This window comes from Streptomyces sp. NPDC006512 (assembly GCF_040611935.1).
Taxonomy (GTDB): Bacteria; Actinomycetota; Actinomycetes; order Streptomycetales; family Streptomycetaceae; genus Streptomyces.
Window position 1 is genome coordinate 1 of record NZ_JBEXPG010000028.1, and the last position, 107,536, is coordinate 107,536.

The 107,536-nt window shown below is 73.5% G+C and carries 106 protein-coding genes and 1 pseudogene; 54 read left to right on the top strand and 53 right to left on the bottom strand.

Going from position 1 to position 107,536, the window contains the following annotated elements; translation table 11 throughout:
• Nucleotides 1–40 precede the first annotated feature (40 nt).
• Entirely contained in the window at nt 41–1,072 is a 1,032-nt protein-coding gene (locus ABZZ17_RS20620; protein ID WP_356877736.1) for a DMT family transporter, read from the bottom strand.
• A gap of 74 nt (nt 1,073–1,146) precedes the next feature.
• On the opposite strand from ABZZ17_RS20620, the gene ABZZ17_RS20625 reads away from it, so the two are divergent.
• Nucleotides 1,147–2,046 (top strand): LysR family transcriptional regulator, encoded by a 900-nt coding sequence (locus ABZZ17_RS20625; RefSeq protein WP_356877737.1) that lies wholly within the window; start codon nt 1,147–1,149, stop codon nt 2,044–2,046.
• A 22-nt stretch (nt 2,047–2,068) separates the two neighbouring features.
• Here the strand turns inward: ABZZ17_RS20625 and ABZZ17_RS20630 are convergent, their stop codons facing one another.
• Complete coding sequence (locus tag ABZZ17_RS20630) at nt 2,069–2,527, bottom strand: pyridoxamine 5'-phosphate oxidase family protein (protein WP_356877738.1); 459 nt, start codon at nt 2,525–2,527, stop codon at nt 2,069–2,071.
• A gap of 76 nt (nt 2,528–2,603) precedes the next feature.
• Here ABZZ17_RS20630 and ABZZ17_RS20635 point away from each other — a divergent pair, with 76 nt between their 5' ends.
• From ABZZ17_RS20635 to ABZZ17_RS20670, 8 genes are all read left to right on the top strand, one after another.
• Nucleotides 2,604–3,218: a cysteine hydrolase gene (locus ABZZ17_RS20635; RefSeq protein WP_356877739.1), complete on the top strand. Its 615-nt coding sequence runs from the start codon at nt 2,604–2,606 to the stop codon at nt 3,216–3,218.
• A 45-nt stretch (nt 3,219–3,263) separates the two neighbouring features.
• Nucleotides 3,264–4,112 (top strand): HipA family kinase, encoded by an 849-nt coding sequence (locus ABZZ17_RS20640; RefSeq protein ID WP_356877740.1) that lies wholly within the window; start codon nt 3,264–3,266, stop codon nt 4,110–4,112.
• Complete coding sequence (locus ABZZ17_RS20645) at nt 4,109–4,492, top strand: DUF3037 domain-containing protein (RefSeq protein WP_356877741.1); 384 nt, start codon at nt 4,109–4,111, stop codon at nt 4,490–4,492. Before ABZZ17_RS20640 ends, ABZZ17_RS20645 begins: the two co-directional genes overlap by 4 nt.
• Before the next feature lie 195 nt (nt 4,493–4,687).
• The gene (gene fabG, locus ABZZ17_RS20650) at nt 4,688–5,449 is read left to right on the top strand and encodes a 3-oxoacyl-ACP reductase FabG (protein ID WP_356877742.1); all 762 of its coding nucleotides are present in this window, start codon (nt 4,688–4,690) and stop codon (nt 5,447–5,449) included.
• A gap of 28 nt (nt 5,450–5,477) precedes the next feature.
• Nucleotides 5,478–6,239: an SDR family oxidoreductase gene (locus tag ABZZ17_RS20655; RefSeq protein WP_356877743.1), complete on the top strand. Its 762-nt coding sequence runs from the start codon at nt 5,478–5,480 to the stop codon at nt 6,237–6,239.
• A gap of 152 nt (nt 6,240–6,391) precedes the next feature.
• A complete protein-coding gene (locus tag ABZZ17_RS20660; protein WP_356877744.1) occupies nt 6,392–7,975 on the top strand; it encodes an ABC transporter substrate-binding protein in 1,584 nt (527 codons plus the stop codon).
• A 100-nt stretch (nt 7,976–8,075) separates the two neighbouring features.
• Complete coding sequence (locus tag ABZZ17_RS20665; RefSeq protein ID WP_356877835.1) at nt 8,076–8,744, top strand: uracil-DNA glycosylase; 669 nt, start codon at nt 8,076–8,078, stop codon at nt 8,742–8,744.
• Nucleotides 8,745–8,794: 50 nt separating this feature from the next.
• A complete protein-coding gene (locus tag ABZZ17_RS20670) occupies nt 8,795–9,388 on the top strand; it encodes a hypothetical protein (protein WP_356877745.1) in 594 nt (197 codons plus the stop codon).
• Nucleotides 9,389–9,442: 54 nt separating this feature from the next.
• Here ABZZ17_RS20670 and ABZZ17_RS20675 read toward each other — a convergent pair whose 3' ends face one another.
• Nucleotides 9,443–9,979: a hypothetical protein gene (locus ABZZ17_RS20675; protein ID WP_356877746.1), complete on the bottom strand. Its 537-nt coding sequence runs from the start codon at nt 9,977–9,979 to the stop codon at nt 9,443–9,445.
• Between the two features lie 259 nt (nt 9,980–10,238).
• Between ABZZ17_RS20675 and ABZZ17_RS20680 the strand changes: the two genes are divergently transcribed.
• Nucleotides 10,239–11,150, top strand: coding sequence for a Gfo/Idh/MocA family oxidoreductase (locus tag ABZZ17_RS20680; RefSeq protein WP_356877747.1), 912 nt, complete (start codon nt 10,239–10,241; stop codon nt 11,148–11,150).
• Here ABZZ17_RS20680 and lnt read toward each other — a convergent pair.
• The 5 genes from lnt to ABZZ17_RS20705 form a co-directional block, all read right to left on the bottom strand.
• Nucleotides 11,089–12,630: an apolipoprotein N-acyltransferase gene (gene lnt, locus ABZZ17_RS20685; protein ID WP_356877748.1), complete on the bottom strand. Its 1,542-nt coding sequence runs from the start codon at nt 12,628–12,630 to the stop codon at nt 11,089–11,091. The genes ABZZ17_RS20680 and lnt overlap by 62 nt on opposite strands.
• 47 nt (nt 12,631–12,677) lie before the next feature.
• Nucleotides 12,678–13,145 carry a nuclear transport factor 2 family protein gene (locus tag ABZZ17_RS20690; RefSeq protein WP_356877749.1) on the bottom strand — a complete coding sequence of 156 codons (468 nt, stop codon included), beginning with the start codon at nt 13,143–13,145 and terminating at the stop codon, nt 12,678–12,680.
• A 68-nt stretch (nt 13,146–13,213) separates the two neighbouring features.
• Nucleotides 13,214–13,390 carry a hypothetical protein gene (locus ABZZ17_RS20695; RefSeq protein ID WP_356877750.1) on the bottom strand — a complete coding sequence of 59 codons (177 nt, stop codon included), beginning with the start codon at nt 13,388–13,390 and terminating at the stop codon, nt 13,214–13,216.
• Nucleotides 13,391–13,573: 183 nt separating this feature from the next.
• Complete coding sequence (locus ABZZ17_RS20700; RefSeq protein WP_356877751.1) at nt 13,574–14,452, bottom strand: undecaprenyl-diphosphate phosphatase; 879 nt, start codon at nt 14,450–14,452, stop codon at nt 13,574–13,576.
• Nucleotides 14,453–14,500: 48 nt separating this feature from the next.
• On the bottom strand, nt 14,501–15,217 hold the full coding sequence (locus ABZZ17_RS20705; RefSeq protein ID WP_356877752.1) for a VTT domain-containing protein: 717 nt from the start codon (nt 15,215–15,217) through the stop codon (nt 14,501–14,503).
• 180 nt (nt 15,218–15,397) lie between these two features.
• On the opposite strand from ABZZ17_RS20705, the gene ABZZ17_RS20710 reads away from it, so the two are divergent.
• Together ABZZ17_RS20710 and ABZZ17_RS20715 are read left to right on the top strand one after the other, a co-directional pair.
• A complete protein-coding gene (locus tag ABZZ17_RS20710) occupies nt 15,398–16,243 on the top strand; it encodes a patatin-like phospholipase family protein (protein ID WP_356877753.1) in 846 nt (281 codons plus the stop codon).
• A gap of 79 nt (nt 16,244–16,322) precedes the next feature.
• Nucleotides 16,323–17,114, top strand: a complete 792-nt coding sequence (locus ABZZ17_RS20715; RefSeq protein WP_356877836.1) for a fused MFS/spermidine synthase — start codon at nt 16,323–16,325, stop codon at nt 17,112–17,114.
• Nucleotides 17,115–17,123: 9 nt separating this feature from the next.
• On the opposite strand, the gene ABZZ17_RS20720 is transcribed toward ABZZ17_RS20715, so the two are convergent.
• Both ABZZ17_RS20720 and ABZZ17_RS20725 read right to left on the bottom strand, forming a co-directional pair.
• Nucleotides 17,124–18,443, bottom strand: a complete 1,320-nt coding sequence (locus ABZZ17_RS20720) for an MFS transporter (protein ID WP_356877754.1) — start codon at nt 18,441–18,443, stop codon at nt 17,124–17,126.
• Between the two features lie 126 nt (nt 18,444–18,569).
• Complete coding sequence (locus ABZZ17_RS20725) at nt 18,570–19,625, bottom strand: hypothetical protein (RefSeq protein ID WP_356877755.1); 1,056 nt, start codon at nt 19,623–19,625, stop codon at nt 18,570–18,572.
• 111 nt (nt 19,626–19,736) lie between these two features.
• Between ABZZ17_RS20725 and ABZZ17_RS20730 the strand changes: the two genes are divergently transcribed.
• The 3 genes from ABZZ17_RS20730 (at nt 19,737) to ABZZ17_RS20740 (ending at nt 23,653) form a co-directional block, all read left to right on the top strand.
• Nucleotides 19,737–20,174: a DUF4442 domain-containing protein gene (locus ABZZ17_RS20730; protein ID WP_356877837.1), complete on the top strand. Its 438-nt coding sequence runs from the start codon at nt 19,737–19,739 to the stop codon at nt 20,172–20,174.
• Nucleotides 20,175–20,353: 179 nt separating this feature from the next.
• Nucleotides 20,354–22,864, top strand: a complete 2,511-nt coding sequence (locus ABZZ17_RS20735) for a glycoside hydrolase family 3 C-terminal domain-containing protein (protein WP_356877756.1) — start codon at nt 20,354–20,356, stop codon at nt 22,862–22,864.
• Nucleotides 22,865–22,921: 57 nt separating this feature from the next.
• On the top strand, nt 22,922–23,653 hold the full coding sequence (locus ABZZ17_RS20740; RefSeq protein ID WP_356877757.1) for a DedA family protein: 732 nt from the start codon (nt 22,922–22,924) through the stop codon (nt 23,651–23,653).
• A gap of 57 nt (nt 23,654–23,710) precedes the next feature.
• Here ABZZ17_RS20740 and ABZZ17_RS20745 read toward each other — a convergent pair whose 3' ends face one another.
• Entirely contained in the window at nt 23,711–24,268 is a 558-nt protein-coding gene (locus ABZZ17_RS20745) for a gamma carbonic anhydrase family protein (protein ID WP_356877758.1), read from the bottom strand.
• A 131-nt stretch (nt 24,269–24,399) separates the two neighbouring features.
• Here ABZZ17_RS20745 and ABZZ17_RS20750 point away from each other — a divergent pair, with 131 nt between their 5' ends.
• Nucleotides 24,400–25,152, top strand: coding sequence for an acyltransferase (locus ABZZ17_RS20750; protein WP_356877759.1), 753 nt, complete (start codon nt 24,400–24,402; stop codon nt 25,150–25,152).
• Between the two features lie 31 nt (nt 25,153–25,183).
• Here the strand turns inward: ABZZ17_RS20750 and ABZZ17_RS20755 are convergent, their stop codons facing one another.
• Entirely contained in the window at nt 25,184–26,050 is an 867-nt protein-coding gene (locus ABZZ17_RS20755; RefSeq protein ID WP_356877760.1) for a DMT family transporter, read from the bottom strand.
• A gap of 106 nt (nt 26,051–26,156) precedes the next feature.
• Between ABZZ17_RS20755 and ABZZ17_RS20760 the strand changes: the two genes are divergently transcribed.
• Complete coding sequence (locus tag ABZZ17_RS20760) at nt 26,157–26,747, top strand: XRE family transcriptional regulator (RefSeq protein ID WP_356877838.1); 591 nt, start codon at nt 26,157–26,159, stop codon at nt 26,745–26,747.
• 16 nt (nt 26,748–26,763) lie between these two features.
• Here the strand turns inward: ABZZ17_RS20760 and ABZZ17_RS20765 are convergent, their stop codons facing one another.
• Nucleotides 26,764–27,168, bottom strand: coding sequence for a CoA-binding protein (locus ABZZ17_RS20765; RefSeq protein ID WP_356877761.1), 405 nt, complete (start codon nt 27,166–27,168; stop codon nt 26,764–26,766).
• 148 nt (nt 27,169–27,316) lie between these two features.
• Here ABZZ17_RS20765 and ABZZ17_RS20770 point away from each other — a divergent pair, with 148 nt between their 5' ends.
• The 3 genes from ABZZ17_RS20770 to ABZZ17_RS20780 all read left to right on the top strand — a co-directional run bounded on the left by ABZZ17_RS20770 (nt 27,317) and on the right by ABZZ17_RS20780 (nt 32,315).
• On the top strand, nt 27,317–27,946 hold the full coding sequence (locus ABZZ17_RS20770) for a YigZ family protein (RefSeq protein ID WP_356877762.1): 630 nt from the start codon (nt 27,317–27,319) through the stop codon (nt 27,944–27,946).
• Between the two features lie 191 nt (nt 27,947–28,137).
• Nucleotides 28,138–29,307: an exonuclease SbcCD subunit D gene (locus ABZZ17_RS20775; protein ID WP_356877763.1), complete on the top strand. Its 1,170-nt coding sequence runs from the start codon at nt 28,138–28,140 to the stop codon at nt 29,305–29,307.
• On the top strand, nt 29,304–32,315 hold the full coding sequence (locus ABZZ17_RS20780) for an SMC family ATPase (protein ID WP_356877764.1): 3,012 nt from the start codon (nt 29,304–29,306) through the stop codon (nt 32,313–32,315). Before ABZZ17_RS20775 ends, ABZZ17_RS20780 begins: the two co-directional genes overlap by 4 nt.
• 72 nt (nt 32,316–32,387) lie before the next feature.
• Here the strand turns inward: ABZZ17_RS20780 and ABZZ17_RS20785 are convergent, their stop codons facing one another.
• On the bottom strand, nt 32,388–32,834 hold the full coding sequence (locus ABZZ17_RS20785) for an Lrp/AsnC family transcriptional regulator (protein ID WP_356877765.1): 447 nt from the start codon (nt 32,832–32,834) through the stop codon (nt 32,388–32,390).
• 94 nt (nt 32,835–32,928) lie between these two features.
• Here ABZZ17_RS20785 and ABZZ17_RS20790 point away from each other — a divergent pair, with 94 nt between their 5' ends.
• Nucleotides 32,929–33,447, top strand: coding sequence for a rhodanese-like domain-containing protein (locus tag ABZZ17_RS20790; RefSeq protein ID WP_356877766.1), 519 nt, complete (start codon nt 32,929–32,931; stop codon nt 33,445–33,447).
• Between the two features lie 78 nt (nt 33,448–33,525).
• Here the strand turns inward: ABZZ17_RS20790 and ABZZ17_RS20795 are convergent, their stop codons facing one another.
• The 4 genes from ABZZ17_RS20795 to ABZZ17_RS20810 form a co-directional block, all read right to left on the bottom strand.
• The gene (locus tag ABZZ17_RS20795) at nt 33,526–35,235 is read right to left on the bottom strand and encodes a DUF885 domain-containing protein (protein ID WP_356877767.1); all 1,710 of its coding nucleotides are present in this window, start codon (nt 35,233–35,235) and stop codon (nt 33,526–33,528) included.
• A 303-nt stretch (nt 35,236–35,538) separates the two neighbouring features.
• Nucleotides 35,539–36,957 (bottom strand): GNAT family N-acetyltransferase, encoded by a 1,419-nt coding sequence (locus tag ABZZ17_RS20800; protein ID WP_356877768.1) that lies wholly within the window; start codon nt 36,955–36,957, stop codon nt 35,539–35,541.
• A 141-nt stretch (nt 36,958–37,098) separates the two neighbouring features.
• On the bottom strand, nt 37,099–38,688 hold the full coding sequence (locus tag ABZZ17_RS20805; protein ID WP_356877769.1) for an alkaline phosphatase D family protein: 1,590 nt from the start codon (nt 38,686–38,688) through the stop codon (nt 37,099–37,101).
• Nucleotides 38,689–38,919: 231 nt separating this feature from the next.
• A complete protein-coding gene (locus ABZZ17_RS20810; RefSeq protein WP_356877770.1) occupies nt 38,920–39,807 on the bottom strand; it encodes an alpha/beta fold hydrolase in 888 nt (295 codons plus the stop codon).
• Between the two features lie 309 nt (nt 39,808–40,116).
• Here ABZZ17_RS20810 and ABZZ17_RS20815 point away from each other — a divergent pair, with 309 nt between their 5' ends.
• Nucleotides 40,117–40,869 carry a GntR family transcriptional regulator gene (locus tag ABZZ17_RS20815; RefSeq protein ID WP_356877771.1) on the top strand — a complete coding sequence of 251 codons (753 nt, stop codon included), beginning with the start codon at nt 40,117–40,119 and terminating at the stop codon, nt 40,867–40,869.
• A gap of 283 nt (nt 40,870–41,152) precedes the next feature.
• Here ABZZ17_RS20815 and ABZZ17_RS20820 read toward each other — a convergent pair whose 3' ends face one another.
• The 4 genes from ABZZ17_RS20820 to ABZZ17_RS20835 all read right to left on the bottom strand — a co-directional run bounded on the left by ABZZ17_RS20820 (nt 41,153) and on the right by ABZZ17_RS20835 (nt 45,007).
• Complete coding sequence (locus ABZZ17_RS20820; protein WP_356877772.1) at nt 41,153–41,347, bottom strand: hypothetical protein; 195 nt, start codon at nt 41,345–41,347, stop codon at nt 41,153–41,155.
• Between the two features lie 142 nt (nt 41,348–41,489).
• On the bottom strand, nt 41,490–42,644 hold the full coding sequence (locus ABZZ17_RS20825) for an ROK family transcriptional regulator (protein WP_356877773.1): 1,155 nt from the start codon (nt 42,642–42,644) through the stop codon (nt 41,490–41,492).
• Between the two features lie 532 nt (nt 42,645–43,176).
• Nucleotides 43,177–43,827, bottom strand: coding sequence for a response regulator transcription factor (locus tag ABZZ17_RS20830; protein WP_356877774.1), 651 nt, complete (start codon nt 43,825–43,827; stop codon nt 43,177–43,179).
• A gap of 4 nt (nt 43,828–43,831) precedes the next feature.
• The gene (locus tag ABZZ17_RS20835) at nt 43,832–45,007 is read right to left on the bottom strand and encodes a histidine kinase (protein WP_356877775.1); all 1,176 of its coding nucleotides are present in this window, start codon (nt 45,005–45,007) and stop codon (nt 43,832–43,834) included.
• 108 nt (nt 45,008–45,115) lie between these two features.
• On the opposite strand from ABZZ17_RS20835, the gene ABZZ17_RS20840 reads away from it, so the two are divergent.
• Genes ABZZ17_RS20840 through ABZZ17_RS20850 form a run of 3 tightly spaced genes read left to right on the top strand, consistent with a single transcriptional unit; the run spans nt 45,116 to nt 47,328 of the window.
• On the top strand, nt 45,116–46,039 hold the full coding sequence (locus ABZZ17_RS20840; protein ID WP_356877776.1) for an ATP-binding cassette domain-containing protein: 924 nt from the start codon (nt 45,116–45,118) through the stop codon (nt 46,037–46,039).
• Between the two features lie 22 nt (nt 46,040–46,061).
• Nucleotides 46,062–46,850 (top strand): ABC transporter permease, encoded by a 789-nt coding sequence (locus tag ABZZ17_RS20845; protein WP_356877777.1) that lies wholly within the window; start codon nt 46,062–46,064, stop codon nt 46,848–46,850.
• A 40-nt stretch (nt 46,851–46,890) separates the two neighbouring features.
• Nucleotides 46,891–47,328, top strand: a complete 438-nt coding sequence (locus ABZZ17_RS20850) for a hypothetical protein (protein WP_356877778.1) — start codon at nt 46,891–46,893, stop codon at nt 47,326–47,328.
• 49 nt (nt 47,329–47,377) lie between these two features.
• On the opposite strand, the gene mug is transcribed toward ABZZ17_RS20850, so the two are convergent.
• From mug to ABZZ17_RS20875, 5 genes are all read right to left on the bottom strand, one after another.
• The gene (gene mug, locus ABZZ17_RS20855) at nt 47,378–47,926 is read right to left on the bottom strand and encodes a G/U mismatch-specific DNA glycosylase (RefSeq protein WP_356877839.1); all 549 of its coding nucleotides are present in this window, start codon (nt 47,924–47,926) and stop codon (nt 47,378–47,380) included.
• Complete coding sequence (gene purB, locus ABZZ17_RS20860; protein ID WP_356877779.1) at nt 47,923–49,356, bottom strand: adenylosuccinate lyase; 1,434 nt, start codon at nt 49,354–49,356, stop codon at nt 47,923–47,925. The genes mug and purB overlap by 4 nt, the downstream gene beginning before the upstream one ends.
• A gap of 71 nt (nt 49,357–49,427) precedes the next feature.
• Entirely contained in the window at nt 49,428–50,210 is a 783-nt protein-coding gene (locus tag ABZZ17_RS20865; RefSeq protein WP_356877780.1) for an SGNH/GDSL hydrolase family protein, read from the bottom strand.
• 68 nt (nt 50,211–50,278) lie between these two features.
• Nucleotides 50,279–51,298, bottom strand: a complete 1,020-nt coding sequence (locus tag ABZZ17_RS20870) for a hemolysin family protein (protein ID WP_356877781.1) — start codon at nt 51,296–51,298, stop codon at nt 50,279–50,281.
• Nucleotides 51,295–52,635: a hemolysin family protein gene (locus ABZZ17_RS20875; RefSeq protein WP_356877782.1), complete on the bottom strand. Its 1,341-nt coding sequence runs from the start codon at nt 52,633–52,635 to the stop codon at nt 51,295–51,297. The genes ABZZ17_RS20870 and ABZZ17_RS20875 overlap by 4 nt, the downstream gene beginning before the upstream one ends.
• A 232-nt stretch (nt 52,636–52,867) precedes the next feature.
• Between ABZZ17_RS20875 and ABZZ17_RS20880 the strand changes: the two genes are divergently transcribed.
• Nucleotides 52,868–53,293, top strand: a complete 426-nt coding sequence (locus tag ABZZ17_RS20880; protein ID WP_356877783.1) for a GNAT family N-acetyltransferase — start codon at nt 52,868–52,870, stop codon at nt 53,291–53,293.
• A gap of 42 nt (nt 53,294–53,335) precedes the next feature.
• On the opposite strand, the gene ABZZ17_RS20885 is transcribed toward ABZZ17_RS20880, so the two are convergent.
• Complete coding sequence (locus tag ABZZ17_RS20885) at nt 53,336–53,992, bottom strand: class I SAM-dependent methyltransferase (protein ID WP_356877784.1); 657 nt, start codon at nt 53,990–53,992, stop codon at nt 53,336–53,338.
• A gap of 329 nt (nt 53,993–54,321) precedes the next feature.
• Here ABZZ17_RS20885 and ABZZ17_RS20890 point away from each other — a divergent pair, with 329 nt between their 5' ends.
• Entirely contained in the window at nt 54,322–54,894 is a 573-nt protein-coding gene (locus ABZZ17_RS20890; RefSeq protein ID WP_356877785.1) for a hypothetical protein, read from the top strand.
• A 179-nt stretch (nt 54,895–55,073) separates the two neighbouring features.
• Here ABZZ17_RS20890 and bioD read toward each other — a convergent pair whose 3' ends face one another.
• Genes bioD through bioB form a run of 3 tightly spaced genes read right to left on the bottom strand, consistent with a single transcriptional unit; the run spans nt 55,074 to nt 58,418 of the window.
• Nucleotides 55,074–55,820, bottom strand: coding sequence for a dethiobiotin synthase (gene bioD / locus ABZZ17_RS20895; RefSeq protein WP_356877786.1), 747 nt, complete (start codon nt 55,818–55,820; stop codon nt 55,074–55,076).
• A gap of 5 nt (nt 55,821–55,825) precedes the next feature.
• Nucleotides 55,826–57,166 (bottom strand): adenosylmethionine--8-amino-7-oxononanoate transaminase, encoded by a 1,341-nt coding sequence (locus ABZZ17_RS20900; protein WP_356877787.1) that lies wholly within the window; start codon nt 57,164–57,166, stop codon nt 55,826–55,828.
• The gene (bioB, locus tag ABZZ17_RS20905; RefSeq protein ID WP_356877788.1) at nt 57,159–58,418 is read right to left on the bottom strand and encodes a biotin synthase BioB; all 1,260 of its coding nucleotides are present in this window, start codon (nt 58,416–58,418) and stop codon (nt 57,159–57,161) included. Before bioB ends, ABZZ17_RS20900 begins: the two co-directional genes overlap by 8 nt.
• Nucleotides 58,419–58,574: 156 nt before the next feature.
• On the opposite strand from bioB, the gene ABZZ17_RS20910 reads away from it, so the two are divergent.
• On the top strand, nt 58,575–59,762 hold the full coding sequence (locus tag ABZZ17_RS20910) for an 8-amino-7-oxononanoate synthase (protein WP_356877789.1): 1,188 nt from the start codon (nt 58,575–58,577) through the stop codon (nt 59,760–59,762).
• On the opposite strand, the gene ABZZ17_RS20915 is transcribed toward ABZZ17_RS20910, so the two are convergent.
• Both ABZZ17_RS20915 and ABZZ17_RS20920 read right to left on the bottom strand, forming a co-directional pair.
• On the bottom strand, nt 59,759–59,980 hold the full coding sequence (locus ABZZ17_RS20915) for a DUF397 domain-containing protein (RefSeq protein ID WP_356877790.1): 222 nt from the start codon (nt 59,978–59,980) through the stop codon (nt 59,759–59,761). The genes ABZZ17_RS20910 and ABZZ17_RS20915 overlap by 4 nt on opposite strands.
• 12 nt (nt 59,981–59,992) lie before the next feature.
• Nucleotides 59,993–60,877, bottom strand: a complete 885-nt coding sequence (locus ABZZ17_RS20920) for a helix-turn-helix transcriptional regulator (protein ID WP_356877791.1) — start codon at nt 60,875–60,877, stop codon at nt 59,993–59,995.
• 197 nt (nt 60,878–61,074) lie between these two features.
• Between ABZZ17_RS20920 and ABZZ17_RS20925 the strand changes: the two genes are divergently transcribed.
• Nucleotides 61,075–61,530 (top strand): ATP-binding protein, encoded by a 456-nt coding sequence (locus ABZZ17_RS20925; RefSeq protein WP_356877792.1) that lies wholly within the window; start codon nt 61,075–61,077, stop codon nt 61,528–61,530.
• 10 nt (nt 61,531–61,540) lie between these two features.
• Here the strand turns inward: ABZZ17_RS20925 and ABZZ17_RS20930 are convergent, their stop codons facing one another.
• A complete protein-coding gene (locus tag ABZZ17_RS20930) occupies nt 61,541–61,936 on the bottom strand; it encodes a VOC family protein (RefSeq protein WP_356877793.1) in 396 nt (131 codons plus the stop codon).
• Nucleotides 61,937–62,246: 310 nt separating this feature from the next.
• On the opposite strand from ABZZ17_RS20930, the gene ABZZ17_RS20935 reads away from it, so the two are divergent.
• From ABZZ17_RS20935 to ABZZ17_RS20965, 7 genes are all read left to right on the top strand, one after another.
• The gene (locus ABZZ17_RS20935; RefSeq protein ID WP_356877794.1) at nt 62,247–62,549 is read left to right on the top strand and encodes an urease subunit gamma; all 303 of its coding nucleotides are present in this window, start codon (nt 62,247–62,249) and stop codon (nt 62,547–62,549) included.
• A gap of 14 nt (nt 62,550–62,563) precedes the next feature.
• A complete protein-coding gene (locus ABZZ17_RS20940; protein ID WP_356877795.1) occupies nt 62,564–62,875 on the top strand; it encodes an urease subunit beta in 312 nt (103 codons plus the stop codon).
• The gene (locus tag ABZZ17_RS20945; RefSeq protein ID WP_356877796.1) at nt 62,868–64,589 is read left to right on the top strand and encodes an urease subunit alpha; all 1,722 of its coding nucleotides are present in this window, start codon (nt 62,868–62,870) and stop codon (nt 64,587–64,589) included. Before ABZZ17_RS20940 ends, ABZZ17_RS20945 begins: the two co-directional genes overlap by 8 nt.
• A 34-nt stretch (nt 64,590–64,623) precedes the next feature.
• Nucleotides 64,624–65,298 carry an urease accessory UreF family protein gene (locus ABZZ17_RS20950; protein ID WP_356877797.1) on the top strand — a complete coding sequence of 225 codons (675 nt, stop codon included), beginning with the start codon at nt 64,624–64,626 and terminating at the stop codon, nt 65,296–65,298.
• A gap of 22 nt (nt 65,299–65,320) precedes the next feature.
• Nucleotides 65,321–66,016 (top strand): urease accessory protein UreG, encoded by a 696-nt coding sequence (ureG, locus tag ABZZ17_RS20955; protein WP_356877798.1) that lies wholly within the window; start codon nt 65,321–65,323, stop codon nt 66,014–66,016.
• Nucleotides 66,017–66,051: 35 nt separating this feature from the next.
• Nucleotides 66,052–66,846, top strand: coding sequence for an urease accessory protein UreD (locus tag ABZZ17_RS20960; RefSeq protein WP_356877840.1), 795 nt, complete (start codon nt 66,052–66,054; stop codon nt 66,844–66,846).
• A gap of 191 nt (nt 66,847–67,037) precedes the next feature.
• Nucleotides 67,038–68,708: an alpha/beta hydrolase gene (locus tag ABZZ17_RS20965; protein ID WP_356877799.1), complete on the top strand. Its 1,671-nt coding sequence runs from the start codon at nt 67,038–67,040 to the stop codon at nt 68,706–68,708.
• A 46-nt stretch (nt 68,709–68,754) separates the two neighbouring features.
• Here the strand turns inward: ABZZ17_RS20965 and ABZZ17_RS20970 are convergent, their stop codons facing one another.
• The 6 genes from ABZZ17_RS20970 to ABZZ17_RS20995 all read right to left on the bottom strand — a co-directional run bounded on the left by ABZZ17_RS20970 (nt 68,755) and on the right by ABZZ17_RS20995 (nt 74,058).
• On the bottom strand, nt 68,755–69,468 hold the full coding sequence (locus tag ABZZ17_RS20970) for a lysophospholipid acyltransferase family protein (RefSeq protein WP_356877800.1): 714 nt from the start codon (nt 69,466–69,468) through the stop codon (nt 68,755–68,757).
• Between the two features lie 134 nt (nt 69,469–69,602).
• Nucleotides 69,603–69,764 (bottom strand): hypothetical protein, encoded by a 162-nt coding sequence (locus ABZZ17_RS20975; RefSeq protein ID WP_356877801.1) that lies wholly within the window; start codon nt 69,762–69,764, stop codon nt 69,603–69,605.
• A 32-nt stretch (nt 69,765–69,796) separates the two neighbouring features.
• The gene (locus ABZZ17_RS20980) at nt 69,797–70,753 is read right to left on the bottom strand and encodes a cytochrome c oxidase assembly protein (RefSeq protein WP_356877802.1); all 957 of its coding nucleotides are present in this window, start codon (nt 70,751–70,753) and stop codon (nt 69,797–69,799) included.
• Between the two features lie 91 nt (nt 70,754–70,844).
• Nucleotides 70,845–71,870, bottom strand: a complete 1,026-nt coding sequence (locus ABZZ17_RS20985) for a 6-phosphofructokinase (RefSeq protein WP_356877803.1) — start codon at nt 71,868–71,870, stop codon at nt 70,845–70,847.
• A 191-nt stretch (nt 71,871–72,061) separates the two neighbouring features.
• Nucleotides 72,062–72,790: a glutamine amidotransferase gene (locus ABZZ17_RS20990; protein ID WP_356877804.1), complete on the bottom strand. Its 729-nt coding sequence runs from the start codon at nt 72,788–72,790 to the stop codon at nt 72,062–72,064.
• A 29-nt stretch (nt 72,791–72,819) separates the two neighbouring features.
• Nucleotides 72,820–74,058, bottom strand: a complete 1,239-nt coding sequence (locus tag ABZZ17_RS20995) for a MurT ligase domain-containing protein (RefSeq protein ID WP_356877805.1) — start codon at nt 74,056–74,058, stop codon at nt 72,820–72,822.
• Nucleotides 74,059–74,181: 123 nt separating this feature from the next.
• Between ABZZ17_RS20995 and def the strand changes: the two genes are divergently transcribed.
• Nucleotides 74,182–74,736 carry a peptide deformylase gene (gene def / locus ABZZ17_RS21000; protein ID WP_356877806.1) on the top strand — a complete coding sequence of 185 codons (555 nt, stop codon included), beginning with the start codon at nt 74,182–74,184 and terminating at the stop codon, nt 74,734–74,736.
• Nucleotides 74,737–74,773: 37 nt separating this feature from the next.
• On the opposite strand, the gene ABZZ17_RS21005 is transcribed toward def, so the two are convergent.
• On the bottom strand, nt 74,774–75,418 hold the full coding sequence (locus ABZZ17_RS21005) for a TetR family transcriptional regulator (RefSeq protein ID WP_356877807.1): 645 nt from the start codon (nt 75,416–75,418) through the stop codon (nt 74,774–74,776).
• 182 nt (nt 75,419–75,600) lie between these two features.
• Here ABZZ17_RS21005 and ABZZ17_RS21010 point away from each other — a divergent pair, with 182 nt between their 5' ends.
• The gene (locus tag ABZZ17_RS21010; RefSeq protein ID WP_356877808.1) at nt 75,601–76,830 is read left to right on the top strand and encodes an acyl-CoA dehydrogenase family protein; all 1,230 of its coding nucleotides are present in this window, start codon (nt 75,601–75,603) and stop codon (nt 76,828–76,830) included.
• A gap of 137 nt (nt 76,831–76,967) precedes the next feature.
• Here ABZZ17_RS21010 and ABZZ17_RS21015 read toward each other — a convergent pair whose 3' ends face one another.
• Nucleotides 76,968–77,417, bottom strand: coding sequence for an SRPBCC family protein (locus tag ABZZ17_RS21015; RefSeq protein WP_356877809.1), 450 nt, complete (start codon nt 77,415–77,417; stop codon nt 76,968–76,970).
• Nucleotides 77,418–77,573: 156 nt separating this feature from the next.
• Between ABZZ17_RS21015 and ABZZ17_RS21020 the strand changes: the two genes are divergently transcribed.
• Nucleotides 77,574–77,759, top strand: a complete 186-nt coding sequence (locus ABZZ17_RS21020) for a DUF5999 family protein (protein ID WP_356877810.1) — start codon at nt 77,574–77,576, stop codon at nt 77,757–77,759.
• Nucleotides 77,760–77,902: 143 nt separating this feature from the next.
• Here ABZZ17_RS21020 and ABZZ17_RS21025 read toward each other — a convergent pair whose 3' ends face one another.
• Nucleotides 77,903–79,927: an NB-ARC domain-containing protein gene (locus tag ABZZ17_RS21025; RefSeq protein ID WP_356877811.1), complete on the bottom strand. Its 2,025-nt coding sequence runs from the start codon at nt 79,925–79,927 to the stop codon at nt 77,903–77,905.
• A 150-nt stretch (nt 79,928–80,077) separates the two neighbouring features.
• Nucleotides 80,078–81,043 (bottom strand): fibronectin type III domain-containing protein, encoded by a 966-nt coding sequence (locus ABZZ17_RS21030; protein WP_356877812.1) that lies wholly within the window; start codon nt 81,041–81,043, stop codon nt 80,078–80,080.
• A gap of 246 nt (nt 81,044–81,289) precedes the next feature.
• Between ABZZ17_RS21030 and ABZZ17_RS21035 the strand changes: the two genes are divergently transcribed.
• The 6 genes from ABZZ17_RS21035 (at nt 81,290) to ABZZ17_RS21060 (ending at nt 88,096) form a co-directional block, all read left to right on the top strand.
• Nucleotides 81,290–82,891, top strand: coding sequence for an ABC transporter substrate-binding protein (locus tag ABZZ17_RS21035; RefSeq protein WP_356877813.1), 1,602 nt, complete (start codon nt 81,290–81,292; stop codon nt 82,889–82,891).
• 43 nt (nt 82,892–82,934) lie between these two features.
• Nucleotides 82,935–83,900 carry an ABC transporter permease gene (locus tag ABZZ17_RS21040; RefSeq protein ID WP_356877814.1) on the top strand — a complete coding sequence of 322 codons (966 nt, stop codon included), beginning with the start codon at nt 82,935–82,937 and terminating at the stop codon, nt 83,898–83,900.
• Nucleotides 83,893–84,765 carry an ABC transporter permease gene (locus ABZZ17_RS21045; protein WP_356877815.1) on the top strand — a complete coding sequence of 291 codons (873 nt, stop codon included), beginning with the start codon at nt 83,893–83,895 and terminating at the stop codon, nt 84,763–84,765. The genes ABZZ17_RS21040 and ABZZ17_RS21045 overlap by 8 nt, the downstream gene beginning before the upstream one ends.
• 59 nt (nt 84,766–84,824) lie before the next feature.
• Nucleotides 84,825–85,745 (top strand): ABC transporter ATP-binding protein, encoded by a 921-nt coding sequence (locus ABZZ17_RS21050; RefSeq protein ID WP_356877841.1) that lies wholly within the window; start codon nt 84,825–84,827, stop codon nt 85,743–85,745.
• A complete protein-coding gene (locus ABZZ17_RS21055) occupies nt 85,738–86,397 on the top strand; it encodes an ATP-binding cassette domain-containing protein (protein WP_356877816.1) in 660 nt (219 codons plus the stop codon). Before ABZZ17_RS21050 ends, ABZZ17_RS21055 begins: the two co-directional genes overlap by 8 nt.
• A 130-nt stretch (nt 86,398–86,527) precedes the next feature.
• Complete coding sequence (locus ABZZ17_RS21060) at nt 86,528–88,096, top strand: hypothetical protein (protein WP_356877817.1); 1,569 nt, start codon at nt 86,528–86,530, stop codon at nt 88,094–88,096.
• Between the two features lie 34 nt (nt 88,097–88,130).
• Here the strand turns inward: ABZZ17_RS21060 and ABZZ17_RS21065 are convergent, their stop codons facing one another.
• The 6 genes and pseudogenes from ABZZ17_RS21065 to ABZZ17_RS21090 all read right to left on the bottom strand — a co-directional run bounded on the left by ABZZ17_RS21065 (nt 88,131) and on the right by ABZZ17_RS21090 (nt 92,297).
• Complete coding sequence (locus ABZZ17_RS21065) at nt 88,131–88,760, bottom strand: cytochrome b/b6 domain-containing protein (RefSeq protein WP_356877818.1); 630 nt, start codon at nt 88,758–88,760, stop codon at nt 88,131–88,133.
• A complete protein-coding gene (locus ABZZ17_RS21070; RefSeq protein ID WP_356877819.1) occupies nt 88,744–89,508 on the bottom strand; it encodes a molybdopterin-dependent oxidoreductase in 765 nt (254 codons plus the stop codon). The genes ABZZ17_RS21065 and ABZZ17_RS21070 overlap by 17 nt, the downstream gene beginning before the upstream one ends.
• A 119-nt stretch (nt 89,509–89,627) precedes the next feature.
• Nucleotides 89,628–90,551 carry an ion transporter gene (locus ABZZ17_RS21075; RefSeq protein ID WP_356877820.1) on the bottom strand — a complete coding sequence of 308 codons (924 nt, stop codon included), beginning with the start codon at nt 90,549–90,551 and terminating at the stop codon, nt 89,628–89,630.
• Nucleotides 90,552–90,743: 192 nt separating this feature from the next.
• Complete coding sequence (locus tag ABZZ17_RS21080; RefSeq protein ID WP_356877821.1) at nt 90,744–91,190, bottom strand: DoxX family protein; 447 nt, start codon at nt 91,188–91,190, stop codon at nt 90,744–90,746.
• A gap of 191 nt (nt 91,191–91,381) precedes the next feature.
• Nucleotides 91,382–91,604, bottom strand: a pseudogene (locus ABZZ17_RS21085) (hypothetical protein); the annotation flags it as partial.
• A 285-nt stretch (nt 91,605–91,889) separates the two neighbouring features.
• A complete protein-coding gene (locus ABZZ17_RS21090) occupies nt 91,890–92,297 on the bottom strand; it encodes a DUF5997 family protein (RefSeq protein WP_356877822.1) in 408 nt (135 codons plus the stop codon).
• A gap of 58 nt (nt 92,298–92,355) precedes the next feature.
• On the opposite strand from ABZZ17_RS21090, the gene ABZZ17_RS21095 reads away from it, so the two are divergent.
• Nucleotides 92,356–93,147 (top strand): LysR family substrate-binding domain-containing protein, encoded by a 792-nt coding sequence (locus ABZZ17_RS21095; protein ID WP_356877823.1) that lies wholly within the window; start codon nt 92,356–92,358, stop codon nt 93,145–93,147.
• A gap of 66 nt (nt 93,148–93,213) precedes the next feature.
• On the opposite strand, the gene ABZZ17_RS21100 is transcribed toward ABZZ17_RS21095, so the two are convergent.
• Complete coding sequence (locus ABZZ17_RS21100) at nt 93,214–93,393, bottom strand: CsbD family protein (protein ID WP_356877824.1); 180 nt, start codon at nt 93,391–93,393, stop codon at nt 93,214–93,216.
• Between the two features lie 180 nt (nt 93,394–93,573).
• Here ABZZ17_RS21100 and ABZZ17_RS21105 point away from each other — a divergent pair, with 180 nt between their 5' ends.
• The 4 genes from ABZZ17_RS21105 (at nt 93,574) to ABZZ17_RS21120 (ending at nt 99,225) form a co-directional block, all read left to right on the top strand.
• Nucleotides 93,574–94,980 (top strand): NADP-dependent succinic semialdehyde dehydrogenase, encoded by a 1,407-nt coding sequence (locus ABZZ17_RS21105; protein ID WP_356877825.1) that lies wholly within the window; start codon nt 93,574–93,576, stop codon nt 94,978–94,980.
• 82 nt (nt 94,981–95,062) lie between these two features.
• Nucleotides 95,063–96,172 (top strand): glutamate--cysteine ligase, encoded by a 1,110-nt coding sequence (locus tag ABZZ17_RS21110; protein ID WP_356877826.1) that lies wholly within the window; start codon nt 95,063–95,065, stop codon nt 96,170–96,172.
• 38 nt (nt 96,173–96,210) lie between these two features.
• Nucleotides 96,211–98,685, top strand: coding sequence for a SpoIIE family protein phosphatase (locus ABZZ17_RS21115; RefSeq protein WP_356877827.1), 2,475 nt, complete (start codon nt 96,211–96,213; stop codon nt 98,683–98,685).
• Nucleotides 98,686–98,736: 51 nt separating this feature from the next.
• A complete protein-coding gene (locus ABZZ17_RS21120) occupies nt 98,737–99,225 on the top strand; it encodes a DUF6328 family protein (protein ID WP_356877828.1) in 489 nt (162 codons plus the stop codon).
• A 15-nt stretch (nt 99,226–99,240) separates the two neighbouring features.
• Here ABZZ17_RS21120 and ABZZ17_RS21125 read toward each other — a convergent pair whose 3' ends face one another.
• Both ABZZ17_RS21125 and ABZZ17_RS21130 read right to left on the bottom strand, forming a co-directional pair.
• Nucleotides 99,241–99,852, bottom strand: coding sequence for a TetR/AcrR family transcriptional regulator (locus ABZZ17_RS21125; RefSeq protein WP_356877829.1), 612 nt, complete (start codon nt 99,850–99,852; stop codon nt 99,241–99,243).
• 108 nt (nt 99,853–99,960) lie between these two features.
• Entirely contained in the window at nt 99,961–102,027 is a 2,067-nt protein-coding gene (locus tag ABZZ17_RS21130; protein WP_356877830.1) for a discoidin domain-containing protein, read from the bottom strand.
• Between the two features lie 188 nt (nt 102,028–102,215).
• Between ABZZ17_RS21130 and ABZZ17_RS21135 the strand changes: the two genes are divergently transcribed.
• From ABZZ17_RS21135 to ABZZ17_RS21150, 4 genes are all read left to right on the top strand, one after another.
• On the top strand, nt 102,216–102,809 hold the full coding sequence (locus ABZZ17_RS21135; protein WP_356877831.1) for a TetR/AcrR family transcriptional regulator: 594 nt from the start codon (nt 102,216–102,218) through the stop codon (nt 102,807–102,809).
• Nucleotides 102,810–102,895: 86 nt separating this feature from the next.
• Nucleotides 102,896–104,119 (top strand): MFS transporter, encoded by a 1,224-nt coding sequence (locus ABZZ17_RS21140; RefSeq protein ID WP_356877832.1) that lies wholly within the window; start codon nt 102,896–102,898, stop codon nt 104,117–104,119.
• Nucleotides 104,120–104,128: 9 nt separating this feature from the next.
• Nucleotides 104,129–106,213, top strand: a complete 2,085-nt coding sequence (locus ABZZ17_RS21145; RefSeq protein ID WP_356877833.1) for a hypothetical protein — start codon at nt 104,129–104,131, stop codon at nt 106,211–106,213.
• A 13-nt stretch (nt 106,214–106,226) separates the two neighbouring features.
• Nucleotides 106,227–107,312, top strand: coding sequence for a hypothetical protein (locus ABZZ17_RS21150; RefSeq protein WP_356877834.1), 1,086 nt, complete (start codon nt 106,227–106,229; stop codon nt 107,310–107,312).
• Nucleotides 107,313–107,536 lie beyond the last annotated feature (224 nt).

Genomic DNA, 107,536 nt, shown 5'->3' on the forward strand with positions numbered 1-107,536 from the left:
GCGGCGGCGGGGCCGGTCGCCGGTGGCCGGGCGGCGGACCTCAGCCGCGCTTGCGGGCTCCGGGGCGGGCCTGGGTGAGGGCCGCGCCGGCCAGGACGACGGCCGCGCCGACGGGGGTGTTCCAGTGGAGCTGCTCCCCGAGGACCATGACGCCCGCGGCGGTGGCGATCACCGGGATGAAGTACGTGACCATCTGGGCGGTCGTCGGACCGACCTCCGTCACCAGCCGGTACTGCATCTGCAGGGCCATGCCCGTGCCGAGGGCGCCCAGGGCGACCACCGAGAGGGTCGGCCACAGCGGGAACGAGGCGGGTGCCGAGGTGAACACGGCGCTGACGGCGGCCAGCTGGACGGCCGAGACCAGGAGCTGGGCCCCGGTGAGCGCCACCGGGGAGCCCGGAACGGACGCCAGGGTGCGGCGGACGTAGATCCAGCCGATCGGGTAGCAGAGCGCGGCCAGCAGGGCGAGCGCGGTGCCCTTGGCGTCGACCCCGGCGAAGCCCTGCCACGCGCCGAGCACGGTCAGGACGCCGACGAAGCCCAGGCCCAGACCCGCGAAGCGGCGTCGCGTCGGGCGGTCCTCGGACAGGGCGACCAGGGACAGGGCCATGCCCCACAGCGGCGAGGTGGCGTTGCAGATCCCCGCCAGGCTCGACGGGATGCTCAGCTCGGCGTAGGCGAACAGCGAGAAGGGGACGGTGTTCAGCAGCACCGCCGCGACCGTGAGGTGGCCCCAGGTCCGCAGTCCGCGGGGCAGGGGCTCCCGGCGTACCAGCAGGACGGCGAGGAGGGTCAGTGCCCCGAAGAGGACCCGGCCGAAGGCGACCTGGAAGGGGGCGTACGCCTGCGTGCCGACCTTGATCAGGAGGAAGCTGAAGCCCCAGACCACCGAGAGGACGGCGAAGCGCAGGCGCCAGTCCAGACGGGTTCCGGTGGCGGGACCGGTTCCGGGAGCGGCGGCGCGGGTGACGGACGGGCCGCCGGCCTTCGCTGCGGCCGTGCCCGGGGCGGCCGTCGTCGCCGGGGCGGGGGAGGAGGTGGAGGTGGGGCGGGAGGGTGCCGATGCGCTCATGTGGCTTACTCTCCTGCGCGCGACTTCGTAGGACAAGCGAGAGTTCGTGGGGGTGACGGCGTAGCATCGCTTACATGTTGAACCTGGAGCGCCTGCGCACCCTCGACGCCCTCGCCCGCCACGGCTCGGTCAGCGCCGCCGCGGGCGGACTCCACGTCACCACGTCCGCCGTCTCGCAGCAGATGGCCAAGCTGGAGCGGGAGGTCGGGCAGCCCCTCCTGGCCAAGAGCGGCCGCGGGGTCCGGCTCACGGACGCGGGGCGGCTCCTCGCGGACCACGCCGCCCGGATCATCTCCCAGGTGGAGCTCGCCCAGGCCGATGTGGAGGCCCAGCGGGGGTGCGCGGTGGGGGAGTTGCGGATCGGGGCCTTCCCCACGGCCATGCGCGGACTGCTGCCCCGGGCCCTGTCCTCCCTGCGCGCGGGCCACCCCGAACTGCGCGCCCTCGTAAGGGAACGGGAACCCGAGGAGAGCATGGCCGCCGTCGTGCGCGGGGACCTCGACATGGCCCTGGCCATCGACTGGCACAACAAGCGCATGCCGGTGCCGGCCGAGCTGACCCGTACCCACCTCCTGGACGACGGCGTCGACATCGCGGTCCCGGCCGGACACCCACTGGCCGGCCGGGACGGGATCTCCCTCGCGGACTTCGCCGACGACGACTGGATCTCCTGGAACGAGGGGCAGTTCTGCCACGAGTGGCTGGTCTTCACCCTGCGCGGGACCGGCATCGAGCCGCGCATCGCCCACATCGCCGAGGAGCACCACACCCAGCTCGCCTTCGTGGAAGCCGGCCTGGGCGTGTGCGTGACGCCCCGGCTGGGCCGCGGGCCCGTGCCGCCCGGGGTACGGCTGCTCCCGGTCTGCGACGCCGTGCGACGCCACGTGTACGCCGTCTGGCGGGCGGACGCCGGTCGCCGCCCCTCCATCCGCGCCGCGGTCGAGGCGCTCCACGAGGCGGCGGCGCTCGTCTAGAGCCCTGTCGCGGCCCGCGCCGTCAGATCTTGCGGAAGTCCCAGGACACCACCGACTCCGGTGTGAGCCGGATCCAGGCGTGGCGGCCGTCGTGGGGCATCTCCTCGATCCCGAAGTTCTTCACCGGGAAGAGCCGTTCCGCCTCGGCCAGCTCCGGGCAGGGCTCGCCGGTCCGGGGGGCCTCGCCGACGAAGACGGCGCTGCCGGACAGCTCCACGCCGCGCAGTTCCTCGTACGACTCGCCGGAGTCCACGACCACCGAGATCCGCGGATCGGCGCGCAGGTCGGACCAGCGCCGGCTGCGCGTGATCGAGTACAGCCACAGCGACTTCCCGTCCCAGGCGAACCACAGCGCGCCGACGTGCGGACGTCCGTCCGGGGAGACCGTGGCCACCCGGCACGTGCGCTGTTCGCGCAGGAAGGCGTCCACCTCCCCGTTGGTCATCATGATGCGGCGCCCCCGCCGCTGGGTCCCGTCCATCCGCCCCACGCCCCTTCACATCTGACTGTGTGTCAGGAATCATGAGGGCTCTTCCGTCGCCACGCCAGGGGGAGCCATGCCGGATCTCGATCCCGCCACCACCGCGCTGCTCACCGTCGAGTGCCAGAACGGCGTCGTCGGCGAGGAGAGCGCCCTGCCCGAGCTGGCGAAGGAGGCCCGCGACTCCGGCATGCTGGCCCGGGTGGCGGCCCTGGCCGACGCCGCGCGGGGGGCCGGCGTACAGGTGGTGCACGCGGTCGCCGAGCGGCGGCCGGACGGGCGGGGGGCCAACGCCAACGCGCGGCTGTTCCGGGCCGCCGGGAAACTGCCGGTGCGCCAGCTGACCGGAACCCTGGCGGTGCAGATCGCGGCACCGATCACCGTGGCCGACCGCGACCTCGTGGTCCGCCGGCTGCACGGGCTCTCCCCGATGGCCGGCACCGACCTCGACGCGCTGCTGCGCAACCTCGGCGTCCGCACCCTCGTCGTCACCGGGGTCTCCTCCAACATCGCGATCCCGAACACCGTCTTCGACGCCGTGAACCTCGGCTACCAGGTGGTCGTCCCGGCGGACGCCATCGCCGGGGTCCCCGCCTCCTGCACCGCCGAGGTGATCCGCAACTCCCTCGCGCTGGTCGCGTCCGTCACCACGACCGAAGCCCTGCTGGAGCGCTGGGGGCCCGCGCGCTGACGGTGCCTCGGAAGGCGGACCGGGGCCGCCGGATAGCCTGGGCGGATGCTCACAGAAGTGATCGCGACCCGCTACGTCACGCCCCTGCGCGAGGGCGGCTCGCTCCCGGGGATCGTCGAGGCCGACGACCTCGGTACCTACGTCATGAAGTTCACCGGTGCCGGCCAGGGCCGCAAGACCCTCGTCGCCGAGGTCGTCTGCGGACGCCTCGCCCAGCGCCTCGGCCTGCGCGTACCGCGCCTGGTGCAGATGCAGCTCGACCCCGTCATCGGGCTCGGCGAGCCGGACCAGGAGGTCCAGGAGCTGCTGAAGGCCAGCGGCGGGCTGAACCTCGGCATGGACTACCTGCCGGGCTCGATCGGCTTCGACCCGCTCGCCTACCGGGCGGATCCGGTCGAGGCGGGCCGCGTGGTCTGGTTCGACGCGCTGATCAACAACGTCGACCGGTCCTGGCGCAACCCCAACCTGCTGGTCTGGCACGGGGACCTGTGGCTCATCGACCACGGCGCCACGATGATCTGGCAGCACAACTGGCCCACCGCCCCGGCCGCCTCGGCCAAGCCCTACGACGCCTCCGACCACGTCCTGGCCTCCGCGGGCCCGGACATCGCCGCTGCCGCCGCCGAGCTCGCCCCGCTCGTGACCGAGGAGCTGCTCACCGAGGTCGCCGCCGACGTCCCCGACGAGTGGCTGGTCGACGAGCCGGGCTTCGACTCCGCCGACGGGGTCCGCCGCGCCTACGTGGAGGCGCTGCTGCCGCGCGCGGCCACGATCCACGAGAGGATCTCGCTGGAGGCGCGGGTGAAGGCTCCGTCGGGTCCGCCCGGCTGGCTCACCGACCACCTCCCCGAATGGCCCCACAAGATCAACAAGAAGACGAGCGACGACCAGTGACCAAGCGGGACGTGTTCGAGTACGCGCTGGTGCGCGTGGTGCCCAGGATGGAGCGCGGCGAGTGTTTCAACGCCGGCGTCATCGTCTACTGCCGGGCGCGTTCGTACGTCGCCGCGCGCACCCACCTCGACGAGGCGAAGCTCCTCGCCCTCGACCCCGGCGCCGACGTGGCCGGGGTCCGGGCGGCCCTGTACGGGGTCGAGGGGCTGTGCGCGGGCGGCGAACGGGCCGGGCAGGCGGCCGACGGCGACGCGGGCCGGCGGTTCCGCTGGCTGATCGCGCCGCGCAGCACGGTGGTCCAGCCCGGCCCGGTGCACACCGGCCTGACGGCCGACCCGGAGGCCGAGGTGGAACGCCTCCTGGACCTGCTGGTCCGCTGAACGGCCCGCCGGTTCCCCCGCCCCCGGCCCGGCCCGGGCGACCGGCGCCGGACGCGGGCGGGAGCGGCGCGCACCACGCCCCGGGAGGGCCCCCGTTGACACCGGGTGCCAGGGCTCCTAGCGTCTCCTCAGCTGAAGCTACTAAGCGGTTGCTCACCTCAGGGCGGCCGTCTCTCAAGGGCGAGGAGATCCAGCATGTCCACCACCGAGCAGCGCGTCGCGATCGTGACCGGGGCGGCCCGGGGCATCGGCGCGGCCACCGCCGTGCGTCTGGCCGCCGAGGGCCGCGCGGTCGCCGTACTCGACCTCGACGAGGCGGCCTGCAAGGACACCGTGGAGGCGATCACGGCCGCCGGCGGCAAGGCCCTGGCGGTCGGCTGCGACGTCTCCGACAGCGCCCAGGTGGAGGCGGCCGTCGAACGCGTCGCGAGCACGCTCGGCGCCCCGACGATCCTGGTCAACAACGCGGGCGTGCTCCGCGACAACCTCCTCTTCAAGATGAGCGACACCGACTGGGACACCGTCATGAACGTGCACCTGCGCGGTGCGTTCCTGATGGCGCGGGCCTGTCAGAAGTACATGGTGGAGGCCAAGTTCGGCCGCGTCGTGAACCTGTCCAGCAGCTCCGCCCTCGGCAACCGGGGCCAGGCCAACTACGCCACCGCCAAGGCCGGCCTGCAGGGCTTCACGAAGACCCTCGCCATCGAGCTCGGCAAGTTCGGCGTCACCGCCAACGCCGTCGCCCCCGGCTTCATCGTGACCGAGATGACCGCGCAGACGGCCGCCCGGGTCGGCATGGACTTCGAGGAGTTCCAGGCCGCGGCGGCCACCCAGATCCCGGTGCAGCGCGTGGGCCGCCCGGACGACATCGCCAACGCGATCGCCTTCTTCACGAGCGAGGCCGCGGGCTTCGTCTCCGGCCAGGTCCTGTACGTGGCCGGCGGCCCCCTCAACTGACCGGACCACGAGAGACAGGGCGTACGTCATGACCGACAACGGCATCGACAGCGGCAAGGTCGCGCTCATCACCGGCGCGAGCCGGGGCATCGGCTACGGGATCGCCGAGGCGCTGGTCGCCCGGGGGGACCGGGTCTGCATCACCGGACGCAGCGAGGACGCGCTCAAGGAGGCCGTCGAGCGGCTCGGCGCGGACCGGGTGATCGGCGTCGCCGGCAAGGCGCACGACGAGGCCCACCAGGCCGTCGCCGTGGAGCGCACGATGGAGGCCTTCGGCCGCTGCGACTTCCTGATCAACAACGCGGGCACCAATCCGGTCTTCGGGCCGATCGCCGACCTGGACCTCGGCGTCGCGCGCAAGGTGTTCGAGACCAACGTGATCTCGGCGCTCGGCTTCGCCCAGCGCACCTGGCACGCCTGGCAGAAGGAGAACGGCGGTGCGATCGTGAACATCGCCTCGATCGCCGGGGTCTCCGCCTCGCCCTTCATCGGGGCCTACGGGATGAGCAAGGCCGCCATGGTCAACCTCACCCTCCAGCTCGCGCACGAGATGGCACCCGGGGTCCGGGTGAACGCGATCGCCCCCGCCGTGGTGAAGACGAAATTCGCGCAGGCGCTCTACGAGGGCCGCGAGCAGGAAGCCGCGGCGGCCTATCCGCTCGGCCGGCTCGGGGTCCCCGCGGACATCGGGGGCGCCGCCGCATTCCTGACATCTGCACAAGCGGAATGGATCACTGGACAAACTCTCGTCGTCGACGGAGGAATCTTCCTCAATGCCGGAGTCGGCTGACCGATATCCGGACGCATTTGCCTCCCCCGGGGAGGCAAATGCGTGCCGAATGTGCATGTAATCGGTCAAGTGCCTCACGAAACCTGCCCATTGGATTTGTGATGCACTGCGGTAGGGTCTGCCGCACCCCTGGCTGATCGAGGAGCGTGCACGTGTTCAACCGGACCAGATGCCTGCGGACCACTGCAGCCCTTGCGTCCATATCCCTGCTCGCCGGATGCGGTCTGCTTTCGGACGACGGCGGCGACGAGTCGAAGCGGATCGTGGTCGGCACGACGAGCGCGCCGAGCCACCTCGACCCCGCCGCGGCCTGGGACGGCTCCTGGGAGCTGTACCGGAACATCTACCAGACCCTGCTGGCGTTCCCCACGGGCAGCACCAAGCCCCAGCCGGACGCCGCCCAGAGCTGCGAGTTCACCGACTCCGCGAACCAGTCCTACCGCTGCACCCTGCGCAAGGGCCTGAAGTTCTCCGACGGCGAGCCGCTCGACTCCAAGGCCGTCAAGCACTCCCTCGACCGGATCCGGAAGATTAACCACAAGTTCGGACCCAACGGACTCTTCAACAGCCTGGACAAGATCGAGACGCCGGACAACCTCACCGTCGTCTTCCACCTGAAGACCTCCGACGCGACCTTCCCGTACGTGCTCGGCTCGCCGGCCGCCTCGCTCGTCGCGCCCAAGGACTACCCGGCCGACAAGGTGCGCGAGGACGGCAAGATCACCGGTTCCGGCCCCTTCGTCCTCACCTCGTACAAGGAGGGAGGCGAGGCGGTCCTCGGCCGCAACGACAACTACGCGGGCTTCGCCAACCGCCGCAACGACGGCGTCACGATCCGCTACTTCTCGGACTCCAAGCAGATGGTCGCGGCCCTGAAGGACAAGGAGATCGACGCGACCTACCGAGGCCTGTCCGCCGCGGAGATCAAGGACCTCCAGAGCCCCGCCTCGCACAACGCCGGGGTCCAGGTCGTCGAGAACGTCGGCGCCGAGATCCGCTACCTGGTCTTCAACCCCCAGGACCCGCAGGTCAACAAGCTCCCGGTGCGCCAGGCGATCGCCCAGATCATCGACCGCGGCGCGATCGTCTCCAAGGTCTACCAAGGCACGGCCGAGCCGCTGTACTCGATGGTCCCCAAGGGGGTCGTCGGCCACAAGACGCCGTTCTACGACATGTACGGCCAGTCGGACGTCGGCAAGGCCAAGAAGATCCTCCAGGCCGCCGGGATCAACCAGCCCGTCGAGCTGACCTTCTGGTACACGACCGACCGCTACGGCGCCTCGACGGCGGACGAGTTCACCGAGATCAAGCGCCAGCTGGACGAGAGCAACCTCTTCAAGGTCACCCTCCGCGGCCAGCCCTGGAAGGCCTTCCAGGAGGGTTACAAGAACCGCGAGTACCCGGTCTTCGGCCGAGGCTGGTTCCCCGACTTCCCGGACCCCGACAACTTCATCGCCCCGTTCGTCGGCAAGGACAACGCGGTCGGCACCCCGTACGAGCCCGGCGAGATCCTCAACGAGCTCCTCCCCAACTCGCGCCGCGAGGGAGACCGCGCGGCCGGCGTCAAGCAGTTCGAGAAGGCCCAGCAGATCTTCGCCCAGGACGTCCGCCTGCTGCCCCTGTGGCAGGGCAAGCTCTACGTCGGAGCCCGCGAGGACATCGCCGGCGCCGAGCGGGCCCTGGACCCGCAGACCGCGATGCAGATGTGGGAGCTGTACCGCAAGACCAGCTGGTGACGGCCGCCGGAGGGCAGCCGGGCCGCGGAGATGTCAGTGGCCCCCGGTAGGTTCTGAGGAGTTGCACGAACTTGTACCGGAGGTTGTCGACGTGACCCAGATGCTGCCCGAGTCCTGGCTCCCCGTTCTCGGCGGGGAGCTGGACCAGCCCTACTTCAGGGAACTCACCGAGTTCGTCGAGAAGGAAAGGGCGAACGGGCCGGTCTACCCGCCCCGCGAGCAGGTCTTCGCGGCCCTGGAGGCCACGCCGTTCGACAAGGTGAAGGTCCTGGTCCTCGGCCAGGACCCGTACCACGGCGCCGGCCAGGGCCACGGCCTGTGCTTCTCCGTGCAGCCCGGGATCAAGACCCCGCCCTCGCTGCGCAACATCTACAAGGAGATGAAGGAGGAGCTCGGCCTGCCGGTCCCCGACAACGGGTACCTGATGCCGTGGGCCGAGCAGGGCGTCCTCCTGCTCAACGCCGTCCTCACCGTCCGCGAGGCCGAGCCCAACTCGCACAAGGGCAAGGGCTGGGAGAAGTTCACCGACGCCGTGATCCGCGCGGTGTCCGAGCGCCCCGACCCCGTCGTCTTCGTGCTCTGGGGCGCCTACGCCCAGAAGAAGATCCCGCTGATCGACGAGGAGCGGCACGTCATCGTCAAGGGCGCCCACCCCTCGCCGCTGTCGGCCAAGAAGTTCTTCGGCTCCCGCCCCTTCACGCAGATCAACGAGGCCGTCGCCGCCCAGGGGCATGAGCCGATCGACTGGCGCATTCCCGACCTGGGCTGACGCCACCCCGCGCCTCGGCGCCAGAGGGGGCGCCTCCGGCTAGCTTCTTGATGACCGGGCCGTACCAGGCCCGGCGGAGCAAGCCGGAGGCCGCGTTGACCGAGCAGCAGGAGGCGTCGGAGGACGCCGTCATGACCAGGATCGGCCAAGCGGTCATCCTGCTGCACGCCGGCGACCGCGAGGAGGCCCGCAACCGCCTCGGGGAGATCTGGTCCGAGATCGGCGAGGACGGCGACTCCCTCCACCGGTGCACCCTGGCGCACTACATGGCCGACGCCCAGGACGACCCCGCCGACGAACTGGCCTGGGACCTGCGCGCCCTGACCGCCGCTGAGGGGCTCGGGGAGCGGCTGCCCGAAGCACCCCCCGGACCGCGCCCCGGGGACCGCCCCGAACGCCGCGAGCCGCAGCGGGCGGTGCGCGTCTTCTACCCCTCGCTGCACCTCAGCCTCGCCGCCGACTACGTCAAACTCCGGCGCCCCGAGGCCGCCCGCGTGCACCTGGCACGGGCCCGGGCCGCCACCGGGGCCCTGTCCGACGACGGCTACGGCAACGGGGTGCGGGCCGCCATCGCCCGGCTGGAGCGGCGCCTCGCCACGGAGCCGGACGAAGCCCCCAGGCCCTTCCCCGAACAGTCCCCGTAGCGCCGTAGCGCCGGGTCCGTACGGGGGCGTGCGGGCCCGGCGCGTTGCCCGGGCTCAGCCTCCGTGGACGCCCGCGCAGATGCGGGCCTCCGGACTGTCCGGGTGCCAGCGCCCGTGCCGGCGGCCCAGCGCGCACACGTCGGCGGGCCGGACCGGCAGCTCCCGCACCAGCTCGCGCGGCACCTGTGCGTCCGGCCGGGCCGGGTGCGGGCGGCCCGCGGGATGTTCCCGGGCGTGCCGCGCGGGCTTCGGCGGCTCCGGGATGTCGGGAACCGGCGGAACCGCCTCCGTGTGCCCGGCGGGCGCTGCCGAGGCCCCGGTGCGCGGCGCCGCCGCCCTGCGGGACGCGGCCGGCGCCGACGCGTGCGCGGCCCCGTCCGGCACCGTACGCAGCGCCTCCAGGGCGGGCGCCTGGACGACCACGGGCAGCGCCCCCGGCCCGCCGCGCGGCAGGTGCTGCGGCGGCAGCCCCGCCGAGGGCGGCGCGGCCGGCATGGCCGGCGCCGGGTTCACGTTCACACAACCGGAGACGGCCGAGACGGCACAGGCCACTCCGAGCAGCAGTTTCGTAGAGGTTCGGGTTGGATGCACCCGCGCAACTCTGCTGTGCGAGGACCCCGTTGCGAAAACCCTGGGCGGATAATGCCCCCGCACGGGTGACGGCCAGCCGGACAGGGCCGGGCGCGCGGTGCCGGCCGGCACCGGCCCGACGCGGCCCGCCGGGCCGGTCCGGCCTCGGTCCGCCGGACCCGTTGGGCCGGGTCAGGCCGGTGATCCTCGGCGAACGCGGGCCCCGACCACCAGGGATTAAGCTCGGGGTTCCCACAAGGAACACAACTGGAGGCTCCCGGTGAAGGTCGGCGTCATCGGACTCGGCGACATCGCGCAGAAGGCGTACCTGCCGGTCCTCACCACTCGCCCCGGAGTCGAGCTGCACCTGCAGACCCGCACCCCCGCGACGCTGGAGCGGATCGGCGGGATCCACCGCGTTCCCGCCGGGCACCTGCACACCACGCTCGACGCCCTGCTCGCCCAGGACCTCGACGCCGCCTTCGTGCACGCCCCGACGGCCGCCCACCCCGAGATCGTCGGACGGCTGCTGGAGGCGGGCGTACCCACGTACGTGGACAAGCCGCTGGCCTACGAGCTGGACGCGTCGCGGCGCCTGGTGGAGCTGGCCGAGGAACGCGGGGTCAGCCTCTTCGTCGGCTTCAACCGCCGCCACGCTCCCGGCTACGCGCAGTGCGCCGACCATCCGCGCGAGCTGATCGTCCTCCAGAAGAACCGGGTCGGGCTCCCCGAGGACCCGCGCACGCTCGTGCTCGACGACTTCATCCACGTCGTCGACACGCTGCGCTTCCTGCTGCCCGGCGAGGCCGACCACGTCGACGTGCGGGCCGTGGTCCGCGACGGGCTGATGCACCAGGTCGTCCTCCAGATGTCGGGCGACGGGTTCACCGCCGTCGGCATCATGAACCGGCTCTCCGGCTCCACCGAGGAGGTCCTGGAGGTCTCCGGGCAGGACTCCAAGCGCCAGGTCGTCAACCTCGCCGAGATCATCGACCACAAGGGCCAGCCGACCGTCCGGCGGCGCGGGGACTGGGTGTCCGTGGCCCGCCAGCGCGGGATCGAGCAGGTCGTCGACACCTTCCTGGAGGCGGTGGAGACCGGCAGGACGCTGAGCGCCCGGGACGCCCTGCTCACCCACGAGCTGTGCGAGCGGGTGGTCCTGACGGCTCTGGAGCAGGCCTCCCGGACCTGACCGCCCGGACTCCCAGGACCGCGCAGTACACCGCCAGCACGGTCAGGGCGGCGCCCGCGGGCCAGTTCCCGAAACGGACGTACGGGGTCGTGCCCCCGGCGAGCGGCACCTCGTACACCGCCGCCCCGGCGGCCGAGGTGGGCAGGGCCGGGCCGGTCCGCGCGCCCGACGGGCCGTGTACCGCGCTCACCCCGGTCAGGGTGGCGTGCACCACCGGACGGCCCGTCTCGGCCGCCCGCAGGGCCGCGAGCGAGGCGTGCTGGGCCGGGGCCCAGCTCTCCTGGAACGTCGAGGTCGCCGACTGGGCCACCAGCACCGCGGCCCCCTCGCGGACCAGGTGCCGGCTCATGTCGGGGAAGGCCGACTCGAAGCACACCAAGGGCCCGACGCGGGTGCCCCCGGGCAGTTCCATGACCACCGGGGCCGCGCCGCGCATCCGGTCCTCGCCCGCCGCCTTCCCGACCGAGGTGGCCCAGCCCAGCACGGAGCGGGCCGGTACGTACTCCCCGAAGGGGACCAGCCGCATCTTGTCGTAGCGCTCGCCCGTGGGCCCCTGGGGGCCGATCAGCAGGGAGCTCTTGTATATCCCGGGCCGGTCCGAGCGGCGGGCGTCCACGTTGACCAGCAGCGGGGCCCCGACCTCCGCGGACAGGGCGCCCAGCCGGCGCGACAGGTCGGGCCGCGCCGCCAGGTCCGCGCCGACGCTGCTCTCCCCCCACACCACCAGGTCCGGGTGCGCGCCGGCCAGGGTCCGCGTCAGCCGCTCCTCCGCGTCGAACCGCCGCTCGGCGCCGTCCGCCCCGCCCACCACGCCCGGCTGGACGACGGCCACCCGCAGCGCGCCCGTCACCTCGGGACGCGGCAGCCACAGCCACACGGCCCCCGTCAGTACCGCGCACCCCGCCACGGAGGCGACCGCCGGAGCCCGCGCCGCCGGAGCCGCGATCAGCAGCACCACCGCACAGTTCAACGCCACCACCAGCAGGCTCACCAGCCACACCCCGCCCACCGAGGCGAGCCGCAGCGCCGGCGGCACCTGCCACTGGCTCGCCCCCAGCAGCCCCCACGGCCCGCCCAGCCCCTGCCAGGACCGGACCAGCTCGGACAGCAGCCAGCCCGCCGGTACGAGGACCAGCGCGGCCCCCGCCCGCCCCGCCGCCGGCGCCCCGCCGAGCAGCTCCCGCACCAGCAGGGCCCAGGGGATCCAGAGCAGGCCCAGCAGCGCGGCCAGCGGTACCAGGAACACGTGCAGGCTGGGCAGCAGCCAGTGGTGCACGGCCACGATGAAGCCCGCGCCCCCGAGCCAGCCCTCCAGGGCCGCGCGCCGCCCGCTGGGAGCCGAGCGCAGCAGCAGCATCCAGGGCACGAGGGCGACGTACGCGAACCACCACAGGCCGGGGGCGGGAAAGGCGAGGCAGGGCAGCGCCCCGGCGGCCACCGCGGCCGCCGCGCGCTGCCACCTGGTCCGCTTCGTGAGCATGGGGCGCCTCCGCTTCCAGTGTGGGACGGCATCCGACGGGGCGCGGCTCAGGCCGAGACGTGGCGCCACTTCTCGTGCACCGTGACCCCGGTGAGCCGCCAGCCGTCCCGGGTGCGGGCCAGGGTGAAGGCGTAGCGGCCGGCGGCGACGAAGTTGGGGGAGGTGACCGTGCCGTCGTACTCCTCCCCGGCGAGCCGCATCGGGTTCAGGAAGTCCGCACGGACCTGCGCCGAGTCCCCGGGCCCGCCGCCCTCCTCCGCGAGCCGGACCAGCCGGTTGACGATGAGGTGCTGGCGCACCGGGAACAGCTTCATCGTCTCCGCGAGCCAGTCCGCGACCTCCCCGGCCGGGCCGGCGATCCCGCCCGCCGCCGTGTAGTCGGCCCGGCCGCCGGGCGCGAAGAGGGCGCGGTAGGCGGCCCAGTCGCCGTCGTCGACGGCCACCGCGTAGCCGGAGACCACTTCGTCGATGGCCAGCCGGTCCATTACCGTCGCGAGGTCCACACGCTGCGTCATCGGGTCAGTGTGGGGCTGCGCGCGCCCGGGGCCAAGGGGCGTGCGCCGGAAGGATCACCCGAGGACGGTCAGTGACCGGAAAGCACCTCCCGCTGGCGGACCACGACGAGGAACGCGTCGCTGTCGAGGTCCATCACCACCTCCGCCGGAACGCCCTCGCGCTTGCGCTGCGCGGCGTACTCCTCGGCCGGCCAGCTTCCCCTCGGACTCCCCGCCGGAAAACGCTCCAGTACCACACGGCGCATGGGACACCCCCTCTTGCCTGCCGGGTCCCTCCCGGCACACCTCTCTACGGGGACAACGACGCGGAGGCCGCCCGGGAACGTTCCCGGACGGCCTCCGATTCACGCGAAGCGGTGAGCGTACGACCAACGCGGAGAGGTGCCGTGCCGGGCGTCGCGGCCCGGTGGACCTTTCCGGTCACGGCACTAGGAGCCCGACTCGCCGGCGTGCGGGCTCAGCACGCCCGTGCCGATCAGCACGAACAGTGCGATGCCCAGCAGGATGCGGTAGATCACGAACGGCATGAAGCTCTTGGTGGAGATGAACTTCATGAACCACGCGATGACGGCGTACCCGACGAAGAAGGCGATCACCGTCGCGAAGACCGTCGGACCCCAGGAGATGTGGGTCGGGTTCTCCATCACGTCCTTGATCTCGAACGCGCCCGAGGCCAGCACGGCGGGGATCGCGAGCAGGAACGAGTAGCGGGCGGCCGCCTCGCGGGTGAAGCCCAGCAGCAGACCGCCGGAGATCGTCGCACCGGACCGGGAGACGCCGGGGATCAGCGCCATCGCCTGGCAGAGGCCGAAGATCAGGCCGTCCTTGACGCCCAGTTCCTTAAGCGTCTTGCGCTGGACGACCACGCGGTGCCGGCCGCCCTCCTCGTCGCGCGAGGCCAGCCAGTCGGCGAAGCCCAGGACGAGACCCATCACGATCAGGGTGGTGGCCGTCAGCCGCAGGTCACGGGCCGGACCCGTGATCTGGTCCTTGAAGGCCACGCCGAGGACGCCGATCGGGATCGAGCCGACGATCACCAGCCAGCCCATCTTGGCGTCCTGCTCGGAGCGCAGGGCCTTCGTGTACAGGGAACGGAACCAGGTGGAGACGATCCGCGCGATGTCCTTGCGGAAGTAGATGAGGACGGCGGCCTCGGTGCCGATCTGGGTGATGGCCGTGAAGGCCGCACCGGGGTCGTGCCAGCCGGCGAACGCCGCGGTCAGCCGCAGGTGGGCACTGGAGGAGATCGGGAGGAACTCCGTAAGCCCCTGGACGAGACCGAGGATTAGGGATTCGAACCAGCTCATGTCGGGGTGCGCTCGTCCTTGTGATCGTCGGGCAGTTCGGGTCCGATGCTAGGGCCCGTGGGAAGCGACCGTGACCACAGGGGGGTGCTGGGGCGTCAGCTCGCAGGTGGCGGCCGGTGCCAGCCGGTGCCGCTTGCGCCAGGCGACGGCCGCGGCGACCGTCCCGGACACCGCGATGAACCCGAACGAGACGAGGAACGCGGGCGATCCGGGGGAGGACGCGCTGGCCCCCGCGATCACGTAGGCGGCGGTGTTGGGAACCGTGCCGAGCGCCGTCGCGCCCAGGAACGGGAGCCAGCCGCAGCGCGAGACCGCCGCGATGTAGTTGGCCGCGGCGAAGGGGACCCCGGGGAAGATCCGCACCGCGAGCATGGAGCGGAAACCGTGCCGGCTCAGCTGCGCGTCGGCCGCCTCCAGCCAGCGGCCGCGAAGGTAGGGACGCAACGCCTCCTGGCCCATGGCCCGGCCCAGGCCGAAGGCCAGCCCGGCACCGACCACCGTCCCGCCCACGGCCGCCACCAGCCCGAACTGGGCACCGAAGACCGCCCCCGCCGCCAGGTTCAGCAACGGCCGGGGCACGAACGCCGCCGTGCACAGCCCGTACGCTCCCGCGAACAGCAGCACCCCCGTCCCGACCGGGAGCTCCGGGGGCCAGCCCTGCGAGAGCAGCCGCTGGGGCTCGTACAGCACCACGCACACCCCGGCCGCGAGCAGCATCAGGACGAGCAGCGACAGCCGGGTCCACGGTGCGAGGAGGAGGGACATTCCGGGAGACTAACCGACCCGTACGGCGCACCGCCGTAATCCAGGCCTCATGCGGGCGAACATCCGGCCGCGGGAACGGGCCCCGGAGGCACCCCCCCCCGGAGGTGGTGACGGCGGCCCGCCTGCGTCAGACTGCCGTCACCACACGGGCGGGACACGGCGGGCGGAACGGGGGCGGGCATGAGCGGCGACACGGCGCTGGTACTGGGCGGCGGAGGGCTCACCGGCATCGGCTGGGAGACCGGCATCCTCTACGGGCTCGCCCGCGAAGGCGTCGACCTGTCGACCGCCGACCTCGTCGTGGGCACCTCGGCCGGCTCGGTGGTGGGCGCGCAGCTCACCTCCGGACTGCTCACCCCGCAGCAGCTGTACGAACGGCAGCTCGGCGATCCCGCCGGGGAGGCGACGGCGAGGTTCGGGGCCGGCCTGCTGGTCCGGCACGCCGTCGCCATGGCCCGCTCCCGGAACGCCGCGGACTACCGCAGGCGGATCGGCGCGCTGGCCCTCGCCGCCGACACCGGCGCGGAGGCCACGCGCCGCGAGGTGCTGAAGGCCCGCCTCGTCTCGCACGAGTGGCCCCGGCGGCGCCTCGTCGTCACCGCGGTGGACGCGCTGAGCGGGGAACTGACCGCCTTCGACCGGGAGAGCGGCGCGGGCCTCGTCGACGCGGTCTCGGCGAGCTGCGCCGTACCCGGGGTGTGGCCGCCGGTGACGGTCGACGGCCGGCGGTTCATCGACGGCGGGATCCGCTCCGCGACCAACGCGGACGTCGCCGCCGGATACCGGCGCGTGGTGATCATCGCCCCGATGACGCTCGGCACCGCGATGATCCCCTCGCCCGCCGCACAGGCCGAGCGGCTGCGCGCGGCGGGCGCCCGGGTGGCGCTGATCACCCCCTCCGCGCAGGCCCGCAAGGCCTTCGGGCGCAACGTCCTGGACCCGGCACGCCGCGATCCGGCCGCCCGGGCGGGCCTGGCCCAGGCCGCCGGGCACGCGGCCGAGGCGCAGGCGGTCTGGGGCGCCTGACCGGCGGCCCGACAATGGTGGGGTGAGCGACGAACAGATTCCGGTGATCCGGGACGTGGACCAGGGCACCGCCAAACTGATGCCGGACGTGGACCGGGACCGGGCCTGGCTGCTGACGGTCGACGGGGCGCCCCAGTCCTACGTCGACCTCGACGCCCCGGAGCACTTGGAGTTCGAGTACGTACGCCGCCTCGCGCACGTCCTGGACTGCGCGGCCGGGCCGGGGGCCGCGCTGGACCTGCTGCACCTGGGCGGCGGAGCGCTGACCCTGCCGCGCTACGCCGCCGCGGCCCGCCCCGGGTCCCGGCAGACGGTGGTGGAGTTCGACGCCGCCCTGGTCGACCTGGTCGCCGAGCACCTGCCGCTCGCGGCCGGGGCCGAGGTGACGGTGCACGCCGCCGACGCCCGGGCCTGGCTGGGGCAGGCTCCGGCGGCGAGCGCGGACGTCCTGGTCGCCGACGTGTTCGGCGGCTCCCGGGTGCCGGCCCAGCTGACCTCGGTGGAGTACGCGCGGGAAGCGGCCCGGGTCCTGCGGCCCGGAGGCCTGTACGCGGTCAACCTGGCGGACGGGGCGCCGTTCGCGTTCCTGAAGGCGCAACTGGCCAACTTCGCGGAGGCCTTCGGGGAACTGGCGCTGATCGCCGAGCCGGCGGTGCTGCGCGGGCGGCGGTTCGGCAACGCGGTGCTGCTGGCGTCCGACTCCGCGCTGCCGGTGGCCGCCCTGGCCCGGCGGTGCGCCGGCGACCCGTTCCCCGCCCGCGTGGAGTCCGGGGCCGCGCTGGCCCGGTTCATGCGCGGTGGCGCGGCGGTGCCGGACGCCGCCGCGGTGGCTTCGCCGGAGCCGCCGCAGGGGGCGTTCAGCCTCGGCTGAGCCCGCGCGTCACACCCCGGCGGTGCTGGAACGGTCCGCCGGGTCCGGGGCGGAGGGGATCAGGGGCTCCGGGGACTTCGGCGGAGCGGGCCTGCGGGTCATGTTCCGTACGTCCGGGACGAAGAGCACCGCGGCCGTGCCGATCACCACGAGCGCCGCGCAGCCCCACAGCGCGGAGGTGCGGCCGAACGCCGATTCGGCAGGGCCGGCCAGCGCGGTGGCCAGCGGCAGCATCGACACCGAGCCGAACCAGTCGTAGGCGGAGACCCGGGAGAACTTCTCCTCCGGGATCTCCTGGTGCATCGTCGTCATCCAGTTCACGCCGAACACCTCGATCGCCGCGCCGCTCACGAACATCACCGCGCACAGCCCCCACACCGGCAGGGGCACGGCCAGGCCCGCCGACGGCAGCGCCAGCGGGAAGACGCACAGGGTGCCGACCAGCAGCAGCCGGCGGGGTTTCCACACCATCATCAGGACGGCGCCGGCGATGGTGCCCACGCCGAAGAGGGCCAGGGCCACGCCCCAGGGCGCGGGCCCGCCCAGCCGGTCGCGGGCGACGAGAGGCCCGTACACCGCCTCCGCGGCGCCGACGACGGCGACGACCACGGAGAACTGGAGCACGATGCTCCACAGCCAGGGGCGGGTCTTGAACTCCACCCAGCCCTCGCGCAGGTCCGCGAGCAGACCGCCGCCGGGGGCGCGGTCGGCGACGTGGCTGACGTCGAGGAAGGCGCGCAGGGCGCCGGCGCCCGCGAAGGCGAGCGCGTCCACCGCCAGCACCCAGCCCGGGCCGATCGCGGCGATCATCGCGCCGCCGAGGGCGGCTCCGCCGATGCCCGCGCCGTTCACGGCCATCCGGAAGAGCGCGAAGGCGCGGTTGGCGTGCTCGCCCGAGACGCTGGAGAGCAGCATGCCCTCGGCCGCCGGGTTGAAGAAGGCCGTTCCGGTGCCGCACAGCGCCGTGAGCAGCATCATCTGCCACAGCTGGGGGTCCCCGGCGAGGACGAGGACGGCGAAGGCGCCCTGCGAGACGCAGTTGAGGGCGTTGGCCGCGACCATCACGCGGTGGCGCGGGAGCCGGTCGGCGAGGGCGCCGCCGACGAGGAGGAACAGGACCAGGGGCAGCGTACGGGCGGCTGCGACCAGGCCGACGTCCCCACCGGAACCGCCCGCCTCCAGTACGGCGAAGGCCGCCGCGATGAGCGCTCCGTGGCTGCCGAGGTTGGTGACGACCGCGGCGCCCGTCAGCAGGGTGTAGTTGCGGCCGGCCCAGGCGGGCCGGCGGCGCGCGGAAGCGCCGGAGGGAAGGGCGGGGGGTGAACTCACCCGAGGACTCTCGCCGCTCCGGGCCGGAAATCCAACCGAATTACCGGAAAGCGGATCACCGGCCCGGAGGCGGGAGCGGGGTGCGCCCCACCGGGGTGGGGGCGGGTCAGGCGGCGCCTGCGCCGGTCAGACGGCGGGACCGGTCTCGGTCAGGCGGACCGTGCTGAGGATCTTCTCGTACGTGGCCTGGTCGACCTCGCCCGGGACGCCCGCGGCGCCGTAGAGGACCCAGGTGGAGAAGTCACCGTTGGCGGTCTTGAAGCTGAAGGCGATGCTCTTCCCGTCGGAGTCGCACTTGTTCTCCTTCGGCACTCCGGTCACGGTCGCGGAGGTCACGTGGCCCTTGAGGCCGGAGGTGCTGGTGTACTCCTTCGGGCCGGTGAACTTGACGATCTCCTTGGGCTGCTTCTGCGCGTACCCGCCGTAGACCCAGGTGCCGGCCTCGCTGCGCGAGGCGGACGCGGTGTCCTTGGCGCCCTGGCCGCCCTTGGTGCCGGTGCCGGCCAGCGAGGTCGACTCCTCACTGCCGTTCTTGTCCGAGTCGACCTTGCACCAGTCCTCCTTGAGGTAGGCCGGCGCGGACATCATGACGAAGGGGGCGCCGTCGTTCTTCTCGGCGTCCTCGAAGCCGATGGAGGTGCCCGAGCCGAGCACGTTCCACTCCGGCGGGACGTCGAAGGCGGTGCCGTACTTCGGGTTGACGACCACCTTCCAGCCCGCGATCAGGGGCTTCGCGTCCGCGCCGCCGCGCGGGTTGCCGCTCGGGGCGGGCGGAGCCGGCGTGGGGCTCGCCGGGGCGGAGGAGGAGGCGGCGGGCTTGTCGTTCGCCTCGGTCTTCTTGTCGTCGTCCCGGGTCAGTACGAAGGCGCCGGTCCCGGCCGCGGTCACGATGACCGCCGAGGCCGCGACGATGGCCACGGTCCGGGTGGAGAAGGGGCTGCCGCCGCCCGGCGCGGAGGCCACCGGCTGGGGCTGCGTCGGGGGCTGGCCCCAGGGCTGGACCGGGGGCGGCGTCTGGTATCCGGCCTGCGGGTATCCGTAGCCGGGCTGCTGCTCGCCGAACCCCGGCTGCGACTGCTGCTGGTACGGGTTCGGCTGCCCCGGCTGCTGCTGGTACGGGTTCTGTTGCGCGTCCTGGGCGTTCTGATCGCCCCCGGGCTGCTGCTGCTGTCCTGGCCACATGGCCGGTAACGATAGTGGGCGCGGTCGCCGGGAGCCACGGCCGCCCCCGCGCCAGGTATGGCCAAGCGCTTCTACTCGTGGGTAACATCGCGTGCCATGAGCGCAGAACAGATGAACGTGGGCGAACTGCTCGCCCAGACCGTGCCGATGGCCCGCACCCTGAACCTCGAGTTCCTGGAGACCACTCCCGAGCGCGCGGTCGTCCGCCTGCCGGACCAGCCCGACTTCCACAACCACGTCGGCGGACCGCACGCCGGCGCCATGTTCACCCTCGCCGAGTCCGCGAGCGGCGCGATCGTCCTGGCCGCCTTCGGCGACCAGCTCTCGCGCGCCGTGCCCCTCGCCGTCAAGGCCGAGATTGGCTACAAGAAGCTCGCCAAGGGCGTCGTGACCGCCACCGCCACCCTCGGGCGCCCGATCGCCGACGTCGTCGCCGAACTCGACGCGGGCGGCCGCCCCGAGTTCCCCGTCGCCATCGCCATCCAGCGCGAGGACGAGGCCGTGACGGGCGAGATGACCGTCGTGTGGACCCTGCGCCCCAACGCCTGACCGGCCGCGGCGGGCCCCGGCACTAGCCGCCGCAGGGCTGAACCGGCGACTCCGCGGGGCGCGTCCGGCCGGGCCCCGCGGGTCCGGCGCGCACAGTGGGCGGGGGAGCGGTCCGGCGCGGGCCGCTCCCGCCGACCGATGCCGAGGCCGGCGCCCAGGCGCCGCCGCAGGGAGCGCCCATGAGCGAGGCCGTGTCCAGACGTTCCGCGATCCGGCTGCTCGGCGCGGCCGGCGCCGCCGGTTCCGTCCTCGGAGCCGGGGGCTGCGTGGCCACGGTGCCGCCCGGCGCCCTGCCCCGCACGTCCCCGCCGGCCTCTCCCGCCCCCGGGAAGCCCGCCGCCGGGGCCCGGATCGACGCCCTGCTCGACCAGCTCACCCTCGACGAGAAGACGGCCCTGCTGCACGGCGGCCGGGACCCGGAGCCGCGGGGCCAGGCCGGCTACGTGGCGGGCGTACCGCGCCTGGGCATCCCCGCCCTGCGGTTCGCCGACGGGCCCGCGGGCGTCAGCGTCGGGAAGCCCGCCACCGCGCTGCCCGCCCCCGTCATGCTGGCCTCGGCCTTCGACCCCGCGCTGGCCCGCGAGTACGGGCGGGTCCTCGGCCGCGAGGGCCGCGCGCTCGGCCAGGACGTCCTGCTCGCCCCGACGGCCAACCTGATCCGCACGCCCTACGCGGGCCGCAACTTCGAGGCCTTCGCCGAGGACCCCCGGCTGACGGCCGACACGGTCGCCCAGGTGGTCCGCGGCATCCAGGACGAGGGCCTGATCGCCGCCGTCAGGCAGTTCGCCCTGGGCGACCAGGAACACGGCCGCGACACCGTCGACGTGATCGCCGCCGACCGGACCCTCCACGAGACCGGACTGCGCGGCTTCGAAGCGGCCGTCGCCGCCGGGGCCGGCGCCGTGACGGGTGCCCACAACAAGGTCAACGGCGTCTACGCCTGCGAGAACGGCCCCCTGCTGGACGAGGTGCTCCGCGGCCGCTGGGGGTTCGACGGCTGGGTGCTGTCCGACCGGGACGCCACCCACAGCACCGTCGCCTCGATCACCGCCGGTCTCGACATGGAGCTGCCCGGCGGCACCCACTACGGCGGCCCCCTGCGCGAGGCGGTGCACGGCGGCTCCGTGCCCCAGGACGCCGTGGACCTCGCCGTGCGCCGGATCCTGACCACCCTGGACCGCTTCGGACTGCTGACGGACCACCCCCCGGCCCGCCCGGCCCGCGACCCGGCCGCCGGAGCGCGGACCGCCCGCAAGGTGGCCACCGCCGGCGCGGTGCTGCTCCGCAACGAACGCGGCACGCTGCCCCTGACCGGCGCCGCGGCCCGCTCGATCGCCGTGATCGGCCCCACCGGCCGGGTGCCCTTCGTCAGCGGCGGTGGCAGCGCCCACGTGGTCCCCGACGGGGCCGCCTCCCCGCTCACCGCCCTCACCCGGCGCGCGGGCAAGGGCGCCGCCGTCCGCTACGCCCTCGGCGAGGACCCGTACGGCAGGGCCCTCCCGGCGGGGCTGCTGACCCCGCCCGCCGCGCTCGACGACCGGCGCGTCGAGCCGGGCCGGGCCTGGAGCCACGAGGGGCGGTTCACCCTGGCCGCCGACGACGAGTGGACCCTCGTCGTCCACTACACCGGCCAGCGGCCCGCGGTCCGGCTCGACGGCGAGGAACTGTTCCCCGTGCGGCAGGGAAGCGCCGAACGGTTCGCGGGCGCTCTCCTCGGCCGCGCCCCCGACGGGCTGCACGTCCGGCGCCGCACGCTCACCCTCAAGGCCGGCCCCCACCGGCTCGCCGTCACCGCCGAGGGCGGCTCCGGCGGTCAGCGGTTCCGGCTGCGCCACACCACCCGCGCGTCCCGGGCAGCCGACGTCGCCGAGGCCGTCAAGGCCGCCGGGGCGGCGCGCGCGGTGGTGCTGTTCGCGTACGAGGACGCCACCGAGGGGCACGACCGGACCTCGCTGGCGCTGCCCGGCGGGCAGGAGGCGCTGATCGAGGCGGTGACCGCGGCCAACCCCCGCACCACGGTGGTGCTCAACACCTCCTCCAGTACGACCATGCCCTGGCTCGCCCGGACGGGTGCGGTCCTCCAGATGTACTACCCGGGCCAGGAGGGCGCGGGCGCGACGGCCGACGTCCTCTTCGGGGACGTGGACCCGGGGGGCCGCCTCACCCAGACGTTTCCCGCCGACGAGCGGACGACCCCGGTCGGCGGGGACCCCCTGCGCTACCCCGGGGTGGGCGGCCGGCAGGAGTACGCCGAGGGCGTGCACGTCGGCCACCGCTGGTACGACGAGCGGCAGGCGGCCCCGCTGTTCCCCTTCGGGCACGGCCTCTCGTACACCACCTGGGCGTACGAGAAGCTGACCGTACGGCCCGAACGCGGCGGACTGCGCGCGGAGTTCACCGTCCGCAACACCGGCCGCCGCAAGGGCACCGAGGTCGCACAGGTCTACGTCGGGCCGGCCCCGCGGCTGGAGCTCGACCAGCCGGTGCGCGTACTGGCCGGCTACCGGCGGCTCACCCTGGCGCCGGGGCAGTCCCAGCGGGTCACCGTGGACATCGACGCGCGCACGCTGTCGGCCTGGGACGCGGAGCGGCGGGCCTGGGTACTCGGTTCCGGCCGCCGGGAGGTCTTCGCCGGTCGATCCTCACGCGAACTGTCCTTGAGGGCGAAGGCGGTCGTGAGGAGCGGATAGGCTGCCCGTCCGGCGTGTCACGGGGGCCCGCCGGCGAGGACTCGGGAGGACGTACCGGTGCACATCCAGGAATGGCTGGAGACGATTCCGGCGATCAGTGTCTACCTCCTGGTGGGTCTGGTCATCGGACTGGAGAGCCTGGGCATCCCCCTGCCCGGAGAGATCATCCTGGTCAGCTCGGCCCTGCTGGCCTCCCAGCACGGGGAGATCGACCCCGTGATCCTGGGCCTGTGCGCGATCGCCGGCGCGATCATCGGCGACTCGATCGGCTACGCGATCGGCCGGCGCGGCGGCAAGCCGCTGCTGGAGAAGCTGGGGCGGCGCTTCCCCAGGCACTTCGGCCCGGAGCACGTGGCCCTGGCGGAGCGCTCCTTCGACAAGTGGGGCATGTGGGCCGTCTTCTTCGGCCGCTTCGTGGCCCTGCTGCGGATCTTCGCCGGGCCGCTGGCCGGCGTGCTGCGCATGCCGTACTGGCGGTTCCTCGTCGCGAACGTCCTCGGCGGGATCCTCTGGGCCGGCGGCACCACCGCCGTCATCTACTCGGTCGGGATCGTCGCCGAGCCGTGGCTGAAGCGGTTCTCCTGGCTGGCGCTGCTCCTGGCCCTGGCCGCCGGTCTCATCGTGACGCTCGTGATCCGCAACCGCATGAAGAAGGCAGCGGCCTCGATCCACGAGAACACGGACGCCGACACCAGGGCCGACGAGAACACCGGCGCCGACGGGGACGAGCGCGAGGGCGCCGGCACCGACGTCGACGCGCGGAAGGCGTCCGCGGGCGTCGCCGACTGACCGGACCGGCACGAAGGACCCCGGGGCCGTACCGGTACGGCCCCGGATCGGTGTTCCTCAGGCGTCCGGGGTCACCGCCGCCCGGTGCTGATCGGCCAGGGCCGTGTACATCGCGGCGTTGACCTTGATGCCCTCGCGCTCCTCCTCGGTGAGCTCCCGCCGCACCTTCGCGGGCACCCCCGCGACCAGGGAGCCGGGCGGGACCACCATGCCCTGCGGGACGAGGGCCTGCGCGGCCACCAGCGAACCGGCGCCGATCACGGCCCCGTTCAGCACGGTCGCGCCCATCCCGATGAGGCAGTCGTCCTCCACCGTGCAGCCGTGCACCACGGCGTTGTGGCCGATGGAGACGCGCTCGCCGATGGACACCGGGAAGCCGGGGTCGACGTGGACGGTGCAGTTGTCCTGCACGTTGCTGTCCGCGCCGAGCACGATGGGGCCGCAGTCGGCGCGCAGCACCGCCGAGTACCAGATGCTCGCGCCGGCGGCCAGCGTGACGTCGCCGACGACCACGGAGGTGGGCGCCGTGAAGGCCGTCGGGTCGACGGAGGGCAGCTTGCCGCCGACGCCCGCGATGAGTGCTCCGCCCTGACCCTGGCCCGCCTGATACGTCATGATCGTTTCCTCTGCTTCCGGATGCCGCGCTACCGGCACCGTAGGGCACGCGCCGAGCCGGACCGGTGATGGGGTGAAGATCACAGGATCGGGGTCCCGACGTCCGGCGCGCGGCGCACTACCGTGGCCGGGTGCCGAAGAACCAGAACACGTTCTCATCCCTGACCACCCTGCGCCGCCGCGTCGCCGGCCGGGTCGCGCACGCGGGCTGGCGCTGGATGCAGCAGGCGGGCGCGATCACCGCGCAGACCCCGGGACGGCTGCGTTTCGGCGCCATCGGCGAGGCGACCCGGCTCGCCTTCCCGCAGGGCACCGTCTTCGGGGAGCGCTGGATCCGGCTCGGGGCGCACTGCATCATCGCCGAGCAGGTCACCCTGACGGCCGGGATGCTGCCCGGCCTCGACCTCGGCCGCGAGCCGGTGCTCGTCCTGGGCGACGGAGTGGTCCTGGGCCGGGGCAGCCACGTCATCGCCGACACCCGCATCAGCATCGGTGACAACACCTTCTGCGGTCCCGGCGTCTACATCACCTCGACCAACCACAGCTACGACGACCCGCACGAGCCCGTCGGCAGGCAGTGGCCCCGCAGCGCACCGGTGGAGATCGGCCCCGGCTGCTGGCTCGGCACGGGAGCGGTGATCCTCCCCGGAGCCCGCCTGGGCCGCAACGTGGTGGTGGCCGCCGGATCCGTGGTCCGGGGCGAGGTGCCCGACCACGCGGTCGTGGCGGGGGCGCCGGCCCGGATCGTGCGCCGCTGGGAACCCGAGACCGGCTGGCAGCCGCCGCTGCGCACCCCGGCGCCGGTGCCGATCCCCGACGGGATGACGCCCGAGCAGCTGCGCGGGCTGGCCCTGCTGGCGGAGGCCGAGCAGCGCGGCGCGTAACGCGTCCCCCCCCGGGGCTGCCCGGCCGGGGTCAGCCCGCCGCGAGCAGGACCGTGCCGGCCAGGGCCAGGCCGGCGCCCGCCGCCTGGACCCCGCGCAGCCTTTCCTTGAGTACGGCGAAGGCGGCGAGGGCGGTGATCACCGGGTACAGCGAGGAGAGCACGGCGGCCACGGTGACCGGTCCGTTCTGCGCGGCGATGGAGTAGGTGCCGTTGGCCGCGACGTCCGCGAGGCCGACGAAGGCCAGCGCGGGCAGCATGCCCCACAGGACGCGCGGTCCGGTCCCTTCGGGCAGGGCGGGAACGCCCCGCCGGGTCTGCGCCCACAGGGCGGCGCCGCCCACGGCCACGTTCGTGACCCGCTGGACGAAGAGGGCGAGGAACAGTCCGGTCAGGGTCGTGGAGGCTTCCGCGATCAGCGCCATCACCGCGCCGAAGCCGAAGGCGGCCACGAGGGTGAGGACGACGGCCCGGCGCTGTACGGGTGCTCCGCGCAGTTCGGGGCCGCCCGCGAGGACGATGCCGAGCACGGCCACCGCGATGCCCACGAACTGGCCGGGGCCGGGCCGCTCGCCCAGCAGCAGTCCCGCGCCGACCGGCACGACCACCCCGACGGAACCGAGCGGTGAGACCACGCCCATCGGGCCGAGGGCCAGGGCCTTGTAGAAGCTGAGCATCGCCACGGGACCGACCAGGCCGGCGCCGACCGCGAACCACAGCTGCGGCCCGGCCTCCCGCCACGCGCCGGTGCCGATCACGACCGCCCCGAGCACGACGACGGCGGTGACCTGCGAGACCACGACCACCGTGAGCGCCGGTATCCGGCGGGTCAGCAGCCCTCCGCCGAAGTCGGCGAGTCCCCACAGCACGGCTGTGGCCAGGGCGAAGAGGGCGGTCATGGGGTGCCTCGCAGTACAGTGCGGTGAACGGTGGGGTGCATCATCGAATACACCGCAGGTTAGTTCACTCCATTGGACTGTGTCATCCAAAATATTGGACGGAATGGTGTCGGACCTCGAACAGCTCACCCAGGCGCTCGCCCGGAACCTCAAGCGGTGGCGCGGTGAGCGCGGATTCACCCTCGACGCTCTGGCGGCCCGCGCGGGAGTGAGCCGCGGCATGATCATCCAGATCGAGCAGGCGCGTACGAACCCGAGCGTCGGGACGACCGTGAAGCTGGCCGACGCCCTCGGGGTCAGCATCACCACGCTCCTGGACCACGAGCGCAGCCCCCAGGTGCACGTGGTGCCGCCGGGGAAGGGGGTGCGCATGTGGTCCAGTGGCGCCGGCAGCGAGGCGAACATGCTGCTCGGCGACGACCGGCGCGGGCCCGTGGAGATGTGGACCTACCGGCTGGAGCCGGACGACGGGACCGCCTCGGACCCGCACCCCGCCGGAACCTTCGAGATGCTCCACGTCACCAGCGGGGAGCTGACGCTGGTCATCGCCGACGAGCGGTACGAGGTACCGGCGGGCGGGGCCGTCTCCTTCGAGGCGAACGTCCCGCACGCCTACCGCAACGAGGGCGCCGTGCCCATGGAGATGACCATGGCCGTGTCGATCCCGCCGGTGCACGGGGCCGACGGGCAGCGCTGACGCGCGGGCGGGAGCCTCAGAGGGCGGGGATCTCGATCGCCGGGCAGCGGTCCATCACCATCTCCAGTCCCGCCCCGCGGGTCCGGGCGAAGGCGGCCTCGTCGACCACGTCCAGCTGGAACCAGACCGCCTCCGCCCCCGCCGCCACCGCCTCGTCGGCGACCGCTCCGGCCAGGCCGCTGTTCACGAAGACGTCCACCACGTCCACCTTGAACGGGATCGCCTCCAGCGAGGGGTACCCGGGCTCGCCGTGCACCGTCTCCGCCTTCGGGTGGACGGGGACCACGCGCTTGCCGTACCGCTGGAGCACGCGGGCCACGCCGTAGGCGGCCCGGTCCGCGTTGTCGGACAGGCCCACCACCGCCCAGGTGTCGCCGAGTTCGGTGAGGATCTTGCGGATGGTCGCCTGGTCGCCGTACACGTGTGCCGCCTCCTGCTGCTGCTCTGGTCCGCCGCTCCGGTCCGCCGCCGCGCCGGGCCCCACTGCCGCCCGGGCCGCGGCCGGACCGCCGGCCCGTCTGCCGGATCAACGGAACGGACGCCCGTCCGATTCCCCGTAGGGTGGAGCGGTGAAGGCAGACCAGTACGTGACGGTGGCCCGAGAGGGCGTGCACGAGTCGGAGATCAACCGCTCGCGCTTCCTGTGCTCCCTCGCGCCCGCCGCGACCGAGCGGGAGGCGCAGGAGTTCATCGCCCGCGTCCGCAAGGAGCACCCCACCGCCACGCACAACTGCTTCGCCTACGTGATCGGCGCCGACGCCTCCGTCCAGAAGGCCAGCGACGACGGAGAGCCCGGCGGCACCGCCGGGGTGCCCATGCTCCAGATGCTGACCCGGCGCGACATCCGGTACGCCGTCGCCGTCGTCACCCGCTACTACGGCGGCGTGAAGCTCGGCGCGGGCGGACTGATCCGGGCCTACGGCGGAGTCGTCGGCGAGGCCCTCGACGCCCTCGGCACCGTCACCCGCCACCGCTACCGGCTCGCCACCGTCACCGTCGACCACCAGCGCGCCGGGAAGACCCAGAACGACCTGCGCTCCACCGGCCGGGCCGTCCTGGACGTGCGCTACGGCGAGGCCGTCTCGATCGAGATCGGGCTGCCGGAGGCGGACGTCGAACCCTTCCGGGCCTGGCTCGCCGACGTCACCGCCGGGACCGCCGGCTTCGAGCTCGGCGGCGAGGCCTACGCCGAGGGCTGACCCCCGCTCCGGCCCCGCCACGTCCGCTGCCCGGACCCCGCCCGGCCGCCCCGTCGCCCCGCCCGCGCGGCCCCCTCGCACGGGGGGTCCGGGAAGCGGAAGGGCGGGGTGGGACGGCTGGGGAACGGGTTAGCCTGGAGGGTCGGTGCAGGGCCACGAAGGAGAGCAAGCGTGCGGGTCGGAGCGGGCGAGTGAAGTTCCTGCACACCTCGGACTGGCACCTCGGCAGATCCTTCCACCGCGTGAACCTGCTCGGCGCCCAGGCCGAGTTCGTCGACCACCTCGTCGGAGCCGTCCGCGAATACGGGGTCGACGCCGTCCTCGTCGCCGGTGACGTCTACGACCGCGCCGTGCCCCCGCTGCCCGCCGTCGAGCTCTTCGACCGGGCCCTGCACCGGCTCGCCGAGCTCGGCGTGCCCACCGTGATGATCTCCGGGAACCACGACTCCGCCCGCCGCCTCGGCGTCGGGGCCGGGCTGATCGGCCGGGCCGGGATCCACCTCAGGACCGACCCGGCGGGCTGCGCCGACCCCGTGGTGCTGGCCGACGTACACGGCGACGTGGCCCTGTACGGGCTGCCGTACCTCGAACCGGCCCTCGTCAAGGAGGAGTTCGGCGCGGAGAAGGTCAGCCACGAGGCGGTGCTGGGCGCGGCCATGGACCGGATCCGGGCCGACCTGGCCGGCCGGGCACCCGGTACCCGCTCCATCGTCCTCGCCCACGCCTTCGTCACCGGCGGGCAGGCCAGCGACAGCGAACGCGATATCACCGTCGGCGGGGTCGAGGCCGTACCCGCCTCCGTCTTCGACGGGGTCGACTACGCGGCCCTCGGCCACCTCCACGGCTGCCAGACGATCAACGAACGGGTCCGCTACTCCGGTTCCCCGCTCGCGTACTCCTTCTCCGAGGCCGACCACCGCAAGACGATGTGGCTGATCGACCTCGACGGCGACGGCGCGATCGCCTCCGCCGAACGGATCGACAGCCCCGTCCCCAGGTCCCTCGCCCGCCTGCGCGGCCGCCTGGAGGAGCTCCTGGACGACCCCGCGCTCACCCCCCGCGAGGACCACTGGATCGAGGCCACCCTCACCGACCCGGTCCGGCCCGACGACCCGATGGCACGCCTCGCCGCCCGCTTCCCGCACACCCTCAGCCTCGCCTTCGAACCCGAGGGCCGCGAGGAACACGAGAGCGCCTCCTACGCCCAGCGCCTCAAGGGCCGCACCGACCAGGAGATCGCCGAGGACTTCGTCGCCCACGTCCGCGGCGGCGGCACCGCGGACGAGGCCGAACGCGACGTGCTCCGGGGCGCCTTCGACGACGTACGCGCCCAGGACAGCCGTCAGGAGACCGCCCGATGAGGCTGCACCGGCTCCGCATCACCGCCTTCGGGCCGTTCGCCGAACCCCAGGAGATCGACTTCGACGCCCTCTCCGGCGCCGGGATCTTCCTGCTCCACGGCCCCACCGGCGCCGGCAAGACCTCCGTGCTCGACGCCGTCTGCTACGCCCTGTACGGGTCCGTGCCCGGCTCCCGGCAGGCACCGGGCACCAGCCTGCGCAGCGACCACGCCCTCCCCGACAACCCGACCGAGATCACCCTCGAACTCACCGCGGGCGGACGCCGCCTGGAGATCACCCGGCGCCCCGAACAGGACCGCCCCAAGAAACGCGGCACCGGCACCACCAAGGACAAGGCACAGAGCTGGCTGCGCGAGCACACCGGCGGACGGTGGACGGCGCTCAGCCGCTCCCACCAGGAGATCGGCGAAGAGGTCGAACAGCTCCTCGGCATGAGCCGCGAACAGTTCTGCCAGGTCGTCCTCCTCCCGCAGGGCGAGTTCGCCCAGTTCCTGCGCGCGGGCGCCGAGGCCCGCGGCCGGCTCCTCGGCCGCCTCTTCGACACCCGCCGCTTCGCCGCCGTCGAGACCCTGCTCGCCGAACGCCGCCGGGCCGCCGAGGCCAGGGTCCGGGCCGGCGACGAGAAGGTGCTCGCCGCCGCCCAGCGCCTCGCCCAGGCCGCCGGGGACAGCGCCGACCTGCGGGCCTGGCCCCTGCCCCGGCACCAGCCCGGCGACCCCGGCCTGGCCGAGGCGGTCCGGGCCTGGGCGGCCGTCGCCCGATGCTCCGCCCGCGAACGGCTGACCGTCGCCGAGTACGCGCTGGCCGCCGTCGAGGGACGGCACGCCGCCGCCCGGCGGGCCGCCGAGGACGCCCGGGAACTCGACCGGCTCCAGCGCCGCCACGCCGAGACCGCCCGCCGGGCGGAGCAGCTGGCGCAGGCCGCGCCGGAACGCGACCGCGTACGGAACCTCCTGGACCGGGCCCGCCGGGGCGCCCTCGTCGCCCCCGCGCTGGAACTGCGCGGCGCCGCCGCCGCGGCCCACCTCACCGCCGCGCACGCCGAGACCGTCGCCCGCTCCGTCCTCCCGCCGCCCCTCGCCGAAGCGGGCGTCGAACAGCTCGCCTCCGTGGAGCAGCGGCTGCGCGAGGAACTCGGCGCGGTCGGCGCCGCCCGGCGCGCGGAGCAGCGCAGCGCCGAGATCGGCCGCGAGCGCGCCACCCTGGAGCGGGAGTCCCGGGACGCCGACGAGCAGCACCAGGAGTCCCTCGACTGGCTCGACCGCTGGGAGGACACCCGGGCCGCCCTCCAGGAGCGGGTCGACGCCGCCCAGCAGGCGGCGACCCTGGCCGAGCAGCTCGCCGGCCGGCTGGAGCCCGTCCGCATGCAGCTCACCGCCGCCGGCCGGCGGGACGCCCTCGCCGCCGACGCCGAAGCCGCCGCGGGCGAACTGCTCCTGGCCCGCGAGGGGTCCGCCGCCGCCCGGGAACGCTGGCTGGAGCTCAAGGAGGCCCGGCTGCGCGGTATCGCCGCCGAACTGGCCGAGGCCCTCACCGCCGGGGAACCCTGCACCGTGTGCGGATCGGAGCGGCACCCCGCACCGGCCCGCCCCGCCCCCGGGCACGTGGACCGGGCCGCCGAGGACGCCGCCCACGCCCGCTTCGAAGGGGCCGAGGAGCGCCGGGCCGCCGTCGAGCGCCGGCTCGCCGCCGTCCGCGAGGCCGAGTCCGAGGCCGCGGCCGCCGCCGGTGAGGCCACCACCGCCGAGCTCCTCGCCCTCACCTCCGACCTGAGCTCCCGGCACGCCGCCGCCCACGCGGACGCCGCCGCACTGCACGCCGCCCGCGAACGCCTGGGCCGCGCCGAGCGCGAGCACGCCGCGCGCAGCGCCGACCGGCTCGACTCCGAACGCCGCGCCGCCGCCCGCGCCGAGCGGCGTGAGGCCCTCGACCGGGAACGGGCCTCCCTGGAGGCGGAGCTGGTCCTCGTACGGGGCGACGCCCCCAGCGTCGCCGCCCGCGCCCGCACCCTGGAGGACCGGATCCGGATGGTGACGACGGCCGCCACCGCCCTGCGCCGGGCCGAAGTGACCGCCGCCCGGCTGAAGGAGGCCGACGACCAGCTCGCCGACGCCGCCTTCAAGGCCGGTTTCGACACCACCGAGGCGGCCGCCGACGCCGTGCTGCCCGAGTACGAGCGCACCGCCCTCCAGCACCGCACCGACGCCTGGCAGGCGGAGGAGGCCATGCTGGCCGAGCGGCACGCCGAGCAGGACACCGCCCGCGCCGCGGCCCTGCCGCCGGCGGACCCGCACGCCGCCGGGGCCCGCGCCGAACACGCCGCCGCCCGGCTGCGCACCGCGGGCTCGGCCGTCGACGCCGCCCGGGTGCGCTGCACCGAGCTGGACCGGCTCTCGCGGCAGGCGGAGCACGAGCTGCGCGCCCTGGGCCCGCTGCGCGAGGCGTACGAGCGGGTGGCCCGGCTGGCCGGGCTCACCGCGGGCACCTCCGCCGACAACGAGCGCAAGATGCGGCTGGAGGCGTACGTCCTGGCCGCACGGCTGGAGCAGGTCGCCGCCGCCGCGACCGTACGGCTGCTGCGGATGTCCGGCGGCCGCTACACGCTCGTCCACTCCGACGCCCGCGCGGGCGGGCGCGGCCGCTCGGGGCTCGGACTGCACGTCGTGGACGCCTGGACCGGCAGCGAGCGGGACACGGCCACCCTGTCGGGCGGCGAGACCTTCTTCGCCTCCCTCGCCCTGGCCCTGGGGCTGGCGGACGTGGTCACCGACGAGGCGGGCGGCATGCGCCTGGACACCCTCTTCATCGACGAGGGCTTCGGCAGTCTCGACGACCAGGCGCTGGACGAGGTCCTCGACGTACTGGACTCGCTGCGCGAACGGGACCGCAGCGTCGGCATCGTCAGCCACGTCGGCGACCTGCGCACCCGGGTCCAGGCCCAGCTGGAGATCGTCAAACAGCGTGGCGGCTCGGTCGTCCGCCACCGCACGGCGGCGGTCACGGACTGAGGGCGCGCTCCCCGGCGGTGGCGCTCGTCACGGACCGAGGGCGTGCTCCCCGCTCCCCGGCGGTGGTGCTCGTCACGGACTGAGCGGCCGCCGCGCCAGCGGGGACGAGTACACGACGCTGGTGGTCACCGGGCCGAGGCCGGAGATCCGGCCGGTGACCTCCTCCAGGTGCCCCATCGAGTGGGCGGCGACCTTGAGGACGAAGCAGTCGTCCCCCGTGACGTGGTGCGCCTCCAGGATCTCGGGGGTGGCGTCGAGGAAGTCGTGGAAGGGCTTGTAGTTGCCGTGCGGATAGCGCAGCCGCACCAGCGCGAGGATGGCCTTGCCCAGCTTCTCGTGATCGACCAAGGCCGCGTAGCCCGTGATGATCCCCGCCTCCTCCAGCCGGCGGACCCGCTCGGTGACGGCGCTCGCGGACATGGACACGGAGCGGGCCAGCTCGGTGAAGCTGGCGCGGCCGTCGCGCTGGAGCACGTCCAGGATGCGCCAGTCGGTGGCGTCGGGGGAATAGTCGGTCATGGCCCAGGTGTAGCAGGGGAATCCCCGGGTGAACAAGGGAAAGGCCGGGGAAACTCACTTCACGGGATGATCAACAGTTCGTAGATTCTGAGCCATGACGACGACACCGAACACCACGGCCCCCGACCCCGCCTACGTCAACCCCGTGCTCCGCGTGCCCCCGGCCGGACCCGCCGCGGCCGCCGCCTACTTCGCGGCGAGCCTGGCCTTCCACGCGGACGTGTCGGACGTCGCCGCCGCCTTCGCGGCCCACCGCGAGCACGGCGCCGACCTCGGCTTCCAGCTGGTCGACTCCCGCTCCACCCCGTCCTGGGACCAGGCCCACGTGCCCGGCGCCGTCCACCTGCCCACCGCCCTGATCCCCGAGCAGGCGGAGCGGCTCCTCGACAAGAACGTGCCCGTGGTGACCTACTGCTGGGGCCCGGGCTGCAACGGCGGCACCCGCTCCGCCCTCGCCCTCGCCGAACTCGGCTTCCAGGTCAAGGAGATGCTCGGCGGCATCGAGTACTGGATCCGCGAGGGCTTCGAGGTCGAGACCTGGCAGGGCCCCGAGCGGCGCGCCGGCGCCGACCCGCTGACCGCGCCCACCGACTCGGACGACTGCGGCTGCTGAACCGCCCACCCCGGTACGCCGACGGGCCGCCCGCCCCCTCGGGGAGCGCGCGGCCCGTCGGCGCGTCGAACGCGGCGGTCAGAGCTTGGAGAGCTCGTCCACCAGGTCGTCCAGGCCCAGCGAGCCCTGCGACAGGGCCGCCATGTGCCAGGCCTTCAGGTCGAAGGAGTCGCCGTGCGCGGCCCGGGCGTTGTCCCGGCCGAGCAGCCAGGCGCGCTCGCCCAGCTTGTAGCCGATCGCCTGCCCCGGCATCGACAGGTAGCGCGTCAGCTCGCTCTCGATGAAGTCCGCCGGCCGCCCGCTGTGCAGGCCGAAGAACTCCTGCGCCAGGTCGACCGTCCAGCGCTCGCCCGGGTGGAACGGCGAGTCCGCCGGGATCTCCAGGTCCAGGTGCATGCCGATGTCCACGATCACCCGGGCGGCCCGCATCATCTGGCAGTCCAGGTAGCCCAGCCGCTGCTCGGCGTCCTTGAGGTAGCCCAGCTCGTCCATCAGGCGCTCGGCGTACAGGGCCCAGCCCTCGGCGTTCGCGCTGACCAGGCCGACGCTCGCCTGGTAGCGGGAGAGCGTGTCCGCCACGTGCTGCCACTGCGCGAGCTGGAGGTGGTGACCGGGCACGCCCTCGTGGTACCAGGTGGAGACCAGGTCGTAGACGGGGAAGCGGGTCTGGCCCATCGTCGGCAGCCAGGTGCGCCCGGGACGGGAGAAGTCCTCGGAGGGGTTGGTGTAGTACGGGGCCGCCGCGCCGCCGGGCGGGGCGATCATGGACTCCACCCGCTTGACCCGCTCGGCGAGTTCGAAGTGGGTGCCGTCCAGGTTCTCGATGGCCTCGTCCATCAGGCCCTGCAGCCAGGCCCGGACCTCGTCGACGCCCTCGATGTGGGTGCCGTGCTCGTCCAGGTGCCGCAGTGCGTCCCACGGATCGGGCTCGCCGGGCAGGATCTTGGCCGCCTCGGACTTCATCTCGGCGAGGAGGCGGTGGTACTCGGACCACCCGTAGGCGTACGCCTCGTCGAGGTCGAGGTCGGTGCCGTTGAAGTAGCGGGCCCAGCGGGCGTAGCGCTCGCGGCCCACCGGGTCCGGGGCACCGGCGATGGCCGGGGCGTACACGTCGCGCATCCAGTCCCGCAGCTCGACCACGGCCGCCGTGGCGCCGGCCGCGGCCCCGTCCAGTTCGGCGCGCAACGCGTCCGGACCGGCGGAAGCGAACGCGCCGAAGAAGTCCCGGGCACCGTCTTCGGCCTGTCCGGCCCAGGTGGTGAGCTGGCCGATGAAGGTGGCGGCGGGACGGGGGCTGCCGTACAGCCCGCGCTCCAGGCCGAGCGCGAGGCTCTCCCGGTAGCCGGCGAAGGCCGCCGGCACGGCGCGCAGCCGCTCGGCGATCGCGGCCCAGTCCGCCTCGGTGTCGGCCGGGGTCAGGGTGAAGACCTCGCGGACCGAGTGGGCGGGGGAGTGGATGTTGCTGACGGCCCGCAGGTCCTCGTCGGCCGCGTGGACGGCGAGTTCCGCGGTGAGCCGCTCGCGCAGCAGACGGGCGCAGCGGCGCTCGGCGTCGGTGTCGGCACCGGGGAGCCGCTCGGCGGCGTCGAGCCGGGCGAGCGTGGTGCGCGACAGCTCGGCCGCGGCGGCGCGGCCGGCGGGGGAGAAGTCCGGCAGCTCGCGGGAGCTGGCCGGGTTGCCGAGGTAGGTGCCCGTGATCGGGTCGATGGCGATGAGGTCGTCGACGTACGCGTCGGCGACCTGACGGGGCAGCCGGGCTGCGCTGTCACTGTGGAGGGTCTCTGACATGCGGCCATCTTCGTACGGGATCGGCCCCGCGTCATCACCGTTGGGAGCCGGGCTCCTGACGGAACCGGTGCCGGCGGCCACCGTGGCGCCGACCGCCCTTTCAACCCGTGCGCACCGTAAGCAACTTCGCGCGAGGTGGTGGACCCGGCGGCTGCCGGAAACCGGCGCCCCCCGCGCCCCGGCGGACGGGAACGGGCGCGGTCCGTGCTCCGGCCCCGCCCCATCCGCGCTCCAGCGGCGCCCGAGGCCGCGCCGGAACGGCGCCCCGCCCGGGCGGGCGGGGCGCCGCGAGGGGCCGGGCGGCTAGCGCTCGTACGGAGCCTGCGCGCGGGGGAGTTCGTGGGCGGGGCGTGCGCCGACGGGGGCCGCGCCCAGCCGGGCGGTGATCACCAGGGTGCCCTCCTCGATCTGGTAGTCGAGGGGCAGGCCGAGGCCGCGCATCGCCGCGACCATGCCGGTGTTGGAGGCCTGCGTGACGGCGTAGACGCTGTCGCACCCGGCCTCGACGGCCATCGCGAGGAGCCGCCGCAGCAGCTCCGAGCCGATGCCCCGGCGCTGCCAGTCGTCCTCGATGAGCAGCGCCACCTCGGTCTCGTCGCCGTCCCACAGCAGGTGGCCGAGGGCCACGAGCTTGCCGGAGGCGGTGGTGGCGGCGAGCGTGCGGCCGAAGCGGGGGCTCAGCAGGTGGCCGAGGTAGCGGTCGGCGTCCGCGACGGGGCCGTGGTAGCGCAGACCGAGCGTGCGCTCGGAGCAGCGGTCGTGCATGGCGCGGGCCGCCGGCAGGTCGGAGCCGTCGGCGCGCCGCACGGTGATCTCGTTGCCCTCGGGCAGGGTCAGGACGTCCTGGCTGCGCGGGACGCGGGGGCCGAGGCGGGCGTCGAGTTCGACGAGGGCGCGGGCGCGGGCGAACTCCGTCGGGGTGAAGGGCAGGTACGGCCGCTCCACGGTGATGGCGCCGCCGGAGGGGTCGCGCAGCCGCATCACCGTGGCTTCCAGGACCCCCTCGACGGGGGCGTCGGCGCCCGCGTTGGGGCGGCCCGAGAGGGTGGTCGCCGGGATCGAGTGGATGGTGCAGCGGCCGAGCAGCTGGCGCAGCGCGAGCGGGAGTTCGGCGGCGTCCTGGGCGGTGCGGGTGGCCAGGCCGAGGACCCGGGTGGGCGTGTCGACGAGGTCGTGGGCGTCGGCGCGTTCGATCCAGGTGCTGTGGCCGCCGGCCTGGGCGACGGCCCGGGTGAGGTCGGCGGAGGGCAGCTGCTGCGGGGCGCGGAGCAGGAACTCGTCGACCGTGCCGCCCTCCGGGAGCGGGTGGGTTTGCAGCGTCAGGATGTCCACGCCGCTCCGGGCGAGCGCGGTGCAGAGCGCGGCCAGGCTGCCGGGCTCGTCCCGTACGGTCGTCCGCATCCGCCACAGGGCGGCGGTCGTGCCCGTGCCGCCCGCGCCTGCCGTCGCGGACTTCACGGGCACGGGATCGGAGGGCGCGGTGGCCGTGGGCGGCGGCGCATGGCTATGGCGGCGTGCCCACCAGGTGTGGAAGGCCGCCGTGATGAGCAGTGCCACGGCCGACGCGACCAGCAGGACCGGGCCACGGGGGCCGTGCACGACGAGATTGGCGATGCCGTCGGCCACGGCCACGGCGCAGAAGAGGGCGGCGAGTTCGACCACGTCGCGGCGCCAGTGGTGGCGGTGGGGACGCGGGGCGGAGGCGGGGTTACGGTCAGTCATGCACACCACTGTGGCGCAGGGGTGTTGCGTGATCGCGAACGATCTGTGACCGACTGGTTAAGCGTCGATCTGGCCGGTTTCTCCCGGTTTTCCATCCGGTTTCCGATACCGGGCCCGAAGCGCCCCCGTACGGAACCGTACTCACGCCTGCCCCACGAGGCCCGGCTGGAGCACCTGGGTGAAGAGTACGCCCCCGCCCTGGCGGCGCAGCCGGACGGTGAGCTCCCCGCTGCCGCCGTCGATCTCCACCTCGCCGTAGTACGGGGGGTTCTCGGCCGGGGACATGTTGGCCACCGGAGCCGACTGCACGTACGCCGTCCGCGGCCCGAAGGTGGCGTCGAGCCGCCCGGCGGGGAAGCCGCCCGCGCCGACCGGCCCGGACACGAACTCCCAGAAGGGCGCGAAGTCGGAGAACGCGGCGCGCTCGGGGGCGTAGTGGTTCGCGGCCGTGTAGTGGACGTCGGCCGTGAGCCAGACGGTGCCGGTGATGTTCCGGTGCTTGACGTACCGCAGCAGGTCGGCGATCTGCAGCTCCCGCCCGAGCGGCGCCCCGGGGTCACCCTGCGCGACGGCCTCGAAGTTCGTGGCGCCGTCGGGGACGACGATGCCGAGCGGCATGTCGGAGGCGATCACCTTCCAGGTGGCGCGCGAGCGCGACAGCTCCCGCTTCAGCCAGGCCAGTTGCTCGGCGCCGAGGATGCCGACCGGGTCCTCGGTCTGGCGGTTCGGGGAGTTGGCGTTGCGGTAGGTCCGCATGTCGAGGACGAACACGTCGAGCAGCGGGCCGTGCCGCAGCACCCGGTACATCCGGCCCTCGGCCCGGCCGCCGCGCAGATCGGTGACGGGGAAGTACTCGCCGAACGCCCGGCGGGCGCGGGCGGCCAGGACGTCGGCCTCCTTGACGGTGTAGCGGGGGTCGTCGATCAGCTGGCCCGGGTACCAGTTGTTGCGCACCTCGTGGTCGTCCCACTGGGCGAGGACGGGGACCTGACCGTAGAACTCCCGCAGATGACGGTCGAGCAGGTTGTAGCGGAAGTTCCCGCGGAACTCGGCGAGCGTCTCGGCGACCTTCGCCTTCTCCGCCGTGGTCACGTTGCGCCAGATGCGGCCGTCGGGCAGCGGCACGGCCGCCTGGATGGGGCCGTCGGCGTAGATCGCGTCGCCGCTGAAGAGGAAGAAGTCGGGGTCGCGCAGCCGCATCTCCTCGAAGACGCGGTAGCCGCCGAGGTCGGGGTTGATGCCCCAGCCCTGGCCGGCCAGGTCGCCGGACCACAGGAAGCGCACGTCGTGGCGGCGGGAGACGGGCGTCGTGCGGAACGTGCCGCGTACCGGCTCGCTCGTACGGCGCGGGTCGTCGGGGTCGGCGAGGGTGATCCGGTAGTGGATCTGCCGGCCCGGCGGCAGGTCGCGCAGGGTGGTCGTGCCGGTGAAGTCGGTGGCGGGGCCGAGGAAGGGGCCGCCGTGGCGGCGGACGCCGTAGCGGAACGACTCGCTCGGCGAGGTTTCCACGTACATCCGCGCGGGACGGTCGGAGCGCGTCCACACGGTGGCCGAGTGGGCGGTGATCTCGCCGGACTGCGTCCCCCACAGCGCGACCGGACGGCCGGAGCGGGTGAAGGCCGGAGCCCCCACGGGGGAGGCGAGGGCGGGCGCGGCGAAGGCCGCGGACAGGGCGAGACCCAGGGGCACGGCGAGTGACCCGCCGAGCAGGGAACGTCGGGTGTGCGGCATCGGTGCCATCGGTGCGTCTCCAGGGGCCGGCGGGGACGGGCCGGACCAGTGTGCCGCCGCACACCGGCCCGGCCGCGTCGACCGCGCGAACCGTGGATGAACACCCGCCAGCGGCCGGCCACTGCCCCGGCGTGGTTCCAGAGGCCGTGTTCGGCGTGGTGCCGGTCGGCGTCGGGCCCGGTGCTTCCGGTCGTGTCCGGTGTCGTGCCGGTCATCGGCCGGCCCGGTACCTCACGCCGCGTTCTGCGCCGCGGTCCGTCCCTGGTCCTGGCCGCCGTCCCGGGGTGCGGTGCGCGCCGTATCGAGGATCACCCGGGCCACGAGCGCCGGGTCGTCGTTCATCGGCACGTGACCGCAGCCCGGCAGTCGCACCAGCCGCGCCCCGGGAAGCGTCTGCTTCGCCCGCACCCCCTGCCGGCGGAGCAGCAGCCGGTCCCGGGTGCCCCAGGCGATGGTGACGGGCAGCCCCGGCACGTCGTGCGCGAACCGTACCGAGCCGCCCGCGGCCAGCGTCTCCTCGAAGCCGGTGGCGCCGCGCAGGGCCAGCGTCTCGGCGACCACGGCCTCCGGAGTGCGGCGGGCCGGACGGGCGTAGATGCTGCCCGTCAGCGCGGCCCGGCCGGCGCCGCTGCGGGAGAGCCGCTCCAGCGCCGGGCGGGGCAGCGCCGTGGCGCCGGCGCGCATCGCGCGCAGCGCGGTGAAGGCGTACCGCCGCTCGGCCTGCGACCAGAAGCCGGCGGGGGAGAGGGCGGTGACCGACCGGACGAGACCGGCGCGCCCCATGTCCAGCGCCAGCAGCCCGCCGAGCGAGTTCCCCGCGACGTGCGGGCGTTCCACCCCGAGCGCCGCGCACAGGGCCCCGAGCGCCGGGGTGACGGTGCCCAGGTCGTAGGGAACGCCCGCGGGCAGCGGCTCCGACGCGCCGAAGCCGGGCAGGTCGACGGCGATGACGTCGTGTCCGGCGGCCAGGATGTCGGTCACCGGATGCCAGGCCTGGAGGTGGTGGCCGATGCCGTGCAGCAGGAGGAGCGGCTCGCCCGCGCCCTTGCGTTCGTAGGAGACGGTGGTCGTGCGGGGACCCAGCGGCGAATCGATCGTGAACGAGACCGTGGCGGTCATGCTGCTCCTCGTCGGATGGACGCGTGTGAGACAGGCCGTCAGTAACGACTGTCCCCATGATTACCGCCCGGTAGGCCCCCGCTACAAGGTTTCCCGTCAAGAGGGGGGTACGCGCGAACATCCTGTGAACGGCTTGCTACATATGCCCGATCTGCCCGGCAAAGCGGCGAGGATTGGTCTTGACCAAGGGGGTGCGCCGTCCTATCGTCGCAGGGATAGTGCAGGAACCTTTAATAAACAAAGGCGCGGAACTGCGGCGCGGAACTGCCGCTGGAACACGGCGAAGCGGCGATTGCAGGAGGAGTCAGGGTGGGGACCACGCAGCTCGAATCAGTGCCGGAGCCGAAGTACTGGCACCTGAAGACCGTCCTCAGCGAGGCGCTCGACCAGGACTTCGCCGTGGGCGAGGTCCTGCCGAACGAGCGCGAGCTCGCCGCGCGCTTCGGAGTCGCCCGGGCCACCCTGCGCCAGGCGCTGGAGCAGCTCGAACTCGAAGGCCGCCTGCAGCGCCGCCGTGGAGTCGGCACCACGGTCGCCCCGCCGCGCGTCGGCGTCGCCGTCGGCAGTGCGCAGCAGGGCTGGCCCGGCGAGAGCGGTGACGGCTGGGAGCCCGTCGACGCCGCGGAGGGCATTCCCGCCGCCGCCGTCCTGGGACTCCTCGGCACCCCCGCCGACCAGCCCGTGCACACCGTCCGGCGGACGCGCGTCACCCAGGGGCAGGCCGTCGCCGCCGAGCTGCTCTACGTGCCCGCCGCCTCCGTACCCGGGCTCTCCGCCATCGACGCTCCCGCCGGACCCGCCCGTGCGCGCGCCGTACTGCGCGAACTCCAGCGCCTCGCGCTCGACGGGCAGGACCGCTCGGTGGAACTGGGCTCCGCCCGCGCCGACGACGCCAAGGAACTGGACCGGCTTCCCGGGGCTCCCGTGCTCCTCGTGACCACCCGGTACTTCACCGCCGCCGGGACCGCCGCCGTGTCGGTGGCCACCTACCGGGCCGACACCTGCCGCCTCACCTTCGGTGACTCCGGAGTCGAGATCACGGAAACCCGCGCCGCGTCCTGACCGCCGCCCCCGCAGTCGCACCGCCGTACCCCGGACCCTGAGGCCCGGGGTACGGCCGTTCCCGCCCCCGTCCGTCAGCGCCGTCCGTCGTCGCCGCCCGCCAGCGGACCGGAGACCGGCCCCGGCCCGGCGGCAGCAAGCCCCACGAACCGTGGCGGAGCCACTCCCGAAGCCCCCGCAGTCCCGGGCCCACGCGTTCCACGCTTCCATGTGCCCGAACACGTACGGGAAGTCCTCCGGGCGGGGTTCCCGCGCCACGAGTCCGTCGTCCGCCCGCTGGCTGCTACGGATCGGGGTGCGGGGACGACAGGGTCAGCAGCTCCACCGGCACGTCGTGCTCCCCTCCCGACTCCTCCCGGCGGGCCGGAACATCCGCTGCGCGGGGTTCCTTCCCCTCCTTCAGGAACGTGCGGTGCTCGGCAGCCGGGAAGGACACCCCGAGCTCGCGCTCGGCCAGAGCGGCCTCGGCCCCGGTCAACGGCAGGAATGCGGACCTGCCGCGACCCTGATCAGCGCCCCCGAACGATCTTCCGGCCCCCCGCTTCGGCCGCAGCACCTGCCTGGCCGGCCCGGCCCGGCTTCCCCGCCCTGGCGTGCCTGCCCGGACCGGACCGAGGGAGTCAGCGGCGGGCGGTGACCGTCTTCTCCACCGCGAAGAGTTCCTCCTCCACGTGGTCCAGCGCGAGCCGCAGCGCCCCGGTGGCCACGGCGGCCTCGCCGAGCAGGGAGAGCGCCACCCGCGGCGGGCGCAGGCAGTACCGCTCCAATTCCCGGCGCAACGGTTCGAGGACCCCGTCCAGGCCGGCCGCCCAGCCGCCGACGACGACCAGCTCCGGATCCATCGCCAGCACGAGCGCGGCCACGTCGTGCACCAGCCGCTGCAAGAACCTCTCCACGGCGGCCACCGCCCGCTCGTCTCCCCGCTTGGCCATCGCGAAGACCTCGGCGACCGCGGCCTCGTCCAGGGGGTGCAACGGTTCGCCGGTCGTCGACAGCAGCCGCTCCGGTGTGACCTCGCGCCCCAGCAGGTGCAGCGCGCCGATCTCGCCGGCCGCACCCCCGAAGCCTCGGTGCAGTCGCCCTCCGATCAGTGAGCCGGCGCCCGGGCTGAGCCCCGCCATGACGAACACCATGTCGTCCGTGTCCCGCGCGGCCCCCTTCCAGTGCTCGGCGACCGCCGCCGCGTTGGCGTCGTTCTCCACCCGCACCGGGCACCGGAAGGAACGCCGCAGACGGTCGCCCAGCGGTAGGCCGGTCCAGCCGGGCAAGGCCGTGCCGAGGCGGACCGTACCGTCCGCCTCCACGATCCCGGGGCTGCCGACTCCGACCGCCCGCAAGGAGTCGCGGGGGACCCCGGCGCGGCGGAGGAGATCGGCCACGGCCGCCCTGACCTTGTCCAGCCGCTCATCGGCCGACGCGGTCTCGGTGACGTCCTTGGTGCCCGCGCCGATGACCCGGCCGTCCAGTCCGGACAGCAGCACCGCGATCCGGTGCGAGCCGATCTCGATGCCCAGCAGATGGCCCGCTTCGGCCCGGAAGCGGTAGCGCCGGGCCGGCCGGCCCTGCCGCCGTGCGCCTTCCCCGGCCTCGGCCTCCATGACGAGCCCGGTGCCGATCAGTCCCTCGACGACGCCCTCGACCGTCGGCCGGGACAGCCCGGTCACCCGGGTGAGGTCGGTGAGGGTCGGCGATTCGGCCGCGCGCAGTGCCCGGAGCACCACAGCCGAATTGATCCGCCGGAGCAGAGAGGGATCCCCGCCGGTCAGCTGCCCCAACGTGTGTCCTCCCAGCTAGCGGCCCTGTCAGCCGGATCGTACTGCGCGCCCGGCGCAGCGGCGAGAAGCAGCCCCCCATTGTTCGGAATCGGCCCTTCCCCTCAGCTCGGCGTACGTGCTTGTTCTCCGAGCCCGGAGGTCGTCCGGGGCCGCGTCGGGACGGTTTCGGCGCGGCACAGAGCGGGGTGCGGGGCGGAGACGACCAGCCGGCGGGGCCGCTCGCCCTCCGGTCCGGAGCGGAAGGGCCCCGGGTCGCGGATCACAGGCAGCGGCTGTTCCCCCGCACGCCGTTGCCGGACGTCTCGAAGCGTGAGGAAGAGTCGCGCCACCTACCCCGCCCCGAGCCCAGTGACGACAGACGCCGAGCTAGTGCCGTGGCCGGGAAGGTGTGCCGGGTCGCGGCGTCCGGTGCGGTGCATCTCAAGGCGGAGGGCCGCGGCTCGTACTGGACGTACCTCCGTGGTCCGACAACGCGGAGAGGTGCCGTGCCGGACGTCGCGACCCGGTGGACCTTTCCGGTCACGGCACTAGCTCAGGCCGGTGCGACGAATCCGGACTCGTACGCGGTGATCACCGCCTGCGTGCGGTCACGGGCCCCCAGCTTGCCCAGAATGGCGCTGACGTGTGACTTCACCGTCTCCGTGCCGACGATCAGCTCGCCGGCGATCTCCACGTTCGTCAGCCCGCGCGCCATGAGCCGCAGTACCGCCTCCTCCCGCTCGGTCAGCGCCGCCCGCTCCAGGAGCGTTCGTGCCCGGCTGTTGCCGTACTCGGCGGCGAGGGCCCGCACGGCCGCGGGAAACAGCAGAGTGTCGCCTTCGGCCACCAGCCGCACCGCGTGCACGATCTCCGCGGGCCGGGCCCGCTTCAGCAGGAAGCCGTCCGCACCCGCCCGCAGCGCCTGATAGACGTACTCGTCGTTCTCGAAGGTCGTGACGACGAGGATCTTCGGCGGAGAGTCCACGGAACGCAGGACCGCCCGCGTCGCCTCGATCCCGTCGAGCAGCGGCATCCGCACGTCCATCGCCACCACATCGGGGCGCAACTGGCGCACGAGGGGGATGACGGACGCCCCGTCCGCGGCCTCGCCGACCACCTCGATGTCGGGCTGGGAGTCCAGTACGGCGCGCAGGCCCGCGCGCACCAGGGGTTCGTCGTCGACGAGCAGTACGGTAACCGGCATCCGGTCAGCGTATTCGTTCCAGCGGAAGCCGGGCGCGCACCCGCCAACCGCCCTCGTACGGACCGGTTTCGGCCTCGCCGCCGAGCAGTGCCGCCCGTTCCCGCATTCCCCGGAGGCCGCTCCCGGAGCCGCCCGTCATCGTGGGCCGCTCGGGCAGGGGATTCGTGACCTCCAGGTCGAGCCCGCCCGCCGCCACCTCCACCCGCACCCGTACGGGCACCGGACCGCAGTGCCGCAGCACGTTGGTGAGAGCCTCCTGCAGGATCCGGTACCCCTCCCGGGTGACCGGACCGGGCAACTTCTCCAGAGCACCGGCCAGTTGTGCGTCCACCTCCGCCCCCGAAGCCCGGGCCGACTCCAGCAGCCGGCCGGCCTCCGCCAGAGTGGGCCGCTGCGAAGGCGGCTGCGCGGATTCGCGCAGGACCAGCAGCACCCGCTCCAGGTCCTCCAGCGCCGCCCGGCCCGTCTCCTCGATCGCGTTCAGCGCCCGGTCGGTGAAGGCCGGGTCCTTGGCCGCTCGTGCCGCCCCGGCCTGGACGACCGCCACGGTCAGCGCGTGCCCGATGGAGTCGTGGAGCTCCCGCGCGATCCGGGTCCGCTCCAGCAACTGCTCCGTGCGGGCCTCCAACGCGGTCAGCCGCTCGGCCGCCGACGGCCCCAGCAGCCGCCGGGCGATCCCGGTGATCAGCTCGCCGAGCAGGGTCACGAGGACGATGAGCACGACCAGCGGCAGGGGCGCCAGCAGGGCCGCGGCCCAGCGCGGCGGAGCGAAGGGGATCGCGGGGTCGGAGTTCAGGGGGTGACCGAGCGCGGTCGCGACGAGCTCCACGGACATCACCGGGAGGAAGACGGTCGCGAACATGGCGGCCCCGGCCACCACCAGCCGTATCTCCAGCCACAGCACGGTCCGCCACCGGTCGCTCCAGCGCACCGACGGGGCGGTGCTGATGCCGCTGTCATCGGAGCCCCGGTCCTGCGGCGTCAGCAGGAACTGCGCCTGGAGCCCCTCGGCCAGCCGCACCCACGGCACGAAGCCGAAGGGCACGACGATCAGCAGCGGCATCCACGGCCAGCGCGGATTGATGAACATCCATATGGCGAGCAGCAGCAGGGGAACGCACAAGTGCAGCCAGCGCGAGTACGTCACCGGCCGAAGCGGCGCACGGAGCAGTTTGTACATGCCCTCATCCTGGCAGCGAGCGGGCGGCCGCCGTCTCCCCCACGTGGGGGAGACGGCACCCCCGCACGGGGGAGGGAATGGGCAGGGGCCGACGGCGAATCTTGAGCCATGAAACGCATCGAGATCAGCGAACTGACCAAGGACTACGGCACCCAGCGGGTCGTGGACCACCTCACCTTCGACGTCCTGCCCGGCCGGGTCACCGGCTTCCTCGGACCGAACGGCGCCGGCAAGTCCACGACCATGCGCCTCCTGTTGGGCCTGAGCCGGCCGACGGCCGGGACGGCCACCATCGGTGGCCGTGTGTTCAGGGAACTTCGCCACCCGCTGCGCGAGGTGGGAGCCCTGCTCGATCCCCAGGCGGCGCCGGGGGGTCACCGGGCCCGTGACCACCTGCTCGCGCTCGCCGTCAGCAACGGCATCCCCGTTCCGCGGGTGGACGCGGTGCTGGAGCAATCGGGGCTCGCCGCGATCGCCCGGAAGCGGATCGGCACCTTCTCACTCGGGATGCGCCAGCGCCTCGGCATAGCCGCCGCACTGCTGGGCGATCCGGCGGTACTGCTGCTGGACGAGCCGACCAACGGCCTCGATCCCGAGGGCATCATCTGGATCCGCGAGCTGATGCGCGGCCTCGCCGCCGAGGGCCGTACGGTCCTCGTCTCCAGCCACCTCATGGCCGAATCCGCCTCGTTCGTCGACCATCTGGTGGTGCTGGGGCAGGGCAGGCTCCTTGCCGACAGTTCCCTGAAGGAGTTCATCGACGCGCGCAGCGCCCCCCGGGTGAAGCTGCGGACCTCGGAACCCGACCGGCTGCGGGCCGCCCTGGAACGCGACGGGTTCGCGATGGCTCCCGCTGAGGAAGGGCGATGGACCGTCGACGGCATACCGGCTGAGCGGATCGGCGCCCTCGCGGCGCGTGAGGGCGTCCCGCTGCTGGAACTTGCCGACGAGCGGGCCTCGCTGGAGCAGGCCTACCTCGATCTCACTGCCGACCGCACCCCCTTCGCCGCCCATGCCGTCAACGCGGCCTGACCCCACGACGGGAGCCACCATCATGACCACCACCACCGCCGCCGCGTCCTCCACCGTCCAGACCGCCACGGCCCTGCCCACCCGACGCGTCCTGCGCTCGGAATGGATCAAGATACGTTCGGCCCGCTCGATCCTCGGTTCGCTGGCCGCCGTCTTCGCCGCCACGGCCGGCATCACGGTCCTCACCGCCGCCGCGATCGGTACGTCGGAGCCCGACGCTCTGGGGGACGACCGTCTGCTCGGGGCCTTCTTCGGAATCAACTTCGGGCAGATAGCGGCCATCGCCTTCGGTGCCACCGCGTTCGCCGGCGAGTTCCGCAATGGCGCACTGAGGGTCTCCCTCACCGCCGTGCCGAACCGGACCGCGCTCTACCTGTCCAAGGCGGCCGTGGTCGCCGGACTCGCCTTCGTCGTCGGGCAGATCACCGGGCTCGTCACCTTCCTCGCCGGTCAGGCCTTCATGGGGGAGTACGCGCTCTCCCTGGGTGACCCCGGGGCGCTGCGGGCCGTCTTCGGCAGCGGGACCTACCTGATGCTGATCGCCCTGTTCGCGGCCGGGCTGACCGCCTTGGTGCGCAGCGGAGCCCTGGTGATGAGCCTGCTCATACCGTTCCTCCTGATCGTGCCCTTCGTGGTCGGCCAGGTGGCCGGCGGCGCCATGGACTTCATGCCCGACCGGGCCGGCCAGATGGTGATGCGGATGGACGCGCAGGGGTCCCTGGGACCCTGGACGGGGCTGGGCGTGGCCGCACTGTGGGCCGTGCTGGCCCTCGCCGCCGGCTGGTTCGCGGTACGGCGCCGCGACGCGTGACGAAGGGCCAGATGTCAGTGGCCCCCGGAATACTGACGATATGACCACGGGACAGCAACTCGACCTGATCGACCGGCTGCGGGCGCAGGCCTTCGTGGACAAGCCGGTCCGGCTCGGCCGGCACAGCAGTGGCCCGGGTTACCACCTGGTACGGCTCGGCGGGACCCGGGACTTCTGGGACGACGACGGTTCCCGCCGAGCGGAGGCGGCCGAGCAGACCGGTGCCGAATACGGGGCGCTCACCCAGGCGGTGACCGGCCGGTGGGGGCAGCCCCAGGTCTTCTCCCTGGACTCCCTGACGCACCGCGGCCTCGCCGAGGAGGAGATACCGCAGCCGTGGCGGGAGCTGAGCCACACCACCGACCACCTGTACCTGTGGCGGGCCGGGGACCGGTGGCTGGTGGTCTGCGTGGCGCGGTGGGCCGAGGAGGACCCGTACCTGCTGATGGCGGCGGTCACCGTGGTCGACCCGCCGTGACGGCCCTCCCACCGTGACGCACTCCCGCCGTGACGGGGTGCGCGGTGGGTCAGGATCCGGGCCGGGCCTCGGCGGCCGCGCGCAGGCGGCCGTACTCCTGGGCCATGGACTCCGCGGTCCAGTGGGCGTTGAGGCCACTGGGATTGGGCAGGGCCCAGATCCGGGTGTCACCGATGGTGCGTTCCTGGGGGCCGATGGCGGCCTTCCGGTCGCCGAACGCGGTGCGGTAGGCGGTGACCCCGACCACGGCCAGCCACTGGGGGCGCAGGGCCTCCACCTTGGCCGTCAGGATCCGTCCGCCCTCGATGAACTCCTCGGCGCTCAGCTCGTCGGCGCGGGCGGTGGCCCGGGCCACGACGTTGGTGATGCCGAGGCGGTAGGAGAGCAGCTCCTGCTGCTCCTCCGGAGCCAGCCGGCGGGGGGTGAACCCCGACAGGTGCAGGACCGGCCAGAAACGGTTGCCGGGGCGGGCGAAGTGGTGGCCCGTCGCGGCGGAGAGGAGACCCGGATTGATCCCGCAGAACAACACACGCAGGCCGCCCGCGACCACGTCCGGGAGGACGCGGTCGCGGGCGGCGTCGAGCTCGTCGGGGGTCAGAGGATCGACCCCGGCGCGTACCCGGCGGCCTCCGGGTGCTGCTTCGCGATGGCCTCGATGCGCGAGACCACGGTCGCGACCTGGTCACCCGCGGCGCCGGTGAAGGACAGCTTGTCGGCCATGAGGGCGTCCAGCTGGGCGCGGTCCAGGGGCATCCGCTCGTCGGCGGCCAGCTTGTCCAGGAGCTCGTTGCGCTCGGCGCCCTGCTCGCGCATGGCGAGCGCGGAGGCCACGGCGTGCTCCTTGATGACCTCGTGCGCGGCCTCGCGGCCCACACCAGCGCGGACGGCGCCCATCAGGACCTTGGTGGTGGCGAGGAACGGCAGGTACCGGTCGAGCTCGCGGGCCACGACGGCCGGGAAGGCGCCGAACTCGTCCAGGACCGTCAGGAAGGTCTCCAGCAGGCCGTCGAAGGCGAAGAACGCGTCGGGCAGGGCCACGCGGCGGACCACGGAGCAGGACACGTCGCCCTCGTTCCACTGGTCGCCGGCCAGCTCGCCGGTCATCGAGGCGTAGCCGCGCAGGATGACCATCAGGCCGTTCACGCGCTCGCAGGAGCGGGTGTTCATCTTGTGCGGCATCGCGGAGGAGCCGACCTGGCCGGGCTTGAAGCCCTCGGTGACCAGCTCGTGGCCGGCCATCAGACGGATCGTCTTGGCGATCGAGGACGGGGCGGCGGCCAGCTGCACCAGGGCGGTGACCACGTCGTAGTCCAGCGAGCGCGGGTAGACCTGGCCGACCGAGGTGAAGGCCTGGGCGAAGCCCAGGTGGGTCGCGATCCGCTGCTCCAGGTCGGCGAGCTTGGCGGCGTCGCCGCCCAGCAGGTCCAGCATGTCCTGGGCGGTGCCGACCGGGCCCTTGATCCCGCGCAGCGGGTAGCGCTCCAGCAGGTCCTCCAGGCGGGCGTAGGCGACCAGCAGCTCGTCGGCGGCGGTCGCGAAGCGCTTGCCCAGGGTGGTCGCCTGCGCGGCCACGTTGTGGGAGCGGCCGGCCATGACCAGCTCGGCGTGCTCGCCGGCCAGCTTGCCGAGGCGGGCGAGGACGGCGACGGTGCGGTCCCGGGCCAGCTCCAGCGAGAGCCGGATCTGGAGCTGCTCGACGTTCTCGGTGAGGTCGCGGGAGGTCATGCCCTTGTGGACGTGCTCGTGACCGGCGAGGGCGTTGAACTCCTCGATCCGGGCCTTCACGTCGTGCCGGGTGACCTTCTCGCGCTCGGCGATGGACGCGAGGTCGACGGTTTCCAGGACGCGCTCGTAGTCGGCGAGGGCGGCGTCCGGGACCTCGATGCCGAGGTCCTTCTGGGCGCGCAGTACGGCGAGCCACAGCCGCCGCTCCAGCGTCACCTTGTACTCGGGGGACCACAGGACGGCGAGCTCCGCGGAGGCGTAGCGGCCGGCCAGGACATTGGGGATGCGGGGCTTGGCTGTCACGTGGAGGAATTCTACTTGGGCCGCGGCTGTGCGTTTACGCAGGTCGGGACACCGCCCGCGATTGTGCCTTGCTACGAGAGCCGGGAGCCTCCGAAGGGCAGCAGCTCCGCACGCTTCGGCGGAAGACCGTCCCCGGAGGAACGGCCCGTCAGCCGGCGCCCGATCCAGGGCAGCAGGTGCCGGCGGGCGAAGCGCAGGTCCTCGGTGCGCCGGGACGGCCAGCCCGGCGCGACGGCGGGCGGCAGCGGCGCCCGCCAGTCCTCCTCCGCCGGCAGGCCCAGGGCCTGCCAGACGGCCTCCGCCACCCGGCGGTGCCCCTCGGCCGTCAGGTGCAGCCGGTCGACGTCCCACAGGCGCGGGTCCCCGAGCACGGGAGCACCGTACAGGTCCACCAGCAGCGCGCCGTGCCGCTCGGCGAGCTCCTCCAGGATGGCGAAGAGCTCCTCCATCCGCGGGCGGAAGCGTTCCATGACGGGCCCGTTGCGGCCCGGCGAGCGCATCAGGACCAGCTGCCCGCAGGAGGGGGCCAGCAGCGCCACGGCCTCCTCCAGGTGGCCGCGGACCCGGCCCATGTCGACCTTCGGCCGCAGAGTGTCGTTCAGCCCGCCGACCAGCGTCACCACGTCGGCCCCCATCGCGGCGGCCACCGGGGCCTGCTCCCCGGCGATCTGCCCGATCAGCTTTCCGCGCACCGCCAGGTTGGCGTACCGGAAACCGGGACCGCGCCGCGCGAGGCGGTCGGCCAGCAGGTCGGCCCAGCCCCGGTAGGAGCCGTCCGGGAGCAGGTCCGACATGCCCTCGGTGAAGGAGTCGCCGACCGCGACGAAACTGGTGTAAGACGCATTCATCTCCATGGCGGGAGCGATGCTACCGCGCGGTACCCCGGCCGCGCAGGGCCGGGGAGCGGACTCCGGGCGCCGCCTCAGGCGGAGGTCGGCCGTCCGAACAGTTCGCGCAGCACGTCCTCCATCGTCACCAGGCCCGTCATGGCCCCGTCGGCCCCCAGCACGGCGGCCAGGTGCGTCCGGCTGCGCCGCATGGCGGTCAGCACGTCGTCCAGCGGGGTCTCCGCCCGTACCTGCGCGATCGGGCGCAGCTCGGCCGACGGGAACGGCTCGTCCCGTTCGGTCACGTCCAGGGCGTCCTTGACGTGCAGGTAGCCCAGGATCCGGTGCTGGGGGTCGATCACCGGGAAGCGGGAGTACCCCGACGCGGCGGACAGCTGCTCCAGGCCGGCCGCACTGATGCCCAGCCGGGCCGCGATCACCTGGTCCGCGGGCAGCACCACGTCGGTCACCGGCCGGCGGCCCAGTTCCAGGGCGTCGTGCAGCCGCTCGCTCGCCCGGTCGTCGATGAGCCCGGCGTCACTGGAGTCCTTGACCATCCGGGCCAGCTCGTCGTCCGAGAAGGTCGCCGCTACCTCGTCCTTCACCTCCACCCGCAGCAGCCGCAGCAGCGAGTTGGCGAAGGCGTTGACCGCGAAGATCACCGGCCTCAGCCCCCTGGCCACGCCCACCAGCGGCGGCCCCAGCAGCAGCGCCGTGCGCACCGGCTCGGACAGGGCCACGTTCTTCGGCAGCATCTCGCCGAACAGCATGTGCAGGTACGTCGCCAGCGCCAGCGCCACCACGAACGAGATCGCGTGGGTCACCCCGGACGGCACGCCCACGGCGTCGAGCAGCGGCGTCAGCAGGTGGGCGATGGCGGGCTCGGCCACCGCGCCCAGCACCAGCGTGCACAGGGTGATGCCCAGCTGGGCGGCGGCCATCAGCGCGGACACGTGCTCCAGCCCCCACAGGACCGAGTGGGCGCGCCGGTCGCCCTGTTCGGCGTACGGCTCGATCTGGCTGCGCCGGACCGAGATCATCGCGAACTCCGCGCCGACGAAGAAGGCGTTGACGACCAGGGTGGCCAGGCCGATCAGCAGCTGGACGGCGGTCATCGGGCGTCCTCCGTCCGCGCGTCACCGACGGGTTCGGCGGGTGCGTGCAGGAGCACGCGCGCGGCGCGCCTCCCGCCGGCGTCGACCACGTCCAGCTGCCAGCCGTCCAGTTCCAGGCTGTCGCCGACGGCCGGGATCCGGCCCAGTTCCGTGGCCACCAGCCCGGCCAGGGTCTCGTACGGTCCGTCCGGCACGCGCAGCCCGATCTGCCGCAGCTGGTCGGTGCGGGCGGCGCCGTCGGCGGAGTAGAGGGGGCGTCCGGCCTCGTCCGTACCGGCGGGAGCCAGGTCCGAGGTCTCGTGCGGGTCGTGCTCGTCGCGGACCTCCCCGACGACCTCCTCGACGATGTCCTCCAGCGTCGCCACTCCGGCCGTACCGCCGTACTCGTCGATGACGACGGCCATCGTCTGCCTGCCGGACAGCCGGTCCAGCAGCCGGTCCACCGTCAGCGACTCCGGTACGAGCAGTGGCGCGCGCAGCAGCTGCGACACCGGACGGCGGTGACGCTCCTCGGCGGGCAGCGCCAGTACGTCCTTGATGTGGACCGTGCCGACGACGGTGTCGAGGCTGCCCCGGTAGACCGGGAAGCGGGACAGGCCGGTCGCCATGGTCGCGTTCGCCACGTCCTCGGCGGTGGTCTGCACGTCCAGGGCGGTCACCTGCACGCGCGGGGTCATGACGTTCTCGGCCGTCAGGTCGGCCAGGTTCAGGGTCCGTACGAACAGTTCGGCGGTGTCCTTCTCCAGCGCGCCCGCCTTCGCGGAGTGCCGGGCGAGGGCCACCAGCTCCTGCGGGCTGCGCGCGGAGGCCAGCTCCTCGGCGGGCTCCATGCCGAACCGCCTGACGAGATGGTTCGCGGTGGTGTTCAGATGGCTGATCAGGGGCTTGAAGGCCCGGCTGAACACCCGCTGCGCGGTGGCCACCCGCTTGGCGATCGCCAGGGGCGAGGAGATCGCCCAGTTCTTCGGCACGAGTTCGCCGACGACCATGAGCACGACCGTCGACAGCGCGGTGCCGAGCGCGAGGGCGGTGGACGAGGCGGCGGAGGGCGACAGGCCCATGGCCTCCAAGGGGCCCTGGAGCAGGGCGGAGATCGACGGCTTGGAGAGCATGCCGATGACCAGTCCGGTCACGGTGATGCCGAGCTGGGCGCCGGACAGCTGGAACGTGAGGCTGCGGACGGCGGTCAGGGCACTGTCCGCGCCCCGCTCACCGCGCTCCACGGCGCGTTCGAGTTCGCTGCGCTCGACGGTGGTCAGCGAGAACTCGGCCGCGACGAAGACCCCGCAGGCGACGCACAGCAGCAGCGCCACGACGAGCAGGAGCACTTCGGTCATCGGTCGATCACCTCCGTCCCATGATCAGTCAGGCGGAGGGGTGCCGCGCGGTGTCGCGCGCACCTGTGCGGGGGCCGGGTGCCGGGGGGTTCGCCCATGGGCGGACGCTCACACCTTTCGGTCGGGACGGAACGGGAGATCGCGGGGGAACCCTTCCCCGGGTCGGCAAAGGAAGGGCAAAGGCGGCCGATCGCCCTTCTGGCCGAGTCCGGGCAGGTGATGGGATCCGGTCATGAACGATCTTCACATCGCTCCCGCCTCGGCGGCCGACCTGACCGCCGTGCTCGACTTCTGGCAGGCCGCCGCCAAGGGCACGAGCATCAGCGACGACCTCGCCGGGGTCGAGCGGCTCCACGCCCGGGACCCCGGGGCCCTGCTGCTGGCCCGGCGGGACGGGGAGCTCGTCGGCACCGTCGTCGCCGGGTTCGACGGCTGGCGCTGCCACCTCTACCGGCTCGCGGTGCACCCCGGCCACCGTCGGCAGGGCATCGGCTCGGCCCTGCTGGCCGCCGCGGAGGAACGGTTCGCTGCCCTGGGCGGCCGCAGGGCCGACGCGATGGTGCTCGACGGGAACGCGGGGGCGCACGGGGCGTGGGACGCGGCCGGCTACCACCCCGAGGACATCTGGACGCGCTGGGTCAAGCCGCTCACGGCCTGAGGCCGGACGGGTGACCGGGCGCCTCCGGTGCCTCCGGGGACGTCAGGGAACGCGGCGGGCCGAGCCGATCACGCAGTACGAGGTGGGCAGGGCGGGGCCGCGCTCGGGCAGCCGGAAGGAGCGCTGCGACACGATCCGGAACCCGGCGGCCTCGATCGCGGCGAGGGGATCACGGGCGGTGTGACAGCCGCCGAAGAGGCGGGGCCAGACGGTCCGGTCCAGCCCGCGCTGCACGGCGGCCATGCCGGGGCCGGGGGCGAGCCCGTGTTCCAGGAACCGCAGCTCGGCCTCGGGGCGCAGCACCCGGTGGAGCTCGGAGAGGGCGCGCGGCAGGTTGCGTACGGTGCACAGCACCAGCGAGGCGACGGCGGCGTCGAAGGCCTCGCTCTTGACGGGCAGGGCCTCGGCGACCCCCGGTACGAGGTCCACCGGGACCTCGGCGCGCAGCGCGGCGGCGGCCGCGAGCCGGCGCAGGGTGCGCTCCGGTTCGACGGCGACGACCTCGGAGACGGCGCGCGGGTAGTGGCCGAAGTTCAGGCCGTTGCCTGCGCCGATCTCGATGACGCGGCCGGAGACGCCGTGCAGCAGCTCGCGGCGCAGGGCGGCCATGCCGGCACGGGTCTCGGCGGCGCTGCTGGCGCGGGCGTAGAACCGGGCGAAGTACGGGTGGTGGACCGGATCGGGGGGAGGTGCGGGCATGGCGGCCTCCGGGCGCGGGTCGGGGCTGACGGTGCGCGTGCGCTGCGGTGCTGTTTCCCCGCGTCCGTGCTCCGCGAAACCGGACGGCGGACAAAGCGGCCGGGACCCGTCGGGACGGGCGGCGCCGGTACCGCACAAACGATTCACCCCGAGGCGTCATCGCGGGAACCGGAACCGGAATCGAGCCCGCGTCCGCCGCTCCCGGGGACCCGGACCCGGGTCCGGACCCGGGTCCGAACCCGGCCCGGCCCGGTTCGCCCGCCGGGGACTGGCAATAATCGGCACGCGGCGGCCCCACCGGGCGCCGCTCGGCAACCACATGGAGAACCGTGATACCCCGTACGAAGCCCGTCCGGGCCGCAGCCGCCGCGCTGTTCGCCGCCGCACTGTTCCTGACGGCCGGCTGCGGCGCGCCCCCGGAGGAGGAGGGGGCCGAGGCGGCCGCTTCCGACGACGGGGGCTTCGCGGCGGTGGCGGCCCACTGCGAGGGGCGCGGCTCGGGGGCCGCGCCCGTCGCCCCGGACAGCCCGGGGGAGCTCCCCGCGGACCCGGAGGCGCGCAAGTACGCGGAGAACCACGCCTACAAGCAGCGGGCCGGGCTCAGCGACGAGGGGAAGTGCCGTGGCGACGCCCACGCCGTCCGGGTCAGGAAGGCGCTGTCCGGCACCGGCGGCGCGGCGGGTCCCCAGAACCCGGCGGAGCTGACCGCGCTGCTCCAGGGCCTCGGCTACCCCGTGTCCAGCGGCGACGTGTACGCCTCCGGAGGCTCGGGCCTCGGCTTCGCGGTGTGGATCCCCGAGACCGGTCCCTGCCTGTCCGGCGTACTGGGCACCCCGGCCAGGGTCGAGGCGCACGGCGTGTACATGGAGGGCGGCTGCCGGGAGCCGAGCGGCGGCCACTGACCCGGCGCCCTCCGCCCGGGGTCCCGCCGCGAGGCTCCGGCCCCCGCCGGGCCGGCGGTCAGGGGCGCGGCCCCGGGGACGGCGGGCCGCCCGGAGGCCGCCCGGAGGCCGCCCGGCACACCGCACCCGCGTCCAGGAGTGCCCCGGCACCCCCGGCGCGGCTGCGGGCGGCCGGCGGTTCAGCCCGGGAGCGCCCCCGCGAGGGGCGGTGGTGCCCAGCGGGTGAGGAAGGGCCCGGCCGTCCAGGTGCCGTCCAGGGCCGGCGCCAGCCAGCCCGGGGCGGCCGCGCGGAAGCGGTCCGGCGACAGGGCGCCGGAGCCTTCGGGCACCGCGCCCAGCAGCGGGATGCCGGAGCTCCCCGGGAGGTCGGCGAGGTTGCAGCGGGAGGCCAGGTCCGGTTCGGCGGGCCAGCTGCCGACGACCACGCCGAGCGGGCTCAGGGCCCGGGCGCGCAGGGCTTCCGCGGTCAGGGTGGTGGAGTTGAGCGTGCCGAGCCCGGCGGGGGCGACCACCAGCACCGGGGCCGACAGCAGCCTGGCCGCGTCGGCGAGGGTGTGGCCGTCCTCGTCGAAGCGGACGAGCAGGCCGCCCGCGCCCTCCACGAGGACGAGGTCGTGATCGGAGGCCAGCCGCGCCGCGGCCTCCGCGATCTCGGCGGGGGACAGGCACGGCAGGCCGGAGCGCCGGGCGGCGGTGTCCGGGGCCAACGGCTCCGGGTAGCGGGCCAGTTCCAGCGCGGTAACGGACGGGCCGGCGAGGCGTACGGCCTCGGCGGCGTCCCCGGGCTCGTCGGGGCCGACGCCGGTCTGCGCGGGCTTGAGCACCGCCACCGACCGGCCGGCGGCCACGGCGGCCGCCGCGATCGCGGAGGTGACCACCGTCTTGCCGATTTCGGTGCCCGTACCGGACACGAAGAGGACGGACACCGGCCTCATCCTTCCCGCGCCGCCGCGACGGCCGCGCGGCAGATCCGGGCCACGTCGGCGTCGCCGGTGACGAACGGGGGCATCGTGTAGATCATGTCGCGGAACGGGCGCAGCCAGACGCCTTCGCGGACCGCCGCCCGGGTCGCGGCGGCGACGTCGACCTCGTGCGTCAGCTGGATCACGCCGATGGCGCCCAGCACCCGTACGTCCCGCACGCCGGGGAGGCCGGCCGCCGGGGCCAGGCCCTCGCGCAGGCCCGCCTCGATGCGCTTGACCTCGCCGGCCCAGTCCTGGCCGAGCAGCAGGTCGATCGAGGCCAGCGCGACGGCGGTGGCGAGCGGGTTGCCCATGAAGGTCGGCCCGTGCGCGAGGACCGGGACCTCTCCCCGGGAGATCCCGTCGGCCACCCGGGACGTGCACAGCGTCGCGGCGAGCGTGAGGTAACCACCGGTCAGCGACTTGCCGAGGCACATCACGTCCGGGGTGATCCCCGCGTGGTCCGCGGCGAAGAGGGCGCCGGTGCGGCCGAAGCCGGTGGCGATCTCGTCCAGGATCAGCAGGACGTCGTACTCGTCGCAGAGCTCGCGCAGCACCCGCAGGTGGTCCGGGTGGTGGAAGCGCATGCCGCCCGCGCCCTGCACGACCGGTTCCACGATGACGGCGGCCAGCTCGTCCGCGTGCGCGGAGAGCAGGGAGCGCAGGTGGTCGGCGTACGCCGGGTCCACGGGCGTGTCGAAGCCCCCGGTCGGGGCGTCCGCGAAGACCTGCCGGGGCAGGTGGCCCTGCCACAGCTCGTGCATGCCGCCGTCGGGATCGCAGACGGCCATGGGCTGCCAGGTGTCGCCGTGGTAGCCGCCGCGCCAGGTCAGCATCCGGGTCTTGCCGGTGCGGCCGAGCGAACGCCAGTACTGCAGGCACATCTTGACGGCGACTTCGACGGAGACCGAGCCGGAATCGCAGAGGAAGACGTGCTCCAGGCCCGCCGGGGTGATCTCGACGAGCTTCGCCGCGAGCCGGACGGCGGGCTCGTGGGTGAGCCCGCCGAACATCACGTGCGACATCCTGCCGAGCTGGGCCGTCACGGCCTCGTTCAGCACCGGGTGGTTGTACCCGTGGATGGCGGACCACCAGGAGGACATGCCGTCGACCAGCTCGTCCTGGCCCTCGGCCGGGGCGCCGAGGCGCAGCCGGACCCCCGAGGCCGAGGCGACGATCAGCGGCTCCTGGCGTCCCGGCATCGGACCGTACGGATGCCAGACGTGCTGCCGGTCCAGTTCGAGGAGTTCGGCGGCCGGCAGCGCGTCCGGCCGGCGGTACGGGGGGTGAGGATGGTTCTGATCAGGCATTGGGGGCGAGGTCCGTTCCCGCGCCGCGGCGGCGCACCGCCACGAGGTCCGGGCGTACCTCGCCCGCCTCCGCCTGGGCCGGCACCTCGCCGACGGCCGCGGCCGGTTCGGCGTGGCCGGAGCAGCCGCCGCAGGCGGAACCGCAGCCGGCACCGGCGGACTCCGGCGCGGAGCCGGAGCCGCAGACGGACGCGGCACCGGAGCCGCACGGGCTGCCCGCGGGAGCCGCCGCGGCGGCGGCGATGTCGGAGCGGTGCGCGGGGAGCGTCGACGTACCGGCGCCCTCCACCTCGAAGCCGGCGTCCGCGATCATGTCGAGGTCGGCCTGGCCGGCCTGGCCCTCGCTGGTGAGGTAGTCGCCGAGGAAGATCGAGTTGACCAGGTGCAGGGCCAGCGGCTGCATCGTGCGCAGGTGGACCTCGCGCCCGCCGGCGAGCCGGACCTCGACGTCGGGGCAGACGAACCGCACCATCGCCAGGATCCGCAGGGCGCGCTGCGGGGTGAGGTTCCACTCCTTGGCCAGCGGGGTGCCCTCGAACGGGATCAGGAAGTTGACCGGCACGGAGTCGGGGTCCAGCTCGCGCAGCGAGTAGACGACGTCGACGAGGTCCTCGTCGCTCTCGCCCATGCCCGCGATCAGGCCGGAGCAGGCCGACAGGCCGGCCGCGTGCGCCTTCTGCACGGTGTCGACGCGGTCCGCGTACGTGTGGGTCTTGGTGATCTGCCCGTACGTGGCCTCGGAGGTGTTGAGGTTGTGGTTGTAGGCGTCGGCGCCCGCGTCGCGGAGCCGCTCGGCCTGGCCGTCGGAGAGCAGGCCCAGGCAGGCGCAGACCTCGACGCCCTCGTTCTGTTCCTTGATGGCCGCGATCGTCTTGCCGACGCGGTCCACGTCCCGGTCCGTCGGACCGCGGCCGCTCGCCACGAGACAGACCCGCTTGGCGCCGCCCGCGACGCCGGCCGCGGCCGCCTCGGAGGCCTCCTCCGGCTTGAGCCAGGTGTACTTGAGGATCTCGGCCTTCGAGCCCAGGCGCTGGGAGCAGTACGAGCAGTCCTCGGGACAGAGTCCCGACTTCAGGTTGACCAGGTAGTTCAGCTTGACCCGACGGCCGAACCACTGGCGGCGCACCTTGCCGGCCGCGGCCACCACGTCGAGCAGTTCGTCGTCAGAGGTCGCCAGCACGGCGAGTGCCTCTTCGCGGGTCGGCAGCTCTCGCCGCAGCCCCTTGTCCACCAGGGTGTTCAGCAGGTCCATGAGGCCGATCCTGGACCACACGACCACTCCCGGCCAAGGAGAGAATGAACAACATGGCCGGAACGGAGTGTGTGTATCGCCACACCTGGCGCACGGGTCACGGCGGCTAGGGTCTTTCTGATCTGTGGACTGCCGACAAAAAACGAGGACCCGCCGATGCCTCAGCACGCCCCCGAGCCCCCGGACGTCTTCACCTGGATCGACGAAGCGGAGCGGGCCCGGGAGCGGGCCGGACTGGTCCGGATCCTGAGACCGCGCCCGGCTTCCTCACCGCTCCTGGACCTGGCGAGTAACGACTATCTGGGTCTGTCCCGGCATCCCGAGACCGTCCGGGGCGCGAGCGAGGCGGCGGAGCGCTGGGGCGCGGGAGCCACGGGCTCCCGTCTCGTGACGGGCACGACCGAGCTTCATGCGGAGCTCGAGCGGGAACTGGCGGCGTTCTGCGGCTTCGAGGCGGCGCTGGTCCTTTCGTCCGGATACGCGGCGAACCTCGCCGCCGTGACCGCCCTGAGCGACCGGGGCACGCTCGTCGTCTCCGACGCCGGCAACCACGCCTCGATCGTCGACGGCTGCCGGCTCTCGCGCGCCGAGGTCGCGGTCACCCCGCACGGCGAACCGGAGCCGGTGCGCAAGACGCTCGCCGCGCACGCGGGCCGGGCCCTGCTGGTCACCGACTCGGTGTTCTCCGTCGACGGGGACGCCGCACCGCTCGCCGCGTACGCGCGGGCCTGCCGGGCCGAGGGCGCGGCGCTGGTCGTGGACGACGCCCACGGGCTCGGCGTGCTGGGGGAGGGCGGCCGGGGCGCACTGCACGCCGCGGCTCTCGCGGGCGCGCCGGACGTGGTCGCGACGATGACGCTGTCGAAGTCCCTGGGCAGCCAGGGAGGTGCGGTACTGGGCCCGGCCAAGGTGATCCGGCACCTGGTCAACACCGCCCGGACCTTCATCTTCGACACCGGGCTGGCTCCGGCCGCCGCGGGCGCGGCGCTGGCGAGCCTGCGGCTGCTCCAGCGTGAGCCGGGGCGAGCGGACCGGGCCCGGGAGGTGGCCGCCCTGCTGTACGAGGGGCTCACCGCGTCCGGCCTGACCGCGGCCAGGCCGGACGCGGCCGTGGTGTCGGTACGGGCCCCGTCGGCTTCGGCGGCACTGCGCTGGGCCGCCGACTGCCGCGAGGCGGGTCTGTCCGTGGGCTGCTTCCGTCCGCCGTCGGTGCCGGACGGCATCTCCCGGCTGCGGCTGACGGCTCGCGCCGATCTCACGGGGGACGAGATCGGCCGCGCCGTGGAGACGATCCTGCGGACCGCTCCGGCGGGGGCCACGGACCCGCGGGCGCTACGGGGTTAGTCGAGCCCGTCCGCCCGTACGGAGGCGAGGAAGCCGTCCCAGGCCGGCCCGGTGAAGAGCACGGCCGGGCCGTCCGTCCGCTTGGAGTCGCGGACGGCCAGCAGACCGCCGGTGAGGGCGGCCGCTTCCACGCAGTTGTTCATTCCGGTGCTGCGGCTGCTCCGCCGCCACCGCGCGCTTCTCAGAAGTCCGCTGGTGGATAAGGGGGTTGCGGACACGGGGGTGCCTCCTTACGCGTCGTCAGCGATAGAGCTGATGAGATCCGACGAGTCACGGGGCGGGAGGGCGTGCGCCTGGATCGTGCGGAACGCGGCGCTGTACGCGTCTAGGTCTTCCTTCCGCTCCAGATAGAGGCTACTCGTCAAATGGTCGAGTACCACCACATCCAGATCGGCGATGCTCGGAAATGAGAAAATTACGAACGGTCCGGTGAGGCCGAGATGTCCCCCCACGCTGAACGGCAGTACCTGTAGACGCACTTGAGGCAGCCGCGCCACCTCCACCAGGTGCCTCAGCTGTTCCTCCATCACCCCCGGCCCCCCGATCTGCCGGCGCAGCACCGCCTCGTCCAGCACCGCGCTCAGCTCCAGCGGCGGATCCGTCCGCAGGACCGCCTGCCGCGCGAGCCGTACGTCGACCAGCGCGTCCACCTTCGGCTCCGGCAGCCCCCCGAGCGCGGCCCGGGTCACGGCCCGCGCGTAGTCCGGCGTCTGCAACAGGCCCGGGACCACGGAGAGTTCCACGGTCCGGGCCGCACGGGCCCCGGCCTCCAGGCTGATGAAGTCCCGGTACTCCTGCGGCAGCAGCCCCCGGTAGTCGTGCCACCACTGGCGCCCCCGGCCGGTGTCCGCACCCGCCCCGGGACCGGCCGCCGAGGCGCCCAGGGCCTCCAGCAGGGCCCGCTGCTGGGCGCTCACGACCTCCCCGTAGGCGTCGAGGAGCAGCCTGATGTCCTCCGCCTTGACGCCGCTGCGCCCCGTTTCGATGCGGCTGATTTTCGACTGGTGCCATCCCACGATCCGGGCCACCTCACCGCTGGTGAGCCGGGACCGGTCACGGAGGGCACGCAGTTCCTCGCCGAGCTTGCGCCGGCGTACCGCGGGACCGTGCTGCATACCCGCTCTCCTTCCACCGGCACAGCTCGCACCAGTCTGCCGTCCAAATACGCTCTTCCGTAGCAGAGTTCACCGCATTGAGCGACAGATATATGCATATCTTGGGGGATCGCCGGAAACGGCGGCACGATGGGTGGCACTCTGGCGCTCAGCGTAGATCCGGGGCGGCTCCGCCCTGGTGGGAAAGGGACGTCGCCATGGCAGATCACCAGGAAGCATCCGTCACTCTGCCGAGCGATCCGCTCTCGGTCGCCGCCGCCCGCCGCTACGTGGCGGAGGTGCTGAGCTCATGGGGACTGCCCGAGGACGCGGACACCGCGGACACCGTCCGGCTGATCGTCTCGGAACTCGCCACCAACTCCGTCCAGCACACCTTCGGCCAGTCGCCCACCTTCACCGTCGACATGCGCCTGGAGCGCGAGGAGTGGCTCCGCGTCGGCGTGACGGACAGTCACCCGCGCTGGCCCCGCCGGCTCCCGGCCGCCGTCCAGCAGGACAACGGCCGGGGCATGGTCATCATCCGCTGGCTGGCCGCCGAGGCGGGCGGCCGGCTCTCGGTCAGCCCGACCGAGGACGGCGGCAAGACGGTGTGGATCGCCCTGCCCTGGCAGCCCGTCGGCGCGCCGGCGGCCGGCGCCGCCCGGGGCTGCTGACCGGCCGGCCCTACAGGGCGGTGCCGCGCTCGACGGCGCTCCGCTCCACGCACAGCTCGTTGCCCTCGGGATCGGCGAGCACCACCCAGCCCATGACCCCGTCCTCGTCGCGCCGGTCGTCGACGATCCGGGCCCCGGCCGTGACCAGCCGCTCCACCGTCTCGTCGCGGGTGCCCACGGGCGGCTGGATGTCGAGGTGGACGCGGTTCTTCACGGCCTTGGCGTCGGGAACGCGGATGAACAGCAGCCCCGGCACACCCGGCTGCCCGGGCTCCAGCAGGACCTCGTCGTCGCCCTCCACGTCGTCGGGGTGGATCGGATAGCCGGTCACCTCCGACCAGAACTCCGCGAGCCGGTAGGGGTCGAGGGCGTCGAAGGTGATGTGCCGCACCGGGTTGACGAACATGGCTCTCCTTGCCTGCGGCGGACCCGCCCGTATACGGCGACCACCCGGAGGCCTTCCCGGAGTTGAACCGGGTGCCTCCCCGAAACGTGGGTTAACTCAGCGGAAAAGTGCGGGCCCTACCGTGAGCCCGCGGTCTTCCGCCAATGATCACCCATGGCCCGGTAAAGCACCGGTGATCGTAACGGAAAGCCTCGCCCCGCGTTGGACAAGACCTGCTTGGCATGGATATGCGCAGGCCAACAAGTCGTTGAAGGCGGCTACGGTCGTCCCGGCGCGATGTTGATCATGTCCCGGAAGCTTGGTGATACGTGTGCGACTGACACCACATGAACAAGAGAGACTCCTCATCCACGTCGCGGCCGACGTGGCCGAGAAGCGCAGGGCGCGCGGGCTGCTACTCAACCATCCCGAAGCGATCGCCCTCATCACCTCGCACCTCCTCGAAGGAGCCCGCGACGGGCGGACCGTGGCCGAGCTCATGGCCTCCGGCCGGACCGTCCTGCGCCGCGACGAGGTCATGGACGGGATCCCCGAGATGATCCACGACGTCCAGGTCGAGGCGACCTTCCCGGACGGCACCAAGCTGGTCACCGTCCACGACCCGATCGTCTGAGAGGAGCACCCGTCATGATCCCCGGCGAGATCGCCTACGGGGACGGTCCGGTGCGCCTCAACGAGGGCCGCCCCGTCACCCGCCTCACCGTCCTCAACGCCGCCGACCGGCCCGTCCAGGTCGGCTCGCACTACCACTTCGCCGAAGCCAACCCCGGCCTCGACTTCGACCGGCCCGCCGCGCACGGGCTGCGCCTCAACATCGCCGCCGGCACCGCCGTCCGCTTCGAGCCGGGCATCCCGGTCGCCGTGGAACTCGTACCGCTGGGCGGGCTCAGGGCCGTGCCCGGACTGCGCGGGGAGACCGGAGGGCCGCTCGATGGCTGAGGTGTCGCGGCAGCGGTACGCCGACCTCTTCGGGCCGACGGCGGGTGACCGGATCCGGCTGGCCGACACGGACCTCTTCGTGGAGATCGAGCAGGACCTCAGCGGAGGCCCCGGCCGCTCCGGGGACGAGGCCGTCTTCGGCGGCGGCAAGGTCATCCGCGAGTCCATGGGCCAGGCCCGCACCACCCGCGCCGAGGGAGCCGCCGACACGGTGATCACCGGAGTGGTGATCCTGGACCACTGGGGCATCGTCAAGGCCGACGTCGGCATCCGCGACGGCCGGATCAGCGGCATCGGCAAGGCGGGGAACCCCGACACCATGGACGGGGTCGACCCGGCCCTGGTCATCGGCCCCGAGACCGAGATCATCGCCGGCAACGGGAAGATCGTCACCGCCGGGGCCATCGACGCGCACGTGCACTTCATCTCCCCGACCGTCATCGACGAGGCCCTCGCCTCCGGGATCACCACCCTCGTCGGCGGCGGCACCGGCCCCGCCGAGGGCACCAAGGCCACCACCGTCACCCCCGGCCCCTGGCACCTCGCCCGGATGTTCGCCGCCCTGGAGGCCCACCCCGTCAACATCGGCCTGCTCGGCAAGGGCAACACCATGTCCCGCGAGGGCATGTACTCCCAACTGCGCGGCGGCGCACTCGGATTCAAGATCCACGAGGACTGGGGGGCCACCCCCGCCGTCATCGACGCCTGCCTGAGCGTGTGCGACGAGACCGGCGCACAGGTCGCCATCCACACCGACACCCTCAACGAGGCCGGGTTCGTCGACGACACCCTCGCCGCCATCGCCGGACGGACCATCCACTCGTACCACACCGAAGGCGCGGGCGGCGGCCACGCCCCCGACATCATCACCGTGGTCTCCGAGCCCAACATCCTGCCCAGCTCCACCAACCCGACCCGGCCGCACACCGTCAACACCGTCGAGGAACACCTCGACATGCTGATGGTCTGCCACCACCTCAACCCGGCCGTCCCCGAGGACCTCGCCTTCGCCGAATCCCGGATCAGACCCTCGACCATCGCCGCCGAGGACGTCCTCCACGACCTCGGAGCCATCTCCATCATCTCCTCCGACTCCCAGGCCATGGGCCGGGTCGGCGAGGTGGTCCTGCGCACCTGGCAGACCGCCCACGTGATGAAGAAGCGCCGCGGGTTCCTGCCCGGCGACGGCCCGGCCGACAACCACCGGGCCCGCCGCTACGTGGCCAAGTACACGATCAACCCCGCGGTCGCCCAGGGACTCGCCCGCGAGATCGGCTCCGTCGAGACGGGCAAGCTCGCCGACCTCGTCCTGTGGGACCCGGCCTTCTTCGGCGTCAAACCCGAAATGGTCATCAAGGGCGGCCAGATCGCCCACGCCCAGATGGGCGACGCCAACGCCTCGATCCCCACCCCGCAGCCCGTACTGCCCCGCCCCATGTTCGGCGGCCATGGCCGGGCACCGGCGCTGAACTCGCTCAACTTCACCTCCCAGGCCGCCCTCGACGACGGACTTCCCGAACGCCTCGGACTCGGCAAGGAGTTCGTGGCCATAGAGAGCACCCGCAAGGTCGGCAAGGCGGACATGCGCAACAACGACGCCATGCCCCGGGTAAGGGTCGACGCCGACACCTTCACCGTCACCATCGACGGCGAGGCCGTGGAACCGGCGCCCGCACCGGAACTGCCCATGGCCCAGCGCTACTTCCTCTTCTGATGGGGCGGCACGCAAAGATGGGGGGCGTCCCAAGGTGAGCCTCGCCGCCCTGCTCGTACTCGCGGACGGCCGCTTCCCCGCCGGAGGGCACGCCCACTCCGGCGGGGCGGAGGCCGCCTGCAAGACCGGCCGCGTCCACGACGCCGCCACCCTGGCCGCCTTCTGCCGGGGCCGGCTGCACACCGCCGGCCTCACCTCGGCCGGGCTCGCCGCCGCCGCGGCCCTCGGCCTCGACCCCGCCGCACTCGACGCGGCCGCCGACGCCCGCACCGCCTCACCCGCGCTGCGCGCCGCCGCACGGCGCCTGGGGCGGCAGCTGCTGCGCGCGGCCCGCGCCACCTGGCCCGACCCCGCACTGGAAGCGCTGGCCGCGGCCTTCCCCCGCGGGGCGCACCAGCCGGTGGTGCTCGGCCTCACCGCCCGCGCGGCCGGGCTCGGACCGCTGGAGGCCGCGCACGTGGCGGCGTACGAGAGCGTCAGCGGGCCGGCGACCGCCACGGTACGGCTGCTGGGCCTGGACCCCTTCGAGGCGACCGGGGTACTGGCCCGACTGGCCCCCGAGCTGGACGCCGTCGCGGCGCGGGCGGCCGAAGCCGCGCACCGGGCCCGGACCCTGGGCCCGCAGGCGCTGCCCGCGGCCTCCTCCCCCCTGCTGGACATCGCGGCCGAGGCCCATGCCGACTGGCCGGTACGGCTCTTCGCTTCCTGACCACCCCCAAGGAGTCACCCCCGTGCACCTCGACCACGATCTGCCCCACAGCCACCGGCACACCCACGCCGCCGCCCCGGTGCGTACCGACGGCACCCGGCGCGCCCTGCGCATCGGCCTCGGCGGGCCCGTCGGTTCCGGCAAGACCGCCACCGTCGCCGCCCTCTGCCGGGCCCTGCGGGCCGAACTGTCCATGGCCGTCGTCACCAACGACATCTACACCCGGGAGGACGCCGAGTTCCTCCTGCGCGAAGCCGTCCTGCCCCCCGAGCGGATCGCCGCCGTCGAGACGGGGGCCTGCCCGCACACCGCCATCCGCGACGACATCTCCGCGAACCTGGAGGCCGTCGAGGAACTGGAAGAGGCCTTCCGGCTGAGCGGCCCCCTCGACCTGATCCTCGTCGAGTCCGGCGGGGACAACCTCACCGCCACCTTCTCCCGGGGCCTGGTCGACGCCCAGATCTTCGTCATCGACGTGGCCGGCGGCGACGACATCCCGCGCAAGGGCGGGCCCGGAGTCACCACCGCCGACCTGCTGGTCGTCAACAAGACCGACCTCGCACCGCACGTCGGCTCGGACCTCGGCCGGATGGCCCACGACGCCGCCGAACAGCGCGGGGACCTGCCGGTCGCCTTCCAGTCCCTGCGCGGCCCCGAGGGCGTGGGCCCGGTGGCCGCCTGGGTGCGCGAGCGGATGGCCGCCTGGACCGTACGGTGACCGCCACCCTCCCCGCCGCGCGCCCCGACCGTACGGTGACCGGCGCGCCGGCCACCCACCCCGCACCCCCGCCCGCCGCCGGCCTGCGGGCCACCGCCCGGATCGGGGCCGTCGCCGACGGGCGGGGCGGCACCTCCCTCCCGCTGCTGGCCGGGCAGGGCCCGCTCGCGCTGCGCCGCACCCGGGGCGGCGCCGGCGAGGCGGAGGTGATGCTGGTCGGCGCGATGAGCGCCCCGCTCGGCGGGGACCACCTCACGGTGGAGGCCGCCGCCGGACCCGGCGCCCGCCTCGCCCTGCGCTCGGCGGCCGCCACCCTGGCGCTGCCCGGCCGGGGCGGCGAGGCCGCGCGGTACGACGTACGGCTGACCCTGGCCGGGGACGCGGAGGTGCGCTGGCTGCCGGAGCAGCTGGTCTCCGTACGCGGCAGCGACCTGCGGGTGCGCACCCGGGCCGAACTGGCGCCCGCCGCCCGGCTGGTGCTGCGCGAGGAGCAGGTGCTCGGCCGCACCGGCGAGGCCCCCGGCCTGCTGCGCAGCCGTCTCACCGTCACCCGGGACGGGCGGCCCCTGCTGGACCAGGACACCGCCTGCGGACCCGGCGCCCCCGGCGGCTGGGACGGCCCGGCGGGACTCGCCGGGCACCGGGCGCTCGGTCAGCTCCTGGTCGTGGACCCGGCGTTCGCCGCGGCCCCGCCGCCGGCCGCGCTACTGGGGGAGTTCGCGGCGGTCACCCCGCTCGCCGGCCCGGCCGTCCTCGTGACGGCCCTGGCCCCCGACGCCCTGCGGCTGCGCGAACTGCTGGACGCGGCCCTGGGCGACTACGGCTGGTGAGACGGCCCAACTCGGGGCGAAGCAGACACCGGTGAGCGGTACACACCTCTCCGGTTATCGGGTTGGCAAAGAACCCGCCCGCGCACTGTCGCCGGGTGCGGGTCAGGCGTGAGGATCCCCTTGCACGCCGACGACCGAGGCAGACCGAACCCGGCCGCCCACGGCGGCACCTACGCAGGGGGAACAACCACGTGATACGCACCGCGGCGCTGGGGAGCGCCGCCACTCTCGTCACCGGCGCACTGGCCGCAGGCCTGTTGCTCGCGACGCCCGCCGCCGCCGCTCCGGCCGGCCGGGACAACGGATCCGCCGAGGCGGCGGGCGTCCGGATCGCCGCCGCCCGCGCCGCGCGGACCGGCATCGACTGGAAGGACTGTCCCGCCGACTGGGGCTTCGAGAAGCCCATCCAGTGCGGCTGGGTGAAGGTCCCGCTCGACTACACCAAGCCCTTCGGCAAGACCATCGACATCGCGGTCGACCGCGCCGTCAGCACGGGCACCAAGCAGGAGCGCCAGGGCGCGCTCGTCTACAACCCGGGTGGCCCGGGCGGCTCCGGCATGCGCTTCCCGCGCCGGTCCACCACCCAGAGCCCGCTGTGGGTGAACACCTCGAAGGCCTACGACTTCGTCGGCTTCGACCCCCGCGGCGTGGGCCACTCCGCGCCCATCTCCTGCGTCGACCCGCAGGAGTTCGTGAAGGCCCCCAAGGCCGACCCGGTCCCCTCCAACGAGGCCGACAAGCGCGCCCAGCGCAAGCTCGCCGCCGAGTACGCGGACGGCTGCAAGGAGCGCAGCGGCGAGATGCTGCCGCACATGACCACCCCCAACACCGCGCGCGACCTGGACGTCATCCGGGCCGCCCTCGGCGAGCAGAAGCTGAACTTCCTCGGCGTCTCCTACGGCACCTACCTCGGCGGGGTCTACGCGACCCTCTTCCCGAGCCACGTGCGCCGCATGATCGTCGACAGCGTGGTCGACCCCGACCAGGACAACATCTGGTACGAGGCCAACCTGGGCCAGGACGTCGCCTTCCAGACCCGCTGGAACGACTGGCAGGACTGGGTCGCCAAGAACGACAACGTCTTCCACCTCGGCAACACCCGCGCCAAGGTCGAGGCGAAGTACCAGGAGCTGCGCGCCACGGCCAAGGCCAACCCCATCGGCGGGGTCGTCGGTCCGGCCGAGCTGATCGGCTTCTTCCAGGGCGCCCCGTACTACGACTCCTCCTGGGTGCCCGTCGCCCAGACCTGGGCCGCGTACGCCGCCGGTGACACCCAGGCCCTGGTCGACGCGATCGCCCCGGACATGTCCGACACCGTCGGCAACGCGGCCTCGGAGAACGGCAACGCCGTCTACACCGCCGTCGAGTGCGCCGACGCGAAGTGGCCCACCAGCTGGGCCAAGTGGGACCGGGACAACACCAAGCTGCACCAGAAGTACCCGTTCCTGACCTGGTCCAACGCCTGGATGAACCTGCCCTGCGCGACCTGGAAGTCCAAGCAGAGCACCCCGATCGAGGTCGGCGCCGGAGCCCGTCAGGGTCTGCCGCCGGTCCTGATCGTCCAGTCCGAGCGCGACGCCGCCACTCCGTACGCGGGCGCGGTCTCGCTGCACAAGCGGCTCGGGGGCTCGCGCCTGATCACCGAGCAGAACGCCGGCTCGCACGGCGTCACCAGCCTGGTGAACCCCTGCATCAACACCCGCGTGGACAGCTACCTGCTGACCGGCAAGGTCGACGCCAAGGACGTGAAGTGCGCCCCGCACGCCACGCCCGTGGCGCCCGCCCCGGCCGCCGCGAAGTCGCTCGCCCAGGCCCCGGGCGCCGACCTCCCGGCCCGCGAGGAGCTCCCGGCCGTCCGTTGAGGACCGCGACCGGGAAGCACTGAACCGGTGAAGTGAGGGAGAAGGCTCAGCGCCCCGGGCGCCGGGCCTTCTTCCGCTTCTTCTCCTCCTCCTCGGCCTTCACCTCGCCCGCGTACCGGTCGACGTACTCCTGGCCGGAGAGGCCGAGGACCGCGTACATGATCTCGTCGGTGACCGCGCGCAGGACCGCCCGCTCGCCCTCCATCCCGGCGTACCGGGAGAACTCCAGCGGCTCCCCGAAACGGATCGTGACCCGCCGGATCTTCGGGATCTTCTGGCCCGGAGGCTGGATCTCGAAGGTGCCCACCATCGCGCAGGGCACCACCGGCACCCCCGCGCCCAGCGCCATCGCCGCCACGCCGACCTTGCCCTTGTACAGCCGTCCGTCGTGCGAGCGCGTGCCCTCGGGGTAGATGCCGAGCAGCTCGCCCTTGGCCAGGACCCCGAGCCCCTCGCGCAGCGCCGCCTGGCCAGCGTCCTTGCCGGAGCGGTCCACGGGGATCTGCCCGGCACTGCGGAAGAAGGCGGCCGTCAGCCGGCCCTTGAGGCCCGGCCCGGTGAAGTACTCGGCCTTCGCCAGGAAGGTGATCCGCCGCTTCAGGATCGCCGGCATCAGGAAGTGGTCCGAGAAGGACAGGTGGTTGCCCGCGACGATCGCCGCGCCCTCCTCCGGGATGTTCTCCAGTCCTTCGATCCGCGGCCGGAACAGCAGCCGCAGCAGCGGGCCGAGCAGGACGTGCTTGAGCAAGTGGTAGAACACCAGGCCGCTCCCGTCGATGCCTCAATGTCACGTCCATCCTACGGACAGTCAGGCACGGATCAGGAGGGTCGGGGGCAGCCCGCTGTCCGGCGGGCCTCCGGGGCCACGCCGGGCAGGGCCGCGGGGCGGGCCGGTCAGACGCTGCTGCGCGAGGCGGCCAGTCCGAGGGTCAGCAGCCCCAGCACCACCCAGCCGAACCACAGCCAGCCGTTGCTGCCGAGCGCCACGGAGTACGCGGAGACGGCCACCAGAGCGGCGAGGGTCGTGACGGCCATCGCCTTAACGGATCCGGTCATGCCCCATGGTGACGCCAGAAGGCGCTCCCGCGCTACTGGCCGCGCCCCTGGAGCGAGGCGAGATACGCGTTGTACGCCGCCAGCTCCTGGTCGCCGTCCCGGTCGGCGGCCCGGTCGGAGCGCTTCGCGGCCCGCTGCTCCGAGTGGTACCACTGGTAGACCAGGGCGATCAGGACCAGTACCGAGGGGATCTCGCTGAAGGCCCAGGCGATGCCGCCGCCCCACTGCTGGTCGAGCAGCGCGTCGATCTCGAGGGAGGCCGGCGGGTCGGAGTAGGTCTTGATCATCGGCTCGCTCGCCATCATCAGCGCGATGCCGAAGAAGGCGTGGAAGGGCATGCCCGCGAACAGCTCCAGCATCCGCATCACGTAGCCGGGGCGGTGCGGGCCCGGGTCCACGCCCATGATCGGCCAGAAGAAGATCAGGCCGACCGCGAGGAAGTGGGCCATCATCGCCACGTGCCCGGCCCGGCTCTCCATGAGGAAGTCGAAGAGCGGGGTGAAGTAGAGCCCGTAGAGGCTCGCGATGAACATCGGAATGGTGAAGGCCGGGTGGGTGACGATCCGCATGTACCGGCTGTGCAGCAGCATCAGGAGCAGCTCGCGCGGACCCTTGTGACCGCGCGCGGCGGGCGGCAGGGCGCGCAGCGCCAGCGTCACCGGAGCGCCGAGCAGCAGCAGGATCGGGGTGACCATGCTGATCACCATGTGCTGGACCATGTGCACGCTGAACATGACCATGCCGTAGTCGTTCAGCTTGGTGCACATCACCAGGATCACCGTCAGCACACCGGTGGTGAAGGCGACGGTCCGGCCCACCGGCCAGGAGTCCCCGCGCCGGCGCAGCCGCAGCACGCCCCAGCCGTACAGGCCGAGCCCGGCCAGCGAGGCGAACAGGAACACGGCGTCGAAGGAGAACTCCAGCCCGCGCGCGAGAGTGAACGGCGGCAAGTCCATGTGCATGTCCATGCCGTGCCCGCTGTGATCCATCTGTTCACTCCCTTGACCGTGGTGCCCCACCACAGTAATGGCGCCCCCGGACGCGATCGCGTCCGGGGGCGCCATCAGGAGGCGGGAAACATCACAGGACGTTCTGCGCCTCTTCGTACCGTTCGGACGGGACCGTCTTCAGGGTCTCCACGGCCCCGGCGAGGGGAACCATCTCGATGTCCGTGCCGCGCAGGGCCGTCATCATGCCGAACTCGCCGCGGTGCGCCGCCTCGACCGCGTGCCAGCCGAAGCGGGTCGCCAGGACCCGGTCGTACGCGGTCGGCGTGCCGCCGCGCTGGACGTGGCCCAGGATCACCGGACGGGCCTCCTTGCCGAGGCGCTCCTCCAGCTCGACGGCCAGCCGGTTGCCGATGCCGGCGAACCGCTCGTGACCGTAGATGTCCGTACCGCCCTGCTCCAGCGCCATCGAGCCCTCGGCCGGCTTGGCGCCCTCGGCGACCACGACGATCGCGAACCGCTTGCCCGCCTCGAACCGCTCGCCGACGATCGCCGTCAGCTCCTCGATGTCGAAGGGCCGCTCCGGCACGACGATGGCGTGCGCGCCGGCCGCCATGCCCGAGTGCAGCGCGATCCAGCCGGTGTGGCGGCCCATGACCTCGACGACCATCACGCGCTGGTGGGACTCGGCGGTGGTCTTCAGCCGGTCCAGGGCCTCGGTGGCGACGCCCACGGCGGTGTCGAAACCGAAGGTCACGTCGGTGGACGCGATGTCGTTGTCGATGGTCTTCGGCACGCCGACGATCGGCAGGCCGCCCTGCGACAGCAGGTGGGCGGCCTTCAGGGTGCCCTCGCCGCCGATCGGGATGATGGCGTCGAGGCCGAGGTCCTCGACGTGTCCGCGGGCCCGCTCCACGCCGTCGCGCAGGTGCGCGGGCTGGACGCGGGAGGAGCCGAGGATGGTGCCGCCGCGGGCCAGGATGCCGCTCACGGCGTCCAGGTCGAGCTTGCGGTAGTCGCACTCCAGCAGGCCGCGCCAGCCGTCGTGGAAGCCGATGACCTCGTCGCCGTGGTCGACGACGGCGCGGTGCACGACGGAGCGGATGACGGCATTGAGGCCGGGGCAGTCGCCTCCGGAAGTGAGCACACCAATGCGCATGGCAGGAAGAACCTTTGCAACGTGGGCCGACGACCGGACCACGTCGTCCGGTTGGAACTAACCGTCACCCTACAAGCGGATCCGCAGTGGACTGAACCATCCTCCACATGCTGGTCCCCTCCGTCGTACGAACGCACGCGGCCCGGATCCCCCTCGGGGGGATCCGGGCCGGTCGCGGGGGGTGCGGCGCGCTACGCGGGCTGCGTGGCCGCCGCGATGCGCTCGGCGCGCAGCGCCTCGTACCAGCGGTCGTCTATGGCCGGCAGCGCGTTCACGTCGAGGGCCAGCTTCAGCAGCAGGTCCGCGATGAGCGGGTTGCGGGCCATCACGGGGCCGTGCATGTACGTACCGAAGACGGTGTCGTTGTACGCGCCCTCGGTGCCGTCGCCGCTGCCGTTGCCGCGGCCCATGCTCACCCGGGCGAACGGGCGGGCCGTCGGGCCGAGGTGCGTGACGCCCTGGTGGTTCTCGAAGCCCGTCAGCTGCGGCAGGCCCAGGCGCGGGTCGATGTCGGCGAGCACGTCGCCGACGCACCGCTCGCCCTCGCCGCGCACGGTCACGACGTCCAGCAGGCCCAGGCCCTCCTGGCGCTGGCCCATGTCGTTGACGAACTCCTTGCCGAGGATCTGGTACCCGGCGCACACGGAGAAGACGATCGCCCCGTTGGAGACGGCCCGCTCCAGGCCGCCGTCGCGCAGCAGCCGCTCGGCGGCCAGCCGCTGCGGCCGGTCCTCGCCGCCGCCGATCAGGTAGATGTCACCCGAGGTCGGGATGGGCTGGTCGCTGCGCACGTCCACGCGCTGCACGTCCAGGCCGCGCTGGCGCGCCCGGCGCTCCACGACGAGGGCGTTGCCCTGGTCTCCGTACGTGCTGAGCAGGTCGGGGTAGACCCACACCAGACGCAGGCTGTTGTCGCTCATGCTCTTGTCCTCTGCGTTTCTGACGGGGGCTAGTTGCCGACGCGGCGGCGCACGTCCTGGAAGGCGGTGTAGTTGGCGATCAGCTCGATCTGCCCGGGCGGCGCCAGCTGCACGGCCTCGTCGATGGTCTCGCACACCCGGAAGTCCAGCCCCGCGACCTCCAGACGCACCGCCAGGTCCAGCTTGCGGTCGCCGATCACGAAGATCGGGTGACCGGCCAGGCGCGGGTAGTCGACGTCCCACAGCCAGGAGGTGTCGGTGCCGTCGGCGCCGCGCGCGTTCACCGCCAGGATCACCGGGGTCGGCGGCGGGTCGATCAGCGAAAACGTTTCGAGCCAGCCCGCGGGGTTCTTCGCGAGGAGCAGCCGCAGCTCGCGCCCCATGAAGCTCACGACGTCGTACCGGCCGGCCACGGCCTGCACCTGGTACATCCGCTCCAGCGCGACCTGCGGCGGCACGCCGAACACGGCGGCCACGGCGGCCGAGGTGGCGGCGTTCGCCTTGTTGGCGCGGCCCGGCAGCTGGAGGTGGATCGGCCAGGCCGAGCCGTGCGGGTCCAGCACGTGGTCGCCGGAGAGCACCCAGCTCGGCGTGGGGCGGCGGAAACCGCACTCGCCGCAGAACCAGTCGTCGCCGGGGCGCTGCATCACACCACCGCAGGAGGGGCACGACCAGGCGTCGTCCTTCCACTCCTGGCCGGCGGCGACCCACACCACGTTCTGCGAGGAGGAGGCCGACCACACGATCAGCGGGTCGTCGCAGTTCGCGACGATGACGGCCTTCGAACCCTCCAGGCCCTCGCGCCACTTCTCGGCGAGCATGCGGGTCTCCGCGGCCCGGTCCAGCTGGTCACGGGAGAGGTTCAGCAGGGCGATCACCTTGGGGGTGACGTCCCGGGCCACCCCGGCCAGGTACTTCTCGTCGACCTCGATGACGCCGTACTTGGCGTCCGAGCCCCCGGCCAGGGCCGAGGTGATGCCCGCCGGCATGTTCGCGCCCAGCGCGTTGGACACGACCGGACCGGCGGCCCGCAGGGCCTCCGCGATCAGGCGGGTCGTCGTGGTCTTGCCGTTCGTCGCGGACACGAGGACGACGTCGAGATGCTGCGCCAGCGCGCCGAGAAGATCGGGGTCCAGCCTGAGTGCGACCTTGCCACCGATCACCGATCCGCTTCCGCGTCCCGCGGCCCGCGACACCGCCGCCGCGGCCTTGCCCGCCGTCACGGCCAGCTTGGCCCGCGGCGAAAGCGGCTCCGTGTTGCCTGCCATCGTCCCTTGTCCTCCTTGCGTCGGTCGGCCCCAGCCTATCCAGTACCGGCCGCGGCCTTGACCGCGGCGCCCCCAGGCCGCCGCGGATCTCCTCATATATTCGCCCGTCGTACCCTTACGGCCATGCGACAGCGCCCCCTCCCCGGTACCAACGGACTCGTCCGCACCATGAGCCTGCTGGGCGATCCGGTGCTCCATTCCGCTTGCGCGGAGGTCACCGACTTCGGCCCGGAGCTCGACCGGCTCGTCGAGGACATGTTCGCGACGATGTACGCCGCCCAGGGCGTCGGGCTCGCCGCGAACCAGATCGGCGTGGGACAGCGGGTCTTCGTCTACGACTGCCCGGACGACGAGGACGTGCGCCACGTCGGGCACGTCGTCAATCCCCGGCTGGTCGCGGCCGACGGGGACGAGTACCGCGGTCCCGAGGGCTGCCTGTCCCTGCCGGGACTGGAGGCCGGGACCGTCCGCTTCGACCGCGCGGTCGTCGAGGGCGTCACCTCCGACGGGGCCCCCGTACGGATCGAGGGCACCGGCTTCTTCGCCCGGTGCCTCCAGCACGAGTGCGACCACCTCGACGGCACCGTCTACGCGGACCGGGTGACCGGACTGCGCGCGCGGCGCCTGCGGCGGGCGATCCGCAAGGCCCCGTGGGGTGCGCGGGCGCCGCGCGGCTGAACCGGGGCCCGGACCGCCGCCCGTGGGTGGCGGTCCGTCAGAAGCCGGGGCCGTCCTCGCGGTTGCCCGCCGTGGACAGGCGGCCCCAGAGCAGGTCGGTGAGGCCCGCCACCAGCTCGGCGCGCTCGCACGGGCGCTCGCCGAGCCACCAGTCCCCGGCGGCGTGCATCATGCCGACGATGCCGTGCCCCCAGATCCGGGCCGTGCGTTCGCCGCCCGGGCCGAGGTCGACCCGTTCGCCGACCACCTGGGCCAGTTCCTCGCCGAGGCGGCGCAGCAGCGGGGCCGAGTGCAGGCCGACGTCGAAGCCCCGCTCGGGGCTCTGCGAGTCCTCGGCCGGGTGCATCAGGAAGCGGTAGACCTGCGGGCGGGCCTCGATCGCGGCGAGGTAGGTGTCGAGCGTGGCCTCGACCCGCCGGCGCCGCTCGGCGGGGGCGTCGAGCGCGGCCCGCAGCGAGTCGAGCAGTGCGTCGGTGTGCCGGACGGCGAGGGCCTGGTAGAGGCCCGCCTTGTCGCCGAAGTGCCGGTAGAGGATCGGCTTCGTGATGCCGGCCTCGGCCGCGATGGCGTTCATGGAGGCCTTGGGGCCGTCCCGGAGTACGACGCGGTCGGCCGCCTCGAGCAGCTCCCGCCGACGGCGGTCCGCCGCTCCCGGCTCGCCGGCCTGCTGAGTGGTCTGCATGACGTGTTTCTCTCCCCGCCCTTGCGATGTGCGTGACGCCCACGCAACGTAACACCCCGCACACCCTCGCGATCGAATCGGCGGCGCTTGACAGTGCTTACCGACCGGTAACAGACTGTGGCCCTTGTTCAGGTTACCGGCAGTAACTTCGCTGGGTGCCACGTGAGACAGCTGGAGGGGACATGGCGGAGTTCACCATGGAGCTCAACGACGACCAGAAGCAGGTGCGCGACTGGATCCACGGCTTCGCCGCCGACGTGATCCGCCCCGCCGCCGCCGAATGGGACGAGCGCGAAGAGACTCCGTGGCCCGTCATCCAGGAGGCGGCCAAGGTCGGCATCTACTCCCTGGACTTCTACGCCCAGCAGTTCTTCGACCCGACCGGCCTCGGCATCCCGATGGCGATGGAGGAGCTCTTCTGGGGCGACGCCGGCATCGCCCTGTCCATCGTCGGCACCGGCCTGGCCGCCATCGGAGTCGTCGCCAACGGCACCGAGGAACAGATCGGCACCTGGATCCCCCAGATGTACGGGACCCCCGACGACGTCAAGGTCGCCGCCTTCTGCTCCTCGGAGCCGGACGCCGGCTCCGACGTCGGCGCGATGCGCACCCGCGCCGTGTACGACCAGGCCAAGGACGAGTGGGTGCTGAACGGCACCAAGACCTGGGCCACGAACGGCGGCATCGCCAACGTGCACATCGTGGTGGCCGTGGTCGACCCCGAGCTCGGGACCAAGGGCCACGCCTCCTTCATCGTGCCGCCCGGCACCCCGGGACTCTCACAGGGGCAGAAGTTCAAGAAGCACGGCATCCGCGCCTCCCACACCGCGGAAGTCGTCCTGGAGGACTGCCGCGTACCCGGCTCCTGCCTGCTCGGCGGCAAGGGCAAGCTCGACGAGCGCCTCGCGCGGGCCCGCGAGCGGGCGGCGGCGGGCGGCGGCGAGCGGGTGAAGAACGCCGCCATGGCCACCTTCGAGGCGTCCCGGCCCGCGGTCGGCGCGATGGCCGTGGGCACGGCGCGCGCGGCCTACGAGGTCGCCCTCGACTACGCGAAGACCCGCACCCAGTTCGGGCGCCCGATCATCGACAACCAGGGCGTCGCCTTCCAGCTCGCCGACATGCGCACGCAGATCGACGCGGCCCGGCTGCTGGTGTGGCGGGCCTCGTGGATGGCGGTCGCGGGCCGGCCGTTCACCTCGGCGGAGGGCTCGATGTCCAAGCTGTTCGCGAGCGAGGTGGCCAAGAAGGTCACCGCGCAGGCCGTCCAGATCCTCGGCGGCAACGGTTTCACCCGGGAGTACCCGGTGGAGCGGATGCACCGCGACAGCGCGATCTACACCATCTTCGAGGGGACCAGCGAGATCCAGCGGCTGGTGATCGCGCGGACCATCTCGGGCATGCCCATCCGCTAGGACCGCGGTCACGGCACCAGGGAGCGTGCGTGTAGGACCGCGGTCACGGCGCCAGGGAGCGTGCGTGCCGGAACCCGCCGGGCAGGCGCGACCTCGACGACACGACCCGGCCGCGAGCGCGCCCGGTTCGACCCGGGTCAGGGGGCGAGGAGGCGGGTCAGGGCGCGGGTGAACAGGAGGCGGCCGGCGGCGGCGGTCAGGGGGTCGAGGAGGCGGGGGACGCCGCGCGGGCGGAGGTCCTCGCGCCAGTGCACCTCCGTGCCCCCGGAGGGCAGCGGCCGCACTTCGATCTCCGCCCGGCCCGTCACCGCCCGGCCCCGCTTCTCCAGGCGGACCAGCCCGGCGGAAGGGGCTGCGGGAGGGGCCGCCGGAGGCTGCCAGAGGACGACTTCCATCGTGTCGTCGAACGTGACCCTTCCCACTCCCGTGCGCGCCGTGAACCGCGTTCCGACGTGCGTCGGAGGCTCCGTCTCGATGATCGTCCGGGTCAGCGGGACCTGTGCGCCGTGCCGTTCCCAGTCCGTGAGCCTGCGCCACACCTCGGCGGGCGGGAGCGGACTGCGGCGAATGATCCGGATAGCGGGCATGAGCGCATGGTAAGCGGGCATACACACCCTGAACTGGACCGCGAATATGGGTTCCGTCCGGGGGCGGCGATCAGTAATACTCACCGCCACCGTGGATCGCGGATTCGACCGGGTGACCACCGGCCCTCCCGCCCCACTCTGCGAGGAGGTGCGCCAATGTGCTCCCACCAGCCCCCCTGCCCGCCCGCCGACAGCGCCGATCACGACGCTGCCCGCACCGTGGCCTCCCACCCCGAACAGGGCTGGAGCCTGCTCTGCAACGGCGTCGTGGTGTTCGACGACACAGGTGAACTGCTCCCCGAAGGCCGGACGGTGGAACCCCGTCGGCCGGCCCTGGTCTGACCGAGGAGGCAGCGTGCGCCAGCAGCTGATCCGCAAGCCCGTCCCCAAGCCCGCCCCCCGAGACCTGGACCTGCGTACCCCGTCGGGCAGACCCCTCCCGTACTGACGGGAGCCCCGGAGTCACGCCGTCCACCGGCTGCCGGTCAGCCGGTGGACGCAGCCGCGCCGCCGAGGAACGCGGTCTCGTACGCCGCGTCGCCGATCGCCGCGCGGGCCTGCCGCTCGCCCTGGTCCCGCAGGGCCGTGAGCGAGGGCGAGCCGCCCATCTGCGGCCTGCCCACCGTGCGCCACCAGGCGTGCCCGGTACCGAGCAGCCGTGCGGCCAGTTCCCCGTCGCCGAGGGCCGCCACGGCCGCCGCGAGCACGTCCAGGCCCAGCGCGATGCCGAAGCGGTCGCCCAGCAGCCGTTTGCCGGACAGCATCGCCCGTACGTAGCGGGCCGCCTCGCCGTGGTGTCCGAGCCCGAGCGCCGACACGGCCAGGATGTAGTCCGCGTAGGCGCGCAGCCACCGCTCGCCGAGCTCCGCGCACGCCTCCCGCAGCCCGCGCGCCTCCTCCGCGGCCTCCTCGAAGCGCCCGAGGTCGCACAGCGCGTAGCCGGTGGCCAGCCGGCACAGCAGCCAGCCCGCCCCGCTGGTCCGCCCGCCGTGGCCGGCCCGCGCCCGGGGGCCGGCCAGCGCGAGCGCCGTCCGCGGGTCGCCCGGCATCAGGACCGACACCGCCCGCAGGTAGGCGGCGCGCAGCTCCTGTTCCGGGTCGGCCAGCGCGGCCGCCGCGCGGGTGCACCGGGCGCCGACGTCCTGGGCGGCGCCCATGTCGCCCTGGAGCAGGGCCGTGAGCCCGAGCGCCCACAGCGCCTGGACGTGGCCCGCCCCGCCGGGCGGGGTCTCGGCCAGGGCCCGCTCCAGGAACCCCCGGCCCTCGTGGACGTGCCCGCACGCGAACCAGAAGAACCACAGGGCCCCGGCCATCTCCAGGGCGGCCCCGGGGTCCGTGCCGAGGAGGTGTTCCAGGGCGGTGCGCAGCTGGGCGTGCTCGGCGGTCATCCTGCGGTACCAGTCCACCTGGGCGGGCCCCAGCCAGCCCAGGTCGGCGGCCTCGGCGAGGGCCGCGTACCAGTGGGCGTGCCGGTCCGCGACCGTGCGTACCTCGTCCAGTTCGGCCAGCCAGTCGTGGCCGAACTCGCGGATGGTGTCCAGCATCCGGTAGCGGGCTCCGGCTCCCCGCTCCTCGGAGCGCCGTACGACGGACTTCGCGACCAGGCCCTCCAGGACGCGCTCCACCCGGGAAGCGGCCAACGGGCCGCCGGAGCACACCGACCGGGCGGCGGCCACGTCGAAGTCCCCGGTGAACACCGACAGCCGGGCCCACAGCAGCCGTTCCACGGGCTCGCACAGCTCGTGGCTCCAGCCGATGGCGGTGCGCATGGTCTGGTGGCGGGGCAGCAGCGGGGCGCGGGTGTCGGCGAGGACATCGAACCGGGCTCCGAGCCGTTGCGCCACCTGTTCCAGCGACCACAACCGCATCCGGGCCCCTGCGAGTTCGAGGGCGAGCGGGATCCCGTCCAGGCGCCGGCACACCTCGGCGGCGATCGCGGTCCGGCCGGCGTCGGCGAAGACCTCTGCGGCCTGCGGGGTGGCGGTGAGGGCGCGGGCCCGGAAGAGGGCGAGGGCGTCGCTGTCGGGGCCGTCGCAGGGCAGCGGGCGCACGTCGACGACGGTTTCGCCGGGGGAGCCCAGCCGCTCCCGCGAGGTGGCCAGCACCGTCAGGCCGGGGGCGGACTGGAGGAGTTCGGCGGCCAGGTGGCGGACTTCGGCGACCAGGTGCTCGCAGGTGTCGAGGACGAGCAGGAGTTCCTTGTCGGCCATCCAGGCGCACAGTTCCTCGTCGAGGGAGTGGGCGGAGTGGTCGGCGAGGCCGATGGCGTGGGCGACGGTCGTGGTGAGCAGGGCGGGGTCGCGCAGGGGGGAGAGCTCCACCCACCAGACGCCGTCGGCCCGGGCCTGCCGGCGGTCGGCGGCCGCCCGCAGGGCGAGGCGGGACTTGCCGACGCCGCCCACCCCGGTCAGGGTGACCAGCCTGCGCCGGCGCAACAGTGCGCCGAGATAGGTGAGTTCACCCTCCCGGCCGACGAAGCTCGCCGTCTCCGGCGGCAGGTTTCCCGGCACGGCGCCAGAGTCTGGCGCAGGGCCGCCGCCTGCGGAGTCTGCCTGATTGTCGTTGACCGAGTACTCACCGAACACGGATGTATTGTGCGCGATCTTCTTTCGTGGCAGGGCCGTTCGGGTCAGATCGGCGGCCGGAAGGCGGCCGCCGCGTCAGCCGGCGAGGACGACGCGCTGCTCGGTCGAGAAGGCGCCCCAGTTGCCGTCGGGCAGCCGGGCCCGCAGTTTCAGCGTCCAGGCCGTACCGGCGGGCTCGGTCGCGGTGAGGCGGTGCGCGGCCGGGCCGCCGGGCCGGGCGCCCGCGCCGAACTGGATGACGGTGACGGGCCGTCCGTTGACGTAGAGCTCGTACTCGGTGGTCGCGCGGCCGGTGTCCGGGGCGGTCCAGGCCAGGTCGACGATGCCGGGAGAGGCGGTCGCGGTGAAGGCGCCGGGGGCGGTGCCGGGGCCCTGCGCCGGGTCCGGCGGGGTGGTCACGGCGACGGCCGGCCCGTCGGGGGAGGAGTTGTCGGCGCCGTCCCGGGCGCGGACGGTGAAGACGTACGCGGTGCCGGGCTGGAGTCCGTCGAGGGTGGTGGAGGTCTCGCCCGGGCCGACGGTGTGGATCCGGACTCCGCCCTGGTAGACGTCGTACGCGGTCACGCCGGTGTCGTCGGCGGCCGCGGTCCAGCCCAGCCCGACCGTACGGGGGCCCCGGGCGCCGCCCGTCGCCGCGGGCGGCGCGGAGGGCGGCTGCCGGTCCTCGGCCCGGGCGGCCGGGGTGGTGGTGCGCGCGGCCGCGCTCAGGGCGGAGCGGTTTCCGGCGGCGTCGCGCGCCCGGACGCTGAAGTCGTAGGGCGTCTGCGGGGCGAGGCCGGTGACGTCGACCATCGTCTTGTCGGCGGGGAGGTCCCGGACCAGCTGTCCGGCCTGGAACACCTGGTACCCGGTCACGCCGTCGGTGGGCGCGGCCGCCTCCCACATCACGTGCACGGAGGTGGCGCTGCCGGCCTGGGCGGTGAGACCGGAGGGGGCGGGCGGGGGCTCGGTGTCGGCGCTCGTGCAGCCGGCCAGGGCCGCGAGGGCCAGGCAGAGGGCGAGCGCCGCCGGGAGGGGGCGCGGCGGGGCGGTGCGTCGCACGGGGGCGCTTCCTCCGGATCCTCGTCGTCGTCCTCGTAAAGGTCTAGACATATATGGCACGTGCGGCGGGGCCCGGGCAAGCCCCAGGAGGCCGGAACCCGCCGGTCTGGCAAGGGATTTGCCTGGCCTTGAGGGGGTCGGAGGCGCTGTGCCGTCTGTGATCCGATTCGGCTTCTTCTGATCCCGTCTGGCATTATTGCGATCTCTTTGCAATAACAGATGATCGCGAACAGGGATGTGCACAGCATGACGGCCCGGACAGCACGGGGAGCCGCCGCGGCGACGCTCGCCGCCGTACTCATCACGGGCGTGGCGGCCTGTTCGAATCCGACGGGCGGAGCCGGAGCCTCCGCCTCGGGAGCCGACTCCGCGGTCGTCGGCATCGCGACCGAGCCGGAGACCCTCAGCCCGCTGCTGGGCTACGGCAAGGACGGCAACTCCAAGATCTTCGACGGCCTGCTCACCCACGACGCCGACATGAAGCTGAAGCCCGCGCTGGCCGAGGCCCTGCCGGAGGTCTCCGCCGACGGCCGCACGTACACGTACAAGCTGCGCCAGGGCGTGAAGTTCAGCGACGGGGCGCCCTTCGGCGCCAAGGACGTGGTCTTCACCTACAAGAAGATCCTCGACCCGGCGACGAACAACGCCTCGAAGAGCGAGCTGGACGCCGTCGAGAACGTCACCGCGCAGGGCGAGGACCGGGTCGTCTTCACCCTGAAGTACCCCTACGCGCCGTTCGCCGAGCGGACCGTCCTGCCCATCGCGCCCGAGCACATCGCCGGCAAGCAGGACGTCAACAGCGGCGACTTCACCACCAAGCCCGTCGGCACCGGCCCCTACCTCCTCACCGGCTGGTCCAAGGGCGAGAAGATCAGCTTCAAGGCCAACCCCTCCTACTGGGGCGGCGAGCCCGCGGTGAAGAAGTTCACCATGGCGATCGTCAAGGACGACGACGTCCGCGCCACCCGGCTGCGCTCCGGCGAACTGGACGCGGCGATCCTGCCCCCGAACCTCGCCCGCGGCTTCGAGAAGGACGAGGCCCGCACCACCTACGCGGCCAAGACCTTCGACTACCGCAACGTGACCCTCCCGACGCACCACAAGGTCACCGGTGACGTGGCGGTCCGGCAGGCGCTGGACGTCGCCGTCGACCGGAAGACCATGGTCGACAAGCTCCTGGAGGGCGCCGGTAAGGCAGCCTACGGCCCGGTCCCGGTCGGCAGCCCCTGGTTCACCGCCGGCACCGAGCGCGCGTACGACCTCGACCGGGCGAAGAAGATCCTCGACGACGCCGGCTGGAAGGCCGGGGCGGACGGCGTCCGCGTCAAGGACGGGGTCCGCGCCTCCTTCCCGCTCTGGTACACCTCCGGCGACAAGATCCGCCAGGACCACGCCCTGGCCTTCGCCTCCGACGCCAAGAAGGCCGGCATCGAGGTCAAGACCGAGGCCGGGACCTGGGAGGTCATCGAGCCCCGGATGAAGACCGACGCCGTCCTCGCGGGCGGCGGCTCCCCGGCCGACCCGGACTTCGACCAGTACCTGCTGCTGACCTCCTCCCTCGGCGGCGACGGGTTCAACAACATGGCGTGGTACGACAACCCCGCCGTCGACCGGGCCCTCGTCGAAGGCCGCGAGAGCGGCGATCCGGCCGTCCGCAAGGCCGCCTACGACACCGTGCAGCGCGAACTCGTGAAGAACCCGGGCTACGTCTTCCTCACCCACATCGACCACCTGTACGTCGTCAACGACAAGTGGGACGGACCGGCCACCCAGGTCGAACCGCACGACCACGGCCTCGGCTCCGGCCCCTGGTGGAACGTGGAGACCTGGAAGCCGAAGCAGAAGTGAGCCGACGCACGTGACCAGCCCGCTCCGCCTTCCCTGGGGGCCGATGGCACGCATGACGGGGCGGCGGATCCTCTTCGCCGCCCCGGTCCTGCTCGTCGTCACCTTCGGGGTCTTCGCCGTCGCCGCACTGTCCCCGTTCGACCCCGTCAAGGCCTACGCCGGCACCGCCGGGCTCACCGCCCCGCAGGCCGAACTCGACCAGCTGCGGACCAACCTCGGCGTCGACCAGCCACTCGTGACCCGCTGGTGGGACTGGCTCGCCTCGGCCCTCACCGGGGACCTCGGCACCTCCTCCGTCATGCGCCAGCCCGTCGCCGACGTGATCGCCGAGCGGGTGGGCTGGTCCGCCCTGCTCGCCTCCTGCGCCTTCGCCGTGGCCGTCCTGCTGGGCGCCGGACTCGGCGTGCTCGCCGCCCGCCGCCAGGGCGGCCTCCTGGACCGCGGCGTGTCCGCCCTCGCCTACACCCTGGAGGCGGCCCCCGCCTTCTGGCTGGGACTGCTGGCCATCTGGTTCTTCTCCGTACGCCTGGGTGTCCTGCCCTCCGGCGGACTCACGGACGCCGCCAGCGACACGGTCACCTTCGGGCAGGTCGCCTCCCACCTCGTACTGCCCGCCCTGGTGCTCGGCATCTCCCAGCTGCCCTGGTTCTTCCTGTACGTCCGCCAGGGCGTGGCCGACGCCCTGGAGGAGGACCCCGTACGCGGGGCCCGCGCCCGGGGCACGGCCGAACGCCGGGTCCTGCTGGGCCACGGACTGCGCTCCGGCATGCTCCCGATGCTCACCCTCATCGGCTCACGGGTCCCCGAACTGATCACCGGCGCCCTGCTCGTGGAGACCGTGTTCAGCTGGCCCGGCATCGCCGCCGCCACCGTCCAGGCCGCCACCTCGGTCGACTTCCCGCTGCTCGCCGCGCTCACCGTACTGGCCACCGCGGCCGTCCTGGCCGGCAACCTGCTGTCCGACCTGCTGTACGGACTCGCCGACCCGAGGGTGGGCTTCGATGGCTGAACCGGCGCTCACCTGGAAGTCCCGCGGTACGGACCGGCGTTCCACCCGGACCCTGCGCGTGCGCGTCTGCGCCGCCGTCGCCGCCCTGACCGTCCTCGCCGTCCTGCTGGTACCCCCGCTGGCGCAGCTGGACCAGCAGGCCGTCGACCTCTCGGCGAGGCTGCTCCCGCCGTCCTGGGAACACCCCTTCGGCACCGACGACGTCGGCCGGGACCTGCTCCTGCGCTGCGTCTACGGGCTCCGCGTCTCCCTGCTGGTCGGACTGGTCGCCGCCCTGGTCGCCACCGTCATCGGCACGGCGGTCGGCGCCGCGGCCGGGGCGCTGGGCGGCTGGACCGACCGCCTCGTCATGCGGGCCGTCGACACCCTGTCGTCGATACCCCACCTCCTGCTCGGCGTCTTCATCGTGGCCCTGTTCCGGCCCGGGGTGTGGCCGGTCGTGGTCTCGGTGGCCCTGACCCACTGGCTGTCCACGGCCCGGATCGTGCGCGCCGAGGTCCTCTCACTGCGCGGCCGCCTGTTCGTGGACGCCGCCGTCTCCGGCGGAGCCTCCAGGTGGCGGGTCGCCGTCCGGCACCTGGTACCGGGCGTGCTCCCGCAGGCCGGACTCGCCGCGGTGCTCATGATCCCGCACGCCATGTGGCACGAGTCGGCCCTGTCCTTCCTCGGCCTCGGCCTGCCGTCCCACCAGGCCAGCCTCGGCAACCTCGTCCAGACGGCCCGCGGTTCGCTGCTCGCCGGGGACTGGTGGCCCACGCTCTTCCCCGGCCTGCTGCTGATCGTCCCCACGCTGGCCGTCGCCGGCCTCGCGGGCGCCTGGCGCGACCGGCTGAACCCCCGACGCCGCTCGGAGCTGACCCTGTGACCACGACCCCGCCCGCCGGGACCGTCCTCGCCGTGGACCGGCTCTCGGTCCGCTTCCGGATGCGCGCCGGCCGCCACGTCGAGGCCGTCACCGACGCCACCTTCCGGCTGGGACCGGGCGCCTGCCTGGCCCTCGTCGGCGAGAGCGGCTGCGGCAAGTCCGTCCTCGCCTCCGCCCTGCTCGGCCTGCTCCCCGGCAACGCCGAGACCGCCGGCTCCGCCCGGCTCGCCGACGGCCTCGACCTGCTGGCCGCCGACGAGGCCACCCTCGCCCGGACCGTGCGGGGCCGCCGGATCGGCCTCGTACCGCAGAGCCCCGCCGCCCACCTCACCCCCGTCCGCACCGTCCGCTCCCACCTGGAGGAGACCGTCCGGGAACTCACCGGCACGGACGGGAAGGGCCCGCGCGGGGCCCGCCGGCGCCGTGCGGAACTGCGGGCCGCCGCCGAGGCGGCCGCCGCCCGGGCCGCCTTCCCCGCGAGCCACCTCGACCGCTACCCGCACGAACTCTCCGGCGGTCTCGCCCAGCGCGCCGCCACCGCACTCGCCCTCGTCGGGGACGCCCCCCTGCTCCTCGCGGACGAGCCGACCACCGGCCTCGACCGGGACCTCGTCCACCGCACCGTCGACGAACTGCGGGCCCACACCCGGGACGCCGGCCGCGCCCTGCTGATGATCACCCACGACCTCGCGGCCGCCCAGCGGATCGCCGACACCGTCGCCGTCATGTACGCCGGACGGATCGTGGAGACCGCCCCCGCCGAGGCTTTCTTCGGCGCACCGGGCCCCCGCCACCCCTACGCCCGCGGCCTGCTCGACGCCCTCCCCGAACGGGCCTTCACCCCCATCCCCGGCGCCCCGCCCGAACTCGGCGACCTCCCGCCCGGCTGCGCCTTCGCCGCCCGCTGCCCCCTCGCCGACGCCACCTGCCGGGCCGCCCGGCCCCCGTTCGCCGAAGGGGTGGCCTGCCACCATGCTTGAGCTCGCCGGGATCACCGCCGGATACGACCGCCGCAGCCCCGTCGTGCGCGACGCGAACCTCGCCCTGCACCCCGGCGAGGCCCTCGGGCTGCTCGGGCCCAGCGGCTGCGGCAAGTCCACGCTGGCCCGGGTCGCCGCCCTGCTGCACCGGCCCGACCGGGGGACCGTCACCCTCGGCGGCCGCACCGTGACGGGCTTCCGGCACCGGGCCCCGCGCTCCCTGCGCACCGAAGTCGGCGTCGTCTTCCAGCAGCCCCGCCTGTCGGCCGACCCCCGCCTGCGGCTGCGCGACCTCGTCGCCGAACCGCTCCGCGCGACGGGCCGTCGTACGGAGGCGGACGCGCGGGTCGCCGAGCTCGCCGACCGGGTCGGCCTGGGCGCGGACCTCCTCGCCCGGCGCCCCCACGAGGTCAGCGACGGCCAGCTGCAACGCGCCTGCGTGGCGAGGGCGCTGGTGCTGCGCCCGCGCTGGCTCGTGTGCGACGAGATGACCGCGATGCTGGACGCCTCCACCACGGCCGCCCTCGTCGCCGTCGTCGAGGAGTACCGGGCCGAATCCGGCGCCGGGCTCCTCGCCGTCGGCCACGATCCGGTGCTGCTCGGCCGCTGGTGCGACCGCACGGCCAACTGGAGCGACATCACCGGACATTGATCGACTTGTTGCGCCTTCGTGAATCATCCGGCGCATCCATGGACTCCTCGGGCGGCGCGATCTAGCGTCTGGCGGCGGCGCGATGTCAGACGCAATGTCAACAAGACCGAAGACGAAGGAGGATGTCCGGATGTTCCGAAGAGCGCTGAACTGCGCTGTGGTCCCCGCCCTCGCCGCACTGACGGTGATGTACGGGATCTCCCCGGCCCAGGCCGAAGAGATCCCCAAGGCGCCCGGCCACCGCCTGGTCAGCCAGTACGACGGCAGCCCCGCCACCGCCGTCCCGCTGCCCGGCGAAGCCCCGCCGCAGCACCCCTTCCTCGCGCCCAACGGCCGCAGCGGCATGCACTCCGACGCCGCGGGCAGCGCCACCTCCCCGTGGGCCGGACCGCTCGGCAGGAACCCGCAGGTCACCAGCGAGAAGATCGCCGCCCTCGGCGGCGAGTGCGCCACCGCCACCTTCGACGCGGGCGGCCGCCTGGTCACCGTCTGCGGCACCTTCTCCGGCTTCAAGGTCAAGCTCCTGGAGCCCCGTACGCTCGCCACGCTCGCGGAGTACCAGCTCCCGCAGCGTTCTTCGACGGTCGAGGCGATCACCTCGCTCGACTTCGCGAAGATCTTCAAGGACACCTCGGGCGGCGCCTACTTCTACCTGGACAACCAGGACCGGGCCGTGCTGGCCGACTCCCGCCAGCACATCCTGCGCCTCTCCCACTCCCAGAACCCGGACGGGACCTGGAAGTTCACGGTCGACAACGACTGGGACCTCACCGGCCAGGTTCCGCACGACTGCGTGACCTGGACCAACCTGTGGCCCAGCGGCACCTGCGACCCCGTCACCTCCGTGATGCCCGACTGGAACGGCCGCATCTGGTGGGTCACCCGCCAGGGCCGCGTCGGCACCGTGGACCCGGCGACCTCGGTGATCCGCTCCGTCCGGCTCACCGGCGAGGAGATCCAGAACTCCTTCTCGGTCGCCGAGGACGGGGTCTCCATCGTCACCGACCACGCCCTGTACAGCTTCCGCGCCGGCGCCGACGGCACCCCCGTGGCGCAGTGGCGCCAGACGTACGACCGCGGGACCGGGACCAAGCCCGGCTCCGTGAACCAGGGTTCGGGCACCACCCCGGACCTGTTCGGCAACGGGTACGTCGCCATCACCGACAACTCCGACGACCGGATGAACGTCCTGGTCTACCGGCGGGGCGTCGACGTCCCCGCGGACCAGCGCCTGGTCTGCAAGGTGCCCGTCTTCGGCTCCGGCGCCTCGACCACCGACAACTCCCTGATCACCTGGGGCAACAGCATCGTCGTCGAGAACAACTACGGCTACGAGAACCCCACCTCGCTGCTCCTCGGCAAGTCGGTCGTCGGCGGCGTCAGCCGCATCGACGTCCGCCCCGACGGAAGCGGCTGCGACACGGTCTGGGAGAGCGCCGTCCGCGCTCCCTCCGTGGTCCCCAAGCTCTCCACCGCGAACGGGCTGCTCTACTTCTACGAGAAGGAGCCCAACTCCTGGGGCATCGACGCCTGGTACCTCACCGCGGTGGACTTCCGCACCGGTGAGCGCCGCTGGCGGCAGCTGACCGGTACCGGCCCGCTGTACGACAACAACTGGGCGCCGATCACCCTCGGCCCCGACGGCACCGCCTACGTCGGCGTGTTCAACGGCATCGTCGCCGTCCGCGACGGCGGCTGACCGTACGCCAGGCCCCCGCCCGACCGGCGGGGGCTCAGCGCGGTCCGTCCCCGGGCCGCCACAGCGGATGCTCCCGTTCGGCCCACCACCGGCCGACGGAGCCGGTGCGCAGGCCGCGCCGGGCCTCCGGATCGCCGAGCGCCCGGCCGATGTGCCCGGCCACCACGATCCCGACCGCCAACGCCAGCCAGTCGTGGACGAAGGTGGCGCCCGTGCGCACGGCGAGCGGCGCGAGCCCGGTGAACCACATCAGCAGTCCGGTGCCCAGCATCACCAGGACGGCCCCGGCCAGCCAGGCCGCGTACAGCTTCTGCCCGGCGTTGAACTTCCCGGCGGGCCGCGGCCCCCGGCGGCGCAGCACGGACCGCAGCCAGACCCGGTCGTGCGGACCGAACCGGTTCAGGAAGCGCAGGTCGGTGCGGAAGGCCCGGGAGGCCAGCCCCGCCAGGAACGGGACGGGCAGGAGCAGCCCCGACCACTCGTGGACGGTGACGACCAGGTGCCGGCGCCCGACGAACTCCGCGAGCGGCGGCAGGTACAGGCAGCCGGCGGAGACCAGGCACACCCCCATGAGAGCGGCCGTGGCCCGATGGGTCCAGCGCTGGGCGCGGCCGAAGCGGCGTACGCGGGGCGGCAGGCCGGCGGTTTCAGACGGTGGGGGCATCGTCGCGTCCGTTCGACTTGCCGACCCAGGCGTCGACGTCGTAGCCGAGCTCCTCCCAGTAGCCGGGCTCCACGTCACGGGTCACGGTGATCGAGGAGAGCCACTTCGCGGACTTGTAGAAGTACATCGGCGCCACGTACAGCCGGACCGGGCCGCCGTGGCGGTGGCTCAGCGGCCGGTCCTGCATCCGCAGGGCCACCATCACGTCCTCGCGCCGGGCCTGGGAGAGGGTGAGGCTCTCCGTGTACGTCCCGTCGAAGCAGCCGAAACGGATGGCCCGCGCCCCGGGCAGCACCCCGGCGGCGTCGAGGAGCCGCCGCACCGGCACGCCCTCGAAGGGGGTGGCGGGCACCCGCCAGCCGGTGACGCACTGGACGTCGCGGACCACCCGCGCCTGCGGCATCCCGCGCAGTTCGTCGAGGCCGTACGAGGCCGGCCGCTCGACCAGCCCGTCGACGGTGAGCCGGTAGTCGGCCGGGCCGAGTTCGGGGACGGAGGACGCCACCGAGTAGTACCGGAACCCGCCCCCGTTCGGCAGCAGCCCGGTCAGCCCCGTCGGATCCCGGCCCGCGGCGGCGCCGAGCCCGGCCTCGGCCGCTCGGCGCAGCCAGGGGGAGGCCGCCAGCCCCAGGGCGCCGAGCCCGGCCATGGCGAGGACCAGCCGGCGCCCGACCGGGGTGCCGTGCCCGTCGGGGTCCTCCGGCTGTCCGGTGTCCCTGTCCGTGTCGCTGTCCGTGCTCGTGCTCATGCGGGGATTCGACCACCGCCGCGGCCTCCGGCGCCAGGGGGCCGGGCCGCTCGTCAGACTTCCGTCACATCCGCGGCCGGGGTTCCGCCCCCGCGCAGGCCCCGGCCCGGCCGGCGGCGCTACACCGCCGACTCCAGTTCCCGTTCCCGGTTCTCCTCCCGCTCCTTACCGCGGTCGGGGGCGGGGGGAGTATCGGCGAGACTGGCCTCCAGTTCGTCCAGTGCGATCCGGGCCGCCACGATCCGCTCCCGCACCTCCCCGGCCGGGTCGCCCGTGCCGTCCGCGCGCTCCCGCGCCCGCTTGTCCTCCGCCTCCATCTCGCGGGCCTCGTCGAGGGAGTTGAGCACCACCCCGATGAGGACGTTGACCAGGACGAACGAGGCGAGCAGCGCGTAGGAGGCGTAGTAGATGATGCTGAACCGGGAGATCTGGAGCCCGGCCCGGACGGCGTCGGTCAGGCCGTCGAGGGTGGTGAGGAGGAAGAGGGTGAGGGAGGCCCGCCCGATCGAGCCGTAGTGCTGCGGGTCCGACTCCGCGAAGCAGACCCAGCCGACCATGGCGTACACGTACAGCACCAGCGCGCCGACGAACAGGAAACTGGCGGTACCCGGCAGGCTCCTGCCGACCGCGATCAGCAGGATGCGCAGGTGGGGCAGGAAGCGGGCGGTGCGGAGCACCCGGGCGAGGCGCAACAGCCGCAGCACGGTGGTGTTCTCGCGCAGCAGCGGCACGAACGCCGAGGCGACCACCAGCAGGTCGAAGACGTTCCAGGGGTCCCGGAAGAATGCTTTCGGCCGGTCGATGAACGAACCGATGCGCAGGAGCATCTCCAGGGTGAACAGGGCGAGGCAGCACTCCTCCGCGATGCCCAGTGCCTGTCGGTGCGTCCGGGCGAGCCCGCTGTACGTCTCGGCCCCCATGAGCGCCGCGTTCAGCAGGATCACGACGAAGACGGTCATCCCGAACGTCGGGTCCTCGGTGATCCGCCGGCAACGGGCGGCCAGTTTCCTGCGACCGCGTCCGGCCGGCATCGCGTCCGTCATTTCGCTCCTCGTACTTCCATCGGCAGCAGACCGGACCGGCTCGGTGCGCGGGCGCGCACGCCGGTCCGAACCGTCTAACGCCGTACGGACGAACGGGTTTCAGACGGTACGCCACCCGGAAGCGCGCGGTGCCCGGTCCGTGGCGCGGACCGGGCACCGCCGCGGTGTTCCACCGCGTGAGGTATCGATTCCTCAGACGGCCACGGCCTCCGGGCGGGGTTCCGTCCGGCCTCTGTCGGCGCGGGCCGCGATCAGGCCGTCGAGGGCGAGGGCGCCCGGCCCCGTGAACACCAGCAGGAGGAACGCCCAGCAGAACATGGCGGAGGCCTCGCCGCCGTTCTCCAGGGGCCACAGCGCCTTCGACTGGTGCACGACGAAGTACGCGTAGGCCATCGAGCCGGCCGCCGCGAACGCGGCCGAACGGGTGCCGAGGCCCAGCAGGACGAGGGTGCCGGCGACGAGCTGGATCACGGCGGCGTACCAGCCGGGCCAGGTGCCGGCGGCGACCGTTCCGCCGCCGTGGGCGCCGCCCAGGACGCCGAAGAGGGAGGCCGCGCCGTGACAGGCGAAGAGCAGCCCGGTGACGATCCGGAAGAGCGAGACGGCGTAGGGCTGGGCGGTGTTGAGGCGGTCCGGCATGGGGGGCTCCTTCGGTGGGGACGGGGTCCGAGGCGCGTGCCTGCGACCATGGCCGCGGCGAGCCATAGGTTAGGTAGGCCTAACTTGTATGGCAAGTTCAGGAATCGGCCACTCGGAGCACGGTTCGCGCCACCCAACGGAAGGAGGGAGTTGACGACGCCGACGACCAGCATCCGGGGCGCTGACCGCTCGGCCCTGGCCCGGGAGCGGCACAGGGGTCCGCCGGCGGGCAGGGCGCCCGGTTCGACGGCGCAGGAGCCGACGGCGGCGTCGAGGCGCAGGCTGAGGACCTCGTCGCGGTAACCGCCCGGCGCGGCCCTCGTGGCGTACCGCCTCGGCGGTGGTGAAGGCGAGCGCGACGCGTCCCCTTCGGGGATCGGGGCCGTGGGCTCCGACCCGCACGCGCCCGGTCAGCTCGTCGACGCCGCACGACGGGGTCCGGCCGAGCCGTACCCCTTCTTCTGGCTCGCCGGCGGCCCCGGAGTCAACCGCCGCTACGGAGGCCCCGATGACCACGGCGTCCCCGGCCCGCTGGGTGGACCTCGGCGGGCGCCTGCTGCGCGCCGCCGATCATGGGCCGGCACCGTACGGCCCACGGGTCGCCCGGGCCTCGGCGTCAGACCCGCCCCGACCGGAAGCCGACCGGCGGCGGGCCGCCGCGGCGCGGGAAGGAGCGGGGAGGGAGGAGCGGGAGGGAGGTCAGGAACGCTGGTCGCGCTGGGCCTTCTCCGCCTTCTCCGCCTTCTTCTCCTTGATGCGGACGGTCTCCTTGCGGACCTCGGCCTGGGTGGCGCGCTCCTTCTGCAGCCACTCGGGGTTCTCCTGCTTCACGGCCTCGATCTGCTCCGTGGTCAGGGCCTCGGTGACTCCGCCGCGCGCGAGACCGGCGATGGAGACGCCGAGCTTCGCCGCGACCACGGGGCGGGGGTGCGGACCGTTGCGCCGCAGCTCGACCAGCCACGCGGGCGGATCGGCCTGGAGGGTGTTCAGCTCGGTGCGCGAAACCACACCCTCCTGGAACTCGGCGGGGGTGGCTTCGAGGTACACACCCAGCTTCTTCGCCGCGGTCGCGGGCTTCATCGTCTGGGTGCTCTGGTGCGACGTCATGGGGTCAAGGGTATCGAGCGTGTGCGCTACCTCCGACCACGACCGGTAACCTGGCGGGGTGACAGGCTCGGAAACATCCCCTTCGTTCCGGCTCGCCTATGTCCCGGGAGTGACGCCCACCAAGTGGGTGCGGATCTGGAACGAGCGGCTGCCCGACGTCCCCCTGACCCTCGTCGGAGTGCCCGCCGCCGAAGCGTTCGACCTGCTGCGCGGCAGCGGAGCCGACGCGGGCTTCGTGCGGCTGCCCGTCGACCGGACCGACCTCAGCGCGATCCCGCTGTACACCGAGACGACCGTGGTCGTGATCCCCAAGGACCACCTGGTGGCCTCGGCGGAAGAGGTGTCGACCGGGGACCTCGCCGACGAGATCGTGCTCCACCCCCTCGACGACGTCCTCGGCTGGGAGACCCTCCCCGGGAAGCCCGCCTTCGAGCGCCCCGAGACCACGGCGGACGCCATCGAGCTGGTCGCCGCCGGCATCGGAGTCCTCGTCGTCCCCCAGTCCCTGGCCCGCCTGCACCACCGCAAGGACCTCACCTACCGGACGGTGTCGGACGCCCCGGAGTCGCGGATCGCCCTGTCCTGGCCGGAGGAGAAGACCACCGACCTGGTCGAGGAGTTCATCGGCATCGTCCGCGGCCGGACGGTGAACAGCACGCGGGGCCGCCCGCCGACGCCGCCGCAGCCCAAGCAGCGCAAGCGCCCCGACGCGAGCGGCGGCCAGCGCAAGGGCGCCGCGGGCAAGGCCGCCGGGAAGTCGGGCGGCAAGCAGGCCGGCAAGAACCCGCGGGGCGGTTCCGCCGCCCCCAAGGCCGCCGCCAAGCGCGGCAAGCCGCGCCGCAAGCCGTAGACCGCAGGTACGCACGCACGCCGATGGCCGGCACCCCGTACGGGGCGCCGGCCATCGGCGGTTCCGTCAGTGGCGGCCCTTGGACTTCTTCATCGCGTCCGTCGCCTTCGCGACCATCTCCTCGGCCTTGCCGCTCATCCGCTCGGCACTGCCCTCGGCCTCCATGCGGTGGTCGTCCATCGCGCTGCCCGCGGATTCCTTGATCTTGCCCTTGACCTGCTTGGCCTTCGCCTTTGCCTTGCCCATGACGGGGTCGTTCCTTCCTGGGGGGACGTTGCATGCCCACCATGCGTCCGGCCCGCACCCCCCGCAATCCGTGGCGGCGCGGGGCCCGCAGGAGCACCCGGGTACCGGCCCCCGCGTTGCGCGGAGGCCACCCGGCGGGCAGGGTCTATGGGGCGGTTCCCTCCCGAGGAAGGGCGGACCATGAGCATCGCCACCGTGAACCCCACGACCGGCAAGACGCTGCGGACCTTCGACCCGCTGGACGCCGAAGGCATCGAAAGCCGCCTCGCCGAAGCGGCCCGCACGGCCGCCTCCTACCGGCGCACCACCTTCGCCGAACGGTCCGCGCTGCTGTCCCGCGCGGCGGACCTGCTGGAGGAGGACGCCGAGGCCGTCGCCCGCACCATGACCACCGAGATGGGCAAACCGCTGGCGGCGGCCCGGGCCGAGGCCGCCAAGTGCGTCAAGGCGATGCGCTGGTACGCCAGGCACGCCGAGGGCCTCCTCGCCGACGAGCGGCCCGCCGAGGCCGACGTGCGCGACGCCGGCGCCTCGGCCGTCCGGGTCCTGTACCGGCCCATCGGCGTGGTCCTGGCCGTCATGCCCTGGAACTTCCCCCTCTGGCAGGTCGTACGGTTCGCCGCGCCCGCCCTGATGGCGGGCAACGTGGGCCTGCTCAAACACGCCTCGAACGTGCCCCAGACCGCCCTCTACCTCGGCGACCTCTTCCACCGGGCGGGCTTCCCCTGCGGCTGCTTCCAGACCCTGCTCATCGGCTCGGGGGCCGTGGAGGCCGTGCTGCGCGACCCGCGGGTGGCCGCGGCCACCCTGACGGGCAGCGAGCCCGCCGGGCGCGCGGTCGCCGCCGCGGCCGGTGACGAGGTCAAGAAGACCGTCCTGGAACTCGGCGGCAGCGACCCGTACGTCGTCATGCCCTCGGCGGACGTCGCCCGGGCCGCCCGTACCGCCGTGACCGCCCGCGTGCAGAACAACGGCCAGTCCTGCATCGCCGCCAAACGGTTCATCGTCCACGCCGACGTCTACGACGCGTTCGCCCGGCAGTGCACGGAGGGCATGCGCGCCCTGACCGTCGGCGACCCGATGCTGGACGGCACCGACGTCGGGCCGCTGGCCACCGAGAGCGGCCGCCGGGACGTGGAGGAACTCGTCGACGACGCCGTGCGCCGCGGCGCGGACGTCCTGTGCGGCGGCCGCCGCCCGCCCGGGCACGAGGACGGCTGGTTCTACGAGCCGACCGTCCTGGCCGGCGTCACCCCGGAGATGCGGATCGACCTGGAGGAGACGTTCGGGCCCGTCGCCACCCTCTACCGGGTGGGCAGCCTCGACGAGGCCGTCGAGCGCGCCAACCACACCCCCTTCGGGCTCAGCTCGAACGTCTGGACCCGCGACGACGCCGACCTGGAACGCTTCGTGCGCGACCTGGAGGCCGGCGGGATCTTCGTCAACGGCATGACCGCCTCCCACCCCGCCCTGCCCTTCGGCGGCGTCAAGCGGTCCGGGTACGGGCGTGAACTGTCCGGCCACGGCATCCGCGAGTTCTGCAACATCACCACCGTCTGGCGGGCGGCGGAGCCCGACGGGCACTGACCCGCGGGCACGGCGAGTGCGGGGGCGGCGCGCGGGTAGGCGCCGCCCGAGTCCGGTCCTTCGGCACAGGCGAGGAGATCCCGTGGACGTTCCGACCGTGGGGGTCGAGGAGGAGTACCTCCTCGTCGACCGGGGCAGCAGGTCGCCCGTGAACCGGGCACCGCGGGTGATCGCCGCGGCGGCCCGTGAGCTCGGCGAGCTGGTGCAGAGCGAGTTCTACCAGGCCCAGGTGGAGGTCTGTACGCGGCCGGCCACCGAGACCGCGGACCTGCGCGGGCAGCTGTCGCTGCTCCGGGAGACGGCCGCGCGCGCCGCCCGCGCCGAGGACTGCCTGCTGGTCGCCTCGGGCGTACCGGTGATCGCACCGCGCGAGGCCCTGAGGGTGACGGACGACGAACGGTACCGGCGCATGGCCCGCCGCTCGGAGCACCTCCTCGACGGGTTCACCGCCGTCTGCGGCTGCCACATCCACGTCGGCACCCTGGACCGCGCCCGGGCCCTCGCCCTGGCGGCCCACATGCGGCCCTGGCTGCCGGTGCTCCAGTGCCTGACCGGCAACTCGCCGTTCATGGCCGGCCGGGACACCGGGCACGACAGCTGGCGGTCGGTCGCCTTCGCCTGCTGGCCCACGGTGGGGCCGCCGCCCGTCGTCGACGAACGCCACTACCTGGCCCACGTCGACGGCCTGATCGCCGCCGGGGTGCTGCTCGACCGCCGGATGCTCTACTGGTACGCCCGCCCCTCCGAGCACGTGCCGACGCTGGAGATCCGCGTCTCCGACGTCAACGCCGACCTCGACACCGTGATCCTGACCGCCGCCCTCGTACGGGGCCTGGCGGCCGTCCTCCTACAGGACGTGGACGCCGGGGCGCCGCCCCCGTCCGCGCCCCCGCACCGGCTGTGGGCCGCACACGCCCTCGCGGCGCGGTACGGCATCGACGGCCCCGGCGCCGACGCATGCAGCGGCCGGGAGCTGCCCGCGCAGCTGCTCGTGGAGCGGCTCCTGGACCGGGCCGCGCCCGGGCTGGCGGCCGCCGGGGACCTCGGTACGGCGCGGACCCTGTGGGAGAGGCTGCGGCGCCGGGGCACCGGCGCGAGCCGCCAGCGGGCCGTCCTCGCCCGCACGGGCAGCCTCGCCGCCGTCGTCGACGGCCTCGCCGTGTCTCCGGCGGACGTACCGCTGCCCTGCTGAGCAGTCCGCAGCGGCCGACCCCGTGCCATGCTCGAAGCATGAAGAGCGATCCCGCGCTTCCCGGCGACGGCGCCGCCCCCGAGGTCCTGGCCCTGGCCAGGGTCGTGGCGAAGCTGCGGGCCGAGGTCGAGGGCATGGAAGGGATCGCCTCGACGACGGCCGTGCTGGAACGGGCCAAGGGCGTGCTGATGGCCCAGGCCGGCGTCACGGCCGACGCCGCGTACGACATGCTGCTGCGCCGTGCGGCCCGGCGCCGGCGGACGCTGATGGAGGAGTGCTGGATCACCCTCGGCGGACTGCGCCCGCGCCCGGGCGCCGCGACCCCGCCGCGGCCCGGCGCCGGGCAACCGGAACGGGCCCCGGCGGAACCGGGCCCGTCGGAGTTCAGCTCCCGGCGCTACCTCGCCCCGCCGGCCCGCGCCGCCGGGGAACGGCGCTCCCTGCTCGCCCGGCTCGCCGACGGCCTCGCGGGGGTGCGCGGCGCCGACGAGGTCGCCGGGCTGCTGCGGACCGTCCTCGGCGGCCCCGAGGACGTGGCCGCCGTGATGATCTACACCCTCGCCCCGTCCGGGGGCCTGGAGCTGGCCGGACACGCCGGGATCGGACCGGCCCTGGCCGAGCAGTGGCGGCACGTTCCGCCGCTCAGCGGGGTCGCCGCCATGGTCGCCCTCGCGGGCCGCGAGCCGGTCTGGCTGGAGGACCCGGAGCGCGACGCCCAGCGCTACCAGCTCATCGGCGACCCGCCCGAACGCTGGCCGTCGCGCGCCTGGATCCCGGTGTTCGCGGAGGGACCCGCCACGACGGCGGTCGGCTTCTTCCGGACGGGCCGGGGCCCCTTCACCGCCGACAGCCGGCTCCTGCTGCGGCGGGCGGCCCGGATGTGCGCGGGCCCGCTGCGCGACCTGAGCCGCCCCGGCGCCGCCGACCCGGCCGGGGAGGCGGACGTGGCCGCCGTGCAGCGGATCCTCGACGCACTCGCCGGAGCGGCGATACTCCTCACCCCGATCCGCTCGGACACCGGGGACGTCGAGGACTACCGGATCGACGCGGCGGCCCCCGCGTCGGTGGACGTGGCCGGGCGCCGCGGCAAGGAGCTCGTCGGCCGCAGCCTCCTGGAGACCTACCCCACGGTCGCCGGCACCGACCTGTGGGACGGGTACCTGGACACCCTGACCACGGGGACCGACTACGACGGGCCGTCCTTCACCTACCAGGAGGTGAGCGCCGGAGTCCCGCGCGAATCCTCGTACGCGGTCCGGGCCACCCGGCTCGGAGACCGCCTGGTCGTGTCCTGGACCAGCCACGACACCAGCGACCGCGAGGCCCGCAGGCTGGCCGACACGCAGCGGCTGGGCAACCTCGGCTGGGCGGACTGGGACCTGGTCACGAACACCGTCAACTGGTCCGAGCAGGTCTACGTCATCTTCGGCCGCGACCCCGCGGAGGGGCCGATGCCGCTGGAGGAACTACCGCTGCACCTGGTACCGGACGACCTGCCGCGCCTCGGCGGGGCCGTCCGCCGGCTGCTCGGCGAGGGCCAGGCCGTCGACCAGCACTTCCGCATCACCACCAGCAGCGGGGTACGGCACCTGCGGATCGTCGCGGAGGCCGGCACCGACGCGTCCGGCACCCCGGTCGAGGTGCACGGCTTCTTCCAGGACCTCACCGCCCAGCGGGACGCCGAACTCGCCCTGCGCGAGAGCGAACGGGCCGTCCTCGTCCAGCGCGGCATGCTCCAGGCCGAGCGGATCCTCGCCGCCCGCCTCCAGCACGCGCTGCTGCCCCTTCCCGAGCAGTCCCTGGAGCTGGCCGGCCTGTGCGTCGACGTGGCCTACCTGCCCTCCGACAGCGGCGTGAACGTCGGCGGCGACTGGTACAGCGCCATCGGACTCCCGGACGAGAGCGCCCTCTTCGTCCTCGGGGACGTCGCCGGCCACGGCCTGGACGCCGTCGGCACCATGGCCCAGCTGCGCTTCACCGCCAAGGGCATGATCGTCACCGGGTCGGAGCTGCCCGACGCCCTGAGCCGGCTGAACAGCCTCCTCCTGCACACCGCCTCCGACACCCACGGAGCCACCGCCACCATGATCATGGGCCGTTACCGGCCCTGGGACCGCCGGCTGACCTGGGTCCGGGCCGGGCACCTGCCCCCCTTGCTGATCCGCGACGGCGAGGCCTGCTTCCTGCCCCAGCCCACCGGCGCCCTCCTCGGCGCCGATTTCGGCTCCTCCTACGAGCAGGCCTCCCTCGACCTGCGGCCCGACGACCACCTCCTGCTCTACACCGACGGGCTCGTCGAGGACCCGGGGGAGGACATCGAAGCCGGACTGGCCCGGCTCGCCGCCACGGCCCGCCGCCTCGTCGCCGAGGGCCGGGCCGAAACCCTCGCGCGCAGCCTGGCCGCGCTGCGTCCGGGGCGCCGGGACGACATCTGCGTCCTGGACATCCACGTCCCGGTCGGGGGCCCGGCCCGGGAACCCTGCGAGGATCCCGCCGCGGACGTCCCCGAATGACCCGGGCCCCCGAGGGTAGGCGGCCCGTACGTGGAGCCCCATGGAGGAGTCATGAGCAGAGCCGCCACCGACGACGGCCGCAGTGAGAGCCCCGAGGAACGCGCGGACCGGCAGTGGGAAGAGCTGGTCCAGGAGATCCGGGTCGCCCAGACCGGCGTGCAGATCCTGTTCGGCTTCCTGCTGACGGTGGTCTTCACCCCGCACTTCCAGGGCCTCCCGCAGACCGACAAGACGCTCTACATCGTCACCGTCGTCCTCGGCTCCCTCGCGACCGGCGCGCTGATCGCCCCCGTCGTCTTCCACCGCATCGTCACGGGCCGCCACATGAAGCCGCAGGCGGTCGCCTGGGCCTCCCGCCTCACCTTCGTCGGGCTCGTGCTGCTGCTCGCGACCCTGGTGGGCGCGCTCTTCCTGATACTGCGCGTGGCCACCCACGACGCCTTCGTGCCCTGGCTGGTGGCCGGGGTGGTCGCCTGGTTCCTGCTGTGCTGGTTCGCCCTGCCGATGTGGGCGCGCTTCCACCACTCCGACGGGAACTGACGGCCGCGCGCCCCCTCAGGTCCCGTCGGGGGGCCGGGGGCCCACGAGGCCGGCGACGTGGTCCGTGATCACGTCGAGGATCTCCTTCGTGGCCGTCTCGTCGCCGAGGACCAGCACGCTGAGCGTCAGCCCGTCGGTCATGGCGGCCAGATAGCGGGCCAGCACCGGGACGGGCACGCGCAGTTCGAGGTCCATGTCCGCCCGCAGCTGCCCGATGAGCTCCTCGTACGTGTCGCAGTACAGCTCGTACTGCCGGCGGGCCAGGTGCTCGAACCCGGGCTGGCGCAGCGCGTACTGGGTGAGCTCGTAGGTGAGCATGTGCTCGCCGGGCTGCGCGGCCACGTGGTCCCAGTACGCCTGGAAACCCGCCCGTACCGTCTCGCGCAGGGTCGGCCGCGGCCGGATCGCCTGCTTCACCACGGTGACGTAGTGCGCGGTGATCGCCTCGATGACCGATTCCAGCAGCGCCTGCTTGGACTCGAAGCAGTAGTGGAAGACGCTCAGCGACACGCCCGCCTCGGCGGCGATGGACCGGGTCGTGGTCCGGGCGACGCCGTCCCGGGTCATCGCGCGGATCGCCGCCTCGGTGAGCTGGCGGCGCCGGTCGGCCGACGGCATCCGGGCCATGGGCGGTTCCTCTCGTCGGCTCTCGTTCCCTGTCGTGCGCAGGACGCCGGGGCCGGCCGGATCGGGTACTGATCCGGCCGGCCCCGGCCCTGGTGGTGCGCCGCCGCGTCAGCTGCCGTAGACGCCGACCTCGTGGAGGGAGTAGCCCCACTGGGTCGCGCGGTGGAGCCCCTGGACGCGGACGTAGCGGGCCGACACCCCGGAGAAGCGGGCCGTGTCGAGGCCGCCGTCACTGGCCTCCGTCGACCAGACCTGCTGCCAGTTCGTGCCGTCCGTGGAGACCTCGATGCGGTACGCCTTCCCGTACGCCTGCTCCCAGTCGAGGGTGACGCGTCCCACCCGGTGGGCGGAGCCGAGGTCGACGCGCAGCCACTGGGAGTCGTTCCACTCGCTCGCCCAGCGGGAGCCGGAGTCGCCGTCCACGGCGCGGCCCGGGGAGTAGTCCACGAACGGGTTCCACCACTGGGCCGAGGAGGCCGAGGCGGAGGAGCCCCTGGCGAGGTTCACCCCGGACTTGTGCTTCTCGGAGTCGCCCCAGGTGGTCAGGTAGGACTCGGCGCCCTTGAACAGGTCGTCGACCACGTCCTGGCCGCCGACGAGGCGGATGTCCTCGATCCAGTCCGGGACCAGGCCGTAGTGCGAGGCGCCGTCCGTGTTCAGGTCCCAGGTCCGCTGTCCGGTGGTCTGCTTGTCGATGACGGAGCCGCCGTCGGTGCTGCGGAAGGGGTAGCGCACCGGGTTGGGGGCGTCCGCGCCCCGCGGGCCCGGCCAGCCGCCGACGCCGTTCATGTCGGTGCCGTACCCGTAGCCCACGCCGTACTTGTCGCGCAGCGCGTCCGTCCGCTTGGCCTCGGCGCTGAACGCCTCGGAGCCGCTCATGTACTGGGCGACGAACCCGCCGAGCCGGTAGACGCGTTCGGTCCAGTCGAGGTCCATCCAGCTGTGCGAGGAGATCACTCCGGAGTACGACTCGGACTCCAGGATGTCGAAGGCCCGGCCGGCGCCCTTGACGCTCATGTGGTCGATCTCCAGCATCATCTTGCGTTTCATCATGCCGCGCAGCGCGTACTCCCCGAGATCCGTGAGCCCGCGCGTGTTGCACTGCGCGTCGGCGGCGTACGAGGGGACCGTCACCCCCGCCGGGAGTTCCTTCTGCGCCGCGGGCGCCGCCGCCAGCCCGATGGGGTTGTCGAGCTGCGGGCCGGCGCACTTCTCGGTCTGCCAGAAGGTGCCCGTCGACAGGAACTGGCCGACGTTGATGGCCGTGCCGAGGGCGCCCTGGTCGAACCGGACCCCGCACAGGGCGTTGTCGAACTTGTGGCACAGGAACATGCTGCGCACGCCCAGGCCGTACAGCTCGTCCAGGCCGCGGTCGATGTCCTCCTTGCTGCACTGCGCGATGTCCAGGACCTGCTTGCAGCCGAACGGTTCGGAGGTCTCCACGCCCAGCACCACGGCCAGCTTGCCCTGCTTGACGACCTCCCGGGCCTGCGCGGAGTCGGTGACGATCCGGAACCAGCCCTTGCCCGGGCCGCCGTACATCTTGTCGACGAACGCCTGCATGTCGTAGGTCTTGCGCGCCTCCAGGCGGATGGCCGCCATCTCGTCGCAGCCGCGGTCCTTGAAGAAGTAGACCGAGCAGATCACGCCGTTGGTGACGAGGTCGTTGACCAGCACGCGCTGGCCGCCGCGCCAGGCCCGCTCCACCCAGGCGTAGTAGTTCTGCTGGTGGGTCAGGGAGTCGTGGGCCGGCCAGTCCTTGAAGGTGGGCCAGCCGTCGGGGTCGTGCTTGCCGTCCCCGCCGTTGGTGATGTAGTCGAAGATCGCGAGGGAGCCGTCGGGGTAGTGCTCGGGGCAGTCCTTGAGCGCGTCGGCCACGCCCAGGTCGGAGAACGGCTTGCCGCAGATGAGCCGGCCGCCGAAGCCCTCGTTGGACATCAGGTGGTCGTGCGCGTCGACGAAGCCCCGTACCCGCCCCTGGGCGTCGGTGCCCTTGAAGGGCTCGCCGGTGACGTTGATCTCGGAGTCGGGCGCGGGCCGGGCGGTCGGGTTCCACCAGCCGGCGTCGGCCGCGGAGCTGGGCACGGGCCCGAGCACCATGGCCATGACGGCGAGGAGCAACGACAGGACCGTGAGGGGGCTGCGCCTGTGGTGTGGCTGTCGGGTCAAGGTCATCACTCACGTCTTCGGTCGGCGGAGGGCGCGGTCGAATCCAGGCCATGAATTGTCATGCCCTGCACAAACGGTGCGACGAGAATCCCGACTGGCGCGATCGGAGTCAAGGGTCCGGGACGGATGACCTGACGGACCGTCGGAAACAGGGTTCTGGAACGAGCGGTTCGGAATGGGGTAGGGTCATGATCATGGCCCGCCCCAAGGAGTTCGACCCGCAGACCGCCCTCGTGGCCGCGATGGAGCTGTTCCGGCGCCAGGGATACGAAGCCACCTCGGTCCAGGACCTGGTGGACGCCCTCGGGATCAACCGCTCCAGCATGTACACCGCGTACGGCTCCAAGCACGACCTCTACCTCAAGGCGCTGGACCTCTACTGCGCCGTCGAGGCCGACCGGGCCCGCGCGAGCCTCGACGCCTGCGGCTCCGCGCCCGCGCTCGGCGTGCTGCGCGCGTTCCTGCTGTCCTACGTGGACGCGGCCCTGGCGGACCCGGCGCGCGCCGGGTGCATGGTCACCCACGGGGTCCTGGAACGGCTCCCGGGCGACGCCGGGGCCGCCGAGCGGCTCGCGGGCGCGCTGGGCTCCCTGGAGGAGGCCTTCGCCTACCTGCTCCTGCGGGCCCGGGCGGACGGCGAGCTGGCCCCGGGCACGGACGTGCGCTCCGTCGCGCGGCTCCTCGTCACCCTCACCCAGGGGCTGCGGGTCATGGAGCGGACCGCGGACCGCGCTTACCTGACCCAGGTCGTCGACCAGGTCCTGCGCGGGGTCCGCGCGACCGTCTGAGCCCTCCGGGCCGCCTGGCGGGGGCCAGCCCTGCCCTCATTTTGGAACGATCGGTCAGTAACTCGTGGAAAGGTGGGTGACCGGCTGTGCCCAAGGCCGTGTACGTCCTCGCTCTCGGCATCTTCGCCATGGTCACCGGAGAGTTCGTGGTAGCCGGACTGATGCCGCTCATGGCCGAGGGGCTGGACGCGTCCATCCCCCAGATCGGCTACCTCATCACCGCGTTCGCCGCCGCGATGGCCCTCGGCGGGCCCTTCCTGGCCACCGTGCTGCTCAGGCTCCCGCACAAGACCGCGCTGATGATCCTCTTCGCCGTCTTCCTCGCCGGCAACGTCACGGCAGCCCTGGCCGCCGACTACCCGACGATGGCCGCCGCCCGCGTCGTCACCGGCACGGCCTCCGCCGCCTTCTTCGGCGTCGCGCTCTCCCTCATCGCCGAACTCACCCCGCCCGAAGCACGCGGCAAGGCCATCGGCGCCGCCATGAACGGCCTGATGCTCGGCACCCTCCTCGGCCTGCCCCTGTCCACCTTCGTGGGGGGCCAGTTCGGGTGGCGGGCCGCCTTCTGGGCGATCTCCGCCCTGACCGCCGCGGCCGCCGTGGCCACCACCCTCGCCGTGCCGCGCGTACCGCGCCCCGCTCCCGGAACCGAGGGCGCCACCACGCTCCGCGAGGAGGTACGGGCCTTCCGCAACCCGCGCCTGTGGCTGGTGTTCTCCACCTCCACGCTGATCATCGGTGCGACCTTCTCCGCCTTCAGCTACTTCACGCCGATCCTCACCGGCCTCACCGGCTTCGCCGAAGGCACGGTGCCCTGGCTCCTGGTGGCCTACGGAGCCGCGACCGTCGTCGGCAACGCCGTCGTGAGCCGGTTCGCCGACCGCCACACCCTCGCCACCCAGTTCGTCGGACTCGGCCTCAACGCGCTCTTCCTCACCGGATTCGCCGTCTTCGCCGAAGCCGCCGTGCCCACGCTGATCCTCATGACGGGCATCGGCCTCGTCGGGGTCACCCTGAACCCCTGCATGATCACCCGGGTCCACCGCACCGCGAACGCCCGCCCGTTGGTGAACACCGTGCATTCCTCCTTCATCACCCTCGGCATCGTCATCGGCTCCTGGCTCGGCGGCATCGGCATCGGCGCGTACGGCCTGCGCGCGCCCCTCGTGCTCGGTGCGGTCCTGGCCGTCCTCGGCCTCCTCACCCTGCTCCCCGACCTGAGGCGGCCGCAGGCCGCCCCGCCCGCGATCCGATCGGATGATGATCGGAGCATGGCCGGAAAGGCGGGTGAGGTACCGGTCGGCTCCTAGCCTGCCCGCATGCGCCTACTGCCGGGGCGGCGTACGACCGCGTGCGCCCTCGTCCTCGCCGCGGTCCTCGCCCTGATCACCGGCGCCGCGGCGGCCCCCGCCGTGCCGTGCCCGGAGCCCGTGAAGGTGACCTATCGGGACCACCCCTTCAGCCGGGTCGCGCACGAGTTCCGCAAGAAGACGTACACGCACACCGCCGCGCACAACGGCCGCAACGTCGCCGTCGCCTTCGTCGACGTCACCGGCATCGACGGCATCCGGCCCCGTGGCAAGGGCACGGCCGTACGCGAGGTCGGGGAGCTCGCGGCCGACGACCCGGACCTCTTCCGGGCCCTCGCCCCGGGACCGGGGGTCGAACGCATCCTGATCGTCACCAAGTCGAACGACCCCGCCGACACGAGGAAACCCGAGGCGCAGCGGCGCTGGGAGAAGAAGCCCGATCACTCCGAGGTGCGGATCCTCGACTTCCTGACGAAGAACCGGGTCCCGCACGACAGGATGCTGGCCCTCTACTCGGACCGCTCCCCGTGCCCCACCTGCGAGCCCCGGATCCCACCCTGCACCCCCGTCTTCTACGTCACCCCGCACGGCGGGGTGCCCCGGAAGAAGGGCGAGCCGACCGCGGGCCAGGACATGACCCGTGCCCTCGACTCGATGCGCGGGGCACGCGGCGAGGCGAAGGACGGCGACGAGGAAGGGAACGGGTCCGCGGGCGCGGACGGCCCCGCGGCCGCCCCGCAGGCGGCCCCCGCGCCCCGGCTGCTCGCCGATCCGGCCGCCTCCGCCCCGTGCCGTCCGGCTGCCCCGGCCGGCCAGTTCCTCGCCGCCCGGCGCTGCGATCCGCAGCATCCCTCCGGCGGACTCCACGACGAGCTCGCCAAGTCCCGCGCCGAGCAGGGCGGCATCGACTTCTCGACCCTGGAACTGCGCTACGTCTCCGACCGGGGCTCCGCCGGCCGGCGCGCACTCGCCTACGCCTTCCGGGCCGACGCCCTGCCGGAGGACGCCCCGGCGCCGCCCGAAGACCCCGAAGCGGGGCGGCGCGCGGCGAAGGAAGCCTCCGACGCGTTCTTCGTCTGGCTGCGGCTACCCCCGCACAAGCAGACGGTGAACCTCAGCCCGGCCGAACCCGACCGGATCATCGACCCCGGACTGGCCCGTACGGACGCCGGACGGATCCTGCTGGAGGCCGACCTCCAGCTGAAGAAGACCGTCGGCCGGCTCATCCACCCCGACTCCCGGCTCGGTCCAGCGTTCTGGGGAAGCCTGCGCGGCTCGTGCGTCTCCTTCCGCCAGTGGATCGTCCCCGCACCGGCGACCGTCCGCGACGACGGCGACGCGCTGCACATCCTCGACGCCCCGCTGTCCGTGCGCATGGAGACCGAGTACCTCGAAGAGCGGGGCACGCCCGGCGTGACCTCCTCCTGCCGGGAGCAGGCCCCCCAAGCGGAGGCGCACAACGCGGACGCCTTCCGCCGGATGGTGCTGCCCGAGCTGGAACGGCAGGTGCGCACCGCGCCCGAGTACGCGGCGCTGCGCCGGATCTACCACAGCCGGGTAGCCGCCGAGTGGTACCGCCGGCGCGCGGACCGCGGCCCGGCCCCCTTCGCCGACCTCGTCGACCGCGAGGACTTCACCCGCCTCGCCGGGCGGCCCTGGGACCCGAAGGAGGTCTTCCGCCGGTACGTGGAGTCCTACACCCGGGGCGAGTTCGACGTCACCCGCAGCCGCCCGGCCCCCGGCGGGCGGTACGAGGTGCGCCACTACGTCTTCGGCGGCGTCGACTTCTCCCGGGTCCCCTTGCGGCGGCTCGGCGCCGCCGCCTTCCGGGACCGCCACGCGGAGCGGGCCGTCACCGTCGGGACTGCCCTCGCGCAGGCCACCGCCGACGTCGGCGACGGTTCCGGCGTCTGGCTGGGCGGTACGACCCCCGGCGCCTACCGGCCGGTCCCGGTACGGGGCCTGGGCTGGAGCCTGCTGAACGGACTCCCCGGCGGGACCGGCACCCTCGCCATGGCCGCGCTCCTCGTCCTGCTCCTCAGCGTCCGCCCGCTCCGCCCCGAGCACCGCCGTCCGCCCCGCACCCGCGACTGAAAGGCCTCCGCCCGTGCACCGGTTCCCCCTGCCCGAGCATCCGCTCAAGACCAACCGGCTCCTGCTGAACGTGGTGACCGCCCTCGTCACCGTCCCCGTCCTCGGCGTCCTGCTCTTCGTCGGCTTCCTCGCGGGCGGGATCGCCCTCGCCGTCATCCTGTTCGGCATCGGGGTGTGGGGCTTCCGCTGGCGCAAGGAGTCGCTGCGGGCCCTGGAGGCCGAGCGCGCCGAGGCGGTCCTGACGCACGCGGAACTGCTGGAGCGGCGCGAGCAGTACGCCCGCGACCGCGGTTTCGCCTACCAGGACACCTGCGCGGAGTCCGCCATCGGCTTCGGCCGGATCGAGCAGCACGTGCCGCAGGACCGGGCCCAGTGGGAGGGCGGCGCGACCATGGGGGAGCGGGTGAAGGAGGCCCCGCACCTGGACAAGCTGGTGGGGCTCGCCCGCCACGCCAACGACCTGGTCGCGGAGGGCGTCGTACGGATGCGCCGGGAGGGCATGGCCGTCACCGTCTTCGACCTGGAACTGGTCCACCACCACGACCTCGAAGGTCTGGTCCGCTCGATGAAGCCGGCGCTCGCCCTGGAGGTCTCCAAGGACTACGTCACCGTCTGGTCCGTGGAGCTGCCCTTCGCGCTGCCCTACGTGTCCTGCGCGTACGCCTGGGACGGCAGGCGCGACCCCGTGGAAGCCCTCCTGGAGGGGGAGGACCGCCTCGACCGCCGCACCGAGAACCGGGAACTCGCCGACTTCCTGCTGACCCTTCCGGCCGTGAGGTCCGACGCCCTGTCCGACACCGACCACCCGTGGTTCATCGACGGGAACCGGCTGTTGGCCTGCGAGCGGGGGAACCACGGGGTGGGCCCGCGGACCGTGGAGGACACCGCCGTACGCCTCGCCCGGCTCGCGTCCCGGCTGCCGTGGCCGGACCTGGAGCGCTTCGCGGTCACCGACCCCGAGGACGGGCGGCTGCGCGCGACCCGGATCCGCTGGACGCACCGCTGGTACGGGTCCCCGTCGGCCCGCGCCCTGTGGGAGGAGCGCCAGATCACCCACGCGGGCCTGCGGGCCTTCATGCCGGCCGACGACACCGACTGACGCGGTGACGCGGTGACGCGGTGACGCGGGATGTGCGGCGCCGTCGCGCGGACGTCCGGTCCGCGCGAGGGCGCCGCACCCGGCCGGCCCCGGGGCCATGGGCGGGGCCGGCAGGACTGCGGGTCGGTACGCCTAGGGCCTGTCGTCAAACTCCCGTCGTCGCCCGGAGGGCGGCCCTGCGGCGTCTGGTGCGTGCTCTCGGTGCGCCGGGCGGAAGCCCGCGT

Coding starts and splice junctions, on each gene's coding strand:
- ABZZ17_RS20885 (WP_356877784.1), bottom strand. CDS start 53,992: ATGCCCGCACCTCCCCCCGATCCGGTCCACCACCCGTACTTCGCCCGG.
- ABZZ17_RS20995 (WP_356877805.1), bottom strand. CDS start 74,058: ATGGCAGGCAACACGGAGCCGCTTTCGCCGCGGGCCAAGCTGGCCGTG.
- ABZZ17_RS20640 (WP_356877740.1), top strand. CDS start 3,264: ATGCTCACAGAAGTGATCGCGACCCGCTACGTCACGCCCCTGCGCGAG.
- ABZZ17_RS21120 (WP_356877828.1), top strand. CDS start 98,737: ATGAGCAGAGCCGCCACCGACGACGGCCGCAGTGAGAGCCCCGAGGAA.
- ABZZ17_RS21060 (WP_356877817.1), top strand. CDS start 86,528: ATGTTCCGAAGAGCGCTGAACTGCGCTGTGGTCCCCGCCCTCGCCGCA.
- ABZZ17_RS20840 (WP_356877776.1), top strand. CDS start 45,116: ATGAAACGCATCGAGATCAGCGAACTGACCAAGGACTACGGCACCCAG.
- ABZZ17_RS21055 (WP_356877816.1), top strand. CDS start 85,738: ATGCTTGAGCTCGCCGGGATCACCGCCGGATACGACCGCCGCAGCCCC.
- ABZZ17_RS20940 (WP_356877795.1), top strand. CDS start 62,564: ATGATCCCCGGCGAGATCGCCTACGGGGACGGTCCGGTGCGCCTCAAC.
- ABZZ17_RS21035 (WP_356877813.1), top strand. CDS start 81,290: ATGACGGCCCGGACAGCACGGGGAGCCGCCGCGGCGACGCTCGCCGCC.
- ABZZ17_RS20755 (WP_356877760.1), bottom strand. CDS start 26,050: ATGACCGCCCTCTTCGCCCTGGCCACAGCCGTGCTGTGGGGACTCGCC.
- ABZZ17_RS20930 (WP_356877793.1), bottom strand. CDS start 61,936: ATGTTCGTCAACCCGGTGCGGCACATCACCTTCGACGCCCTCGACCCC.
- ABZZ17_RS20635 (WP_356877739.1), top strand. CDS start 2,604: ATGCCGGATCTCGATCCCGCCACCACCGCGCTGCTCACCGTCGAGTGC.
- ABZZ17_RS20865 (WP_356877780.1), bottom strand. CDS start 50,210: ATGGAGATGAATGCGTCTTACACCAGTTTCGTCGCGGTCGGCGACTCC.
- ABZZ17_RS20910 (WP_356877789.1), top strand. CDS start 58,575: ATGCCTCAGCACGCCCCCGAGCCCCCGGACGTCTTCACCTGGATCGAC.
- ABZZ17_RS21005 (WP_356877807.1), bottom strand. CDS start 75,418: ATGCAGACCACTCAGCAGGCCGGCGAGCCGGGAGCGGCGGACCGCCGT.
- ABZZ17_RS20700 (WP_356877751.1), bottom strand. CDS start 14,452: ATGAGCTGGTTCGAATCCCTAATCCTCGGTCTCGTCCAGGGGCTTACG.
- ABZZ17_RS21015 (WP_356877809.1), bottom strand. CDS start 77,417: ATGCCCGCTATCCGGATCATTCGCCGCAGTCCGCTCCCGCCCGCCGAG.
- ABZZ17_RS20835 (WP_356877775.1), bottom strand. CDS start 45,007: ATGTACAAACTGCTCCGTGCGCCGCTTCGGCCGGTGACGTACTCGCGC.
- ABZZ17_RS20975 (WP_356877801.1), bottom strand. CDS start 69,764: ATGACCGGATCCGTTAAGGCGATGGCCGTCACGACCCTCGCCGCTCTG.
- ABZZ17_RS20735 (WP_356877756.1), top strand. CDS start 20,354: ATGAGCGAGGCCGTGTCCAGACGTTCCGCGATCCGGCTGCTCGGCGCG.
- ABZZ17_RS21135 (WP_356877831.1), top strand. CDS start 102,216: ATGGCCCGCCCCAAGGAGTTCGACCCGCAGACCGCCCTCGTGGCCGCG.
- ABZZ17_RS21080 (WP_356877821.1), bottom strand. CDS start 91,190: ATGCCGGACCGCCTCAACACCGCCCAGCCCTACGCCGTCTCGCTCTTC.
- ABZZ17_RS20630 (WP_356877738.1), bottom strand. CDS start 2,527: ATGGACGGGACCCAGCGGCGGGGGCGCCGCATCATGATGACCAACGGG.
- ABZZ17_RS21070 (WP_356877819.1), bottom strand. CDS start 89,508: ATGAGCACGAGCACGGACAGCGACACGGACAGGGACACCGGACAGCCG.
- ABZZ17_RS20985 (WP_356877803.1), bottom strand. CDS start 71,870: ATGCGCATTGGTGTGCTCACTTCCGGAGGCGACTGCCCCGGCCTCAAT.
- ABZZ17_RS21125 (WP_356877829.1), bottom strand. CDS start 99,852: ATGGCCCGGATGCCGTCGGCCGACCGGCGCCGCCAGCTCACCGAGGCG.
- ABZZ17_RS20795 (WP_356877767.1), bottom strand. CDS start 35,235: ATGTCAGAGACCCTCCACAGTGACAGCGCAGCCCGGCTGCCCCGTCAG.
- ABZZ17_RS20830 (WP_356877774.1), bottom strand. CDS start 43,827: ATGCCGGTTACCGTACTGCTCGTCGACGACGAACCCCTGGTGCGCGCG.
- ABZZ17_RS20665 (WP_356877835.1), top strand. CDS start 8,076: ATGCTGCCCGAGTCCTGGCTCCCCGTTCTCGGCGGGGAGCTGGACCAG.
- ABZZ17_RS20695 (WP_356877750.1), bottom strand. CDS start 13,390: ATGCGCCGTGTGGTACTGGAGCGTTTTCCGGCGGGGAGTCCGAGGGGA.
- ABZZ17_RS20850 (WP_356877778.1), top strand. CDS start 46,891: ATGACCACGGGACAGCAACTCGACCTGATCGACCGGCTGCGGGCGCAG.
- ABZZ17_RS20730 (WP_356877837.1), top strand. CDS start 19,737: ATGAACGTGGGCGAACTGCTCGCCCAGACCGTGCCGATGGCCCGCACC.
- ABZZ17_RS21050 (WP_356877841.1), top strand. CDS start 84,825: ATGCGCGCCGGCCGCCACGTCGAGGCCGTCACCGACGCCACCTTCCGG.
- ABZZ17_RS21090 (WP_356877822.1), bottom strand. CDS start 92,297: ATGACGTCGCACCAGAGCACCCAGACGATGAAGCCCGCGACCGCGGCG.
- ABZZ17_RS20690 (WP_356877749.1), bottom strand. CDS start 13,145: ATGACGCAGCGTGTGGACCTCGCGACGGTAATGGACCGGCTGGCCATC.
- ABZZ17_RS21145 (WP_356877833.1), top strand. CDS start 104,129: ATGCGCCTACTGCCGGGGCGGCGTACGACCGCGTGCGCCCTCGTCCTC.
- ABZZ17_RS21020 (WP_356877810.1), top strand. CDS start 77,574: ATGTGCTCCCACCAGCCCCCCTGCCCGCCCGCCGACAGCGCCGATCAC.
- ABZZ17_RS20800 (WP_356877768.1), bottom strand. CDS start 36,957: ATGACTGACCGTAACCCCGCCTCCGCCCCGCGTCCCCACCGCCACCAC.
- ABZZ17_RS21065 (WP_356877818.1), bottom strand. CDS start 88,760: ATGCCCCCACCGTCTGAAACCGCCGGCCTGCCGCCCCGCGTACGCCGC.
- ABZZ17_RS20805 (WP_356877769.1), bottom strand. CDS start 38,688: ATGCCGCACACCCGACGTTCCCTGCTCGGCGGGTCACTCGCCGTGCCC.
- ABZZ17_RS21040 (WP_356877814.1), top strand. CDS start 82,935: ATGGCACGCATGACGGGGCGGCGGATCCTCTTCGCCGCCCCGGTCCTG.
- ABZZ17_RS20745 (WP_356877758.1), bottom strand. CDS start 24,268: ATGACGTATCAGGCGGGCCAGGGTCAGGGCGGAGCACTCATCGCGGGC.
- ABZZ17_RS20620 (WP_356877736.1), bottom strand. CDS start 1,072: ATGAGCGCATCGGCACCCTCCCGCCCCACCTCCACCTCCTCCCCCGCC.
- ABZZ17_RS20990 (WP_356877804.1), bottom strand. CDS start 72,790: ATGAGCGACAACAGCCTGCGTCTGGTGTGGGTCTACCCCGACCTGCTC.
- ABZZ17_RS20925 (WP_356877792.1), top strand. CDS start 61,075: ATGGCAGATCACCAGGAAGCATCCGTCACTCTGCCGAGCGATCCGCTC.
- ABZZ17_RS20900 (WP_356877787.1), bottom strand. CDS start 57,166: ATGCCTGATCAGAACCATCCTCACCCCCCGTACCGCCGGCCGGACGCG.
- ABZZ17_RS20655 (WP_356877743.1), top strand. CDS start 5,478: ATGACCGACAACGGCATCGACAGCGGCAAGGTCGCGCTCATCACCGGC.
- def (WP_356877806.1), top strand. CDS start 74,182: ATGCGACAGCGCCCCCTCCCCGGTACCAACGGACTCGTCCGCACCATG.
- ABZZ17_RS20725 (WP_356877755.1), bottom strand. CDS start 19,625: ATGTGGCCAGGACAGCAGCAGCAGCCCGGGGGCGATCAGAACGCCCAG.
- ABZZ17_RS21130 (WP_356877830.1), bottom strand. CDS start 102,027: ATGACCTTGACCCGACAGCCACACCACAGGCGCAGCCCCCTCACGGTC.
- ABZZ17_RS20980 (WP_356877802.1), bottom strand. CDS start 70,753: ATGGATCACAGCGGGCACGGCATGGACATGCACATGGACTTGCCGCCG.
- fabG (WP_356877742.1), top strand. CDS start 4,688: ATGTCCACCACCGAGCAGCGCGTCGCGATCGTGACCGGGGCGGCCCGG.
- ABZZ17_RS21010 (WP_356877808.1), top strand. CDS start 75,601: ATGGCGGAGTTCACCATGGAGCTCAACGACGACCAGAAGCAGGTGCGC.
- ABZZ17_RS20875 (WP_356877782.1), bottom strand. CDS start 52,635: ATGACCGAAGTGCTCCTGCTCGTCGTGGCGCTGCTGCTGTGCGTCGCC.
- ABZZ17_RS20780 (WP_356877764.1), top strand. CDS start 29,304: ATGAGGCTGCACCGGCTCCGCATCACCGCCTTCGGGCCGTTCGCCGAA.
- ABZZ17_RS20790 (WP_356877766.1), top strand. CDS start 32,929: ATGACGACGACACCGAACACCACGGCCCCCGACCCCGCCTACGTCAAC.
- ABZZ17_RS20945 (WP_356877796.1), top strand. CDS start 62,868: ATGGCTGAGGTGTCGCGGCAGCGGTACGCCGACCTCTTCGGGCCGACG.
- ABZZ17_RS20715 (WP_356877836.1), top strand. CDS start 16,323: ATGCCGGACGTGGACCGGGACCGGGCCTGGCTGCTGACGGTCGACGGG.
- ABZZ17_RS20710 (WP_356877753.1), top strand. CDS start 15,398: ATGAGCGGCGACACGGCGCTGGTACTGGGCGGCGGAGGGCTCACCGGC.
- ABZZ17_RS20810 (WP_356877770.1), bottom strand. CDS start 39,807: ATGACCGCCACGGTCTCGTTCACGATCGATTCGCCGCTGGGTCCCCGC.
- ABZZ17_RS20785 (WP_356877765.1), bottom strand. CDS start 32,834: ATGACCGACTATTCCCCCGACGCCACCGACTGGCGCATCCTGGACGTG.
- ABZZ17_RS20705 (WP_356877752.1), bottom strand. CDS start 15,217: ATGTCCCTCCTCCTCGCACCGTGGACCCGGCTGTCGCTGCTCGTCCTG.
- bioB (WP_356877788.1), bottom strand. CDS start 58,418: ATGGACCTGCTGAACACCCTGGTGGACAAGGGGCTGCGGCGAGAGCTG.
- ABZZ17_RS20870 (WP_356877781.1), bottom strand. CDS start 51,298: ATGACCGCCGTCCAGCTGCTGATCGGCCTGGCCACCCTGGTCGTCAAC.
- ABZZ17_RS21115 (WP_356877827.1), top strand. CDS start 96,211: ATGAAGAGCGATCCCGCGCTTCCCGGCGACGGCGCCGCCCCCGAGGTC.
- ABZZ17_RS20670 (WP_356877745.1), top strand. CDS start 8,795: ATGACCGGGCCGTACCAGGCCCGGCGGAGCAAGCCGGAGGCCGCGTTG.
- ABZZ17_RS21100 (WP_356877824.1), bottom strand. CDS start 93,393: ATGGGCAAGGCAAAGGCGAAGGCCAAGCAGGTCAAGGGCAAGATCAAG.
- ABZZ17_RS20625 (WP_356877737.1), top strand. CDS start 1,147: ATGTTGAACCTGGAGCGCCTGCGCACCCTCGACGCCCTCGCCCGCCAC.
- ABZZ17_RS20920 (WP_356877791.1), bottom strand. CDS start 60,877: ATGCAGCACGGTCCCGCGGTACGCCGGCGCAAGCTCGGCGAGGAACTG.
- ABZZ17_RS20880 (WP_356877783.1), top strand. CDS start 52,868: ATGAACGATCTTCACATCGCTCCCGCCTCGGCGGCCGACCTGACCGCC.
- ABZZ17_RS20845 (WP_356877777.1), top strand. CDS start 46,062: ATGACCACCACCACCGCCGCCGCGTCCTCCACCGTCCAGACCGCCACG.
- ABZZ17_RS21075 (WP_356877820.1), bottom strand. CDS start 90,551: ATGACGGACGCGATGCCGGCCGGACGCGGTCGCAGGAAACTGGCCGCC.
- ABZZ17_RS21105 (WP_356877825.1), top strand. CDS start 93,574: ATGAGCATCGCCACCGTGAACCCCACGACCGGCAAGACGCTGCGGACC.
- lnt (WP_356877748.1), bottom strand. CDS start 12,630: ATGCTCACGAAGCGGACCAGGTGGCAGCGCGCGGCGGCCGCGGTGGCC.
- ABZZ17_RS21045 (WP_356877815.1), top strand. CDS start 83,893: ATGGCTGAACCGGCGCTCACCTGGAAGTCCCGCGGTACGGACCGGCGT.